102 protein-coding genes (2 of these 102 cut by a window edge) are annotated in these 115343 nt (G+C 73.2%); 52 read left to right on the top strand and 50 right to left on the bottom strand.

What is annotated here, in order from left to right:
- Both ctaD and coxB read right to left on the bottom strand, forming a co-directional pair.
- Positions 1–1410, bottom strand: the 5' portion of a protein-coding gene (gene ctaD / locus HS048_RS14320) for a cytochrome c oxidase subunit I (RefSeq protein WP_196467207.1). The gene continues 252 nt to the left of window position 1, outside the view; only the first 1410 of its 1662 coding nucleotides appear in the window; the start codon lies at positions 1408–1410; its stop codon lies beyond the left edge, outside the window.
- Positions 1407–2159, bottom strand: a complete 753-nt coding sequence (gene coxB / locus HS048_RS14315; protein ID WP_307832467.1) for a cytochrome c oxidase subunit II — start codon at positions 2157–2159, stop codon at positions 1407–1409. Before coxB ends, ctaD begins: the two co-directional genes overlap by 4 nt.
- A gap of 215 nt (positions 2160–2374) precedes the next feature.
- On the opposite strand from coxB, the gene HS048_RS14310 reads away from it, so the two are divergent.
- The 3 genes from HS048_RS14310 (at position 2375) to HS048_RS14300 (ending at position 4294) form a co-directional block, all read left to right on the top strand.
- Entirely contained in the window at positions 2375–3511 is a 1137-nt protein-coding gene (locus HS048_RS14310) for an aminotransferase class V-fold PLP-dependent enzyme (protein ID WP_196467205.1), read from the top strand.
- Positions 3512–3537: 26 nt separating this feature from the next.
- Complete coding sequence (locus HS048_RS14305; protein WP_068894267.1) at positions 3538–3807, top strand: sulfurtransferase TusA family protein; 270 nt, start codon at positions 3538–3540, stop codon at positions 3805–3807.
- 64 nt (positions 3808–3871) lie between these two features.
- Entirely contained in the window at positions 3872–4294 is a 423-nt protein-coding gene (locus tag HS048_RS14300; protein WP_068894268.1) for a CBS domain-containing protein, read from the top strand.
- A 56-nt stretch (positions 4295–4350) separates the two neighbouring features.
- Here the strand turns inward: HS048_RS14300 and HS048_RS14295 are convergent, their stop codons facing one another.
- Positions 4351–5337 (bottom strand): carbohydrate kinase family protein, encoded by a 987-nt coding sequence (locus HS048_RS14295; protein ID WP_068894269.1) that lies wholly within the window; start codon positions 5335–5337, stop codon positions 4351–4353.
- Positions 5338–5477: 140 nt separating this feature from the next.
- Positions 5478–5831: an iron-sulfur cluster insertion protein ErpA gene (gene erpA, locus HS048_RS14290; protein ID WP_068894270.1), complete on the bottom strand. Its 354-nt coding sequence runs from the start codon at positions 5829–5831 to the stop codon at positions 5478–5480.
- Positions 5832–6012: 181 nt separating this feature from the next.
- Between erpA and nadA the strand changes: the two genes are divergently transcribed.
- Complete coding sequence (gene nadA / locus HS048_RS14285; RefSeq protein ID WP_068894479.1) at positions 6013–7167, top strand: quinolinate synthase NadA; 1155 nt, start codon at positions 6013–6015, stop codon at positions 7165–7167.
- A gap of 170 nt (positions 7168–7337) precedes the next feature.
- Here nadA and HS048_RS14280 read toward each other — a convergent pair whose 3' ends face one another.
- The 3 genes from HS048_RS14280 to HS048_RS14270 all read right to left on the bottom strand — a co-directional run bounded on the left by HS048_RS14280 (position 7338) and on the right by HS048_RS14270 (position 11106).
- Entirely contained in the window at positions 7338–9812 is a 2475-nt protein-coding gene (locus tag HS048_RS14280) for a protein kinase (RefSeq protein WP_196467204.1), read from the bottom strand.
- Positions 9813–9979: 167 nt separating this feature from the next.
- Positions 9980–10258, bottom strand: a complete 279-nt coding sequence (locus HS048_RS14275; protein ID WP_068894272.1) for a hypothetical protein — start codon at positions 10256–10258, stop codon at positions 9980–9982.
- Positions 10255–11106: a PspA/IM30 family protein gene (locus HS048_RS14270; protein ID WP_196467203.1), complete on the bottom strand. Its 852-nt coding sequence runs from the start codon at positions 11104–11106 to the stop codon at positions 10255–10257. The genes HS048_RS14275 and HS048_RS14270 overlap by 4 nt, the downstream gene beginning before the upstream one ends.
- 146 nt (positions 11107–11252) lie before the next feature.
- Here HS048_RS14270 and HS048_RS14265 point away from each other — a divergent pair, with 146 nt between their 5' ends.
- The gene (locus HS048_RS14265) at positions 11253–11861 is read left to right on the top strand and encodes a DUF3043 domain-containing protein (protein ID WP_068894274.1); all 609 of its coding nucleotides are present in this window, start codon (positions 11253–11255) and stop codon (positions 11859–11861) included.
- Between the two features lie 189 nt (positions 11862–12050).
- Here HS048_RS14265 and HS048_RS14260 read toward each other — a convergent pair whose 3' ends face one another.
- Positions 12051–13403 (bottom strand): SMI1/KNR4 family protein, encoded by a 1353-nt coding sequence (locus tag HS048_RS14260; protein WP_196467202.1) that lies wholly within the window; start codon positions 13401–13403, stop codon positions 12051–12053.
- A 56-nt stretch (positions 13404–13459) separates the two neighbouring features.
- Between HS048_RS14260 and HS048_RS14255 the strand changes: the two genes are divergently transcribed.
- Positions 13460–14458 carry an aldo/keto reductase family protein gene (locus tag HS048_RS14255; RefSeq protein ID WP_068894276.1) on the top strand — a complete coding sequence of 333 codons (999 nt, stop codon included), beginning with the start codon at positions 13460–13462 and terminating at the stop codon, positions 14456–14458.
- A 63-nt stretch (positions 14459–14521) separates the two neighbouring features.
- Here the strand turns inward: HS048_RS14255 and HS048_RS14250 are convergent, their stop codons facing one another.
- Positions 14522–14731 (bottom strand): hypothetical protein, encoded by a 210-nt coding sequence (locus HS048_RS14250; RefSeq protein ID WP_196467201.1) that lies wholly within the window; start codon positions 14729–14731, stop codon positions 14522–14524.
- 124 nt (positions 14732–14855) lie between these two features.
- Between HS048_RS14250 and HS048_RS14245 the strand changes: the two genes are divergently transcribed.
- Together HS048_RS14245 and HS048_RS14240 are read left to right on the top strand one after the other, a co-directional pair.
- Positions 14856–15830, top strand: coding sequence for a bifunctional adenosylcobinamide kinase/adenosylcobinamide-phosphate guanylyltransferase (locus HS048_RS14245; protein ID WP_196467200.1), 975 nt, complete (start codon positions 14856–14858; stop codon positions 15828–15830).
- A 282-nt stretch (positions 15831–16112) separates the two neighbouring features.
- Positions 16113–17045, top strand: coding sequence for an adenosylcobinamide-GDP ribazoletransferase (locus tag HS048_RS14240; RefSeq protein ID WP_230881554.1), 933 nt, complete (start codon positions 16113–16115; stop codon positions 17043–17045).
- Between the two features lie 146 nt (positions 17046–17191).
- Here the strand turns inward: HS048_RS14240 and HS048_RS14235 are convergent, their stop codons facing one another.
- From HS048_RS14235 to HS048_RS14225, 3 genes are all read right to left on the bottom strand, one after another.
- Entirely contained in the window at positions 17192–18127 is a 936-nt protein-coding gene (locus tag HS048_RS14235) for a CPBP family intramembrane glutamic endopeptidase (protein WP_196467198.1), read from the bottom strand.
- Between the two features lie 130 nt (positions 18128–18257).
- Complete coding sequence (locus HS048_RS14230) at positions 18258–19304, bottom strand: hypothetical protein (protein WP_196467197.1); 1047 nt, start codon at positions 19302–19304, stop codon at positions 18258–18260.
- Positions 19301–19648 (bottom strand): GntR family transcriptional regulator, encoded by a 348-nt coding sequence (locus tag HS048_RS14225; RefSeq protein WP_196467196.1) that lies wholly within the window; start codon positions 19646–19648, stop codon positions 19301–19303. Before HS048_RS14225 ends, HS048_RS14230 begins: the two co-directional genes overlap by 4 nt.
- A gap of 91 nt (positions 19649–19739) precedes the next feature.
- Here HS048_RS14225 and HS048_RS14220 point away from each other — a divergent pair, with 91 nt between their 5' ends.
- From HS048_RS14220 to HS048_RS14180, 9 genes are all read left to right on the top strand, one after another.
- On the top strand, positions 19740–21263 hold the full coding sequence (locus tag HS048_RS14220; RefSeq protein WP_068894280.1) for a leucyl aminopeptidase: 1524 nt from the start codon (positions 19740–19742) through the stop codon (positions 21261–21263).
- Between the two features lie 117 nt (positions 21264–21380).
- Positions 21381–22760, top strand: a complete 1380-nt coding sequence (gene lpdA, locus HS048_RS14215) for a dihydrolipoyl dehydrogenase (protein ID WP_068894281.1) — start codon at positions 21381–21383, stop codon at positions 22758–22760.
- A gap of 35 nt (positions 22761–22795) precedes the next feature.
- Positions 22796–24283, top strand: coding sequence for a 2-oxoglutarate dehydrogenase, E2 component, dihydrolipoamide succinyltransferase (gene sucB / locus HS048_RS14210; protein ID WP_196467195.1), 1488 nt, complete (start codon positions 22796–22798; stop codon positions 24281–24283).
- A 200-nt stretch (positions 24284–24483) separates the two neighbouring features.
- Positions 24484–25377 carry a TIGR01777 family oxidoreductase gene (locus HS048_RS14205; protein ID WP_068894283.1) on the top strand — a complete coding sequence of 298 codons (894 nt, stop codon included), beginning with the start codon at positions 24484–24486 and terminating at the stop codon, positions 25375–25377.
- A gap of 40 nt (positions 25378–25417) precedes the next feature.
- Complete coding sequence (locus HS048_RS14200; protein ID WP_068894284.1) at positions 25418–26155, top strand: peptidase E; 738 nt, start codon at positions 25418–25420, stop codon at positions 26153–26155.
- 28 nt (positions 26156–26183) lie between these two features.
- Complete coding sequence (gene lipB, locus HS048_RS14195; protein WP_068894285.1) at positions 26184–26861, top strand: lipoyl(octanoyl) transferase LipB; 678 nt, start codon at positions 26184–26186, stop codon at positions 26859–26861.
- A 179-nt stretch (positions 26862–27040) separates the two neighbouring features.
- On the top strand, positions 27041–27970 hold the full coding sequence (gene lipA / locus HS048_RS14190) for a lipoyl synthase (protein ID WP_068894286.1): 930 nt from the start codon (positions 27041–27043) through the stop codon (positions 27968–27970).
- Positions 27971–28270: 300 nt separating this feature from the next.
- Positions 28271–28948, top strand: a complete 678-nt coding sequence (locus HS048_RS14185; protein ID WP_068894287.1) for a DUF4191 domain-containing protein — start codon at positions 28271–28273, stop codon at positions 28946–28948.
- On the top strand, positions 28948–29841 hold the full coding sequence (locus HS048_RS14180; protein WP_196467194.1) for a class I SAM-dependent methyltransferase: 894 nt from the start codon (positions 28948–28950) through the stop codon (positions 29839–29841). Before HS048_RS14185 ends, HS048_RS14180 begins: the two co-directional genes overlap by 1 nt.
- 145 nt (positions 29842–29986) lie before the next feature.
- On the opposite strand, the gene HS048_RS14175 is transcribed toward HS048_RS14180, so the two are convergent.
- Positions 29987–30451 (bottom strand): RDD family protein, encoded by a 465-nt coding sequence (locus HS048_RS14175; RefSeq protein WP_068894289.1) that lies wholly within the window; start codon positions 30449–30451, stop codon positions 29987–29989.
- 136 nt (positions 30452–30587) lie between these two features.
- Between HS048_RS14175 and HS048_RS14170 the strand changes: the two genes are divergently transcribed.
- Both HS048_RS14170 and glnA read left to right on the top strand, forming a co-directional pair.
- Positions 30588–31625 (top strand): hypothetical protein, encoded by a 1038-nt coding sequence (locus tag HS048_RS14170; RefSeq protein WP_196467193.1) that lies wholly within the window; start codon positions 30588–30590, stop codon positions 31623–31625.
- A 165-nt stretch (positions 31626–31790) separates the two neighbouring features.
- The gene (gene glnA / locus HS048_RS14165) at positions 31791–33215 is read left to right on the top strand and encodes a type I glutamate--ammonia ligase (RefSeq protein ID WP_189234784.1); all 1425 of its coding nucleotides are present in this window, start codon (positions 31791–31793) and stop codon (positions 33213–33215) included.
- Positions 33216–33369: 154 nt separating this feature from the next.
- Here glnA and HS048_RS38165 read toward each other — a convergent pair whose 3' ends face one another.
- The 3 genes from HS048_RS38165 to HS048_RS14155 all read right to left on the bottom strand — a co-directional run bounded on the left by HS048_RS38165 (position 33370) and on the right by HS048_RS14155 (position 35271).
- On the bottom strand, positions 33370–33492 hold the full coding sequence (locus HS048_RS38165) for a hypothetical protein (RefSeq protein ID WP_255529576.1): 123 nt from the start codon (positions 33490–33492) through the stop codon (positions 33370–33372).
- A gap of 615 nt (positions 33493–34107) precedes the next feature.
- Positions 34108–34575: an SRPBCC family protein gene (locus HS048_RS14160; protein ID WP_068894292.1), complete on the bottom strand. Its 468-nt coding sequence runs from the start codon at positions 34573–34575 to the stop codon at positions 34108–34110.
- A 192-nt stretch (positions 34576–34767) separates the two neighbouring features.
- Positions 34768–35271: an FBP domain-containing protein gene (locus HS048_RS14155; protein ID WP_196467192.1), complete on the bottom strand. Its 504-nt coding sequence runs from the start codon at positions 35269–35271 to the stop codon at positions 34768–34770.
- Positions 35272–35338: 67 nt separating this feature from the next.
- Here HS048_RS14155 and HS048_RS14150 point away from each other — a divergent pair, with 67 nt between their 5' ends.
- The 3 genes from HS048_RS14150 to HS048_RS14140 all read left to right on the top strand — a co-directional run bounded on the left by HS048_RS14150 (position 35339) and on the right by HS048_RS14140 (position 37052).
- Complete coding sequence (locus HS048_RS14150) at positions 35339–35908, top strand: TetR/AcrR family transcriptional regulator (RefSeq protein WP_068894294.1); 570 nt, start codon at positions 35339–35341, stop codon at positions 35906–35908.
- 191 nt (positions 35909–36099) lie between these two features.
- Complete coding sequence (locus HS048_RS14145) at positions 36100–36315, top strand: hypothetical protein (protein ID WP_068894295.1); 216 nt, start codon at positions 36100–36102, stop codon at positions 36313–36315.
- 140 nt (positions 36316–36455) lie between these two features.
- Positions 36456–37052: a C40 family peptidase gene (locus HS048_RS14140; protein ID WP_196467191.1), complete on the top strand. Its 597-nt coding sequence runs from the start codon at positions 36456–36458 to the stop codon at positions 37050–37052.
- Between the two features lie 319 nt (positions 37053–37371).
- On the opposite strand, the gene HS048_RS14135 is transcribed toward HS048_RS14140, so the two are convergent.
- The 3 genes from HS048_RS14135 to HS048_RS14125 form a co-directional block, all read right to left on the bottom strand.
- Positions 37372–38598, bottom strand: coding sequence for a GAF domain-containing sensor histidine kinase (locus HS048_RS14135; RefSeq protein WP_196467190.1), 1227 nt, complete (start codon positions 38596–38598; stop codon positions 37372–37374).
- 352 nt (positions 38599–38950) lie between these two features.
- On the bottom strand, positions 38951–39424 hold the full coding sequence (locus tag HS048_RS14130; RefSeq protein ID WP_196467189.1) for a cation transporter: 474 nt from the start codon (positions 39422–39424) through the stop codon (positions 38951–38953).
- A gap of 142 nt (positions 39425–39566) precedes the next feature.
- Entirely contained in the window at positions 39567–40127 is a 561-nt protein-coding gene (locus HS048_RS14125) for a hypothetical protein (RefSeq protein ID WP_196467188.1), read from the bottom strand.
- Positions 40128–40438: 311 nt separating this feature from the next.
- Between HS048_RS14125 and HS048_RS14120 the strand changes: the two genes are divergently transcribed.
- Positions 40439–41299, top strand: coding sequence for an LLM class flavin-dependent oxidoreductase (locus HS048_RS14120; protein ID WP_068894307.1), 861 nt, complete (start codon positions 40439–40441; stop codon positions 41297–41299).
- Positions 41300–41340: 41 nt separating this feature from the next.
- On the opposite strand, the gene HS048_RS14115 is transcribed toward HS048_RS14120, so the two are convergent.
- The 5 genes from HS048_RS14115 to HS048_RS14095 all read right to left on the bottom strand — a co-directional run bounded on the left by HS048_RS14115 (position 41341) and on the right by HS048_RS14095 (position 49249).
- The gene (locus HS048_RS14115; protein ID WP_068894308.1) at positions 41341–42414 is read right to left on the bottom strand and encodes a hypothetical protein; all 1074 of its coding nucleotides are present in this window, start codon (positions 42412–42414) and stop codon (positions 41341–41343) included.
- Positions 42415–42635: 221 nt separating this feature from the next.
- On the bottom strand, positions 42636–45623 hold the full coding sequence (locus HS048_RS14110) for a bifunctional [glutamine synthetase] adenylyltransferase/[glutamine synthetase]-adenylyl-L-tyrosine phosphorylase (RefSeq protein WP_196467187.1): 2988 nt from the start codon (positions 45621–45623) through the stop codon (positions 42636–42638).
- A 194-nt stretch (positions 45624–45817) separates the two neighbouring features.
- Positions 45818–46543, bottom strand: coding sequence for a PaaI family thioesterase (locus HS048_RS14105; protein WP_191893075.1), 726 nt, complete (start codon positions 46541–46543; stop codon positions 45818–45820).
- Between the two features lie 254 nt (positions 46544–46797).
- Positions 46798–47673 carry a serine/threonine-protein kinase gene (locus HS048_RS14100; RefSeq protein WP_196467186.1) on the bottom strand — a complete coding sequence of 292 codons (876 nt, stop codon included), beginning with the start codon at positions 47671–47673 and terminating at the stop codon, positions 46798–46800.
- A gap of 214 nt (positions 47674–47887) precedes the next feature.
- Positions 47888–49249, bottom strand: a complete 1362-nt coding sequence (locus HS048_RS14095) for a glutamine synthetase family protein (protein ID WP_068894311.1) — start codon at positions 49247–49249, stop codon at positions 47888–47890.
- A gap of 431 nt (positions 49250–49680) precedes the next feature.
- Between HS048_RS14095 and HS048_RS14090 the strand changes: the two genes are divergently transcribed.
- Positions 49681–50748: a terpene synthase family protein gene (locus tag HS048_RS14090; RefSeq protein WP_196467185.1), complete on the top strand. Its 1068-nt coding sequence runs from the start codon at positions 49681–49683 to the stop codon at positions 50746–50748.
- Here HS048_RS14090 and HS048_RS14085 read toward each other — a convergent pair.
- On the bottom strand, positions 50703–51701 hold the full coding sequence (locus HS048_RS14085; protein WP_068894313.1) for a DUF5937 family protein: 999 nt from the start codon (positions 51699–51701) through the stop codon (positions 50703–50705). The two genes, HS048_RS14090 and HS048_RS14085, sit on opposite strands and share 46 nt — an antisense overlap.
- Before the next feature lie 47 nt (positions 51702–51748).
- On the opposite strand from HS048_RS14085, the gene HS048_RS14080 reads away from it, so the two are divergent.
- The 6 genes from HS048_RS14080 to HS048_RS14055 all read left to right on the top strand — a co-directional run bounded on the left by HS048_RS14080 (position 51749) and on the right by HS048_RS14055 (position 61376).
- Entirely contained in the window at positions 51749–52996 is a 1248-nt protein-coding gene (locus tag HS048_RS14080; protein ID WP_196467184.1) for an MFS transporter, read from the top strand.
- Positions 52997–53090: 94 nt separating this feature from the next.
- Positions 53091–55100 (top strand): sensor histidine kinase, encoded by a 2010-nt coding sequence (locus HS048_RS14075; RefSeq protein WP_196467183.1) that lies wholly within the window; start codon positions 53091–53093, stop codon positions 55098–55100.
- A 79-nt stretch (positions 55101–55179) separates the two neighbouring features.
- Positions 55180–56688, top strand: coding sequence for a BTAD domain-containing putative transcriptional regulator (locus HS048_RS38855; protein WP_196467182.1), 1509 nt, complete (start codon positions 55180–55182; stop codon positions 56686–56688).
- 2 nt (positions 56689–56690) lie between these two features.
- Positions 56691–58838, top strand: a complete 2148-nt coding sequence (locus HS048_RS14065; protein WP_307832466.1) for a sensor histidine kinase — start codon at positions 56691–56693, stop codon at positions 58836–58838.
- Between the two features lie 303 nt (positions 58839–59141).
- Positions 59142–59417 (top strand): hypothetical protein, encoded by a 276-nt coding sequence (locus HS048_RS14060; protein ID WP_068894317.1) that lies wholly within the window; start codon positions 59142–59144, stop codon positions 59415–59417.
- Between the two features lie 174 nt (positions 59418–59591).
- Positions 59592–61376, top strand: a complete 1785-nt coding sequence (locus tag HS048_RS14055) for an NAD+ synthase (RefSeq protein WP_068894318.1) — start codon at positions 59592–59594, stop codon at positions 61374–61376.
- Positions 61377–61596: 220 nt separating this feature from the next.
- On the opposite strand, the gene HS048_RS14050 is transcribed toward HS048_RS14055, so the two are convergent.
- The 3 genes from HS048_RS14050 to HS048_RS14040 all read right to left on the bottom strand — a co-directional run bounded on the left by HS048_RS14050 (position 61597) and on the right by HS048_RS14040 (position 65106).
- Positions 61597–62214, bottom strand: coding sequence for a TetR/AcrR family transcriptional regulator (locus HS048_RS14050; protein WP_068894319.1), 618 nt, complete (start codon positions 62212–62214; stop codon positions 61597–61599).
- A 7-nt stretch (positions 62215–62221) separates the two neighbouring features.
- Positions 62222–63781, bottom strand: coding sequence for an MFS transporter (locus HS048_RS14045; RefSeq protein ID WP_068894320.1), 1560 nt, complete (start codon positions 63779–63781; stop codon positions 62222–62224).
- Between the two features lie 116 nt (positions 63782–63897).
- Positions 63898–65106 carry an MFS transporter gene (locus HS048_RS14040; RefSeq protein WP_196467181.1) on the bottom strand — a complete coding sequence of 403 codons (1209 nt, stop codon included), beginning with the start codon at positions 65104–65106 and terminating at the stop codon, positions 63898–63900.
- A 161-nt stretch (positions 65107–65267) separates the two neighbouring features.
- On the opposite strand from HS048_RS14040, the gene panB reads away from it, so the two are divergent.
- Positions 65268–66128, top strand: a complete 861-nt coding sequence (panB, locus tag HS048_RS14035; protein WP_189234764.1) for a 3-methyl-2-oxobutanoate hydroxymethyltransferase — start codon at positions 65268–65270, stop codon at positions 66126–66128.
- 179 nt (positions 66129–66307) lie between these two features.
- On the opposite strand, the gene HS048_RS14030 is transcribed toward panB, so the two are convergent.
- From HS048_RS14030 to HS048_RS14020, 3 genes are all read right to left on the bottom strand, one after another.
- Positions 66308–67228: a threonine/serine dehydratase gene (locus HS048_RS14030; protein ID WP_196467180.1), complete on the bottom strand. Its 921-nt coding sequence runs from the start codon at positions 67226–67228 to the stop codon at positions 66308–66310.
- A 35-nt stretch (positions 67229–67263) separates the two neighbouring features.
- Positions 67264–68271, bottom strand: a complete 1008-nt coding sequence (locus HS048_RS14025; RefSeq protein ID WP_196467179.1) for a DUF2278 family protein — start codon at positions 68269–68271, stop codon at positions 67264–67266.
- Between the two features lie 274 nt (positions 68272–68545).
- Entirely contained in the window at positions 68546–69724 is a 1179-nt protein-coding gene (locus HS048_RS14020; protein ID WP_196467178.1) for a PLP-dependent aspartate aminotransferase family protein, read from the bottom strand.
- A gap of 318 nt (positions 69725–70042) precedes the next feature.
- On the opposite strand from HS048_RS14020, the gene HS048_RS14015 reads away from it, so the two are divergent.
- From HS048_RS14015 to HS048_RS14000, 4 genes are read left to right on the top strand one after another with little or no spacing between them, the layout of a single operon-like run.
- A complete protein-coding gene (locus HS048_RS14015) occupies positions 70043–70957 on the top strand; it encodes an ABC transporter ATP-binding protein (protein ID WP_196467177.1) in 915 nt (304 codons plus the stop codon).
- A 2-nt stretch (positions 70958–70959) separates the two neighbouring features.
- On the top strand, positions 70960–71727 hold the full coding sequence (locus HS048_RS14010; RefSeq protein WP_196467176.1) for an ABC transporter permease: 768 nt from the start codon (positions 70960–70962) through the stop codon (positions 71725–71727).
- 28 nt (positions 71728–71755) lie between these two features.
- The gene (locus HS048_RS14005; protein ID WP_196467175.1) at positions 71756–72937 is read left to right on the top strand and encodes a histidine kinase; all 1182 of its coding nucleotides are present in this window, start codon (positions 71756–71758) and stop codon (positions 72935–72937) included.
- On the top strand, positions 72934–73539 hold the full coding sequence (locus HS048_RS14000; protein WP_196467174.1) for a DNA-binding response regulator: 606 nt from the start codon (positions 72934–72936) through the stop codon (positions 73537–73539). Before HS048_RS14005 ends, HS048_RS14000 begins: the two co-directional genes overlap by 4 nt.
- Before the next feature lie 4 nt (positions 73540–73543).
- On the opposite strand, the gene npdG is transcribed toward HS048_RS14000, so the two are convergent.
- Positions 73544–74209, bottom strand: coding sequence for an NADPH-dependent F420 reductase (npdG, locus tag HS048_RS13995; RefSeq protein ID WP_068894329.1), 666 nt, complete (start codon positions 74207–74209; stop codon positions 73544–73546).
- Between the two features lie 176 nt (positions 74210–74385).
- Between npdG and HS048_RS13990 the strand changes: the two genes are divergently transcribed.
- Positions 74386–74976, top strand: coding sequence for a hypothetical protein (locus HS048_RS13990; protein ID WP_068894330.1), 591 nt, complete (start codon positions 74386–74388; stop codon positions 74974–74976).
- Between the two features lie 90 nt (positions 74977–75066).
- Here the strand turns inward: HS048_RS13990 and HS048_RS13985 are convergent, their stop codons facing one another.
- Positions 75067–76023 (bottom strand): LysR family transcriptional regulator, encoded by a 957-nt coding sequence (locus HS048_RS13985; protein ID WP_196467173.1) that lies wholly within the window; start codon positions 76021–76023, stop codon positions 75067–75069.
- Between the two features lie 128 nt (positions 76024–76151).
- On the opposite strand from HS048_RS13985, the gene HS048_RS13980 reads away from it, so the two are divergent.
- Positions 76152–76817 carry a cyclase family protein gene (locus HS048_RS13980; RefSeq protein WP_068894332.1) on the top strand — a complete coding sequence of 222 codons (666 nt, stop codon included), beginning with the start codon at positions 76152–76154 and terminating at the stop codon, positions 76815–76817.
- Between the two features lie 127 nt (positions 76818–76944).
- Here the strand turns inward: HS048_RS13980 and HS048_RS13975 are convergent, their stop codons facing one another.
- Positions 76945–77124 (bottom strand): hypothetical protein, encoded by a 180-nt coding sequence (locus HS048_RS13975; RefSeq protein WP_068894333.1) that lies wholly within the window; start codon positions 77122–77124, stop codon positions 76945–76947.
- 45 nt (positions 77125–77169) lie between these two features.
- Here HS048_RS13975 and map point away from each other — a divergent pair, with 45 nt between their 5' ends.
- On the top strand, positions 77170–78018 hold the full coding sequence (gene map, locus HS048_RS13970; protein ID WP_068894334.1) for a type I methionyl aminopeptidase: 849 nt from the start codon (positions 77170–77172) through the stop codon (positions 78016–78018).
- Between the two features lie 98 nt (positions 78019–78116).
- Here the strand turns inward: map and HS048_RS13965 are convergent, their stop codons facing one another.
- From HS048_RS13965 to HS048_RS13950, 4 genes are all read right to left on the bottom strand, one after another.
- Positions 78117–78527 carry a sensor histidine kinase gene (locus tag HS048_RS13965; RefSeq protein ID WP_068894335.1) on the bottom strand — a complete coding sequence of 137 codons (411 nt, stop codon included), beginning with the start codon at positions 78525–78527 and terminating at the stop codon, positions 78117–78119.
- 181 nt (positions 78528–78708) lie between these two features.
- Positions 78709–80751, bottom strand: coding sequence for a cytochrome c oxidase assembly protein (locus HS048_RS13960; RefSeq protein WP_084007950.1), 2043 nt, complete (start codon positions 80749–80751; stop codon positions 78709–78711).
- Positions 80748–81392 carry a copper resistance CopC family protein gene (locus HS048_RS13955; protein WP_068894336.1) on the bottom strand — a complete coding sequence of 215 codons (645 nt, stop codon included), beginning with the start codon at positions 81390–81392 and terminating at the stop codon, positions 80748–80750. The genes HS048_RS13960 and HS048_RS13955 overlap by 4 nt, the downstream gene beginning before the upstream one ends.
- A gap of 52 nt (positions 81393–81444) precedes the next feature.
- Positions 81445–82737 (bottom strand): helix-turn-helix domain-containing protein, encoded by a 1293-nt coding sequence (locus HS048_RS13950; protein ID WP_068894337.1) that lies wholly within the window; start codon positions 82735–82737, stop codon positions 81445–81447.
- 865 nt (positions 82738–83602) lie between these two features.
- On the opposite strand from HS048_RS13950, the gene HS048_RS13945 reads away from it, so the two are divergent.
- The 3 genes from HS048_RS13945 to HS048_RS13935 all read left to right on the top strand — a co-directional run bounded on the left by HS048_RS13945 (position 83603) and on the right by HS048_RS13935 (position 90246).
- On the top strand, positions 83603–86509 hold the full coding sequence (locus HS048_RS13945; protein ID WP_196467172.1) for a BTAD domain-containing putative transcriptional regulator: 2907 nt from the start codon (positions 83603–83605) through the stop codon (positions 86507–86509).
- 87 nt (positions 86510–86596) lie between these two features.
- The gene (locus HS048_RS13940) at positions 86597–88834 is read left to right on the top strand and encodes a molybdopterin cofactor-binding domain-containing protein (RefSeq protein WP_196467171.1); all 2238 of its coding nucleotides are present in this window, start codon (positions 86597–86599) and stop codon (positions 88832–88834) included.
- A gap of 35 nt (positions 88835–88869) precedes the next feature.
- Positions 88870–90246: an NCS2 family permease gene (locus tag HS048_RS13935; protein WP_068894339.1), complete on the top strand. Its 1377-nt coding sequence runs from the start codon at positions 88870–88872 to the stop codon at positions 90244–90246.
- A 152-nt stretch (positions 90247–90398) separates the two neighbouring features.
- Here the strand turns inward: HS048_RS13935 and HS048_RS13930 are convergent, their stop codons facing one another.
- A complete protein-coding gene (locus HS048_RS13930; protein WP_196467169.1) occupies positions 90399–91589 on the bottom strand; it encodes an excalibur calcium-binding domain-containing protein in 1191 nt (396 codons plus the stop codon).
- A 223-nt stretch (positions 91590–91812) separates the two neighbouring features.
- On the opposite strand from HS048_RS13930, the gene ald reads away from it, so the two are divergent.
- On the top strand, positions 91813–92931 hold the full coding sequence (gene ald, locus HS048_RS13925) for an alanine dehydrogenase (protein WP_068894341.1): 1119 nt from the start codon (positions 91813–91815) through the stop codon (positions 92929–92931).
- A gap of 48 nt (positions 92932–92979) precedes the next feature.
- On the opposite strand, the gene HS048_RS13920 is transcribed toward ald, so the two are convergent.
- The gene (locus HS048_RS13920; RefSeq protein WP_196467168.1) at positions 92980–94005 is read right to left on the bottom strand and encodes a TerC/Alx family metal homeostasis membrane protein; all 1026 of its coding nucleotides are present in this window, start codon (positions 94003–94005) and stop codon (positions 92980–92982) included.
- Between the two features lie 420 nt (positions 94006–94425).
- Here HS048_RS13920 and HS048_RS13915 point away from each other — a divergent pair, with 420 nt between their 5' ends.
- Entirely contained in the window at positions 94426–94698 is a 273-nt protein-coding gene (locus HS048_RS13915) for a hypothetical protein (RefSeq protein WP_196467167.1), read from the top strand.
- Positions 94699–94755: 57 nt separating this feature from the next.
- On the opposite strand, the gene HS048_RS13910 is transcribed toward HS048_RS13915, so the two are convergent.
- The gene (locus HS048_RS13910; protein ID WP_068894344.1) at positions 94756–95457 is read right to left on the bottom strand and encodes a DUF3105 domain-containing protein; all 702 of its coding nucleotides are present in this window, start codon (positions 95455–95457) and stop codon (positions 94756–94758) included.
- A 121-nt stretch (positions 95458–95578) separates the two neighbouring features.
- Here HS048_RS13910 and HS048_RS13905 point away from each other — a divergent pair, with 121 nt between their 5' ends.
- Together HS048_RS13905 and HS048_RS13900 are read left to right on the top strand one after the other, a co-directional pair.
- The gene (locus tag HS048_RS13905; RefSeq protein WP_196467166.1) at positions 95579–96229 is read left to right on the top strand and encodes a DUF305 domain-containing protein; all 651 of its coding nucleotides are present in this window, start codon (positions 95579–95581) and stop codon (positions 96227–96229) included.
- Between the two features lie 97 nt (positions 96230–96326).
- Positions 96327–96626 (top strand): DUF3467 domain-containing protein, encoded by a 300-nt coding sequence (locus HS048_RS13900; protein ID WP_196452586.1) that lies wholly within the window; start codon positions 96327–96329, stop codon positions 96624–96626.
- Between the two features lie 81 nt (positions 96627–96707).
- On the opposite strand, the gene trpS is transcribed toward HS048_RS13900, so the two are convergent.
- The 4 genes from trpS to HS048_RS13880 form a co-directional block, all read right to left on the bottom strand.
- A complete protein-coding gene (gene trpS / locus HS048_RS13895) occupies positions 96708–97673 on the bottom strand; it encodes a tryptophan--tRNA ligase (protein WP_068894345.1) in 966 nt (321 codons plus the stop codon).
- Positions 97674–97827: 154 nt separating this feature from the next.
- Entirely contained in the window at positions 97828–98907 is a 1080-nt protein-coding gene (locus tag HS048_RS13890; protein WP_196467902.1) for a low specificity L-threonine aldolase, read from the bottom strand.
- Positions 98908–98960: 53 nt separating this feature from the next.
- On the bottom strand, positions 98961–99599 hold the full coding sequence (locus HS048_RS13885; protein ID WP_189234735.1) for an SDR family NAD(P)-dependent oxidoreductase: 639 nt from the start codon (positions 99597–99599) through the stop codon (positions 98961–98963).
- Entirely contained in the window at positions 99596–101806 is a 2211-nt protein-coding gene (locus tag HS048_RS13880; RefSeq protein ID WP_307832465.1) for a DUF6421 family protein, read from the bottom strand. The genes HS048_RS13885 and HS048_RS13880 overlap by 4 nt, the downstream gene beginning before the upstream one ends.
- 161 nt (positions 101807–101967) lie before the next feature.
- On the opposite strand from HS048_RS13880, the gene HS048_RS13875 reads away from it, so the two are divergent.
- Complete coding sequence (locus tag HS048_RS13875) at positions 101968–103434, top strand: UvrD-helicase domain-containing protein (RefSeq protein ID WP_196467165.1); 1467 nt, start codon at positions 101968–101970, stop codon at positions 103432–103434.
- 174 nt (positions 103435–103608) lie between these two features.
- Positions 103609–103974, top strand: a complete 366-nt coding sequence (locus tag HS048_RS13870) for a DUF2267 domain-containing protein (protein WP_068894347.1) — start codon at positions 103609–103611, stop codon at positions 103972–103974.
- Positions 103975–103978: 4 nt separating this feature from the next.
- On the opposite strand, the gene HS048_RS13865 is transcribed toward HS048_RS13870, so the two are convergent.
- On the bottom strand, positions 103979–107917 hold the full coding sequence (locus HS048_RS13865) for a tetratricopeptide repeat protein (protein ID WP_196467164.1): 3939 nt from the start codon (positions 107915–107917) through the stop codon (positions 103979–103981).
- Positions 107918–108039: 122 nt separating this feature from the next.
- On the opposite strand from HS048_RS13865, the gene HS048_RS13860 reads away from it, so the two are divergent.
- On the top strand, positions 108040–108612 hold the full coding sequence (locus HS048_RS13860) for a toll/interleukin-1 receptor domain-containing protein (RefSeq protein WP_196467163.1): 573 nt from the start codon (positions 108040–108042) through the stop codon (positions 108610–108612).
- Positions 108613–108736: 124 nt separating this feature from the next.
- Here HS048_RS13860 and HS048_RS38160 read toward each other — a convergent pair whose 3' ends face one another.
- From HS048_RS38160 to HS048_RS13850, 3 genes are read right to left on the bottom strand one after another with little or no spacing between them, the layout of a single operon-like run.
- A complete protein-coding gene (locus tag HS048_RS38160) occupies positions 108737–108871 on the bottom strand; it encodes a hypothetical protein (RefSeq protein ID WP_255529575.1) in 135 nt (44 codons plus the stop codon).
- 42 nt (positions 108872–108913) lie between these two features.
- Positions 108914–109117 carry a DUF397 domain-containing protein gene (locus tag HS048_RS13855; RefSeq protein ID WP_196467162.1) on the bottom strand — a complete coding sequence of 68 codons (204 nt, stop codon included), beginning with the start codon at positions 109115–109117 and terminating at the stop codon, positions 108914–108916.
- Positions 109102–109935: a helix-turn-helix transcriptional regulator gene (locus HS048_RS13850; RefSeq protein WP_196467161.1), complete on the bottom strand. Its 834-nt coding sequence runs from the start codon at positions 109933–109935 to the stop codon at positions 109102–109104. Before HS048_RS13850 ends, HS048_RS13855 begins: the two co-directional genes overlap by 16 nt.
- 132 nt (positions 109936–110067) lie before the next feature.
- Between HS048_RS13850 and HS048_RS13845 the strand changes: the two genes are divergently transcribed.
- Entirely contained in the window at positions 110068–110550 is a 483-nt protein-coding gene (locus HS048_RS13845; protein ID WP_196467160.1) for an ATP-binding protein, read from the top strand.
- Between the two features lie 294 nt (positions 110551–110844).
- A complete protein-coding gene (locus HS048_RS13840; protein WP_307832464.1) occupies positions 110845–111852 on the top strand; it encodes a phosphotransferase in 1008 nt (335 codons plus the stop codon).
- A gap of 100 nt (positions 111853–111952) precedes the next feature.
- On the opposite strand, the gene gdhA is transcribed toward HS048_RS13840, so the two are convergent.
- Positions 111953–113296: an NADP-specific glutamate dehydrogenase gene (gene gdhA / locus HS048_RS13835; RefSeq protein ID WP_068894353.1), complete on the bottom strand. Its 1344-nt coding sequence runs from the start codon at positions 113294–113296 to the stop codon at positions 111953–111955.
- Positions 113297–113863: 567 nt separating this feature from the next.
- Between gdhA and HS048_RS13830 the strand changes: the two genes are divergently transcribed.
- Both HS048_RS13830 and HS048_RS13825 read left to right on the top strand, forming a co-directional pair.
- The gene (locus HS048_RS13830; RefSeq protein WP_196467158.1) at positions 113864–114565 is read left to right on the top strand and encodes a hypothetical protein; all 702 of its coding nucleotides are present in this window, start codon (positions 113864–113866) and stop codon (positions 114563–114565) included.
- A gap of 265 nt (positions 114566–114830) precedes the next feature.
- Positions 114831–115343, top strand: partial view of a sensor histidine kinase gene (locus tag HS048_RS13825; RefSeq protein WP_196467157.1) — the 5' end (the start) only. 651 nt of this gene lie beyond the right edge of the window; 513 of the gene's 1164 nt are visible here — the first part of the coding sequence; it begins with the start codon at positions 114831–114833; its stop codon lies beyond the right edge, outside the window.

The raw sequence follows: 115343 nt of genomic DNA, 5'->3' as shown, positions 1-115343 counted from the left end.
GGAGACCATGTTCAGGTCGGTGAAGCCGTCGATCGGGCTGTAGTCGGCGTAACGGCGCGGGAAGCCCTGCGCGCCCAGCCAGTGCTGGACCAGGAAGGTGGCGTGGAAGCCGACGAACAGCGTCCAGAAGTGGAACTTGCCGAGCGCGTCGTTGAGCATCTTGCCGGTGAGCTTCGGCCACCAGAAGTAGAAGCCGGCGAACATCGCGAAGACCACGGTGCCGAAGACGACGTAGTGGAAGTGCGCCACCACGAAGTAGGAGTCCGTCACCTGGAAGTCCAGCGGCGGGGAGGCCAGGATGACGCCGGTCAGGCCGCCGAACAGGAAGGTGACCAGGAAGCCGACCGAGAACAGCATCGGCGACTCGAACGACAGGTGGCCCCGCCACATGGTGCCGATCCAGTTGAAGAACTTCACCCCGGTCGGGACCGCGATGAGGAACGTCATGAACGAGAAGAACGGCAGCAGCACCTGGCCGGTCGGGAACATGTGGTGCGCCCACACGGTGATCGACAGACCGGCGATGGCGATGGTCGCGCCGACCAGGCCGATGTAGCCGAAGAGCGGCTTGCGGCTGAAGACCGGCAGGATCTCCGTCACGATGCCGAAGAACGGCAGCGCGATGATGTACACCTCGGGGTGGCCGAAGAACCAGAACAGGTGCTGCCAGAGCAGCGCGCCGCCGGTGGCCGGGTCGAAGATGTGGGTGCCGAGCTTGCGGTCGGAGTACAGCGCGAGCAGCGCGGCGGCCAGCACCGGGAAGGCCATCAGCACCAGGATCGAGGTGAGCAGGATGTTCCAGGTGAAGATCGACATCCGGAACATGGTCAGTCCCGGCGCGCGCATGCAGACGATCGTGGTGATGAAGTTGACCGAGCCGAGGATCGTGCCCAGACCGCTGATGGTCAGGCCGGCGATCCACAGGTCGCCGCCGATGCCCGGCGAGCTGATCGCGTTCGACAGCGGGGTGTAGGCGAACCAGCCGAAGCTGGCCGCGCCGTTCGGGGTGAAGAAGCCCGACAGGGCGATGGTGCTGCCGAACAGGAAGAGCCAGTAGCTGACCATGTTCAGGCGGGGGAACGCCACGTCGGGCGCGCCGATCTGCAGCGGCATGATCGCGTTGGCGAAGCCGGCGAACAGCGGGGTGGCGAACATCAGCAGCATGACCGTGCCGTGCATGGTGAACAGCTGGTTGAACTGCTCGTTGCTGGTGAACTGCAGGCCCGGCTGGGCCAGCTCCGCCCGCATGACCAGCGCCATCACGCCGCCGATCAGGAAGAACACGAACGAGGTGATGAAGTAGAGGTTGCCGATCACCTTGTGGTCGGTGGACGACGCCCACTTCGCGATGATCGAACCTTTGCGGGTCGGCACCGGCGCGGGGGCGCCGGGCTGGTTTTCTGCGGTCACTGGGCACCCGCCTGGCTAGCGATGTACTGGTCGAATTCGGCCTGGGAGACGAGCTTCACGCGGAAGAGCATCCGGCTGTGGTCCACACCGCACAGCTCGGCGCAGCGGCCGGCGTAGGTTCCGGGCTCATCCAGCGTCTCGACCTGGAACTTGTTCTGCACGCCCGGGATCACGTCGCGCTTGAACTGGAAGGCCGGCACCCAGAAGGAGTGGATGACGTCCGGCGAGACCAGGTCGAACTCGATCCGCTTCTTCACCGGGAGCACCAGCTCCGGGGCCTCGGCGGCCTTGTAGCTGTCCGCGGGCCGGCCGATCACCTGGGCCTGCTTGCCGCCGACCTCGGTGGTGAAGCGCCAGCTCCACTGGAAGCCCTCCACCTTGACCTTCACGTCCGGGGTGGCCGACATCTCGTTGATGTAGTTCTGGTCCCGGGCGGTGAAGTAGAACAGCACGCTGACCATGATCAGCGGCACGATCGTGTAGAGCATCTCGATCGGCAGGTTGTAGCGCACCTGCGGCGGCAGCTCCGCGGAGTTCTTCCGCTTGCGGTGGAACGCGGCGGACCACAGGATCAGGCCCCACACGACCGCGCCGGTGGCGAGCGCCGCGATCCAGGATCCGTTCCACAGACTCTGGACGGCCTCGGCCTGCTTGGTGATGCCCTTCGGCATGCCGCCTCGGGACCACTCTTCGGCACTGCACGCCGTCGCGGACACCAGCAGCAGCGCCAGAGCGGCAGTGCGTGGCACCCGGCGGCGGGCCAACGGACGCCGTGCAGAACGGCGGGTCGGACTCACGGATCGCCTACCCCACAGATGAAGCCCAAGAGTCGCTCCTGGGCGGTCGTTTATTCAGGTTCACAGCATGCAGTTCACAGCTTCACGCTGGGGGACACATTAGCGCGGACCGCCCCCGGTCCCCCGCCCGCCCCCGGTTGTGGCGTGCGGGATGCGACGATTGGGGCGTGGCGTACTTCGACGCGGCCTCCACCGAGCCGCTGCATCCCCGGGCACGCGAGGCGCTGGTGGCGGCGCTCGACGCCGGCTGGGCCGACCCCGCACGGCTGTACGGTTCCGCCCGCCGGGCAAGGATGTTACTGGAACAGGCGCGGGAGGAGATCGCCGAGGTGCTCGGCGCCCGGCCGGACGAGCTCTCCTTCACCGCGTCCGGCACCCAGGCGGTCCACCTGGGCGTGCTGGGCGCCCTGGCGGGGCGGCGCCGCGCGGGCCGCCGCCTGGTCGTCTCGGCGGTGGAGCACTCCAGCGTGCTGCACGCCGCGGGCGTGCACGAACGCGACGGCGGCGAGGTGGCCCCGGTGGGCGTCGGCCGTACCGGCATGGTCGATCCGGCGGAGTTCGGCGCCGCGGTCGCCGCCGAGGGCACGGCGCTGGCCTGCCTGCAGAGCGCCAACCACGAGGTCGGCACGGTCCAGCCGGTGGCCGAGGCCGCGGAGGCGTGCGCCGCGGCCGGGGTGCCGCTGCTGGTGGACGCCGCGCAGACGGCGGGCCGCCTGCCGGTGCCCGCCGGGTGGTCGGTGCTGACCGCCAGCGCGCACAAGTGGGGCGGGCCCGCCGGCGTCGGCGTGCTGGCGGTCCGCAAGGGCACCCGGTGGCGCAGCCCGCTGCCGGAGGACGACCGGGAGCGCCGCCGGGTCCCGGGGTTCGAGAACGTGCCCGCGGTGGTCGCGGCCGCCGCCGCGCTGCGGGCCATGGCGGCCGAGTCGGCCCGCGAGGGCGAGCGCCTGTCGGCGCTGGTCGACCGGATCAGGTCCGAGGTGCCCCGGCTCGTCCCCGACGTCGAGGTGATCGGCGATCCCGTCGCGCGGGTGCCGCACATCGTCACCTTCTCCTGCCTCTACGTGGAGGGCGAGGCGCTGCTGACCGAGCTGGACCGGGCCGGTTTCGCCGTGTCCTCCGGAAGTTCCTGCACGGCGAGTACGCTTCGTCCATCGCACGTCCTGGAAGCCATGGGCGTGCTTACGCATGGGAATGTCCGGGTATCGCTGCCCCGGGGCGCGTCCGCCGCGGACGTCGACCGCTTCCTCGCCCTGCTGCCGGAGACGGTGCGCAGGATCCGCGAGGAGGCCGGGGTCAGGTCGTGAGGAAGAAGTCGGGGAGTGAGAGCGTGATGTCGTCCAGACAGGCCCCTGCGGAGGAGGCCGTGCAGCCGCCGGCGCTGACCATCGACGCGCTGGGCAAGAAGTGCCCGATCCCGATCATCATGCTCGCCGAGCGGATCAACGAGGTCCCGCTGAACGCGGTCGTCTCCGTCCTCGCCGACGATCCCGCGGCCTTCACGGACGTGCCCGCCTGGTGCCGGCTGAAGTCCCACCGCCACGTGGCCAGCCACGAGCTCCCCGAGGGCGGCTGGGCGATCCACGTGCGGCGCAATTACTGATTCGCCCGAAAACGGGTACGGCTCCCCCCGAAGTGCTGTTCATACGTTCTCGGGGGGAGACACCATGAGCGGGGAGACCGCCAAGGATCTGATGAGCGCCGGCTGCCAGTGCATCCAGGCCGAGGAGACGCTCGACCGCGCCGCGCAGCTCATGCGGGAGATGAACGTCGGGGCGCTGCCCATCTGCGGCAGCGACGACCGGCTCAAGGGGATCATCACCGACCGCGACATCATCGTGAAGTGCATCGCCGAGGGCAAGGACCCGGCGCGGACCACCGCCGGAGAGCTCGCCACCGGGCTGGTCTGGGTGCCGGCCGAGGCCAGCGTCGAGGAGGCCCTCACCAAGATGGAGCAGAACCAGATCAAGCGGCTTCCGGTCATCGAGAACGGCCGGATCGTCGGCATGATCAGTGAGGCCGACCTGGCCAAGAACCTGCCGGACGACAAGCTCGCGGACTTCGTCCACCGCGTCTACGCCAGGGCCTGAGACCCCGGCGAGGTCCGGGGCCGGTCCGTGGAGACCGGTCCCGGGGCCCGGCGGGGTCAGGCGTGGTGGCAGCGCACGAATCCGGCCACCTCGGCGGCGGCCTCGGCGCCGTAGGCGTCGGCGAAGCGCTCCAGGAAGACCTTCTGGCCGAGCTCGTACTCCTGGCAGCCGACGCGCTCCAGGACGTGCGTGGCGGTGAGGTTGCCGATCTGGCCGCAGCGCTCCAGGGACAGGCCCCAGGCCAGACCCGCCAGGAAGCCCGCGCGGAAGGCGTCGCCGACGCCGGTGGGGTCGGCCTTGCCGAGCTCGGGGGCCGGGGAGACGTGCAGCGACGGCTCGCCCTTGCGGTCGATCACGGCGCCCTTGGGACCGAGCGTGGTGACGCGGACGCCGACCCGGTCGAGGACCTCCTCGTCGGACCAGCCCGTCTTCTGCTCGATCAGGCCCTTCTCGTAGTCGTTGCTGAACAGGTAGGCGGCGCCGTCGATCAGCAGGCGGATGTCCTCGCCGGACATGCGGGCCAGCTGCTGGGAGGGGTCGGCGGCGAACGGGATCGCGCGCTGGCGGGCCTCGTCGGTGTGCCGGAGCATCGCGTCGGGGTCGTTGGGGCTGACCAGCACCAGGTCGAGGCCGCCCACCCGGTCGGCGATCGGCTGCAGCTCGATCAGCCGGGCGTCGGCCATCGCGCCGGTGTAGAACGACGCGATCTGGTTGTGCTCCTCGTCGGTGGTGCACAGGAAGCGGGCCGTGTGGTACGTCTCGGAGATGTGCACCGAGCCGCAGTCGACGCCGTGGCGCTCCAGCCAGGAGCGGTAGTCGGCGAAGTCGGCGCCGACCGCGCCGACCAGGATCGGCGACAGGCCCAGGCAGCCCATGCCGAAGGCGATGTTGGCCGCGCAGCCGCCACGGCGGACTTGCAGGTCGTCCACGAGGAACGACAGGGAGACCCGGTCGAGCTGGTCGGCGATCAGCTGATCACCGAACCTGCCCGGGAAGGTCATCAGATGGTCGGTCGCGATTGAGCCGGTGACGGCGATGCGCACGGGATCCTTCTCCTCGTTGTCAGCATCTTCGGGCGGTGAGCCACGCAAGAATACGCCAAGTCATGGCACGTGAAAGCCCTGCCGGGTGAGGAACGTCTCACCCGGCAGGGCTTTTCAGGTGTGTCGGCCGTACGGCCGGCTCAGTTGAACGAGTCGCCGCAGGCGCAGGAGCCCGTGGCGTTCGGGTTGTCGATCGTGAAGCCCTGCTTCTCGATCGTGTCGACGAAGTCGACCGTGGCGCCCACGAGGTACGGCGCGCTCATCCGGTCGGTGACCACGCTGACACCGTTGAAGTCCGTGACGACGTCGCCGTCCATCGAACGGTCGTCGAAGAAGAGCTGGTAGCGCAGGCCGGAGCAGCCGCCGGGCTGCACGGCCACACGCAGCTGGAGGCCCTCCTCGCCCTGCTGCTCCAGCAGGCTCTTGACCTTGGCCGCGGCCGCGTCGCTCAGGATCAGGCCCTGCGCCGTGGTCTCGCTGCTCTCAACCGACATGTGGTGACTCCCGCGTCTACGTCAACCGCCCGTCTGAACGGCTGTCTGTTTCTGACGTCCTTCTCAGACGCTACCAACACCCGCGGGATGCCATGCATTCCGATCCCCCGCCCCCTCGGAATAAATCCCCCGGACCGTGTGTCATGATTAGTCGTCACTTAGACGATAAGGGGGTGTGGTCGTGACGACCACCGAGACCGGGCTTCCGCTCTTCGTCCTCGGCCGCCAGGCCGACCCGCACAGTGAGCGCGGGGTGGACTGCCCGGGTGAGCTGCCGCCGGCCTCCGATCCGGCGCTCGTGGAGCGCGCGGAGCGGGCCAAGGCGGCGCTCGGCGACCGGGTCTTCGTGCTCGGCCACCACTACCAGCGCGACGAGGTCATCCGGTTCGCCGACGTGACCGGCGACTCGTTCAAGCTCGCCCAGCAGGCCGCGGCCCGTCCCGAGGCCGAGTACATCGTCTTCTGCGGCGTGCACTTCATGGCCGAGTCGGCCGACATCCTGACCGGCGACTCCCAGAAGGTCGTGCTCCCGGACATGGCGGCCGGGTGCTCCATGGCCGACATGGCCACCTTCGACCAGGTCGAGGAGTGCTGGGACGCGCTCGCCGACGCCGGGATCGCCGACGTCACGGTGCCGATCACCTACATGAACTCCAGCGCCGACATCAAGGCGTTCTGCGGGCGCAACGGCGGTGCCGTGTGCACCTCCTCCAACGCGCGCCGGGCCCTGGACTGGGCCTTCTCCCGCGGCGAGAAGGTGCTGTTCCTGCCCGACCAGCACCTGGGCCGCAACACGGCCGTGCTGGAGATGGGCCTGTCCCTGGACGACTGCGTCGTCTACAACCCGCACCGGCCGAACGGCGGCCTGACCGAGCAGCAGCTCCGCGACGCCAAGATGATCCTGTGGCGGGGGCACTGCTCGGTGCACGGCCGGTTCACCGCGGAGAGCGTGGACGACGTCCGAGCGCGCATCCCCGGCGTCAACGTGCTGGTCCACCCCGAGTGCCGGCACGAGGTGGTCGTCAAGGCCGACCACGTCGGCTCGACCGAGCACATCATCAAGAAGCTCACCGAGGCCCCGGCCGGCTCCTCCTGGGCCATCGGCACCGAGCTCAACCTGGTCAAGCGGCTCGGGGCGATGTTCCCCGACAAGAACGTGTCGTTCCTGGACCGGACCGTCTGCTACTGCTCGACGATGAACCGGATCGACCTGCCGCACCTGGTCTGGGCGCTGGAGTCCCTGGCCGCCGGCCAGGTCGTCAACCGGATCACCGTGGACCCCGACACCACCCACTGGGCCAAGGTCGCCCTGGACCGGATGCTCGCCCTGCCGTGACCCCCGCTCCCGCCTGTCGCGGGACCGGGCCGCCGCGGACACCCGTGGGACCCCGAAGGCCCCGGCCGTGCGCCGGGGCCTTCGCCGTACCCTCGCAGAGGCCGTGTCCCGGTGGCCGGAGCACGCCCGGACCGCCGTACTCCGCCCGGGCCCGGGCGGAGTACGGCGGGTCAGCTCACCCGGGTGTAGCGCATGAACTGCTTCTCGTACTCCTTGGCGTCCGAGGTCTCCGCGAGCACCCGCTTGACCTCGCCCTTCAGGTCGATCACGACCGCCTCGAAGCCGGAACCCTTCGCCCGCCAGGCCGCGATGTGCTGGTCGTCGTACCAGCCGACGACCCGCTCCGTCACGAAGGGGATGCGGGCCTGCGGCTCCCCGTCGGCGGCGGTGGACCAGACGCAGATCTCCTGCTCGGTCCCCTTGCAGTACGTCATGATCAGCGACCCGGACGGGTTGACGTCCTCCCCCTCGACGGTGAGCGGCTTGCCCACGTCGAGCAGGGTCTGCAGGATCGTGCCCTGCAGGTCGTAGAAGCGGATGCGGCGGGTGTCGCCGTCGATCGCCCAGGTGCCGACCGCGCGGCCGTCACCCCGCCAGAAGTAGCTCCACGTCCCGGCGTCCTTCTCCTTCACCTTGACGATCTTCGCCTTGCGGGTGGCGATGTCGATGATCGCGTAGCCGTACGGGTGGCTGGGCTTGGTCGCGTCGGTGTCCGCCCGGTACAGCGTGACCAGTCCCTGCTTCCCGTCCGGCGACCACTGCGGCAGCGACGGGTAGACCGGGGCCTTGGTGAGCCTGACCTTGTTCACCGCGCCGCCGGCCCGGTCGATGATCGAGACCAGGGCGTAGCTTTCCGTGTCGTACTTCAGATCGGTGGCCAGCGCCCCGGTGCCCTCGGGGTTCACCGTGTAGTCGATGTACTGGTCGGCGGCGGCGAAGTCGTTCGCGCCGTGCTCGCGGGCGTAGACGTGGAACTTCCCGGCCGTCTCCAGGCTGTAGGAGGTCAGCCGGATCGGGTCCTCGTCGCTCTCGTGGATCGTGGTGGAGCTGCCCGGGAGCTTGATCTCCCGGGTGGCCTCCGGCACCCGGGCCGCGACCGGGCTGGGCGTGGCGTCCTGCGTCGCGGGCGCGCTGGCGGCCGCCGAGGGGGACGGCGTCACCTCGGACCCGCCGTCCCGCAGCGCCAGCGTGACGCCGCCGCCGGCGACGAGCGCCACCGCGAGCCCCGCGCCGACCGCGATCCAGACCCGGCGCACCCGCCCGGTCCCGCGCGCCCCGGCGCCCTGTCCCCCGGGCCCGCCGTGGCCGCCGTGGCCGCCGGGTCCTCCGTACGGCGCGGCGCCCTGCGGCGCACCGTACGAAGGCTGCTGGCCGTACCCGCCGGGGCCCGGGTGCGGCGCCTGCCCGCCGGGGGCCGTGGGCTGCGCGAACACGCCGCCCGGGTGCCCCTCGGGGCCGGGGTGGGGCGCGCCGCCCTGCGGCGGGACACCGTACGTGGTCTGCCCGAACCCGCCGGGGCCGGTCTGGTGCGGCGGGTAACCGCCCGGACCCGCCTGCTGCGGGAAGCCGCCCGGGCCGGTCTGGTGCGGCGGGTAGCCGCCCGGACCGGTCTGCTGGGGGTGGCCGCCGGGGCCGGCCGGGTGGGCGAACCCGCCCGGTCCGGCCGGGTGGGCGAAGCCTCCGGGGCCGGTCCGGTGCGGCGCGTGGCCGTGGGCGCCCTGCGGGTGGGGGAAGCCGTCCGGACCCGGGCCGGTCTGCTGGGCGGCCGCGGCCGAGCCCTCGGCGAGGATCCCCTGGGGCGGGACCGGGGGCGCACCGCCCGTCGTGCCCGCGCCGCTGTGGCCGAGCAGGCGCATCAGCGCCTCGCTCGCCGTCGGCCGGAGCTTGGCGTCCTTGGCCAGGCAGTCGCCCACCAGCTCGCGCAGGGCGGCGTCGCCGATGGCCGACAGGTCCGGCTCGGCGTTCATGATGCGGTTGAAGATCGCCGGCAGGCTGTCGGTGCCGAACGGCGGTGCCCCGGTGGCGGCGAAGACCATGGTGCAGCCCCAGGCGAACATGTCGGCGGCCGAGCCGGCCGCCTCCCCCGCGAGCTGCTCGGGGGTCATGTAGGAGGGGGTGCCGATCGCCATCGCGGTCAGCGTCGAGGTCCGGTCGAGGGCCTTGGCGATGCCGAAGTCGATGACGCGGGGGCCGTCGGGCGCGAGCAGCACGTTGGACGGCTTGAAGTCGCGGTGCACGATCCCCGCCTGGTGGATCGCGACGAGCGCGGTGACCGTGCCGATCGCGAGGCGGTGCAGCGCCGAGCCCGAGCGTGGGCCCTCGGCGGCCACGACCGCGTCGAGCGTCGGGCCGTCGATGTACTCGCTGACGATGTACGGCCGGTGCTGGTCCACTCCGGTGTCCAGCACCGCGGCGGTGCAGAACGGCGAGACCCGCTGGGTCGTGCTGACCTCGCGAACGAAACGTTCCAAAGCCTCCTCGTCCTGTGCGAGGTCGGCACGGAGCAGCTTGACCGCGACGCGCGCTCCCGACTCGGACTCACCGAGGTAGACCGTTCCCTGGCCCCCCTCGCCGAGACGCGCGGTGAGCCGGTACTCGCGCACCCGCTCGGGGTCCCCGGGGCGCAAGGGCGCAAGGTCCGGCATAGCGACACCCTCTCTCACTGGGCTTTTTCTGTCCCATTGTGAGGGCAAATCTCCGTAACCTGCACATCAACCCCGGGGTAGGGGCACAGAAAAGGCCCGCCCGATGCCGGGAGGGCCCGGCCCGGGGCGGATCCGCTCCGCTCCGGGCATCCGTGGAGGAAGGCGCGCTATCCGGGGATCAGGCCCTCGTCCCCCAGCATCTCCCGGACCTCCTCCATCGAGGCGTCGGCCGGCGGTAGGATCAGCTCCGACGGCTCCAGGCTCTCGTCCGGCAGCTCCCTGCCGACCTCGCGGACCTTGTCCAGCAGGGCGTGCAGCCGGCCCCGGAACGTCTCCTCGTCCCCCGCCTGGATGGCCGCCTCCAGCTCGCCGTCCAGCTTGTTGAGCGCGGCGAGGTCGTCGGCCGCGATCTCGACCTGCCCCTCGCCCATGATGCGAACGATCACTGGCCCTCCCCCGGCTGGCGGTACTGCTGGGTCGGCTGCTGCGGCTGGCCGTACGGCTCGGCCTGCGGCGGCTGCTGCTGGTACTGCTGCTGCGGGGCCGGCTGCTGCTGCGGCTGCCCCTGCTCGATCGCGCTCTTCGGCGCGGGCGCCTGGCCCAGCTCGGCCTTCATCCGGGCGATCTCCAGCTCGACGTCGGTGCCGCCGCCCATCCGGTCCAGCTCCGCCTGGATGTCGTCGCCGCGCGACCCGCTGAAGTCGTCCAGCGCGCCGCTGGCGAGCAGCTCGTCGATGGCCCCGGCCCGCGCCTGCATCTGCGCGGTCTTGTCCTCGGCGCGCTGGATCGCCAGGCCGACGTCGCCCATCTCCTCGGAGATGCCGGAGAAGGCCTCGTTGATCCGCGTCTGCGCCTCGGCCGCGGTGTAGGTGGCCTTGATCGTCTCCTTGCGCGTGCGGAAGGCGTCGACCTTGGCCTGGAGTCGGTGCGAGGCGTGGGTGAGCTTCTCCTCCTCCGCCTGCAGGTTGTCGTGCTGCACCTTCAGGTCGGCGATCTGGGTCTGCAGGCCGTTGCGGCGGGTCAGCGCCTCGCGGGCGAGGTCCTCACGGCCCACACTGAGCGCCTTGCGCCCCTGCTCCTCCAGCTTGCGCGCCTGCGCCTCGATCTGGTTGATCTGCAGCTCGACCCTCTTGCGCGAGGTTGCGACGTCGGCCACGCCCCGGCGCACCTTCTGCAGCAGCTCCAGCTGCCGCTGATAGGAGTAGTCCAAGGTCTGGCGCGGATCCTCCATCTTGTCCAGGGCCTCGTTGGCCTTGGACTTGAAGATCATGGAAAGTCTCTTCATCACGCTCATGCGCGTCGGCCGTCCCCTTCTTCAAATGCGCTTCAGGCCACCCCAGTGATTCCGGCCCCCGGCAAGAGCGGCGGAGCCACATAGGGTTCACCCTACGCATAACGCACGGGGGCGTCACTAAGTTGCAGTCCCGGTAGGCTGACCTTGTGTTCCGACGTACCCAGACCACCGCGGACGATTCCCCCGTCTCCGCCACCGATCCTAAGCCTGCGGGCAAGGGGCGTCCCACACCCAAGCGCCGGGACGCCGAAGGCCGTCGCCGCCAGCCGGTGACCGCTCCCAAGAACCGCAAAGAGGCCTACAAGAACCTCCGCGAGCGCCAGGCCGCCGACCGCGCCAAGGCCCGCGAGGGCATGATGCGCGGCGACGAGCGCTACTTCCCGGCCCGCGACCGGGGACCGGTCCGCAAGTTCGCCCGTGACTGGGTCGACTCCCGCCGCCTGGTCAGCCAGTACTTCCTGCCGTTCTCCCTGGCCATCCTGCTGCTCACCTGGATCCCCTTCCCGGTCGCCGTCCGCGGGCAGGTCACCGCGGCCGTGATCGGGATCGGCTGGCCGATCATGATGCTCGGCGTCCTGTTCACCTCGATCTGGGTGTCCTGGAAGGTCAAGAAGCTCGCCGCCGAGAAGTTCCCCGGCGAGAGCCTGCGGGGCGTCGGCTTCTACGCGGCGATGCGCGCGCTGCAGATCCGCAAGCTGCGCTTCCCGCCGCCGCAGTTCCTCCCCGGCGGCAAGCCGGTCCCGCCGAAGAAGTAGGACCCGCCACCGAGCCCCGTCCCTCCGCGAGGAGAGGCGGGGCTCTCGCCTGCCGCCCTCCCCGCCGGTCGCCCGCCGCCCTCCCCGCAACACCCGGCCGTCCTTCCGGTGCGGCCGGGCCCCGCCGTACCGGACGCGGTCCCCGTGAGCCGTACCGTGCGCAGTCCCCGTGCGCGGTCCCCGTGGCCGTCAGTCCTCGTCCTCGATCCTCCAGTCGAGCGTTCCCCCGCTCGCCACCGGCCTCCAGTAGCCGACGGAGCCGCCGTTCTCCAGTGCGTCGGCGGTCATCCGCAGCAGCGCGTGGTGGGAGCGGATCGGCACGCCTCCCGGGGCGAAGTCCATGCTCCCCTCGTGGTCCGTCTCCCCGACGTCGCGCCGGACCGAGTCGACCACCAGGTGGTTGCCGAGCCCGTCCTCGCCGACCGGGATCATCCGGCCGTCCCACCAGTCCGTGCGGGGATCGGTGAGATCCTCGGCGTCGATCCCGCACAGCCGCCGCCACGTGTCGCGGATCCCCCGCACGTCCATGCTCGAGTGCAGGAAGAAGGGGAACCCCCGGCTCTCCGGGCCGCCGCCGGCGGAGCCGCCGTGCCGGAGCAGGGAGGCCTTCAGGTCGTCGGGGAAGCGCAGGCCCATCTGCGCCTCGGCGACGGCGATCGTCCGCGCGCGGGCGGGGCCGGGGAGCCTCCGGTGGGTCTCCGGCGCGTTGGCCTTCAGCCACCGCTCGATCCGCCGCCACTGCCGGTTCACCGCCCGGACCACCTTCGGGTCCGCGGCGCGCACCACCGGCGCGCGTACGGCCGGGGAGCAGTCCCGGTCGGGGACGGTCCCGGTCGGCTCCGCCTCGGCGCCACCGGTGCCGCCGGTACCGCCGGTGCTCTCCGGGCCTCCGGAGGAGCCCGGGGCGGGGGCCGGGGCCGGCTCCGTGAAGCCGGTGCCCCCGCCCGCACCGGCGATCCACTCCCCGTTCCCGAGACCGTCCTCCCCGCAGTCGATGAGGCCCGGCTCCAGGCCCTCGCGGACTCCGGCCGCCTCCGGCGGATCGCACATCGTCACGACGAACTCCGACGTGACCTCGGTGGCGGGTTCCTCGGAGAAGACCGCCGTCTCCAGCGCCTGGACGGCGAAGACCAGCACGCACAGGGCGATCGCCGCGGAGCCCCAGCGCACCACCCTCCGGCGGGTCGCCTCGTCCAGCGGCGGCCTCGGCGGCGGCGGAGGCTTCGGCTCGTACGGCTCGCGCGCGAGACGCGCCAGGTCGGCGGCCGTCGGAGCACCGAGGACCGGGACGGGCGGCCACGCCGGGGAGCCGGGCGCGGAGCCGGGCGGGGAGTCCGGCGCGGAGTCCGGCGCGGGCCCCCGCGGCGGGTCCTCCCGCCCGCCGGGAACCCTCATCCCGCGAGAGGTCCCCTCCCCCGGCGCCGGCTGCGCGCCGGAGGGAGCCGGGCGGCGGCGCAGACGCACGGCCGCGGCGACCGCCGCGACGACCACCGCCGTCGCGAGCGCGAGCCGTACCCATCGATAAGTGACCAAATGCCGCACGCCGGGCAGAGTATCCCGGATCAGATCTTCAGCCGGCGCCTACTAGGGTCGAAGACATGGAATTCCGTCACCTCGGCCGCAGCGGTCTCATGGTCAGTGAGATCAGCTACGGCAATTGGATCACGCACGGCTCCCAGGTCGAGGAGGACGCCGCCAAGGAATGTGTGAAGGCGGCGCTCGACGAGGGGATCACCACCTTCGACACCGCCGACGTCTACGCCGGGACCAAGGCGGAGGAAGTGCTCGGCCGCGCGCTCAAGGGCGTGCGCCGGGAGTCTCTGGAGATCTTCACCAAGGTCTACTGGCCGACGGGCCCCGGCCCCAACGACCGCGGGCTGTCCCGCAAGCACATCACCGAGTCGATCCACGGCTCGCTGCGCCGTCTGCAGACCGACTACGTCGACCTGTACCAGGCGCACCGGTTCGACCACGAGACGCCCCTCGAGGAGACCCTCAAGACCTTCGACGACCTGGTCCGCCAGGGCAAGGTCCTCTACGTGGGCGTCAGCGAGTGGAACGCCGAGCAGATCGCCGCGGCGCTGAAGATCGCCGACGAGATGGGCTTCGACCGCCTGGTCTCCAACCAGCCGCAGTACTCCATGCTGTGGCGGGTCATCGAGGCCGAGGTCGTGCCGCTGTGCCAGAAGGAGGGCCTCGGCCAGGTCGTCTGGTCCCCGATCGCCCAGGGCGTGCTCACCGGCAAGTATCTCCCGGGCCAGCCGCCGCCCGCCGGCTCGCGGGCCACCGACCCGACCGGGGGCAACTTCATCTCCCGGATGCTCGCCGACGACGTGCTCACCCGCGTCCAGGAGCTGAAGCCGATCGCCGCCGACCTCGGCCTGACCATGGCCCAGCTCGCGGTGGCGTGGGTGCTGCAGAACCCGAACGTCTCCTCCGCCATCGTCGGTGCGACCAAGCCCGAGCAGGTCCGGGACAACGTCAAGGCCGCCGGGGTGAAGCTGGACGCCGAGGTGCTGAAGAAGATCGACGACGTGCTGGACCCGATCGTCGAGCGGGACCCGGCCAAGACCGTCAGCCCGCCCAAGCGCCCGTAGCCGCGACGGCGGCGCCTCCGCTCTCCGTTCCCCGGTGCGGGGAGCGGGGAGCGGGGACCGCTCCTACTCCTCGCGCAGTGACATTCCGGCGTACTCGACCCGGTCGTCCTCCAGGAGGGTGACCTTCTCAACGCCGGCGGCGAGCAGCTCGCGCCAGTTCTCGCCGAGCCAGGACTCCGCGTCGGCCTGACTCGTGAACGCGTCGCCCGGCATCATGACCCCCTCGGTCACCTCTCCGCCGTTCGCGTCCTCGTAACGCCAGCGCCACGCCATGCCACACGCTCCCTCTCGCCGGTGCCGCCGCCGGCCCCGACTGGTCTCCCGGCGGCTCCGTGAGCCTACGTGATCTCGAAGTCCGGCGCACCGGACATCCGCCGCGCCGTGCGACCCTTTCCGGGTGGAAGTCCTGTTCGAGGGTACGGCGGGGCCGCTCGGCCGGCCCGTCCCCGGTTGCCCCTGCGCCTCCTGCGGCCGCCTGCCCGTCCCCCGCCGCCCCACCCGGGTCCTCGTCGACGGCCGCCCGCTGCCACAGGACGGCTTCACCGTGGTCGCCGCGGACGGCGGCCGCCTGCTGCACGCGGCCCCCGGCTTCGTCCCGGGCCCCGCGGACGGCCCCTACGACGTCGTGCTCCTCGACGTGCTGGACCGGCCGGAGCGGCTGGGCCTGCTGCGGCGCCTGGGCCTGGTGACCGGCCGCACCCACGTCGTCGCCGTCGGGATCGACCACCGGGTGCCGAGCGAGGCCGAGCTGGAGCGGCGGCTCGCACTGTGGGGGGTGCGGGCCGTACCCGACGGGACGCTCCTCGACGCCCGCGGGCCCGCGCCCGCCCGGCCGGAGCCGCCGCGCCGGACCCTGCTGCTGGGCGGGTCGCGGTCGGGCAAGTCGGCCGAGGCCGAGTTGCGGCTGCTGGCCGAGCCCGAGGTCGTCTACGCGGCGACGGGGCCGTCCGGGGACGGCGACCCGGAGTGGCTCGGCCGGATCCGGGCCCACCGGGAGCGGCGTCCCGCCCACTGGAGCACGGCCGAGACCACGGACCTGGCCGGGCTGCTGGCGGAGGCGCGGTCCCCCCTGCTGGTCGACGGCCTGGGTACCTGGGTCACCGCCGTCCTCGACGGGTGCGGTGCCTGGGACCGGGCCCCGGAGGCGCTCGCCCGGGTGGAGGCGCGCTGCGACGAGCTGGTGGCGGCGTGGCGGCGGACGCGGGCGCGCGTCGTCGCCGTCTCCGACGAGGTCGGCCTGGGCGTGGTCCCCGCCACCTCCGGCGGGCGGCTCTTCCGCGACGTGCTGGGCCGCCTCAACCAGCGCCTGGCCGCCGAGTCGGAGGAGGTGGCCCTCGTCGTCGCCGGGCGCCTGCTCCCGCTGCCCGTCTGACGGTCCGCTCCCGGCCGGACCGTCCCGTCCCGGCGGAGGGACGACCCGGCGCTACGATCGTCGGTCATGTCTGGAGAACCGCCCCCGGAGGGCACCGGCGCCCCCGAGAACACCGGAGACCCCGGCGGGCCTGGGGCTTCCGGCGGTCCCGGGGGTGCCGGAGACGTCGGGGGTTCCGGCGGACCTGGCCCTCGCCGAGGTTCGCAGGGCTCCGGAAGCTCAGATGAGGTCGGGGATCCGGACGGCTCCGGGCGTCCGTCCGCGTTCGGTGACGGGCTCCGGCTGGCGGTCGGCACGCTGAGCGTGTTCCCGGTGCGGCCGGGGACCGTGGACCGCCGGGCGGGCGGGCGGGCGATGGCGCTCGCCCCGCTGGTCGGCGCGCTGCTCGGCGGGGTCGCCGCGGTCGTGCTCTCGGCCGCGCTCTGGCTGGGGGTCTCGCCGCTGCTCGCCTCGGTCCTGGCGGTCGGCACGCTCGCGCTGCTCACCCGGGCCCTGCACCTGGACGGGCTGGCCGACCTGGCCGACGGGCTGGGCAGCGGCAGGCCCGCCGAGCAGGCCCTGGACGTCATGAAGCGCTCCGACATCGGCCCCTTCGGCGTGGTGACGCTGGTCCTGGTGCTGGGCGTCCAGGTCGCGGCGCTGGCGGAGGCCTCCGCCGCCGGGTACGGGCCCGTCGCGCTGGTCGCCGCCTGCGTCACGGGGCGGCTGGCGATCACCTGGGCCTGCCGGGAGGGCGTCCCGGCGGCCCGGCCGGGCGGGCTCGGCGCGATGGTCGCGGGCACCGTACGGCGCGGCCCCGCCCTGGCCGCGACCGCCCTGTCCCTCGTCGGCCTGGCGGTGCTGACGTGCGCCTACTGCCTGGGGGCCCTTCGCCTGCTCCCCCCGGACGACGCCTTCGGCCGCCGCTACGCGGAGTACACCTCCACGGAGGGCACGGGCATCGGTTCCTACGCGGCACTCGAGGGGACCGAGGCGGATCCGGCCCGCTCGGACGTGGTGGGCGTGTCCCTCGCCCCCGCTGCCGATCTCCTCGCGAGCTGGTCGCCGCTCGTCCTGTTCCTCGGCCTTCCGGCGGTTGCGGCCGGGCTGCTCGCCGCGTCGGTGCTGCGGCGCCGGGCGGTGCGGCGGCTGGGCGGGATCACCGGGGACGTGCTCGGCGCGCTCGCCGAGACCGCCGCGGCCGCCGCCCTGCTGGCCTGCGTGGCCCTGTGGTGAACCCTGAGCCCTGAGCCCTGTGGTGAGCCCCGCCGGGCATCCGGGCGCGACGGGACGGAAGACGACCCCCGCCGAGGACCCGGGCCACGACCTCGGCAGGTGGGCGGTGGGCGGTGGCCTGCGGGCGACGCTTTCGGAGGGCGTTCTCAGACGGCGGCTCCGGACCGTGACACGGCGGGCCGCCGTACCGGCCAGCGCCTGAACAGCACGGCGGAGACCGCCGCCAGCAGCGCCGAGCCGACCAGGCCGGTGATCCCGGCGACGACGAGGTCCGGCGGGGCGGCGGCGTCGCCCAGGAGCAGTGGGACGCCCGCCGTGGCGTTGAGCGCGCCGTGGCCGACGGCCGCGGGCCAGACGCTGCCGGAGTACAGCCGCAGCCAGCCGAGCAGGGCTCCGTACGGCACGCAGAAGACGACGAAGAAGGGCGCCGCCCAGGCGCCGAGCGCCGGGTAGTTGTAGCCGAGCAGGGTGAGCGGGGCGTGCCAGGCCCCCCAGATGACCCCGGACAGCAGCAGCGCCCGCGCGGTGCCCAGCGGCATCAGCCGGGGCAGCAGCCAGCCGCGCCAGCCCCACTCCTCGCCGAGCGCCGCGACCGTGTTGGCCAGCGGCCCGACCAGCACCGCCACCGCGAGCTGGGCGGCGAGCAGGACATGCGGGTCCGCGACGGGGGTCTGGCCGGGAGCGGCCCCGGCGAGGCCGCGCCGGAACAGGCTGAGGCCGTCGAGGTCGAGGCTGAGCAGGCCGAGGGCGGCGCTGGCCGCGGTCGCCGCGGCGACCAGCAGCGGGGTGCCGAGCCAGGCCAGCACGACGAACGCCACCGTGCGGCCCCGGCGCTCCCCGAGGGTCAGGCCGGTGCTCGCGGCCCACTCGCGCCGGGATGCCCCGGGCGCTCCGCTCCGGCCGCCGTGCAGCCGGACGGCCAGGACGCCGAGGGCGGGGGTGGACATCATCGCCAGGCTGATCGCCAGGGCGGCCGGGGAGCCGAGTGCGACGTCCCCGAGCCAGAGAGGGGAGGCGATCAGCCAGGACAGGCCGAACGCGACGGACAGGAACACCCACAGGTCGGTGGGTCGGCGGGGCATGGCGTCACCTTTCACAGGCGGGACCGGCCCGCCCGCGGACGGAGGGGGCGGGCCGGAGGGGAACGGGGTGAGGGCTCTGCGCCGACGTGCGGATCGGCCGGGCGGTAGGGCTCGTGGCGGCGGGGTCCGGTCATGGGCGGAGTGCGTCGCTCTCGGCGGTGTAGGCGTTGAGGAGGGCGGCGCCGCGCTCGGCGTCGTCGGCGGAGACGGCGAACTCACCGCCCGTGGTGCGGCGGATCACCAGGTGCTCGCCGCCGCGGAGCATGAGGGTCGTCCGGCCGGTGCCGGGCACGCCCCGCAGTCCCCATCCCCCGACCTGGCCGGGGGTGGCCCGCTCCGCCCGGGCCGACTCGATGGCACCGGCCGGCACCCGGTAGGCGGGCCGGGCCAGCGGTCCGAAGCCGACCCGCAGGCCGTCGGCGTCGACCCTGACCTGGATCGTGGCCGTGGCGAGCCCGAGCAGCGCGGCGAGGGCGGTGGCCGCGGCGGCGGTCCAGGCGGCCGAACCGTCCAGGACTCCCGCGGCGGCCAGCACGGCCGCTCCGGCCGAGCCGGTCAGCGCCACCCCCGAGAGGGCGAGCAGCCACGGGTTGGATGTGCGGCTCACCCAGACCGCGCGCCGGCCGGGGCGGAGCCGCAGGCTCGGCGCCTTCGCCTCGGGGTCCGGGGCCCGGTCCGGCCCGCCCCTGCCGAGCCATCCCGCGAGCACGCCCACCGCGACGGCGGCGCCCAGGACGGCGAGGACCGTCCAGCCGGGCAGCAGGGCCCGCCGCCAGTCGCCCGCGTCGAGGTTGGCCAGGAGCGTGGCGCCCTGGACGCCCAGCGCGAACACGGCCCAGCCGAACAGGAAGCCCCACCACTGCACGCGCGTCGGCCGCCCGCGCAGGGCCGCGCCGTGCAGGGCGGCGCCGAGCAGGAACACCCAGGCCACGCCCCACAGGGCCAGACCGGTGGCGAGGTCGCCGGCGAAGGGCATGCTCCGGTCCGGGACGGAGCCGCCGCTCCAGTGGACCGCCATCGGCTCGGGCAGGCGGTCGCGGAGTGCGAGCGGCACGGTGACCAGGGCCGCGGTGACGAGCGCGCCCCAGACGGCGGCGACGGCGACGGCGAACCCCCGGGAGGAGGCGCGGCCGCCCGGCGGGGCGGACGTGGACGGCCGGCGGGCGGAGTCGGTCATGAGAGCTCCCTGATGATGTGGATGACTTCTTCGGGGCCGTAGCCGTACCGGTCGGCCTCGGCGAGCAGTTCGCGCACGGCCTCCGTCAGCGCCCCGCGGGCGTCCGGGCGGTTCAGCACGCTGACGCCCCGGCCGCGGCGGAACTCCAGCAGGCCCTCGTCCCGCAGTTCGCGCAGCGCGCGCAGGACGGTGTTGGCGTTGATGCCGAGCGCGTCCGCCAGGTCGCGGGCGGGCGGCAGCCGGTCACCGGGGGTGTAGGACCCGTCGGCGATGGCGCGGCGGATCGTCCCGGCGACCTGTTCGTGCAGCGGCCGGGGGTCGTTCAGATCCAGAGTGAGCAACATGGTGCTATCGACAGTAGCACCAGACATGCGATGAAGCTACTCCTAATAGCACCATTCAAGGTTTACCGATTGGTAGGACGACCCCTCGTTTATGCGTACGGCCCCGGCAGGACTAGCATCGGCCTACGTGACCACTGTGCGGCTGAACTCAAGTGACAACGTCGTCTCTTTCGATACCGAAGCGCTGGTCGTCGGAGTCCACACCGGTCCGGACGGCCTGCGGGCCGCCCCCGGGGCCGAAGGGCTCGACGAGGCGCTCGGCGGCAGGCTCGCCGCCACCCTCGGCGCCATGGGCGTCAAGGGCAAGCCGGGTGAGATCGCCAAGGTTCCGACCTTCGGCGCGCTGACCGCCCCGCTCCTCGTCGCCGTCGGCCTCGGCGACGCCCCCGAGGGGGACTACGACCCCGAGGTCCTGCGCCGCGCGGCGGGCACCGCGACCCGCGCCCTGGCCGGGACCGGCCGCGTCGCCCTCGCCCTGCCCGCCGCGGACGCGGAGCGGACCGCCGCGCTGGCCCTGGGCGGGCTGCTCGGCGCCTACTCCTTCACCAGATACCGCACCGGCGGGGAGCAGACCGCCCCGGTCGACGAGATCACCGTGCTCAGCCGCGCCGAGGGGGCCGAGGCCGCCGTCGGGCGCGCCGCCACCGTCGCCGCCTCCGTCTCCCTGGTCCGCGACCTGGTCAACACCCCGCCCTCGGACCTGTGGCCGGCCCGCTTCGCCGAAATCGCCGAGCAGACCGGCGCCGAGGCCGGCCTGTCGGTCGAGGTCCTGGACGAGAAGGCCCTCAAGGAGGGCGGCTACGGCGGCATCGTCGCCGTCGGCCAGGGCTCGGTCAACCCGCCCCGCCTGGTCCGGCTCGCCTACAGCCACCCGGAGGCCGCCAAGACGGTCGCGTTCGTCGGCAAGGGCATCACCTTCGACTCCGGCGGCCTGTCGCTCAAGCCGACCGCCTCGATGGACTGGATGAAGTCCGACATGGGCGGCGCGGGCGCGGTCTTCGGCGCACTCGTCGCGATCGCCCGGCTCGGCCTGAAGGTCAACGCGGTCGGCTACCTGTGCCTGGCCGAGAACATGCCCAGCGGCACCGCCCAGCGCCCGTCGGACGTGTTCACCAGCTACGCGGGCAAGACCGTGGAGGTGCTCGACACCGACGCCGAGGGCCGCCTGGTCCTGATCGACGGCATCGCCCGCGCGGGCGAGGACTCCCCCGACCTGATCGTGGACGTCGCCACGCTCACCGGCGCGCAGATCGTCGCGCTCGGCTGGCGTACGGCCGGCGTCATGGCCAACGACGACGAGCTCCGCGAGGAGGTCGTCCGGATCGCCGCCGAGCAGGGCGAGAGCACCTGGGGCATGCCCCTGCCCGACGAGCTCCGCAAGGGGCTCGACTCCCCCGTCGCCGACATCGCCAACCTGCACCCCGAGCGCTTCGGGGGCATGCTGACCGCGGCCATCTTCCTGCGGGAGTTCGTGCCGGAGGGCGTGCGCTGGGCGCACATCGACATGGCCGGTCCCGCCTTCAACAAGGGCGAACCGCACGGCTACACGCCGAAGGGCGGGACCGGGGCGATCACCCGGACCCTCGTCGGCCTCGCCGAACAGTACTCGCGCTGAGGTCAAACCCTGCGCGAGCAGGGAACACGCGGCGTGGACAAGTGAAAAGATGCGCTTGCCGGGGCCCGGTCAGAAGCCGGCCCCCGGCGGCATAACGATCCGACAAGGAGCATTCCTGTGGCTGATGGCAGCGGCCCCTACGACATCGTCGTCCTGGGTGGCGGTAGCGGTGGGTATGCCTGCGCTCTGCGGGCGGCCGAGCTGGGCAAGACGGTCGTGCTGATCGAGAAGGACAAGATCGGCGGCACGTGCCTGCACCGGGGATGCATCCCCACCAAGGCCCTCCTCCACTCCGCGGAGGTGGCCGACGAGACGCGCGAGAGCGAGAGCTACGGCGTCAAGGCCCGTTTCGAGGGCATCGACGTCCCCGCGGTCCACGCGTTCAAGGACAAGATCGTCACCCGCGCCTGGAAGGGCGTGCAGGGCCTGCTCAAGAGCAAGGGCATCACGATCGTCGAGGGCGAGGGCCGCCTGGTCGGCCCCAACCGCATCGCCGTGGGCGACGACGTCTACGAGGGCCGCAACATCGTGCTGGCCACGGGCTCGGCGCCCAGGTCGCTGCCCGGCCTGGAGATCGACGGCGAGCGGATCATCACCAGCGAGCACGCGCTCAAGCTCGACCGCGTGCCGGCCTCGGTGGTCGTCCTCGGCGGCGGCGTCATCGGCGTGGAGTTCGCCAGCGTCTGGCGCTCCTTCGGCGCCGAGGTGACGATCGTCGAGGGCCTGCCGCACCTGCTCCCGCTGGAGGAGGAGTCCAGCTCCAAGCTGCTGGAGCGCGCCTTCCGCCGCCGCGGCATCAAGCAGGAGCTGGGTGTCTTCTTCGAGGGCGTCAAGACCACCGACACCGGCGTGGTCGTCAGCCTGGCCAACGGCAAGACCCTGGAGGCCGAGCTGCTGCTGGTGGCCGTCGGCCGCGGCGCCGTCACCGCCGGCATGGGCTTCGAGGAGAACGGCATCGCCATCGAGCGCGGCACCGTCGTCGTCGACGAGCACTGCCAGACCAGCGTGCCGGGCGTCTACGCGGTCGGCGACCTGATCCCGACCCTGCAGCTCGCCCACGCCGGCTTCGCCGAGGGCATCATGGTCGCCGAGCACATCGCCGGGCTCAACCCGCCCGCGATCGACTACGACGGCGTGCCCCGCATCACCTACTCCGACCCCGAGGTCGCCTCGATCGGCATCACCTCGGCCCAGGCCCGGGAGAAGGGCCACGAGATCGTGGAGATGACCTACGACCTCGCGGGCAACCCCAAGAGCCAGATCCTGGGCACCCAGGGCGCGGTGAAGGTCATCGCGCAGAAGGACGGCCCGGTGCTCGGCATCCACATGGTGGGCCGCCGCATCGGCGAGCTCGTCACGGAGGGCCAGCTGATCTACAACTGGGAGGCCCTGCCCTCCGAGGTCGCCCAGCTCATCCACGCCCACCCGACCCAGTCGGAGGCCGTCGGCGAGGCGATGCTCGCCCTGGCCGGCAAGCCGCTGCACGTCCACAACTAGTCGAAGCCCTCACTCGGAACGCGAGAGAAGACACCATGCCGAAGTCCGTACAGATGCCCCAGCTCGGCGAGAGCGTCACCGAGGGCACCGTCACCCGCTGGCTGAAGAAGGAGGGCGAGCGCGTCGAGGCCGACGAGCCGCTCCTCGAGGTGTCCACCGACAAGGTGGACACCGAGATCCCGTCGCCCGCGGCCGGAATCCTCACCAAGATCATTGTCGCTGAGGACGAGACCGTCGAGGTCGGCACCGAGCTCGCCCTCATCGACGAGAACGCCACCGAGGGCGCCGCCGCCCCCGCCGAGGCCCCGGCGGCCCCGGAGCCGGAGCCGGCCCCCGAGCCGGAGCCCGCCCCGCAGGCGCCGATCTCCTCGATCCCGCAGCCCGCCCCGCAGGCCCCCGCCCCCCAGGCGGCCCCGCCCGCTCCCCCGGCGCCCGCGCCGGCCCCGCAGGCCGCCGCTCCGGCTCCGGCTCCCCAGGCCCCGCCCGCGCCGCAGGCCCCCGCCCCGGCGCCGCAGGCCCCGGCCGCGGCTCCCCAGCCGTCCGCCGAGAGCCCCTACGTCACGCCGCTGGTCCGCAAGCTCGCCAGCGAGCACAACGTGGACCTCGACAGCCTGAACGGCACCGGCGTCGGCGGCCGCATCCGCAAGCAGGACGTGCTGGAGGCCGCGCGCGCCCAGCGCGAGCGGACCCCCGCCCAGGCGCCGGCCGCCGCGCCCGCCCCGCAGGCCGCGGCCCCGGCGCAGGCCGCCCCGCAGGCCGCCGCCCCGGCTCCCGAGCCGGTCTCGGTGGACACGACCCTGCGCGGCCGCACCGAGAAGATGTCGCGCCTGCGTCAGACCATCGCCAAGCGCATGGTCGAGTCGCTGCAGGTCTCGGCGCAGCTCACCACGGTGGTCGAGGTCGACGTCACCAGGATCGCGCGCCTGCGCGACCAGGCCAAGGGCGAGTTCCAGCGGCGTGAGGGCGTCAAGCTCTCCTTCATGCCGTTCTTCGCCCTGGCGACGATCGAGGCGCTCAAGCAGCACCCCAAGCTGAACGCCACGATCAACAGCGAGACCAACGAGGTGACCTACTTCGACGTCGAGCACCTCGGCTTCGCGACGGACACCGAGCGCGGTCTGCTCGTCCCGGTGATCAAGAACGCCGGCGACCTCAACATCGCCGGGCTGGCCCGTAAGATCGCCGACCTGGCCGAGCGCACCCGCACCAACAAGGTGAGCCCGGACGAGATCACCGGCGGCACGTTCACGCTGACCAACACCGGCAGCCGCGGCGCGCTGTTCGACACGCCGATCCTCAACCAGCCGCAGGTCGGCATGCTGGGCACCGGCTCGGTCGTCAAGCGCCCGGTCGTGGTGGACACCCCCGACGGCGAGGTCATCGCCGTCCGCTCCATGGTCTACCTCGCGCTCAGCTACGACCACCGCCTGGTCGACGGCGCCGACGCGGCCCGCTTCCTGACGACGGTCAAGCGCCGTCTCGAGGAGGGCCGCTTCGAGAACCAGCTGGGCCTCAACGCCTAGTCCCCGTTCTCCCCGGCCGGGCCGGTCCGCCTCGCGCGGACCGGCCCGGTCCTTTTCTGCCGGCGGATCCGGGTTCTCCCGGTGGATCCCGGCGGGGCCGTGTCCCCGCGTCCGTGCCCCGCCGCCCGGGGACGTGCTCCGCGACCTCTCCCGGGACCCGCCTCCGGGGGATCCCGGGAACGGCCGGTTAGATTGGCCGCATGACGACCATCGTGACGGGTTCCTCCGGACTGCTCGGCTCGGCGCTGATCAGATCCCTGCGGGCCGACGGCGTCCGGGTGGTCCGGCTGGTGCGGCGGGCGCCGCAGAGCGCCGACGAGTCGTTCTGGAACCCGGGCAAGGGCCTCATCGACCCGGCGGCCCTGGAGGGGGCCGAGGCGGTGGTCCACCTCGCCGGCGCGGGGATCGGCGACCGCCGCTGGACCGAGGAGCACAGGCGCGAGGTCCTGCGCAGCCGGGTGGAGGGCACCCGCACGCTGGTGACGGCGCTGACCCGGCTCTCGGCCCCGCCCGCGGTGCTGCTGTCGGGGTCCGCGGTCGGCTACTACGGGGACACCGGCGACCGCGAGGTGGACGAGTCCGCCCCCTCCGGTGAGGGCTTCCTCGCGGAGGTGGTCCGGGCCTGGGAGGCCGAGGCCGAGCCGGCCGCCGCCGCGGGGATCAGGACGGCGACGCTCCGGACCGGACTGGTGCTCAGCGGCGAGGGCGGCATGCTCCGCCGCGTCCTGCCGATCTTCAAGCTGGGCCTGGGCGCGCCGCTCGGCTCCGGGCGCCAGTACTGGTCGTGGATCTCCGTGGACGACTGGGTGCGCGCCGTACGGCACGTCATGGGCGAGCGGGCCGTCGAGGGGCCGGTGAACCTGACCGCGCCAGAGCCGGTGACCAACGCCGCGTTCACCGCGGCGCTGGCCCGGGCGGTGCGCCGGCCGGCGATGCCGCTGCCCGTGCCCGCCCCCGTGCTGCGCGCCGCGCTCGGCGGGTTCGCGCAGGAGGGCGTGCTGACCGGGCAGCGGGTGCTCCCCCGGCGGCTGCTCGACTCGGGCTACGCGTTCCGGCATATCCACCTCAACGAGGCACTCTCCGCCGTACTCTAGGGTCCCTGTTCCCACTGGAGTCACCGGGGAGATCGACATCATGAGCAGATCCGGCCAGTCGCACATCCTCGCCATCGGCGGCGGCTCGTTCCGCCCCTCCGCCCGCTACGGCTTCGTCGAGGCGAGCGGGCTCCTGCGCTACGGCCTCGACCTGACCGGCCAGGACCGGCCCAGGCTGGGCCTGCTGGCCACCGCGACGGGCGACGACGCGGAGTGGCTGCTGAAGATGTACGGGGCGTTCCGCGAGTGGGACGTCGAGCTCAGCCACCTGACGGTCTTCCCGATGCCCAACGTCGAGGACCCCCGCGAGTGGATCCTGAGCCAGGACATGATCTACGTCAGCGGCGGCAGCGTGGCCAACCTGGCGGCGCTGTGGCGGCTGCACGGCCTGGACGAGGCCTTCGAGGAGGCCTGGCACGCGGGCGTGGTGCTGTCCGGGCAGAGCGCGGGCGCGCTCTGCTGGCACGTCGGCGGCAACACCGACTCCTTCGGCCCCGCCCTGCGGCCGTGGTCCGACGGCCTGGCGCTGCTGCCCTACTCGTGCGGCGTGCACTACGACTCCGACCCGCAGCGGCGCGAGCTGCTGCACGCGTCGGTGGCCTCCGGCGAGCTGCCCGACGGCTACGCCGCCGACGAGGGCGTCGGGCTCCACTACGTCGGCACCGAGTTCATCCAGGCCGTCAGCGTACGGCAGGGCGCCTGCGCCTACCGGGTCGAGCACGACGGCGCGGACGGGGTCAAGGAGTTCCGCATCGAGCCCCGCCTCCTCACGTCCTGATGTCGGACCGGTCAACTACTCTTGAACCGTGAGTGAGCTGGCAGTCGTCCGTCTCGGCGTCGATGTCCCCTACGAGCAGGCCTGGGATCTCCAGCGGCGGATCCACGCCCGGCGGGTGGCGGGGGAGGCGCCCGACACCTGCCTGATGCTCGAGCACGCCCCGGTCTACACCGCCGGGCGGCGCACCGCCCCGCACGAGCGGCCCGGTGACGGCACGCCCGTCATCGACGTCGACCGCGGAGGCCGGATCACCTGGCACGGTCCGGGCCAGCTCGTCTGCTACCCGATCGTCCGGCTGCACGAGCGCCTGGACGTGGTGACCTACATCGGCCTGCTGGAGGAGTCGCTCATCAAGGTCTGCGCCGACTTCGGGGTGCAGGCCGGCCGGGTGGCCGGGCGCAGCGGCGTCTGGGTCCCCGGCGACCCCTCCCACGGCCTGCCGGACCGTCAGGTCGGCGCGGTCGGCATCCGGGTGGCCGGCGGCGTCACGATGCACGGCTACGCGCTCAACTGCTCCAACGACCCGAGCTGGTACAACCGCATCGTCCCCTGCGGGTTCGCCGACGCCGGCGTCTCCTCGCTGTCGGCCGAGACCGGACGTCGGATCGTGGTCGACGACGTCATGCCGTACGCCGAGAAGCGCCTGGCGGAGGCCCTCGGCGCGGAGAGCCGCGACCTGCCCGAGGAGGACCTCTTCCGGCGGTAGGGGTGGGCGCTCTCCTGCGCGGGGACCCGGTCTCTGCGGCGCCCCCGGCGTTCCCGCGGCGGCCCCCTGCCGCTCCCCCGGCGTTCCCTGCCGTTCCCGCGGCGGTCCTCGACCGCCCCGGCCGCCGCCCCGCCGCCCCGGGTCCGCTTCCCGGCGCGGGGGGACGTAAGGTGAGAGGCGTGACCGTAGCTCCAGAAGGCCGAAAGCTCCTCCGCCTGGAGGTTCGCAACGCCGAGACCCCCATCGAGAAGAAGCCCGAGTGGATCAAGACCCGGTTCCGGACCGGGCCCAACCACACCGAGCTGCGGGCGCTGGTCGCACGCGAGGGTCTGCACACCGTCTGCCAGGAAGCCGGATGTCCCAACATCTCGGAGTGCTGGGAGGACCGCGAGGCGACCTTCCTCATCGGCGGCGACCAGTGCACCCGGCGGTGCGACTTCTGCCAGATCGACACCGGCAAGCCCAAGGAGTACGACACCGACGAGCCGCGCCGCGTCGCCGAGTCGGTCCGCCAGATGGGCCTCAACTACGCGACCGTGACCGGCGTCGCCCGCGACGACCTGCCCGACGGCGGCGCCTGGCTGTACGCCGAGACCGCCCGGCAGATCCACGCACTGCTGCCCGGCTGCGGCGTCGAGCTGCTGGTCCCCGACTTCAACGGCGACCAGGGTCAGCTGGAGGAGGTCTTCTCCGCCCGGCCCGAGGTGTTCGCGCACAACATCGAGACCGTGCCGCGGATCTTCAAGCGCATCCGCCCCGGCTTCCGCTACGAGCGCTCCCTGGAAGTGATCACCAAGGCCCGCCGGGCCGGGCTGGTGACCAAGTCCAACCTGATCCTGGGCATGGGCGAGGAGCCGGAGGAGGTGCTGGAGGCCATGCGCGACCTGCACGAGGCCGGGTGCGACCTGCTCACCGTCACCCAGTACCTCCGGCCCACCCCGCGCCACCACCCGGTGGAGCGCTGGGTCAAGCCCGAGGAGTTCGTGCAGTTCCAGAAGGATGCCGAGGCCATCGGCTTCGCCGGGGTCATGTCCGGACCGCTGGTCCGCTCCTCCTACCGGGCCGGACGCCTCTACAAGCAGGCCGTCGAGGCCCGTCAGAACGCCTGACGGCTCCGCTTCCCGGGCTCCGGTCTTCTTCCGTCTCCGAAAGGCTCCGCGCCCGGCGCGGGGCCTTTCCGCTCTCCCCGCCCCGCTCCGGCCGGCGCGGGGCCCGCCGCCCGCAGTACCGCTCCGGTCCATCGCGGATTCTCCACCGCCCGTCCGCCTCTCCGTCTGCCCGCCTGCCCGTCCGTCTGCCCGCCTGCCCGCCTGCCCGCCTGCCGCGGCCCATTCCGGACACCCTCCGCGGAGCGGCGGGGGAAGGTCACATTTTCATTTCTTGACCCCGGGATTTGTATCCTTCTGAGCATGGCCAAGAAGCCCGAAGTCCCAGAGACCCCGGGGCGCGTCAAGCAGCTCCGCATGATCGCCAAGATCATCAAGCAGGCCGACCCGAAGGGCATGCCGATCGTCTACGCGTCGGCGCTCGGCACGCTCGTCCTGTGCGTGGTGATCGGCCTGGTCACGGGCTGGTGGCCGCTCTACGTCATCGGCGTGATGCTGGCCCTCACCGTCGGCCTGGTCGTGTTCGGCCAGCTCGCCCAGAAGGCGCAGTACTCCATGCTCCACGGCCAGCCCGGCGCCGCCGCGGCGATCCTGCAGGGCATGCGCGGCAACTGGGAGGTCACCCCGGCCGTCGCGGTCAACCGCGACCAGGACATCGTGCACCGCGTCGTCGGCTACCCGGGCATCATCCTGGTCTCCGAGGGGCCGGGCAGCCGCGTGCAGAAGATGCTCGTCGCCGAGAAGAAGCGGGTCCAGCGGGTCGCGCTCGACGTGCCGGTCTACGACGTCCAGTCCGGTGACGGCGAGGGCCAGATCCCGATCGGCAAGCTCCAGCGGCACCTGATGAAGCTGCCCCGCAACCTCAAGAAGCCCGCGGTCTACGAGATCAACAACCGGCTCAAGGCGCTGCCTCAGACGCTGCCGATGCCCAAGGGCCCGCTGCCGCGCGGCGCGAAGATGCCCCGCCCGAAGATGCGCTGATGTCCCCGGAAGGGGTCGAGCGCCGTCCGGTGGACGCCGTCGCCACCTCGCGGGCCAACCGCGGCTGGTGGGACGGCGCCGCGGACGACTACCAGGCGGAGCACGGCCCCTTCCTGCGGGACGCCGGTTTCGTCTGGTGCCCCGAGGGCCTCGACGAGGCCGACGCCCGCCTGCTGGGCGACGTGGCGGGCAGGGACGTCCTGGAGATCGGCTGCGGCGCGGGCCAGTGCGGGAGGTGGCTGGCCGGGCAGGGCGCCCGGGTGGCCGCCTTCGACCTGTCGTTCCGCCAGCTCCAGCACTCCCGCCGGATCGACCTCGACCACGCGGCCGAGGACGGTCCCGGCGGCGGTCACGGTCGCGGTCCCGGCAGTGGTCACGGTGGTGGCCACAGCGGCGGTCGCAGTGGCGGTCCCGGCGGCCGGGCCCTGCCGGTGGTGCAGGCCGACGCCGGGGCGCTGCCCTTCGCCGACGAGTCGTTCGACCTGGCCTGCTCGGCGTACGGGGCGCTGCCGTTCGTGGCGGACGCGACGGCCGTGCTCGCCGAGACCCGGCGGGTGCTGCGGCCCGGAGGCCGTTTCGTCTTCTCGGTCAGCCACCCGGTCCGCTGGGCCTTCCCCGACGATCCCGGGCCCCGCGGGCTGACCGCCGACCGCTCCTACTTCGACCGCTCGCCGTACGTGGAGGTCGGCCCCGACGGGGAGCCGAGCTACGTGGAGCACCACCGGACGATGGCCGACTGGGTCGGCTGCGTCACGGCGGCGGGGCTGGTCCTGGCGGCGCTGACGGAGCCGGAGTGGCCGCCGGGCCACGACCGGGTCTGGGGCGGGTGGAGTCCGCTGCGCGGCCGCCACCTGCCCGGCACCGCGATCTTCACCTGCGTCCGGCCGCGCTGAGAGGCCGACCCGGTTTCCGCCCGGTCCGGCGCTGCTTCCGCCGGTGCTGCTCCCTTCGGCGTCGATCTCGCCGATGGGCCGCGCGGGCCGGTCGCGCACAGACCGGTCGCCTGCGGGCGGCCGTCACGTCCGCCGGCCGTACGGGTCACATCCGCACGACCACCGTGTTCGCCGCGCGGTCGTGCAGGCCCCGCTGGTCGCGGTCCCAGATCAGCGCGGGTACGGCCAGGCAGAGCAGCAGCGTGCGGACCGCGACGGCCACCGGACCGGGACGGCCGCCGTCGAGCGCGGCCACGCGGATGCCGAGCAGGCGCATGCCGAAGGTCATCCCCATGGTGCCCACCAGGAGCAGGGTCGTGCCCGCGAAGATCGCGAGCGGGACCCATCCCCGTTCGACGGGGTCGACGCCGAGGAAGCCCTGGGCGATGGCCCAGGTGCAGATCAGCCAGTCGATCACGATGGCGCCGAGCCGGCGGCCGAATCCGGCGACCGCGCCGCTGCCCTCCTCGGGCAGCCCGAGCCGCTCTCCGGGGTAGCCCAGGTCGATTCCGGCGGATCTGACCCCGCCGAGCCACGTCTGGGTCCACCGGGGCTGCTGCCTGCTGCTCATGCCCTCAACGGTATCCGCCGCCGGGTCCGCCCCCGAACCCGGCGGGGCCGATTTCCCAGACGGGACAAAAGCGTCCATTATGGTCGCCAGCCTTCTCACTCATCACTTGCCGCCGGAGCACCCCCCAGTGTCAGACATGGACGACATCGACCGGCGCTTCCAGGAGCTCACGGCCCAGATCGACGACGAGGAGCGCCGGAAGCGGAGCCGGGCCGTCGAGCGGGAATGGGCGCACCTGCCCCGGTTCAGGCGCCGCCGGCGGCGGCGGATCATCGCGGCGTCCGCGGCCGCGGTCACCGCGGTCCTGGTGGCCGCGGCGGGGGTGCTCGTCACCTACCGGCCGGAGCTCCTGGACTCCGCGCGCACCGTCCTGGCCGAGCGGCTCCCCGTCTTCGAAGAGGACGCCACCCCGGTCCCGGAGGAGACGACGGCTCCGGAGGGGGAGGCGATGGCGCCCTCCCCCTTCGACGGCTCTCCGGCCGCCGATTACGCCGACGGGGCCGAGGGCCTGGTGATGCCGCCCGCCAGGGCCCTCGGCGGGCTCGGCGAAAAGGACGTCGCCAAGGCCCTGCGCCGGGTCCGCGCCCTGCTCAAGGCCTCCAATCTCGACCACCGCACCCTGATCGAGGGCGATCCCAAGCCGTTCGCCAGGCTGCTCCACCCCGAGGAGCGCAAGCGGTTCCTCAAGAGCATCGCCCGCGGGAAGCCGAAGAAGGGCGAGTTCAACGGCAGGTACTGGCTGACGAGTTTCGCGCCGAAGAGCACCGAGCTCGCCACCGATGTGATCAAGGTCCATGGGAGGACGAAGCTCTCGTCCTTCAAGGAGAACGGGTTCTCCGGCGCGCGGATCAAGGTGAACTACCTGTTCGTCTACGCCGTCCGCCGCCCCGGCCGGCCGTACACCACCATGCGGGTCATCGCCCACAACGCGGGCGAGGTCGACGTCTACCGGCAGGACGGCGAGCTGGTGGTCTGGGTCCGCAACTGGAACTCCGACGGCGTCACGGGCGCCCGGTGCGACGCCGACGACGGCTTCGTACACCCGTTCTACGAGGGATCACCCGAGGATGAGGAGGTCACCAGGGCCACCGGCGCCCCGATCGACCCGTACGACCTGGACGACCTGGACGACGGCAGCGACGGCGACACGTGCCGACTGGCGCACAGGACATGAGGTGAAGACCGGGCAAAAGAGGCGTTGCTCCCACTCGATGACACCCACCCTCCAGGCTACCGTGGAGGGGGCTCCGCTTAACACGGGTGAAACAAACGAGACACGGGGCGGTAACGGCACAGGCCTACTTTCGGTCCGATAGCCCGTGCCCCTTGGGAGGTTCGCGTGTTCAACTCCGCCGACGACGTCCTGAAGTTCATCAAGGACGAAGGAGTGCAGTTCGTCGATGTCAGGTTCACCGACCTGCCCGGGACGACGCACCACTTCACCTTCCCCACGGAGAACTTCGGCTCCAGCGTCTTCACCGACGGCCTGATGTTCGACGGATCGTCGATCCGCGGCTTCCAGGCGATCCACGAGTCGGACATGCTGCTGCTGCCCGACCCGTCGACGGCGGTGCTGGACCCGTTCCGGCAGCACAAGACCCTGAACCTCAACTTCTTCGTGCACGACCCGCTGACGGGCGAGGCCTACAGCCGCGACCCGCGCAACGTGGCCCGCAAGGCCGAGGAGTACCTCCGCGGCACCGGCATCGCCGACACGGTCTACTTCGGTCCCGAGGCGGAGTTCTACATCTTCGACGACGTGCGCTTCGAGACCAGCGCGCACGCCAGCTACTACCACATCGACTCCATCGAGGGCGCCTGGAACACCGGCAAGGCCCAGGAGGGCGGCAACCTCGGCTACAAGCCGCGCTACAAGGGCGGATACTTCCCGGTGCCGCCGATGGACCACTTCACCGACCTGCGCTCGGAGATGGTCCGCCGCCTCATCGACGCGGGCATCGACGTGGAGATGCAGCACCACGAGGTGGGCACCGCCGGCCAGGCCGAGATCGACTTCCGGTTCAACACGCTGCTCAAGGCCGCCGACACCCTGATGCTGTACAAGTACATCGTCAAGAGCACGGCCCTGGAGCACGGCCACACCGTCACCTTCATGCCCAAGCCGATCTTCGGTGACAACGGCTCGGGCATGCACTGCCACCAGTCGCTCTGGAAGGACGGCGAGCCGCTCTTCTACGACGAGGTCGGCTACGCGGGCCTGTCCGACACCGCCCGCTACTACATCGGCGGCCTGCTCAAGCACGCCCCCTCGCTGCTGGCCTTCACCAACCCGACGGTGAACTCCTACCACCGCCTGGTCCCCGGCTACGAGGCCCCGGTCAACCTGGTCTACTCCCAGCGCAACCGCTCGGCGTGCATCCGCATCCCGATCACGGGCTCCAACCCGAAGGCCAAGCGCATCGAGTTCCGCGTGCCGGACCCCTCCTGCAACCCCTACTTCGCCTTCGCCGCCCAGTTGATGGCCGGCATCGACGGCATCCGCAACAAGATCGAGCCGGTCGAGCCGGTCGACAAGGACCTCTACGAGCTCCCGCCGGAGGAGGCCCGCAACATCCCGCAGGTGCCCGGTTCGCTGCCGGAGGTGCTGGCCGCACTGGAGGCCGACCACGAGTACCTCCTGGAGGGCGGCGTCTTCACCCAGGACCTGATCGAGACCTGGATCTCCTACAAGCGCGAGAACGAGGTCGACCCGATCCGCCTGCGCCCGCACCCGCACGAGTTCGAGCTCTACTACGACGTCTGACCGGTCACCGCGCGGTGAGCTGCACGTTCATCGCGCGGTCTCCGTCTGGTGTGGTGCCGCAGGTCGTGGAAACGGAAGCCCGTGGGAAGGTCCCGCACCTTGCCACGGGCCCGCTGCACAGGATGAAAAGCGCCTCATGCGCCGGAGTTCGTGGCTACTGACGAGCATGCGGCAGCCATATCGGCAGGGCATCCAGCAGGGCGTCCCATCCCTCTGTCAGCAACCACCACATGCCCAGGGCGAGCACGACGCCCATCAGCGGCGTTATTATGATCAACTTCACCAAGGCTCGTCCAGAGGACCGGGTTGAGTCCCGGGAGGTCAGCACGGCGCCAGTCAATCAGGCGGGCAGGTGGCGTGCCAGACCCTACCGAGCAGGTGGCGGCACCGACAGGACGAAAAGCGTTCCTGAGCCGCAGCTCAGAACGGGCGAACCGGCAGAGGCGGGCGTCAAGCCGCCGCTGGACAGGTCGTCAGGCGACCCTGCCCAGTCCGAGCAACCCGGCATCACCCGCTTCCGAACCGTCCGGCCGGAAGTCCAAGAAGGCTCAGTAGCTGTCACTCCAGTGGTACCAGGAACCCTGGATGTACCCGCAGGACGTCAGCGATACCAGTGCGACGCAGGCGACCATTTTCTTCATATCTGGATCGTCCCGGTCTCGAGAGGTACTCGCAGCGCCTTCCTGGAGATCGCACGGCGCGACGGACATCGTTGGACCACGTCGCCTACTGCGGCTTCAAGCTGGACGCTCCCTGCGGCGACGCGCAAACGCCGGACGGCCGGCGCGGACGAGTCACCGGGCCGCCGAATCGGCGTGCTGGCCGCCTTCGAAGGTCTCGATGCCGCTTGACGGCTTAGCACTGCGGGATGTCTTCGGGAGTACCGGTTGAGTCAGCTGGCCGTTTCGACGTACGACGCCAGGTTGGCCAGCGAGGAGGCGATCCCGGCTTCGTGGTCCGCTTGGTCGATGCCGGGTGGCACGTCCGTGGCGGTGACGGTCACCTCGGTCCCGTCACCGGCGGCGGCGAGGTGCCAGGTCATGGTCATGGTGCCTGCGTACGACGGATCGTCGGCCTCGAACACCGCCCGCTGCACCACACGCTCCGGTGGCACCAGGTCGGCGAACCCGACGTCGACGACATCCGTCGACTCTGAGGTCTTGCCGGGGCTGTCGGTGGAGTCGAGGTAGGTGAGGACCATCCGGAACCCGCCGCCAGGCCGGGGATCCCACCGCTCGACCCGCCCGCGCATGCCGTCCGGCGGCAGCCAGGCCTCGAGCGACTCCCGGTCGAGGAGGGCGCCGTAGACAGTCGCCGGTGGTGCCGCGATTACCCGGCCGGCACGGTCGGTCCTGCTCATGGCCCGATCCTAGGACCAGAGTTCTGCTGAGCCCATCAGATCTGGCGATTCCCCTGCCGGGTTCACCCGGCAGGGGAATCGCTTCCCTTTTCCAGGGTCGGCAGGTCTCGCCGAAGGCCCGCTCGATGAAGTCGGAATGGCGCACGCGCTTGTGGTGCTCGATACGGCGTGCCCGCCCGCTCACCCGTACGGTCATCCGGTCACCTTGTCCAGGAAGGAGTGCAGGTTGGCCCGGGTGCGGACGGCCTTCTCCTCCGGGGTGAGGGACTCCTCCACGACGATCACCCCGTCCCCCGCGGCCTGCTTCCTCCCCCGCGTGTAGAGCGAACAGGCGAGGTCGGTGCAGAGGTACTGCCCGACCGAGTTGCCCTGGCGGCCGGGCTCGCCGGTCCGGCGCGCGGTCATCAGCGCCACGCCGCCGCCGGGGTGCGTGGTCAGGCACAGCGAGCACATGCTGCGCGAGGTGAAGCCGCGCGAGCCTCCGGATGTCGCCCGGAGGGAGATCCCGACGAGGCGGCCGTCGCGTTCGGCGACCAGGTAGGCGCGTTCGGGCGCGCCCGGATCTCGCCAGCCGAGGAAGTCGAGGTCCTCCCAGGGCTGGTCGGCGAGATCCTTGGGAAGGCCGAGGCGCTTGGCCTCGCCCTTGGAGCAGTTGACGAACGAGGTGCGGATGTCGTGTTCGGTGACCGGTCTCATGAGCGGGAAGGCTAGTCTTTCTTAAAGCAGGTAGGCAAATACTTAAAACCTTTAAGGAGGACGGGGCATGGCACGAGCAGGGCTGACCGCGGAACGTCTGACCCGGGCGGCGGCGGATCTGGCCGACGAGATCGGTTTCCAGAACGTGACCGTCTCGGTGCTCGCGCGTGGATTCGGCGTCAAGCCCGCGGCGCTGTACTCGCACGTCAAAGACGCACAGGAGCTGAGGGTCAGGGTGGCGCTGCTCGCTCTGGCGGAGCTCGCCGACAGGGCCGCCGCCGCCCTGGCGGGCCGCGCGGGCAAGGACGCGCTGGTGGCCTTCGCGAACGCCTACCGGGACTACGCCAAAGAGCATCCGGGCAGGTACGCCGCGATGCAGATCGAACTCGACTCGGAGGCGCTGGACATCGGCCCGGCGATCCGGCACGCGGAGATGACGAGGGCGATACTGCGCGGATACCGCCTGCCGGAGCCCGACCAGACGGATGCGGTGCGGATGCTGCACAGCACGTTCCACGGCTACGTCAGCCTGGAGATGGCGGGCGGGTTCCGCCGCACTCCCCGGGAGGTGGACGCCTCCTGGTCCAGGACCCTGGACGCCCTCGACGCCGTCCTCGGGAACTGGCCGCCGGCCTGACGGTCGCCGCACCACGGGGACCGCCCTCCCCGTCTTACCGGCCACCGTGGCCGGTACGTTCCGCACCGCCGCTGCAGCGGCTCCGGCCGTACCGGACCCGAAACTCCCGGGACGCAAGTGGCGTCCCAGCGCTTTGCAAGCGGTCATCGGTATTCATTGAGGGCACAGAACCGCACATTCAGGAGAAAACCGTGTTCCGCACCGTCGCCACCACCGCCGGCGTCATCGTCATCGCCCTGTCCTCGCTCGTCGCCTGCAGCGTGGGCGACGAGGCGTGCGCCGCCTCGGCCGGCACCACGGCGACCACCCGGTTCGTCCAGGCCTCCACCGGCTCCACGGCGGACCAGAAGCCGAAGCCGAAGAAGACGAAGAAGAAGGTCGACATCGACATCGACGACTGCGACTGAGCACGCCGGTCACCGGCCTCCCCGGCTTCGCCCGGTGCCGACACCGGCACCGGCACCGGTCTCTTCGGTGCCCACGCGGAAAGGCGGGCCGTCCGACAGAATGAATCTTGACTTATCGCGATAGGACAGGATTCACCAGGATGACCGAGACCTCCGGGAGGGCTCCCGCGCGCCGCCCGCGACCGGCGGCCGCGGTCGTGCTCGCGCTGCTCCTGCCGTTCGCGAGCGCCTCGGTCCCGGTACGGCCCTCCGTCATGCCGGACCGGCTGGTCGCCGTCGCCCGTGCGATCCAGGCGGGACACGCCCGGCCCGGCTGGGAGGGCGGTGCGATCCCCTACTCCTGGGGCGGCGGCCACGGCGAGCGACCCGGCCCCTCCCTGGGGACGTGCCGGGGCTACCGGGGATCGATCAGGCCGTGCCCGGCCGCCGGGACCCTCGGCCTCGACTGCTCCGGCCTGGCGCGGTGGGTCTACCACCTGGCCTACGGCCGCGACGTCCTGGGCCCGGGGAACACCGACGACCACCTCCGGCGGCTCACCAGGGTTCCGGCCGCGCACGCCCGCCCCGGTGACCTGGTCTTCTACGGCGAGGTGAGCAGGCGCAGAGTGCGGACCCACCACGTCGGGATCTATGTCGGCCAGGGCATGATGATCAATGCGTTGAGAACCGGCACCGAGGTCCGCACCGATCCCGTCACCCGAATCGAGGATTTCGCCGGATATTTCCGATACCTGTGATCACCGGCCGGTCCAGAGGCCGGAGGCCGTGACCACCTGCAGGCGGGCGGCCAGCGAGCGGCCGTAGCGATCCGGCGACGGTGAGGTCCCCGGAGGAGGCGGCCTGGCGCGCGCTGGGCCGCGCCCGCGGTAGGGGACCTGCCACCCATCCGATCCCGGGCCGATGCACCGAAAGGACATGCCGTACCACCTGGCTGACCCGCCCGCAGGTGGTCACCGCCCGCGGCGCGATCGTGTTCGATGCCGTCCCGTCCCGGGTGCCCCGCCGTACGGCGGGGCACCCGGGGCTGGACCGGCAACCCCGTGGCGGGGCCGGCCGTCAGGTCGCCGGCACCGCGTTGCGGGGTGCGACGGCCAGGGTCAGGCGGACCCGGGTGCCGGCGCCGGGGCGGCTGTCGATGCGGACGTCGCCGCCGTGCATGCGGGCGATCTTCTTCACCAGGGCCAGCCCGACGCCGGTGCCGCCGATCGCGTGGTCCTCGGTGCCGTCGCCGCGGTAGAAGTCGTCGAAGACGTGTTCCAGGTCGTGCTCCTCGATGCCGATGCCGGTGTCAACGACCTCCACGGCCGGAGCGGGACCGGCGGTGACGGTGACGGTGACGGCGCCGCCGGGCGGGGTGAACTTGACGGCGTTGTCCACGAGGTGGGCCAGCGCGTGCCGTACCCGTCCGGGGTCGGCCCAGGCCATCACCGCGGGCGGGGCGTGCACGGCCATGGCCAGCTGCCCGGTGCGGCCCTGGGCGGTGACGGCGTGCACGGCGTCGCGGGCCAGGGCGGCCAGGTTGACACGGGCGGGGGTGAAGGCGGCGCTGCCGGCGTTCAGGCTGGCCATCAGCAGCAGCTCGTCCAGCAGTTGCTCGAGCCGGAGGCTGTTGCGGTCGATCATCTCCAGGAACCGCTCCTGGGTGGCGGGGTCCAGGTCGCCGTCGCGCACGAGCTGCACCGAGGAGCGGATCGAGGCCAGCGGGGTGCGCAGCTCGTGGTTGACGGTGCGCAGGAACTGGTTCTTGACCGCGTCGATGCGGCGCAGCCGTGCCAGAACCTGGTCGGTCCGGGCGGCGTGGTGGTGCAGTTGCAGCAGGCCGACGGCGTCGTTGGCCAGCGTGGCCAGGGCTTGGCGCTGGTCGTCGCTCAGGCGGCGGGGCCGGTGGTCCATCACGCACACCGTGCCGAGCGCGTGGTCATGGCTGAGGACGGGAACGCCGGCGTAGAAGCGCACGTACGGCTCACCGCTCACCAGCGGATCGTCGCGGAAGCGGGGGTCGGCCAGCGCGTCGGGCACCTCCAGCAGGGAACGCTCGCAGATGGCATGCGGGCAGAAAGCGATGCGCCGGTCCATGCCCGGTGCAGCGGTGCCGTAGCAGCCCTTGAAGTGCTGGCCGGTGGCGCTGATCAGGTTGACCAGGGCGATCGGGGCGCGGCAGGCGAAGGCCGCCAGGGCGGCGATGGCGGTGAAGGACGGCTCGGGAAGCACGTCCAGAGCGTGCAGCGCCTGCAGCTCGGCCAGGCGCCCGGCCTCGTCACTCGGCCACGGTACGGAACTCATCGCCTCTCACCAGCTCCCCGGGTCGCCGGATGGATGGCCGGGATCCGAAGCTGACGCGCTGCAGAGCCGGGTCGGTAGTCACCCCACGTTCTCCCTGCTCATACCCGCTGTACGCCGCCTCACCGCAACCGGCGGCCGGTGCTTCGGAGGCGGCCCGCCCGCACACCCCGGAGCTGACTCCCTCTGCCGCGCGACCCGGAGGGGAAGATCGCTGCGCTTGCTGCTCCGTCCTCGCGTACGCGCGTGAAGAACGTCCCGGGCCGACTGGTCGGGCGGATCGTAGATTGTCGATCTCAATGCCGGGGTGAGCGCGCCGCCCGGGGCCGGGCTCGACCGGCCCCGGGCTCGGGGGTCAGGAGCAGCAGTCGCAGCCCGGCGCGCAGCTGTCGCACGAGCCCGTCTCGGGCTGTGCGCTGGTCGCGGTGGGCAGGGCACAGCAGGCGTCGCCGCGCCAGGCCTGCCGTCCTTCCTTCGCGGCGACGGCCGCGATGACGAGGGCGGCGACCGGGTCGGCCCGTGACCAGCCGAACAGGCTGTTGACCGCCAGGCCGACGAGCAGCAGCGCGGACAGGTAGGTGCACAGCAGCGTCTGCTTGGAGTCGGCGACAGCGCTGGCCGAGCCGAGCTCGCGGCCGGCGCGCCGTTGCGCGTACGACAGGCCCGGCATGATCGCCGACGACAGCGCCGCCAGGACCAGCCCGACGGTGGAGTGCTCGGCCTCCCCGCCGCCGAACAGGACGAGCAGAGAAGCACCGGTCGCATAGAGGGCCAGGGCGAAGAACGACACCGCGATGATCCGCAGCGCCCTCCTCTCCCGCTGCTGCACGACCTGCGGGTCGCGGGCGGAGAACTGCCAGCCGGCCTGACCGGGCTCGCCGCCGAACCGACACCGGGCTCAGTCCGCTACCGCTGATTCCGGCACCGGTCTCCCTGGAAGCCAACGGCATGCGGATGAGCCGACAGCGGCGCTACTTCCCGGTAGTCGGCTGTGCGGGAGGCTTGGGCCAGCCCCTGCCGACGACGGTGAACCCGCCCCTCTCAACAGTGGCGAACGTCGCGGGAGCCATGCAGGGCTGGACCTTGCCGGTCGGCACCGACCAGCTCCAGCCGATCCGATCGCGGCTGCCGCCGAACCCGTCCGTCCCGCCGTCATAGACGCTGACCGCGATCCTCTCACCGACCGGAAACGAGGTGGAGGTGCTGACGACAGCGGTCACCGTCGCGACCGGGCCGCCCGCCACGAGGCAGTCCACGTCCGCCTCGAATCCTCCGCCGTTGCCGTCAGCGCGGTAGTGGCCGACCTTGATGGTGCCCTTCGCCTCGGTGAAGACGCCGCGCGCGACGATGGCGAAGGTGATGTCATCGGTGGCCGCCGGCTCGAAGCGGATCTTCGCCGTGCCGGACACGCGCCACCGGGCGTCCTGCCCCGGGAGGGGCGATGCGGCCGAGGCCGATGTGCCGATCGTCATGGTCGCGGCCAACGACAGGGCGATGGCGGCGACCACCGGCCGGATCACTGTGGATCTCATGTCAACAGCTCCTCAGGTTGTACGGGCGAGACGTGCTCGGCGGCCCCGGAAGGCGTGCCGTGCCGTCACGTCAACCTTGCCGCCGGGTCTCATCCGCTCCCATAGGCCGTTCGGCGGAGCGGGCGCCCGCTCGCCGAGCCGATCACCCCGGACGCCGTATGGACAACGGGGCGGGGTCCATGTCGGCCAGGGCATGATGATCAGTGCATTGAGAACCGGCACCGAGGTCCGCACCGATCCCGTCACTTGGATCGAGGATTTCGCCGGATATTTCCGATACCTGTGACCATCGGCCGATCCAGAGGAGAGACATGCGCCTGGGCGTGATGTTCGAACGCGACCTACCCCCCGAGTCCCTCATCCCCTTCGCCCGCAGCCTGGACGACACCCAGGTCGAGGACCTGTGGGTGGTGGAGGACCTGGGCTGGACCGGGTCGATCTCGTCGGCGGCGACCGCGCTCGCCGTCACCGAGCGGCTCCGCGTCGGCATCGGGATCGCCCCCGCCCCGCTGCGCAATCCGGCCCTGCTGGCCATGGAGCTCGGTAACCTGGCGCGTGTGCACCCCCACCGGCTGGCCGCCGGGATCGGTCACGGCGTACAGGACTGGATGCGCCGGGTGGGGGCCCTCGCGCCGTCGCCCCTGGCCCTGCTGGAGGAGACCGTCGTGGCCGTGCGGGCGCTCCTGCGCGGGGAGACGGTCACCCTCGAGGGCCGGGCCGTACGGCTCGACGGGGTGAGCCTGGTGCACCCGCCCGCCGTGCCGCCGCCGGTGCTCGCCGGGGTGGTGCGCCCCCGGTCGCTGGAGCTGTCCGGACGGGTGGCGCAGGGCACGATCCTGCCCGAGGGGTTCGGTCCCGAGCGGGTCGGGGAGGCCCGCGAGATGATCGTCGCGGGCGGCGGGAAGGACGGCCACGAGCTGGTGGTCTTCGTCCACCTGTACGTCGGCGACGACCCGGAGCGGGTCCGCGAGGCCGTACGGCCCGCCGCGGTGGGGCAGGCGGGCTTTCTGGGCGTCGCGCCGGAGGACGTGCCGATGGCGGCGGGTTCCGCCGGGGAGGCGGCCGACGTCGTGCGGTCGCTGTGGGAGGCCGGTGCCGACACCGTGGTGCTCCGCCCGGTCGGTCCCGAGCCGCTGGAGCACGTCGACCGGGTCCTCGCGGCGCTGCGTTAGCCCCGGGCCGTCCGGACGGTGCGGCCGCGCCGTCCGGACGGCTACGAGCGGTGCCGGAAGCCGGTGAGGCGGCGCAGCACGTCCCACCAGAAGGGGGCGCCGAACAGCAGGGCGATCATGGTCAGGACGTAGCCGGGCCAGTGGCCGGGGGTGATGAGGCGGTCCCACCAGACGGCGCCGTTCCAGTTGAAGGACGGGTCGCCGCCGTCCGGCGGGAGGGAGACGCTCACGATGGAGTGGTCGAAGATCTTGACGAGGGCCGGCGAGCTGAAGGACTCGGTCACGCAGCCGAGGGCGTCGGTCGAGACCGTGGGATCGCATCGCTCCCGCAGGCCGGCGAGCGCCTCCTGGCCGCCCTCCGCCACGGCCGCCACCGCGGCCCGGTAGGCGTTGTCGCGCAGCAGGGTCTTGCCGTACTCCAGCGCGTCCATGCCCAGCAGCAGGGTCAGCGCCGCGCCGAGCGCGAACAGCACCCACTTGACGTAGCGGCGGTACAGCGTGGACAGGCGCTGCATCTCGCCGTCGAACCAGTTCTCGACGCCCTTGCGGAACTTGTCCAGATCGCGCTGGGCGCCCTCCCAGACGCCCTTGAGGTGCCCCGCCAGCGGGCTGCCGACGGCCTCCAGCTTGGTCAGCAGGCCGTCCACCCCGCCCTCCTCGGCGGAGACCAGCTCCATGACCGCGCCGGAGAAGCGCTCGGGCGGGATGTCGGCGATGGTGGTCCGCGCCCCCTTGGGGTGGTCGATCTCCTGCAGCCGCCGGTAGAGCCGCGCGGTCATGTCCACGTCGGGGACGGGCTCCTCGGCCGCCAGCACGGCGGTGGGGTCGACGGGCATCGGCGCGACCACGGGAGGGGCGGGGTCGGGGCTGTGCTCGGGCCGCGGATCGTTCTTGGAGAAGGGCAGCTTTGCGAAGACGTCGGCGATCTTGGACGGGATCCACGACGTCCCGTCAGCGGACCCTCCGTCCATGGTGTCGCGGAGGTAGGCCCAGAGGAACTTGCTCCGGATGCCGAGCAGCCGGACGAAGGCCTCGTTGACCCCGCTCACCAGGAGCGAGAGCAGCAGGAAGGCCAGCACCAGCCCGATGGCCAGATCGACGTAGACCGATATCACAAAAGATCACCCGCACCGTTACTACACGCACGGCACGGCCGGTGCAAGGCGACTCTTCGGTTTCGGTAAAAGCCGGCCCTCGCAGCGGCCGGCTCTCGCGAGGACCGGTCTCCGTGGAAGCCGGTCCTCGCGGACGCCGGCCCTCACGCCTCGCGCCCTCGCGGCCTCACGCCCTCGCGGCGAACGGTCCCCGGCGACGCCGGATCCCGGCCCCGGCACGGTCAGTTCTCGTAGAAGACGCGCTCCACGACCTGGCGGGCCCGCCGGGTGACGCGGCGGTAGTCGTCCAGGAAGTCCTCGCTGGCCTCCGGCGGGTAGCCGAGCGCCCGGGACAGGAGCGTGCGCTCGCGCACGTCCGCGGGGATGGAGTCGGCGGCGCGGCCCCGGACCAGCATGATCGCGTCTCGGATGCGGGAGGCGAGCCGCCAGGCCTCGGCGAGCACGGCCTCGTCCTCGGCGGACAGCAGCCCTTCGGCGACCGCCGCACGCAGCGCCTCCAGGGTGCGGGTGGTCCGCAGTGACGGCAGCTCCCCGGCGTGGCGGAGCTGGACGAGCTGGGCCACCCACTCCACATCCGACAGCCCGCCCCGGCCGAGCTTGGTGTGCAGGGCCGGGTCGGCCCCGCGCGGCAGCCGCTCGGCCTCCATCCGCGCCTTCAGCCTGCGGATCTCCCGTACGGCCTCGTCGGGGACGCCCCCGGCCGGGTAGCGCAGCGGGTCGGCCAGCGCCAGGAACTCCCCGCCCAGGTCCGCGTCCCCGGCGCAGAAGCGGGCGCGCAGCAGCGCCTGGGACTCCCAGGGGGCCGACCAGCGCCCGTAGTAGGCGGCGTAGGAGGCGAGCGTGCGGACCAGCGGCCCGGCCTTGCCCTCGGGACGCAGCCCGGCGTCGACGAGCAGCGGCGGGTCGGGGGCGGGCAGGGCCAGCAGGCGGCGCAGCTCGTTGGCCACCGCGTGGGCGGCGCCGGCGGCCTCCTTCTCGGCCGTGCCGGGCAGCGGCGCGTGCACGAACATCACGTCGGCGTCGCTGCCGTAGGAGCACTCCAGCCCGCCGAGGCGGCCCATGGCGATCACCGCGAACCTGGTGCCCAGCGGGGTCCGCCGCTCCATCTCGATCTTGCCGATCGCGGCGTCCAGGGCGGCCTGGACCGTCACGTCGTTGAGCGCGGACAGCGCCTGGCCGACCTGCTCGACGTCGAGGTGCCCGGTCAGATCCGCCACCGCGGTGCGCAGCAGTTCCCGGCGGCGCAGGGCCCGCGCCGCGACGACCCCGGTCTCGGCGTCCCCGGGGTAGCGGCCGACCGTGGCCCGGGCCTCCGCCAGCAGCGCCCGCGCGGGCCGGGGGTCCAGCTGGCTGTCGGAACCGAGCATCGCGACGGCCTCGGGGGCGTGCAGCAGCAGCCCGGTGACGTACCGGCCGGTGCCCAGGAGCCGTGCCAGCCGTTCGGCCACCGCGGTCTCGTCGCGCAGCAGTCGGAGGTACCACGGGGTGGTGCCCAGCCGGTCGGAGATCTGGCGGAAGCCGAGCAGGCCCGCGTCGGGGTCGGGGGCATCGGCGAACCAGCCGAGCATGACCGGCAGCAGCGTGCGCTGGATCGCCGCCCTCCGGGAGACCCCGCTGGTCAACGCACTGATGTGGCGCAGCGCCCCGGCGGGGTCGGCGTAGCCGAGCGCCTCCAGCCGGGCCTGCGCGGCGGCGGCGGACAGGCGCACCTCGGACTCGGGCAGCCGGGCCACGGCCGCCAGCAGCGGCCGGTAGAACAGTTTCTCGTGCAGGCGGCGGGCCTGGTTCGCGTGCCGCTTCCACCGGGTGGTGAACTCCCCCACCGGGTCGGCGCTCATGCCCAGCGCCCGCCCGAGCCGCCGCAGGTCGGCCTCGGACTCGGGCACCACGTGCGTACGGCGGAGCCGGTGGAGCTGGAGCAGGTGCTCGATCTGGCGCAGGAACGTGTAGGCCTCGGCGAGCGCCCTGGCGTCCTCCCGCCCGACGTAGCCGCCCCGGGACAGGGCCGCCAGCGCGGAGAGCGTGGCGCGGCGGCGCAGCAGCGGGTCGGCGCGGCCGTGCACGAGCTGGAGGAGCTGGACGGCGAACTCGATGTCGCGCAGGCCTCCGGGGCCGAGCTTGATCTGCCGCCCGGCCTCCTCGGCCCGGACGTGGGCCTCCACGCGGCGGCGCATCGCCTGCACGTCCTCGACGAACCCCTCCCTGCCCACGGCCTGCCAGACCAGTTCGTCGACGGTGTCGGCGTAGCGGCCGCCGAGCTCCGGGTCGCCCGCGACCGGGCGGGCCTTCAGCAGCGCCTGGAACTCCCACGTCTTGGCCCAGCGCCGGTAGTAGGCCCGGTGGCTGGCGAGGGTCCGCACCAGCGGCCCGGCCTTGCCCTCGGGGCGCAGCGCGGCGTCCACCTCCCACAGGGAGCCTTCGGGGGTGGCGGTCGAGCAGGCGCGCATCATCCCCTGGGCCAGGCGGGTGGCGAGCCGGACGGCCTGCGTCTCGTCCATCCCCTCGCCGGGCTCGGCGACGAAGATCACGTCGACGTCGCTGATGTAGTTGAGCTCCCGGGCGCCGCACTTGCCCATGCCGATGACGGCCAGCCGTACCCCGTCGCACTCGGGGTGCTGGGAGCGCGCGACGGCGAGCCCCGCCTCCAGCGCGGCGCCGGCCAGGGCGGACAGCTCCGCGGTGACCTCGGCGAGCGTCATCTCCCCGGCCAGGTCGCGCGCGGCCAGGTGGAGCAGGCGGCCCCGGTAGGCGACGCGCAGCACGGACAGGACCTCCGTACCGGAGCCCGCGGCGCGCGGTTCGGCCTCGTCGGGGCCGGCCCCGACGGACAGGAGCAGCCCGGCGCGGAGCTCGCCGCCGGACGGCCGGTCCGCGGCCCGCTCGCCCTCGAGCAGCCGCCGGTGCTCCGGGTGCCGGACGACGTGCTCTCCCAGGGCGGCGCTGACGCCGAGGACGCGCAGCAGCCTCGCCCGCAGGCCGGGGTCCGCGCGGAGCGCCCCGAGGACGCCCGGGTCCCGCTCGGCCAGCCGGGTGAGCGAGGTGAGCGCCAGGTCGGGATCGGCGGTGGCGACCAGGGAGTCCAGCAGGCCGAGGTCTCCGGCCGTCTCGGGGCCCAGCTCGCCGAGGAGGCGCTCGGCCCTGGCCCCGTCGACGAATCCGAGCCGGGCCAGTCGTCCGGCGGTCGTCTGGATCCGGGGCACGGCGCTCACCGCCCCTCCCTCGTCTCCGGTCACGGGCACAGCCGACGCCTCCCCATCTTCGCATCAGGGGATCGCGGGCACACGCCGCGCCGCCGGGGCCCCGGGCGCGCCCGGGTGTCCTGCCCTGCCCCCGCCCGCCGCCGTACGGCCCGCGGGCGGGTCCGCCCGTACGGCCCGCCGTACGGGCGGCCGTACGGCGACGCTCAGGCCGGCATGATCCAGGTCGCCTTGGCGGCGGCCACCAGGGTGCCGTCCACCTCGTAGATCGCGCTCTCACCGAAGAGCTTGCGGCCCTCGCGGCCGGTGGCGCGGGCGACCACGGAGTAGGTGCCGCCGGGGTAGACGCGGCGGTGGACCCGCGCGGTCAGGCGGCCGAGGAGCGCGAACTCGCCGGGCGCGAAGTGGGCCCAGCCGGTGGCGCAGTCGAGCGCGGCCCAGATGACCGCGTCGGGGACGACGCCGTCCTCGTCGGTGACGGTCATCGGCACGCGCCAGCCCGCCGCGACCAGGTCGGTGCCCTCCACCGGGCCGGGGAAGATCCGCAGGCCGTCGCCGGGGGCGCGCAGCCCGCAGACGAAGCAGCCGGGGAAGGCGTGCCCGGCCAGGCCCGGGAAGCCCCGCTCGGCGTGGGCCGCGTCGCCGAAGGGCACGAACGCCGGGGCGTCGAGCGGCTCGGCGACGTCGATCGCCTCCACGAGGAGCTCGTCGCCCCGCGTGAGGGTGGCGGTGTTGGCGAGCTGGCGCAGGTCCAGCGGGGTCTCCAGCGGGGTGGGCGCGTGCAGCGTCACCTCGACGGCCGAGCCGTGCCGGGCGCCGTTCAGCGCCTCGGAGACCGTGCCCGCGATCCATCCGCCGTTCGCGGTGCCCTCGGGTCCGCGGAAACGTGCCGGAACGGTCACCACGGTCTGCAGACCGGCAGCCGTCGTCATGCCGCACCTCCTTGTCGCCTTGTATGGCGATTAAGTGTCAAGTTTCAACAAGAAAAGGACCAACCGATTTTACCGAAGTGGTTGCGTGTACAGCCAACCAGGGGTCGGCGGCGCCTTGCGGACCATCGGTGACGGGGGTATGACGCCCCTGGAGGCGCCATGGAGCACACGTCTCAGCAGGCACTTTCGCACCAGAGGATCCCATGACCGCCCCATGGAGCGCACACTGCCCATCAGCCGCGGGACGAATCCGCTCAGAACACCCGAAAATCCTCCGGTAGGACGATCCCGGCGGGCCCCGGCGGCGATCCGCCCCGGTCGTCGCCGCTCCGGCCGGGCAGGCCGAGCAGCAGGTCGCGGGAGGAGGGACGGGCACCGGGGTCCTTGTCCAGCGCGGCGGCGGCCAGCGACCGCAGGGGCTCGGGCAGCGCGTCCGTCGACGGCTCACCGGTGAGGACCCGGTGCAGGACCGCACCCACGCTGCCCGCCTCGAACGGGCTGCGCCCGGTCGCCGCGAACAGCACCACCGCGCCCCAGGCGAACACGTCCGCGGCGGGGCCGATCCGGGCCGCGGTCAGCACCTCCGGGGCCGTGTACGGCGGGGAGCCGACCACCCGGGCGGGGAAGGCGGACGACGTCCGCCTGGTCCGGGCGATGCCGAAGTCGACGACGCGGGGGCCGTCGGGACCGAGCAGCACGTCGTCCGGTTTGAGGTCGCGGTGGACGACGCCGGCCTCGTGGATGGCGGCCAGCGCGGTCGCGACCGCGGCGGCGAGCCCGACCAGCCGGTCGCCCGACAGCACCCCGTCCGCCCGCACGGCCTCGCGCAGACTGGGTCCGTCGACGTACTCGCTGACGATGTACGGCTCCGGCCCGTCCTTCTCCGCCGCGATCAGCCGGGCGGTGCAGCGCGAGACGACCCGCTGCGCCGCGGCCGCCTCCCCGGCGAAGCGCGCCCGCAGCACCGGGTCGGCCACCACGTCGCCGTGCAGCACCTTGACCGCGACCCTGACGCCGGCCTCGTCGCAGGCCTCGTAGACGACCCCCTGGCCTCCGGCCCCGAGCCTCGCGGCCAGCCGGTAGCCGCCCAGCCGCTCCGGATCCTCCGGCGCCAGCCCCGTCCGCCCCACCCGTGCACCTCCGTGACGTGTCCCAGCTGTCTTGGACGCACCGGATGACGCGATTGTTCGGCTCGAGGGGACGACCGGCGCCGACGAGCCTCCGCCGCCGGGGACACCGGTGGTCGCCCCCTCGTCCCGGACCTGCGCGAAAGCCAGGGGCCGGACGGTTCGCCACCGTCCGGGCCCACGACCTTTACGAAGTAAGAAGCAGTCTGACCTGGACTTACAGGACCGGCAGGTAGCGGCCCAGCTCGAATTCGGTGACCTGGCGGCGGTAGTCGTTCCACTCGGCGCGCTTGTTGCGCAGGAAGTAGTCGAAGACGTGCTCGCCGAGGGTCTCGGCGACCAGTTCGCTGCGCTCCATGACGGCGATGGCCTCGTCCAGCGACTGCGGGAGCGGCGCGATGCCCAGGGCCCGGCGCTCGGCGCTGGTCAGCGCCCAGACGTCGTCCTCGGCGCCCGGCGGCATCTCGTAGCCCTCCTCGATGCCCTTCAGCCCGGCCGCGAGGATCAGCGCGAAGGCCAGGTAGGGGTTGCAGGCCGAGTCGAGGGAGCGGAACTCGATGCGGGTGGAGCCGCTCTTGTGCGGCTTGTACATCGGCACGCGCACCAGGGCCGAGCGGTTGTTGTGGCCCCAGGAGATGTAGCTGGGGGCCTCGCCGCCCTGCCCGGCGATGGCCTCGGCCCCGCCCCACAGGCGCTTGTAGGAGTTGACCCACTGGTTGCAGACCGCGGTGATCTCCGCGGCGTGGGTGAGCAGGCCGCCGATGAAGGACCGGCCGATCTTGGAGAGCTGGTAGTCGGCGCCGGGCTCGTAGAAGGCGTTGCGGTCGCCCTCGAACAGCGACATGTGGGTGTGCATGCCGGAGCCGGGGTGCTCGGTGAAGGGCTTGGGCATGAAGCTCGCCCAGATGCCCTGCTCCAGCGCGACCTCCTTCATCACCAGCCGGAAGGTCATGATGTTGTCGGCGGTGGTGAGCGCGTCGGCGTAGCGCAGGTCGATCTCCTGCTGGCCGGGGGCGCCCTCGTGGTGGCTGAACTCCACCGAGATGCCCATCGACTCCAGCATCATGATCGCGTTGCGCCGGAAGTCGTGGCCGGAGCTGTGCGGGGTGTGGTCGAAGTAGCCGCCCTCGTCGATCGGCTCCGGGCGCGTGCCGCGCTCGGGCCGGTTCTTCAGCAGGAAGAACTCGACCTCGGGGTGGGTGTAGAAGCTGAAGCCCATGTCGGAGGCCTTGGCCAGGGCCCGCTTGAGCACCCAGCGCGGGTCGGCGTGCGAGGGGGAGCCGTCCGGCATGAGGATGTCGCAGAACATCCGGGCCGCGGCCGGGTTCTCGCTGCGCCAGGGCAGGATCTGGAAGGTGGAGGGGTCTGGCTTGGCCAGCATGTCCGACTCGTAGACCCGGGCGAACCCCTCGATCGCCGAACCGTCGAACCCGATGCCCTCGGCGAAGGCCCCTTCGAGCTCGGCCGGGGCGATGGCCACCGACTTGAGGAACCCGAGCACGTCGGTGAACCACAGCCGGATGAACCGGATGTCGCGCTCCTCGAGAGTGCGGAGGACGAACTCCTGCTGGCGGTCCAATGCTTTCCTCCATCAGATCTAGCGAGAGGGCTGCCGGGTTCAACCGGCAGGGGAATCGCTTCCCTGTTACAGTCTTTTTTGCTTGAAACGGGCAGGGCTTGTCCGTCGCCTACCTCGGCAGAGGAGAGCGAGAAGCCGCTCCCTTCAAGGAGCGGAGGAGTCACCGCCGACGTGGTGCGACACTCCTGGTCGCCTACCAGTCTGCCCGCTGCGTGTTTCGCACACGTTACGAGGAATCACGGCGGCGTGCGGCATCGGGGCCGTCCGCGGCACCGCTCCGCCCGTCTCCGTCCTCGTCGATGCTCCTCGGTCCTCCGCCGGGCATTCCCCTCCGTTCTCCCCGTCGCGCCTCCGCGGAACCCGGGTGACCGCCTCACTACAGTGAGCGATCGGGAAAAGACGTGATGTTCCGATCCGGGGGGAAGACGACGATGCGCACCCAACTCCGCACCCCGCCCCGCACGGCCGCGCTGCTGGCCCCGCTCACCGAGCGGCTCGCGGCGATGTCGGCGCCGTGCCCCATGCATCCGTCGGTCCACCGGATCGAGGCCGCGCTCATCGAGTGGTCCCGCCTGACCGGCCTGGAGGTCGACCGGGCGGCGGCCCTCCACCGCGTGGCGGGGCGGGCGCTCGCCCGGTGCGACACCGGCGCGGCCGCCCTGTTCGCGCGCTGGCTGGCCTGGGCCCGCCGGTTCCGTGAGGAGTCCGACGCCTACGCCGGGGTGCTCATGGTGGCGGAGGGCGCCGAGCCGGGGCCGCGGCCGGTGGAGCGGGCCTTCGCCGGGCTGTGGCGCGAGTCCGCCGCGGGCATGGGCCCGGAGTGGCGGGAGCGGTTCCTGGCGGGGCTGACCGCCCAGCGCGCGGCCCTGCTCGACGCCGCGCCACCTGCTTCCCGGCATTCGCCCGCGTCCCCGCCGCCGCCACCCGCTTCCCGGCATTCGCCCGCGTCCCCGCCGCCCGCTCCCCCGTCCGCCCCTCCGCTCCCGCTCTGGACGGCGGACCGCTCCGCGCGGGGCAGGGCCGTCTCCGGTCCCTACCTGTTCGATCTGGTGGAGCCGTGCCTGGGGGTGGAGGTGCCGGCCCGGGTGGCCGCCGACCGCCGGTGGCGGGCGCTCGTCGAGGCGGGCGGCGACGTCGTCGCCTGGTGCGGCGACTTCACGGCCGGGCACCGTACAGCCGGGCACCGTACGACCGGGCACCGCGGCGAGGCGGCCGCGGAGCGGATCGTCGAGCGGCTGGTGGCCCGGATGGAGGAGTTGTGGACGGCGGCCTGGACGGTCCCCGTGCTCGTGGAGCGGCACGGCCTCGGGCCGGCCGCGGGCCGCGACGTTACGCGGGTGGCCTGCGCGTTCCTGACCGTCTCCCGGGCCCACCTGGAGCATCTCCTGGACTCCTGCCGAACCCCCGCCGCCTCCCTCGCCCCCGCCGTTCAGGAGGCGCGGACCAGGGACGTTCAGGAGGCGCAGACCAGGGAGTCCCCCACCGGCGTGCGCCGGTAGACGACCTCGCGGCCGAGGCGGTGGCGGGTGACCAGCCCGCCTCCGGCCAGGACGGTCAGGTGCTGGCTGACCGCGCCCGGGGTGAGCTCCATGCGGCGCGCCAGGGCCGTGGTGGTCGACGGGTCGGCGAGGGCGGTGAGGATCTGCGCGCGGGTCCGGCCGATCAGCGCGGCGAGCGCGCCGGGGGCGGGCGGCGGGCTCGCCGCCCAGAGGGTGCCGACCCCGTTCGCCGGGTAGACGAGCATCGGCTGGTACGGCTCGACCACCGCGGCCGTGTCCGGCCACCAGAAGGCGGTGGGCACCAGCACCAGCCCGTCGCCGCCCAGCGGCGCGGAGTAGGACCAGTTCCGTACCACCGCGAGCCGGTCGCCGCGCCAGCTGACGTTCGGGTGCAGGTCGGCGAAGAGCTCCCGGGCGCCGCCGGCGGCGAGCTGCCGGGAGCGGCGCATCACCTCGCCCTCCAGCAGCGCGTGGACCCGGGGCCAGAAGTCGGCGAAGGCCGTCTCCCAGTAGCGCTGCAGGGTGTCGGCGACCCGCGCCACCCCGGCCGCCGGGTCCGCCCGGAACCGCTCGATGACGCGGGGGTCGGCCCCGGCCACCCAGCCGGCCTCCGCGGCGGCCCGGTCGGGCGGCGTGCGCCGTACCCGTTCCAGCTCGGCGGCGAAGTCGGGCATCGGCGTGTCGGGCGTGGGGGTGACGAAGTCCACGAGGTAGCCGCGCTGCGGGACCAGCGCGAACAGTTCCGACAGGTCCAGGCCCGCCAGGCGGGGCCGTACGGCGCGCAGCCAGGGCAGGTGGAGGGAGTGCCGGGCCGGGTCGCGGAGCGTGCGCAGGCTGGCGACCAGCTCCCAGATGGGCGAGAAGGCGAAGCGGATCCGGGCCACGTCGTCGGGGGCGAAGATCCACTCGACGTGGCAGGAGGCCTTCCGGAAACCGCACGACTGTTCAGGCACGGCTAAAAGATTCGCATCCGTGCGACCGGCTGTCCAAACCTGGTCCCATGACGAGCACGACCCTCACCGGCCCATCGTTCCTGCAATCGAAGATCGGCGGCCTCCCCCGGGCCTTCTGGGCGCTGTGGACCGGGACCCTGGTCAACCGGGTGGGCATGATGGTCGAGCCGTTCATCGGCGTGTACCTGACCCAAGCCCGCGGCATGTCCCTGGCCGCCGCGGGCGCGGTGATGGCGGTCTTCGGGGCGGGCTCGCTGATCTCGCAGCCGCTGGCGGGCTGGCTGGCCGACCGGTTCGGGCGGCGGGTCACGCTGACCGGCGGCATGGTCGCCACCGCCGCCACCATGGGGGCGCTGGGGGCCGCCGCCTCGCTGCCCGCGATCGTGGCGCTGATGTTCGTGCTCGGCGTGACGATCGACGCCTACCGGCCCGCGGCCAACGCCCTGGTGGCCGACCTGGTCGCGCCGGAGGACCGGCCCCGCGCCTACGGCCTGCTCTTCTGGGCGCTGAACCTCGGCTTCGCGGTCGCCATGGTCGCCGGCGGCTGGTTCGCCGAGGCCGGGTACGGCTGGATGTTCGCCTTCAACGCGACCACCTCGGTGCTCTTCGGGCTGCTGGTGTGGCGGACGGTGCCGGAGACCCGGCCCGCGCCGGGCGGCCGGGCGGCGGGCGGCGGCTACGGCGCCGTCTTCGCCGATCGCCTGATGGTCGCCTTCATCGTGATCTCCGTGCTCTCCACCCTGGTCTACGCCCAGGCGTTCACCACCCTGCCGCTGGCGATGACCGGCGCGGGCCTGTCCCCCTCGGCCTACGGCCTGGTCATGGCGGTCAACGGCATCCTGATCGTGCTGGTCCAGCCGCTGACCGGCGACTGGCTCGGCAGGCGGGACCACAGCACCGTGCTGGCGGCCGGGTTCGCGGTCATCGGCGGGGGCTTCGCGCTGACCGCCTTCGTCTCCGGCGTCGCCGGGTACGCCGCCACGGTGGTCGTCTGGACGCTGGGGGAGATCATCACGGCGGGCGTCCCCGGGGCGGTCGTGGCCGCGCTCGCCCCCGCCCACCTGCGCGGGCGCTACTCCGGGATGTACGGCTTCGCCTGGTCGGCCGGGACCATGCTCGCCCCGCTGCTCGGCACCCGGCTGCTGGCGGCCGGTCCCGCCGTCCTCTGGCCGGTCGTCGGGGCGATCGAGCTGGTGGCCGCCGCGGGCCTGCTCGCGATCGGCCCGGCGCTGCGCCGCCGGGCACGCGCGGCGGCGGAGGAGCCCGCGGCGGCGGAGGCCGGACCGGCGCGTTGATCGTCCGTTGATCCGATCCGATCCGGTTTGATTGGATTGCTGTCCGCGCCGGTTAGGGTCCTCTCACATCGTGTTTCGTGAAAGGACCGGCCGTATGCGCGGGCTGGACAGGCTGTCCGCCGTGGTGGGCCCCGGGCGGGCGCGGGCCGCGGCGGCGGCGATCGCCGCGGCGGCCGTCGCCATGGAACTCGCCGACATCTGGGTGACCGCCCGGCTCCCGCAGTCCCCCTACACTCCGCTGCCGTTCGCCCCCGAGGACGTGGCGGGGACCGCCTTCCCGATCTTCGGAGCCCTGCTGGTCTTCCAGCGCCCGCGGCTGCTCGTCGGCTGGCTGCTGGCGGTGGGCGGGCTGGCCTGCGCCGCCAACATCCTGGCGGCCAACGTCGCCCGGCTGCACGCCCCGACCCCCTACTCCCCGGACGCGCCCGTGCTGCTGTGGGTGGTCGTCGGCCAGAGCTGGGCGCTGGCCTCGTTCCTGCTGGGCGTGCTGCTGCCGCTGGTGCACCCGACCGGCCGACCGCCCTCGCGCCGGTGGCGCCCCCTGATCGTCTTCGCGGGCGCGGTCATGGCGCTGGACGGTCTGCTCCAGGCGGCGGTCCTCCTCCGGGCGGTCCCCGCGCAGCCGGTCCTCAGAGAGGTCCTGCACTGGCTGTCGGCCGCGTCCATGGTGCTGGCGGTCGCCTCCCTCGCCGGGCGCCTGCGCGGGGCGGATCCGCTCGACCGGCGGCGGATCCTCTGCCCGCTGGTGGCGACGACGACCGTGGTCGTCCCCTGGGTGGTCGGCGACCCGGTCTGGTGGCTGGCCTCGTTCACCATCCCGCTCGTCCCCGCCGCGATCGCGTTCGCCATCCTGCGGCACCGGCTCTACGGCATCGACACGCTGATCACCCGCGCGCTGGTCGGCGCCGGCCTGGTGGGCGTCATCGGCGGCGTCTACGTGGCGGTGGGCACCGCCTCGAGCCTGCTGCTGTCCGACGTGGACCGGATCGGCGGCCTGCTCGCCGCGCTCTGCGCGGGGGCGTTCTTCCACCCGCTCCGCAGGGTGCTCCAGCGCGGTGCCGACCGCCTGCTCTACGGCAGCAGGGGCGATCCGGTGGCACTGGCCGCGGAGGTGCGGTCCCGGCTGCAGCGGGCCGACCCGGCCGGAGGGCTGCAGGCGGCCCTGGAGGTGCTGCGCGAGGGGCTCTCCGTCACCGGCGTGGCCGTGCGCTTCTCGCCCCGGCCCGCCACCGGGAACGCCGGGACCGCCGGACCCCACGCCGGACCGGCCGACGAGGTCTCGGGTGAGCTCGGCGAGGTGGCCCGGCGGGTCCCGCTGGTCTGGCACGGCGAACCGGTCGGCCGGCTGCTCATCGGCCGCCCCGGAGCCCGGCGGCTGCCCGCGGCGCACAACGAGCGGGTCGTCTCCGCGCTCACGCCGTACATCGCGGACGCCGCCCACGCGGTCCTGCTGGTCGACACGCTGCGGCGCTCGCGTGAGCGGATCATCGCCACGCGCGAGGAGGAGCGCCGCCGCCTCCGCCGCGACCTGCACGACGGCCTCGGCCAGTCGCTCAGCGGCATGGCCATGTCCATCAACGCGGCCCGGCTCTCCCTGCACACCTCCCCCGAGAGCGCCGAGCGGCTGCTCGACGGCCTGCGCTCCGGCATGGACAGCGTCACCAGCGACATCAGGCACCTGGTGTACGGCCTGCGCCCGCCGGCCCTGGACGACCTCGGCCTGGCCGGCGCCATCGGGGAGATGGCCGGGCCGGAGGTCGCGGTCGAGGTGCGCGGCGACCTCACCGGGCTGTCGGCCGCCGTCGAGGTCGCCGCCTACCGGATCGTCCAGGAGGCCCTGACCAACGCGCGCCGGCACGCCCGCGCCCGCACGGTCCGGGTCTCGCTGGAGCGGGGCGGGCAGCTGAGCGTCCGGGTGAGCGACGACGGCGTGGGCGTGCCCGCGGGCCGGCGCTCGGGGGTCGGACTGGCGTCGATGCGCGAGAGGGCCGCGGAACTCGGCGGAACCTGCATGATCACCTCTCCGCCGGAGGGCGGCACCGTGGTCGAGGCGGTGCTTCCGCTGGCCAGCGGCACGGCCGTCGAGACGGGCCAGACCGGATAACCGATTCCTTACAGGATGCGAACGATGGTGAATTTTGCCGTATTGCCATAGTCCAGGTGGTCGTACCCTTACCACTGCGATGCTGACTTTCCGTGCCCTCGGACCGTTCCAGGCGCGCCACGGCGACGTGGTGCTCGACCTCGGCGGTCAACGCCAGATGGCGGTGCTTGCCCGGCTGCTCGTGGCCGGTGGCCGCGCCGTCCCGGTGAGCGTGCTCATCGACGAGCTCTGGCCGGGCGAACCCCCCGCCCAGGCCCTGTCCACCATCCAGGGATACGTCTCGCGGCTGCGGCGCGCGCTGGAGCCGGACCGCGCCCCCCGCAAGGAGGCCGGGGTCCTGGTCTCGGCCCCGCCGGGCTACGCGCTGCGCGCCACCGCCGAGCAGGTGGACTCCTGGCGTTTCGAGGGCGCCGTCAAACTCGACGGCGACCCGGCCGCGGTGTGGGCGCGCACGGAGGAGGCGCTCGCGCTCTGGCGGGGACCGGCACTGGCCGAGTTCTCCGACCTGGCCTGGGCGGTGACCGAGGCGGGGCGGCTGGAGGAGCTCCGGCTGACCGCGGTCGAGCGCCGGGCCGACGCCGGGCTGGCCCTCGGCCACTCCGCGGCCCTGGTCGCGGACCTGGAGGCGCACGTCTCGGCCCACCCGCTCCGGGAGGAGGCCTGGCGGCTGCTCGCCCTGGCCCTCTACCGCGGCGGCCGGCAGGGGGACGCGCTCGGCGCGCTCCGGCGGGCCAGGGCCGTGCTCCGCGACGAGCTCGGGCTGGACCTGGGCGCCACGCTGCAGCGCCTGGAGTCGGACATGCTCGCCCAGGCCCCCCATCTGGACCCGCCCGCCCCCCGGGCCGTCCAGACCGTCCAGGTCGCGGCCCCGGAGGCGCCCGGGGAGGCGGGGGCGCCCCTGGGGACGCCTCTGGGAACGGCGGCCGAGACCCTCCGCGTCGTCGTGGTCGACGACCAGGCGCTGGTCCGCACCGGCCTGCGGGTGGTGCTGGACAGCGAACCGGGCTTCGAGCTCGCCGGAGAGGCCGAGAACGGCGAGCAGGCGATCGCGCTGGTCCGCGAGACCCGTCCCGACCTGGTGCTGATGGACATCCAGATGCCCCGGCTGGACGGCCTGACCGCCGCCCGCCGCATCCTCGCCGACGAGGACCCGCCCAAGGTGATCATGATGACCACGTTCGGCACCGACGACAACCTCTACTCCGCCCTGCGGGCCGGGGTGAGCGGCTTCGTCCTCAAGACCTCGGCCCCCGAGCAGCTCATCACCGCGATGCGCGCCGCGCAGGCCGGGGACGCGCTGATCGACCCGGCCGTCACCACCCGGCTGATCGCGGCCTTCGCCGGGCACTCCGACCCCGCGGCCCCGCCCGCCCTCGCCGGCCTCGGCGACGCCGAGCTGGACCTGCTGAAACTGATCGCCCGCGGGCTCACCAACCGGCAGATCGCCGCGACCCTGTCGGTCTCCGAGCCGTCCGTGGCCGAGTCGGTGGGCAAGCTCCTGGCGCACCTGGGGCTGTTCGACCGCGCGCAGCTCGTCGTCGCGGCGTACGAATCCGGCCTGGTCAACCCCGGTGACGTGAGCAGGTAGCGGTGTACGTGGAGGCGGGGGGCACCTCGGGCACGGGGGCGCGCGACGGCGTCGCGACCGGCGCGGGCGCCGGGGCCGTGCCGCGCCGCGTCGTGACCGGTGCCGGGGGCGTGCCGCGCCGCGTCGTGGACGCCGTCAGCCTCGACGTCCCGCGCCGGGGCCCGGTGGCCGCGCTGCTGGCCTCGCCGCGGCGGCTCGCCCCCGTCGTGGTCGCCGTGCTGGCCGTGGCGCTCACCGTCACCGGGTCCGCCGCGGGCCTGGGCCTGCCGCCCGAGTGGTCCCTCGACGTGCCCGCCTCCCCCGACCACGCGGCGGGGCTGATCTTCCCCGTGGTGGGCGCGTTCCTGCTGGCGCACGGCGTCCGCCCGATCACGGGCTGGCTGATGTGCGCCGGCGGCCTGGGCTGCGCGGTCCACGTCTTCGCGGACTCGGCCATGTTCGCCGCCGCCTCCTCCGGGGACCTCGCCGCCGCCGGCTACCTGCGCTGGCTCAGCCTCGCGGGCTGGAGCACCGGCGGCATGCTGCTCGCCGTCGTCCTCCCGCTGTACTCCCCCGACGGCCGCCTGCCTTCGCCGCGCTGGCGGCCGGTGGCGGCGCTGGGCGTCGCCGTGCTGGCCGCGCAGGCCACCGTGCAGACCCTCCGCCCGACGCCCCGCCCGGAGGCCTACCCCTACCCGCAGGTGATCCCCAACCCGCTCGCGGTGGAGGCGCTGGCCCCCTACTACCGGCCGGCGCTGGCGGTCCTCAGCACCCTGGTCTCGGCGCTCGTGGTCACGGCCGTGCTCTCCCTGGTCCTGCGCCTGCGCCGGGCCGATCCCGTCGTCCGCCGGCAGATCGCCTGGCCGCTGTCGGCCTTCGCGGTCTACAGCGTCTGCCTGATCGCCGGACCGGACTGGTGGCTGGCCGCCACGATCTGGACCGGCCTGATCCCGGTGGCCATCGCCTTCTCCGTGCTGCGCTACCGGTTGTACGGCATCGACACCGTGATCAGCCGGGCCTTCGTGGCCGCCGGGCTGGTCGCCGCGGTCAGCGTCGTCTACTTCGGCGCGGGCGCCCTCGCCGGGATGGCCCTGTCGGACTACGACCGGGTCGGCGGCCTGGTCGCCGCGCTGTTCGCGGGCGCCTTCTTCCACCCGCTCCGCCACCTGCTCCGGCGCCTGGTCGACCGGCTCATGTACGGCACGCACGGCGACCCGGCGGTCCTGGCCGCCCGGCTGGCCCGGGAGGTCGGGGAGGCCGAGCCCGCGGGCGCGCTGGCGGCCGTCGCCGCCGTGATCCGCGACGGGCTCTGCGTCACCGGCGTCACGATCGAGGTGCGCGGCCCGGGCTCCCGGCGGGTGACGCTCGGCATGCCGGGGCCCGCGCCGCGCGCGGTGCCGCTGGTCTGGCACGGCGAGCCGGTCGGCCGCCTGCTGATCGGCTCACCGGGGCCGCGCAGGTTCGCCGCGGCCCACAACGAGCGGCTGATCGCCGCGGCGACGCCGTACGTGGCCGACGTGGCGCACGCCGTACGGATGACCGCCGACCTGCAGCGCTCCCGCGAGCGCATCCTGACCGCCCGGGAGGAGGAGCGCCGCCGTCTCCGCCGGGACCTGCACGACGGGCTGGGCCACGCGCTGACCGACATGGCCATGTCGATCAACATGGCCAGGATCAGCCTGCGCGCCGCCCCGGCCTCCGCCGACCGGCTCCTGCTCGACCTGCGCAGCGGGATGGACTCGGTCAGCCAGGAGATCAGGGAGCTGGTGTACGGCCTGCGCCCGCCGACCCTGGACGAGCTCGGGCTGGCCGGCGCCGTACGGGCCCTGGCCTCCGAGGGGGAGCCGCCGGTGACGGTGGAGACCTCGGGCGAACTGTCCGACCTCCCGGCGGCGGTGGAGGTGGCGGCCTACCGGATCGCCCAGGAGGCGCTGACCAACGTGCGCAAGCACGCCCGGGCGCGCACCGCGACGGTCTGCCTGCGGCACGAGGGCTCCTCGCTCACGGTCCGGATCACCGACGACGGGCGCGGCCTGCCCGAGGCGTCCCGGTCGGGGATCGGCCTGGTCTCGATGCGCGAGCGCGCCACCGAGCTCGGCGGGAGCTGTGTGATCGTCGGCGCCCCCGGCGGCGGCACGGCCGTGGAGGCCGTCCTCCCCCTGCCCGGCTGACCGCCGCACGCCCGGCCGGGCGTGCGGGCCCGGCCGCCCTCGCCCTCCGGCTCCTTCCCGTCCGGCTCCTCCCCGCCGGGAGAAGACGCGCCGGGCGTCTCGCAAGGGTTGATCAATGTGTTTATCGATCATGTCCATCAGTAGTTAGATCGTTACACTTCGTGTTTTCGACCGGAGGAGGCCAGGGAAGCACAGCTGGCGTACGGCGGTTCCCGGCTCGTCCGGGCCGCCGCACAGGGCCCTTTAGGGTGCTCCATCCCATGCGTCGGCGGAGGCCGGCGGAACAGAGAGGAAACATCCACCATGACCATGACGAAGTTGCGGCGTGCCCTGGTGATCGCGGGAGCCGCCTCGGCCCTGGGACTGGCCTTCCAGACCGCCGCCCTGGCGGGCGGCGGCACGAGCTTCGAGCAGAACTCCAGCAGCGCCGGCAAGTTCGGCGCCTTCAACAGCAGCGTCCTGTCCGGCACCGGCGGAGGCCACGGCGGTCACGGCAGCGGCGTCTTCTTCAAGCAGTCCTACAGCCAGGCCGGTCCCGGCGGCGCCAGCAGCAACTCCACCACCAGCGCCGCCAACTGAGCCCTGACCGGCTCTGACCGGCGTCTCCCCGGCGGCTCCGCCGGGGACCTCCGGACCGCCCGCGCCCGCGGTCCGGAGCGGTGGCGGTTCCCCGCCGGCGGGGGCTCCCGCCGGCGGGGAGTCCTGCGGGATCCACGGGACCGGCCCTCCGCCGCCCGGGAATAGGGTGGGAGCGTGGCTCAACTCCGAATCGCACTTGCCCAGACCAACCCCGCGGTCGGCGACCTGACCGCCAACGCCGACAAGCTCGTCGAGTGGACCCGCCGCGCCGCCGACCGCGGCGCGCACCTGGCGGTCTTCACCGAGATGTTCCTCACCGGCTACCCGGTCGAGGACCTGGTGCTGCGGAACTCGTTCGTGGAGGCGTCCATCGCGGCGGTCGAGGCCGCGGCCCGGCGGCTGGCCGAGGAGGGGCTCGGCGAGATCCCCGTGGTCGTCGGCTACGTCGACCGCGCCGACCGCGCCCCGCGCGTGGGGCAGCCCAAGGGCGCCCCGCTGGACGCGGCGGCGCTCCTGTACCGGGGACAGGTGGTCGCCAGGACCGCCAAGCACCACCTGCCGAACTACGGCGTCTTCGACGAGTACCGCTACTTCGTGCGCGGCGACCGGTTGCCGATCTTCCGGCTGCACGGCGTCGACGTGGCGATCGCGGTCTGCGAGGACCTCTGGCAGGACGGCGGCCCGGTCGCGGTGGCGGCCGAGGCCGGAGCCGGGCTGCTGGTGGTGCCGAACGCCTCGCCGTACGAGCGGGAGAAGGACGACGTGCGCCTGGAGCTCGTCTCCCGGCGGGCGCGGGAGGCCGGATGCGCGCTCGCCTACGCCAACCAGGTGGGCGGGCAGGACGAGCTGGTCTTCGACGGCGACTCGATCGTCGTCTCCGCCTCGGGCGAGCTGGTCGCGCGGGCCGCGCGGTTCACCGAGGAGCTGCTGGTGACCGACCTGGACCTGCCCGAGGCCACGTACGGCGGGCTCGGCTCCTTCGAGGTGGACGCCGGGGACGGGACCGTCATCACGGTGGAGCGGCTGGAGCTGTCGGCCCGCCCGCTGGAGCCGTACGACCCCGAGCCCCCGTCGGTCGCCGGGCACCTGGACGACACCGCCGAGGTCTACAGCGCGCTGGTGCTGGCCGTGCGCGACTACGTCGCCAAGAACGGCTTCCGGTCGGTCATCCTCGGATTGTCCGGCGGCATCGACTCGGCGCTGACGGCCACCATCGCCTCCGACGCGATCGGCCCCGACCGGGTCCACGTGGTGCTGATGCCCTCGCGCTACTCCTCCGACCACTCCCTCGGCGACGCCCAGGAGCTCGTCGACCGGCAGGGGGTCAACGCCCGGGTCGTGCCGATCGCCGCCATGGTGGAGGCCTTCGAGAAGGAGCTCTCGCTGACCGGCCTGTCGGAGGAGAACCTCCAGGCCCGGGTGCGCGGCATGATCCTGATGGGCCTGTCCAACGAGCACGGCCACCTGGTCCTGACCACCGGCAACAAGAGCGAGCTGGCCACCGGCTACTCGACGCTCTACGGCGACTCCGCGGGCGGCTTCGCCCCCATCAAGGACGTGCTCAAGACCCTGGTGTGGGAGCTGGCCCGCTGGCGCAACGCCCAGGCGGGCGTCGAGAGCGAGTTCCTGCACGGCTTCGCGGTCCCGCCGATCCCGGAGAACTCCATCACCAAGGAGCCCAGCGCCGAGCTCCGCCCCGGCCAGCGCGACACCGACTCCCTGCCGGAGTACGACGTGCTGGACCGGCTCCTGGACGACTACGTGGAGAAGGACATGGGCTCGGCCTCCCTGGTCGCCGCCGGGCACGACCCCGACCTGGTCGCCCGGGTCATCCGCCTGGTCGACCTGGCCGAGTACAAGCGCCGCCAGTATCCCCCGGGCCCGAAGATCACCCCGAAGAACTTCGGCCGCGACCGCCGCCTGCCCATCACCAACCGCTGGCGCGAGACCGCCCCCTGACGCACCGTCTCCGGGGACCCCGCCGGTCCCCGGAGACCTCCGCGGCCCGGAGGATCCGCCATCGTCACTTTCCGCATCGGCCTGACGGACGGAGCATCATCGCAGTGATCTCCCGTCCACGATTCTCGACGCGGCCACTTCGCTCCTGGTACCGCGCCGCAGGCGGTGCCGGACCGGGCGGCATGGAGAAGCTCGCGTCGCCGACGGGCCGTACGGGCGCTCAGCGGGGCGCGAGACCGGCCATGAGGTGGTCGACCATGCGCTCGACGAGGTCCTCGGGGTGCTCCTCGACCCCGCCGAACCCGGCCGACTTGACGTACCACATCATGCTGCCGACCACCGTCGCCATCGCGACCGGGAGGTCGAGGTCGGGCCGGAGCTCGCCCGTCTCGATCCCCCGGCGCAGCAGCGCCCCCAGCGCCTCCCGGCGGGGCTTGATCACCGCCTGGCGGATCCGCTCCACCAGCTGGGGGTGGCGGCCCGCCTCGTTCATCGCGATGTTCATCACGCACCGGCTCCGCACGTCGCACGCCTCCCGGCCGATGACCTCCAGGTAGGCGGCGAGGTCCTCGCGGACGGTCCGGCCCTCCAGCGGAGGGATCGGCGCCTTGAGCGTGGCCAGCGCGTCGACGACCAGGTCCTCCTTGCTGGACCAGCGCCGGTAGATCGTGGTCTTGCCGACGCCCGCGCGGGCGGCGACGGCCTCGATGGAGAGCTCGGAGAGGCTCACGCTCTCACTGATCAGGTCGAGGGTCGCCTCGATGATCGCCTTCTCCGCCTTGGCGCTGCGGGGACGGCCCGCGGGGCGGGCGGGCCGGGTCTCGTCCGTGGTCGTCATAGCGGGCCTACACTACCGCTGGTTCCTTGTCGTGCTCCATGTCCGGTTCCGCGGCGGGGGCGTGCTTGCCGGGCAGCCACTTCAGCACCACCAGCGCTCCGGCCAGGGCGATGCCGGCCGAGACCAGGGCGGTGAGGTGCATGCCGTCCAGGAAGGCCCGGAAGGCGGGCTCCATCAGCGCGGCGCCGCGCTCGCCGAGCCGCTGGGCGACGGCGAGGGTGCCGGGCAGGGACTCGCCGGCGAGGTGCCGGGCGTCCTCCGGCAGACCGGCCAGGGCCGGGGTGATCCCGTCGCGGTAGGCGGCCGAGAGCAGCGAGCCGAGCAGGGCGACGCCGAGCGCGCCGGCGACCTGGCGGACGGTGTTGCTCATGGCCGAGCCGACGCCGGCCTTCTCGCGGGGCAGCGCCTCCATGATGGCGGTGGTCGCCGGGGGCATGATGTTGGCCATCGCCGCGCCCTGGACGAAGAAGACGACCTCGATGAAGAGGATCGGGGTGTGCCGGTCCATCAGCGCGTAGGCGGCCAGCGCGGCGGCCACGATCACCATGCTGACGGTCGCAGTCGGCTTGGCGCCGAAGCGCCCGGCCATCCGCTGGCTGAGCGGGGCGAAGATGAGCTGCGCCGCGGCGAACGGGATCATCAGGGCCCCGGCCTGCAGCGCGCTGAACCCCAGCACGATCTGCAGGTAGAAGACCAGGAAGAACATCGCGCCCATCATCGCGAAGAACACGATGCCGACCATGGCGATCGCGGTGGAGAAGCGCGGGTCGCGGAAGTAGGTGACGTCGAAGGCCGGGTGGTCGATGCGGCGCTCGTACCAGACGAAGGCGGCCAGGACGGCCAGGCCCAGGATCGTCGGGACGAGGACCTCGGCGCTGGCGACCGTGGCGAGCTCGCCGCCGCGGATGATGCCGTAGGTGAGGGCGACGAGGCCCACGATGGACAGCAGCACGCCGACCGGGTCGAGCCTGGACGGCCGGGGGTCGCGCGACTCGGGCACGACCAGTCCGATCAGCACCATGCTGACCAGCACGATCGGCAGGTTGATCAGGAAGACCGAGCCCCACCAGAAGTGCTCGATGAGCAGCCCTCCGGTGATGGGGCCGATCGCCACGGCCAGGCCGACGCCGCCGGCCCAGACGCCGATCGCCTTGCCTCGCTCGGCCGGCGGGAAGACGTTGGAGATGATCGCCAGTGTGGCGGGCATGATCGCGGCGCCGCCGACGCCCATGAACGCGCGGGCGACGATCAGCTGCATCGGGTCCTGGGCGTAGGCGCTGGCCAGCGAGGACAGACCGAACAGGACCATGCCGATCAGCAGCATGCGCTTGCGGCCGGTCCGGTCGCCGATCACCCCGAAGGTGAACAGCAGTCCGGCGAAGACGAGGGTGTAGGAGTTGATCGCCCACTCGAGCTCGCTCTGGGTGGCGCCCAGCCCTTCGGCCGGGTCGGCGATCGTCTTCAGTGCGACGTTGAGGATGGTGTTGTCGAGCACGACCGCCAGGAGGCTGAAGACCAGCACTCCGAGGATCTGCCAACGTCTCGGATGACCGAGCTTCTGGTCCACGGGAACCCCTGTTTCGATACGCTCTAGTTTCGCAACGAGAGCGTATCGCTATCTATTTCGATACGCAACAGCACCGTTTCGTATTAACCCCGCGTTCACCTCCCCCGCGCCCGGGGTCAGACGGTCGTCTTCGCGGTGACCGGTCCGGGCTCCCCCGCCGGAGGGCGCGGTCCCGCGCGGAACGGCAGGGCGACCAGCACCATCACCACGCTCACCAGACCGGCGGCCGCGAAGGCCCAGCCCGGGCCGGGGCCGTCGATGACCGCGCCGGCGACCGGCGCGGAGACCGCCCCGCCCAGCAGGAGCGCCGTGCCGTGCAGGCCCATCGCCTCGCCCCGGGCCCCGGCCGGCACCATGCGGGTGACCGCCTCGACGGTGGAGGAGATGCCGGGCGCGCAGAGCACCCCGGCCGGGACGAGCGCGATGAGCACCCAGCGCCAGTCGTCCCCCACCAGGCCGACCGGGACGGTGAGCAGGCCCATGGCGCCGATCAGCAGCAGCGGGGAGAAGCCCCGGGGCAGCCCGCCGTAGACGAGGCCGCCGAGCAGCGAGTAGAGGCACCAGATCCCGATCGCCAGCCCCGTCCAGGCCGTGTCGCCCGCCCGGCCCATCGTCGCGACCAGCGACAGCTCGGTGGCGGTCAGCACGAAGGTGGCCGCCGAGGCGGTGCCGAGCAGGGTGACCAGGCCCGGGGTGAGCCAGCGGCGCCGGGAGACCTTCTCCGCCGGGGCCGCCAGCTCCTCGGCGGAGCGGACCGGCGGGTTCAGCAGGACCAGCGCCGTCCCGGAGCCGACCAGGCCGACCGCGATGGCGCACATCGTCCACGAGCTGCCGAGCACGGTCATCCCGGCCACCCCGAGCGCTGGCCCGGCCATGTAGGACAGCTCCACCAGGATCGAGTCCAGGGAGAAGCCGATCCTGCGCTGGTCCTCGGGGACCATGGCCGCCAGGCACTGCCGGATCACGCTGAACACCGGCAGCGCCAGCAGGCCCGCCAGCGCGGAGGCGACGACCAGCACGGGGAACGGCATCGCCCACGCCGTGGCCCAGAAGAGCGCCTGGGCGCCGGTGGTCGCCAGCAGGACGGGACGCAGGCCGTAGGAGTCGACGAACCTCCCGGCCAGCGGCGCCCCCACCGCCATGCCCGCCGTGCAGGCCGTGGTCACCACGCCCGCCTGCAGGTAACCGAGGCCGAGCCCCTCGGCCACGTGCAGGACGAGTGTGATGTTCACCGCGGTGGACGGGATGCGCGCGAGCAGGCCCACGAGCAGCAGCGTCCGCACCCCGGGCAGGGCCAGCAGGCGCCGGTAAGGTTCCATGGCCATTTTTATTACTTACCTCCGCCTGCATTGTGCCGCACCCGGCCGGCACCCCCGCCACCGGATTACCGGCGAGTCAAGGGGTGTTTAACCCATCGGACGCATGTCATCATCGGAACCGTCCGGGGACGCCACAGGGGCGCCTCGAGACTCTCAGGAGGCTTTCCGTGTCCTCTTCCGTGCCCTCTTCCGCCGCCGTCCCGCAGACCACCGCCCTGTACGGCGGGCAGTCCGGGCGAAGGATCACCGTGCGCGACATCGCCGCCGCCAAGGAGCGCGGCGAGAAGTGGCCGATGGTCACCGCGTACGACGCGATGACCGCCCGGGTCTTCGACGAGGCCGGCATCCCGGTGCTGCTCGTCGGCGACTCGGCCGCCATGGTCGTCTACGGCCACGACTCGACGCTGCCCGTCTCCGTCGACGACCTGATGCCGCTGACCGCGGCCGTGGTGCGCGGCTCCTCCCGGGCGCTGGTCGTCGCCGACCTGCCGTTCGGCTCCTACCAGGCCTCCACCCAGCAGGCGCTGGAGACGGCCGTGCGGTTCATGAAGGAGGCGGGCGCCCACGCGGTCAAGCTGGAGGGCGGGCGCAGGGTCCTCCCCCAGGTCGAGGCCCTGGTCGCGGCCGGCATCCCGGTCATGGCCCACCTCGGCCTGACCCCGCAGTCGGTCAACGCCTTCGGCGGCTACCGGGTGCAGGGCCGCGGCCAGTCGGGCGACGAGCTGATGGCCGACGCCAAGGACCTGGCGGCGGCCGGGGCCTTCTCCGTCGTCCTGGAGTGCGTCCCCGCCGACCTGGCCGAGCGGGTCACGGCCTCCCTGCCGATCCCCACGATCGGCATCGGCGCCGGTCCGGCCACCGACGCCCAGGTCCTCGTCTGGCAGGACCTGATGGGCCTCACCGCCCGCCCGGCCAAGTTCGTCAAGAAGTACTTCAACCTGGCCGAGGAGATGGACCACGCGGTCCGCGCCTTCGCCGACGAGGTGACCAGCGGGGCCTTCCCCACCGCCGAGCACAGCTACCGCTGATCCCACCGGCCGCCCGCCGTACCACCCAGGCCGGTACGGCGGGCGGCGCCGGTCCGCGTCGGGCATCGGGTCCGGGCCGTGGAAGCGCTCACCCGCCGGCGGCCACCCGGAGCCGAGCCTGCCCGCCGAGGCCTGCCCGATGCCGGCCCGGCGACTGCCGTCAGGCGAGTCGACTGCCGTCAGGCGAGTGTGGCGGGGTCGGTGTTGGCGCCGCAGACGATGACGGCGACCCGCTCCCCGGGGGCGGGCGTGTAGGCGCCGCAGCGCAGGGCGGCCAGCGCCGCGGCTCCGGCGTGCTCGGCCGCGACCCGGTACGACCGCCACAGCTCGTGGCGGGCCTCGACGATGGCCTCGTCGGGCACCAGGACGCTCTCCACCCCGGCGGCGCTGGTGACGTCGTAGGCGATCCGGCCGATCAGGCTGGCGCCGAGCGCGTCGGCGCCCACCCCGCTCACCTCCACCCGGACCGGCCCTCCGGCGGCCAGGGCGCGGTTCAGGGTCGGGATCCGCTCGGGCTCCACCGCCACGACCCGGGCCCGGCCGCCGAGCGCGGCCGTCACCCCGGCGACCAGCCCGCCGCCGCCGACGGCGACGAGCACGGTGTCGACTCCCCCGCTCTGCTCCAGCACCTCCAGCCCGACCGTGCCCTGACCGGCGACCACGTCGGGCTGGTCGTAGGCGTGGATCTCCAGCGCCCCGGTCTCCGCGGCCCGCTTGACGGAGGCCTCGTAGGCCTCGGCGTAGATCGCACCGGTCTGGGTCACCTCCGCCCCCAGCGCCCGCAGCCCGGCCACCTTCACCGGGCTGGACACCGTCGGGACGAAGATCTCGGCCCGCAGCCCCAGCGCCCGCGCGACGTGCGCCACCGCCAGGCCGTGGTTGCCGCCGCTGGCCGCGATCAGCCCCGCCTCGGGCAGATCGCCCGCCTCCCGCGCCGCCAGGGCGCGGTTGAAGCCGCCCCTGGCCTTGAACGACCCGGAGTGCTGCACGGTCTCCAGCTTCAGCAGCAACCCCGGCTCCGCCTCCAGCAGCGGGGTACGGCGGGCACGCCCCGCGATGCGCACCGCCGCCCGCTCCACGTCCTCCGTCGACACGCTCACCCGCGGCACCTCTCGCCCATATCCCGGATCACACCTCAGAAGGTCAGCGTCCAGCCCTCGCGCCGGCCCTGCGCCGAAGTGTAGGAGACCCCGTGGACCCTGAGTCCGGCCGCGTCCAGCAGGGTGATCGTGCCGCCGCCGTCGTCCAGCGCGAACGGCTCCCCGACCGGCACGGCGAGGACCGCGCCGGGGGCCAGGGCGCCCGCCGGGAGCGGGAAGGCGTTCCCCCGCCGGTCGGCGAGCCGCCAGCCGGCGAGGTCCACCGGGGCGGGCGAGGCGTTCAGCAGGGTGACGGTCTCACCTCCCGGCCCGGGTCCGGCGGGGTTGACCAGCGCGGCCACGATCCGGACGGGCTCCTCGCCGGGGCCGGGCCGGGACGGGACCTCGTCCAGGGCGTGCCCGGTGACGTCGTCGGTGTGCCAGGACTGGGACTGGAAGGCCAGGAAGATCGCCACCCACCGCGACTCGCCCGGGAAGGACAGCAGCAGCCCGCCGTCCTGCCAGACGCCGTCGTCGCCGCGGAAGCGCCGCGAGTTGCCCTGGTTCATGTGGATGTCGTGCACGCCGTTGCCGGGCAGGAAGCCGAAGACCTTGTCCCGGGTGCGGGGCTCGGGGCCCCACCGCTCGCCGAAGGCGTAGACGATCGCGGCGGGGTCGGCGACGGCCCGCTCGACGTAGTGGTCGAACTTGTCGGCCAGGTCGTTGTCCACCCCCGGCGCGTCGGGCGGGAGCGCGCGCATCGCGGCCGGGTCGAACAGGTTGCCCCGGACGAAGTCCAGCGCGGCCCCGCCGGGGGCGGACGCCAGGGCGGTCCAGCCCCCGGCTGTCCGCGGCAGCAGCGCGGTCAGCGGGTGCCGGAAGTCCTCGTCGGCGTGGTAGAGCAGCTCGGAGGGGGCCTGCTGGGACAGGACGTTGACCGCGACCCGGTAGGAGACCCCCGCGTCGTCGGTCAGGTGGAGCTGGTAGTGGGGGGTGTCGGTCGACCCCTCCCGCCGCCGCTCGACGGCCCGGCCGGCCAGGACCCCGTAGCTCTTCAGCGGCATCGCGCCACCCCCGCAGGACGCTCACGGAAGGGCGGCCCGGAAAGCGGGTCGCCCGCCCCGATGCTACCGCGCCCCGACTCGGGATCCCAGGTCATGACCGCAGGTCACAGTCCCTTTTCGGGGCCGGTCCAGGACTCAGGGCCGAAAGAGCGCCTGCTTTTCGGGGCCGGTCCAGGGCCGGTTCAGGACCGGTTCAGCGGGCCGGTCCAGGGCCGGTTCAGGACCGGTTCAGGACCGGTTCAGGACCGGTTCAGCGGGCCGGTCCAGGGCCGGTTCAGGACCGGGAGAGCGCCTGCTCGAAGTCGGCCCACAGGTCCTCGACGTGCTCGATGCCGACCGCCACCCGGACGGTCCCCTCGCCGATCCCGTGCCGGGCCAGTTCCTCGGCCGTCAGCGACTTGTGGGAGGTGGTCGCCGGGTGCAGGATCAGCGTCTCCACGCCGCCGAGCGAGGGGGCCAGCAGCGCCAGCCGTACCGCGCTCATGAACCGCTCCCCGGCGGCGCGCCCGCCGACGAGGTCGAAGGAGAAGACCCCGCCGAAGCCCGGCAGCAGCTTGGCGGCCAGCGCGTGCGAGGGGTGCGAGGGCAGGCCGGGCCAGTGCACGGCCGCGACCGCCGGGTGGGCGTCCAGCCGCAGCGCCAGCTCGTGGGCGTTGGCGCAGTGGCGCTCCATGCGCAGCGGCAGCGTCTGGATGCCGCGCAGGGTCAGCCAGGCGGCGAACGGGTCGGCGGTCGCGCCCAGGCCGGTGGCGTACTTCCACACCTTCCGGTGCAGCTCGTCGGAGGCGAAGACCGCGATGCCGCCGAGCACGTCGGTGTGGCCGCCCAGGTACTTGGTGGTGGAGTGCACCACGATGTCGGCGCCGTGCTCGATCGGGCGGCACAGGATCGGCGAGGCGAAGGTGTTGTCCACCACCGAGACCAGCCCGGCCTCGCGCGCCGCGGCGCACATCCCGGGCAGGTCGGCCACCTGGGTCACCGGGTTGGCGATCGTCTCCAGGTAGACCAGCTTCGTGGACGGCCGTACGGCGGCGCGCAGGGCGGCGGGGTCGTCCTCGGGGACGTAGGAGACCTCGACGCCGAACCGCGCGACCAGGTCGTTGAGCGCCCCGGCGGTGCCGCCGTAGAGGGCCTTCTGCGCGATCACGTGGTCGCCCGGCCGGAGCAGGCCGAGCAGCACGGAGTTGATCGCGCCCATGCCCGAGCCGGTGGCCACGGCGCCGACGCCGCCCTCCAGGCCCGCGACGGCCTCCTCCAGGGAGCGGACCGTCGGGTTCGACAGCCGGCCGTAGACGAACGGCCCGTCGGGGCGGTTCATCCCGTCGGCGAAGACCGCCGGGTCGTCGAAGACGAAGCCGGAGGTCTGGTAGAGCGGCACCGTGATCGGGCGGCTGCCCTCCAGCGGCGGCTGGGGAAGGTGGACGGTACGGGTCTCCGGGCGAAGCTCACTCATATGTCAAAGATGTCCGCTCAACGAGATGATGGCCAGGTCCAATAAGGACGATTAGTCCACTGTCCGCTTCAATGTAGACGAACCACTCATCTCACCCCGCCCAGGGGTCGTCACGGTCCGCTCCTCGCGATCACCTCGGGAGTCCGCCCGGCGGCCGCCCCGCCGGCCCCGCACCGCCTCCGGCCGGACCCCGATCAGCTTCCCGGCCGCCGTTCCGGCTCCCGCCCCGGTCACCGCCGCCCCACCCGGCGGGTCGTGACCGCCGAGTCGTGAATTCCTCACTGTTCCCGGATCGTGCCGCCCTGAAGGATCGTCGGCATGAAAGCGATCGAGGTGGACGGGCTGGTGAAGGGCTACGGGGGGTTCGAGGCGGTGAGAGACGTCTCGTTCTCCGTCGGGGAAGGGGAGGTCTTCGCCCTGCTCGGACGGAACGGCGCGGGCAAGAGCACGACGGTCGAGGTGCTGGCCGGGTTCCGGCGGGCCGACTCCGGGACGGTGCGGGTCCTGGGGATGGACCCGGCCCGGGACCGGGTGCGGGTGCGCAGGCGCACCGGGATCATGCTCCAGGAGGCGGGATTCTTCCCCGACCTGACCGTGGCGCAGACCGTGGACGCCTGGCGGGACTTCGTCGCCGCGCCCCGGCCGCGCGACGAGGCGCTCGGCCTGGCCGGGCTGGACGCCAAGGCGGGCACGAGGGTGCGTCAGCTCTCCGGTGGCGAGAAACGCCGCCTGGACCTGGCGCTGGCCGTGCTGAGCCGTCCCGACGTGCTCTTCCTCGACGAGCCGACCACCGGGATGGACCCCGAGGCCCGGCAGAACACCTGGGAGGTCATCCGGGGCCTCGCCGGGCAGGGCACCGCGATCCTGCTGACCACCCACTACCTGGACGAGGCCCAGCGGCTGGCCGCCAACATGGCGATCATGGACGGGGGCCGGGTGGTCGCCTCCGGCGGCATGGCCGAGACGCTGGCCGCCCGGGCGGGCCGGGTCGCCTTCGAGCTGCCCGCCGGCGTCGCGCCGGAGGACCTGCCGGTCCCGGTCGCCTCGGTGGAGGGCCGCACCGCGGTCTGCCGGGTGGAGGACCCCGACCTGGCCGCGCAGACCCTGCTGGGCTGGGCGGGCGAGCGGGGCCTGCGCCTACGCGGCCTGGAGGTCCGCACGGCGACCCTCGAAGACCTGTTCCTGGACCTCGCCGCGGGCGAGGGGACTTCCCCGAAGGCGGAGGTGGCGTGAGCGTGTCCGCACGTGATCTGGCGGTGGTGGCCCGTTTCGGCGGCCGGCTCTACTGGCGCGACAAGGTCGCGCTGAGCACGTCCGTGACCCTCTCCCTGGGGCTGGGCATCGGCATGCCGCTGCTGACGGACCGGCTCCGGGGCGGCGCGGAGGCCGTGCTCGACGCGCACCTGGGGGTGCTCGCGATGATCGTCGTCATCGCGACGTTCAACCAGATCGCGGTGACGCTCACCGCCCGCCGCGACCAGCTCCTGCTCAAGCGGATGCGGTCCACCGGGCTGAGCGACCGGGACGTCCTCGGCGGTGAGATCGGCAACCTGGTCGTGCAGACCACGCTGCTGACCGCCGTGGTCTCGGTGGCGCTGTACGCGACGACGGGCCTGCCGGTCCCCCGCGACCCGCTGCTGTACCTGGTGGCCGTGGTCGCCGGGGCCACCGTCCTGTGCCTGCTCGGCACCGCGTTCACCGCGGCCGTCCCGCGCACCGAGGTCGCCGGTGTGATGACCCTGCCGTTCTTCTTCCTCGCCGGGGCCGCCTCGGGCGGGTTCGGCCCGCTCCTGGAGATGCTCCCCGGCTGGGTCGGCACGGTGCTGGGGTTCCTGCCCACCGGGGCGGTGGTCGACCTGGCCCGTACGGCCTATGCCGCCGACGGGACCCTCGCCGGGGACCTGCAGGCGGCGGCCGTCCCCCTCCTGGTCCTCGCCGGGTGGGCGCTGCTCGGGGTGTTCGCGATCGGCCGCTGGTTCCGGTGGGAGCCCCGCAGATCATAAGTCCCGACGAAAGCGTATGTTTCCGGACATGAGAATCACCCCCCAGCGCCTGGCCGTGGGCCTGGTCGTGCTGATCTCCGTGGGCTTCACGGTCTTCCCGGTCATCACGATCGCCCGGCTCGGCGGGACGCCCGGGCTCGTGGTGCTCGCGACCTGCCTGCCCGGCTTCTTCGTGCCGTTCTTCCTGCACCTGCGCTCCGCGCTGCGCGGCGTGGAGCCCGGTGCCCCCACGGTCCTGCTCGCGGTGGAGGCGGTCGCGGCCTACGCGCCCATCCCGGTCCTCGACGCCCACCTCGAGTACCTGGGCTACTGGTGGACCGGGACGCCGACCATCCTGCTCGGCTCGGTGCTCCTGCGCCTGCGCCCGCCGGCGGCCCTGGGCTGCCTGGTCCCGATGACGGCGGCCCAGTTCGCCCTGGGCTGGCGCTACGCCACGCAGCCCGCGCAGCTGCAGCACGCCTTCTACCAGGTCGTCACCCTCATCGTCACCGGATTCGTGATCTACGGGGTGACCCGGCTGGTGGTGGTGAGCCGGGAGCTGGAGCAGGCCAGGACCCAGCTGGCGGAGGCGGCGGTGCTGCGCGAGCGGCTGCGCATCTCCCGGGACCTGCACGACGGGCTGGGCAGCAGCCTGACCGCGATCGCGCTCAAGGGCGACCTGGCCCGCAGGCTCGCCGGGCGCGACCCCGACGCGGCCGGCCGCGAGCTCGCCGACCTGGTCCAGGTGGCCAGGGACGCGGCGCAGGACGTGCGGCAGGTGGCGCGCGGCTACCGGGAGATGTCCCTGCGCGAGGAGGTGCGGCGGGGCACGGCGCTGCTGGCGGCCTCCGGGGTCGAGGTCCAGGCCAACCTCGCCGACCTGGACCTGGCCCGGCCGGTCGACGAGGCCCTGGCCTGGGCGGTGCGCGAGGGGATCACCAACCTGGTCCGGCACAGCCGGGCGACGACCTGCTCGATCAGCACCTCGCGGACCGCGGGGACCGTGCGGCTGGAGGTGGTCAACGACGGCGCCCCCGAGCGGGCGGCCGACGGTTCCGTGCCGGGGGAGCGGGCGGTCGACGGCGCCGGGCCAACCGGACCGCGGGAGCGGGCGGCCGACGGCGCCGGGCTGGCCGGACTGCGGGAGCGGGCGGGCGGCCTCGGCGGCTCCCTGCGCGCCGAGCGGACCCCGGGCGGCGGGTTCCGGCTCGCGGTGGAGGTGCCCGCGTGATCCGGGTGCTCCTCGCCGAGGACATGCACATGATCCGCTCGGCCCTCGTCGCACTGCTCCGGCTGGAGTCCGACATCGAGGTGGTCGCCGAGGTCGTCCGGGGCGACGAGATCGTCCCGGCGGCCCTGCGGACCCGGCCGGACGTGGCGGTCCTGGACATCGACCTGCCCGCGCTCGACGGCATCACCGCCGCGTCGGAACTGCGGGAGAGGCTGCCCGGCTGCCGGGTCCTGATCCTCACCGCGCTGGGCCGGCCCGGCGAGGTGCGCCGGGCGCTGGCGGGCGGCATCGAGGCGTTCCTGGTCAAGGACGCCCCCGGCGACCGCCTCGCCGACGCGATCCGGCGCACCGCCCAGGGACTCCGGGTGCTCGACCCGGAGCTGGTCACCGCCGCCATGGAGTACGGCGCCAGCCCGCTCACCGCCCGGGAACGGGAGGTGCTCGCCGAGGCCGCGCGCGGCGCCCCGGCCGAGGAGATCGCCGCCCGGCTGCACCTGTCCGCCGGGACCGTGCGCAACTACCTGACCGGCGCCGTCGGCAAGACCGGCGCCCGCAACAAGGTCGACGCCATCCGCATCGCGCAGGACGCGGGCTGGATCTGACCGGTCAGACGTCGGTGAGGCGGAGGCCGGCGTGGGCCTTGTAGCGGCGGTTGATCGAGATCAGGTTGGCGGTCAGCGCCTCCACCTGGTGGGCGTTGCGCAGGCGGCCGCCGTACACGCCGCGGACGCCGGCGATCCGCCCGGCCAGCGCCTGCACGGTGTCGGTGGCCTCGCGGTCGTCGCCCAGGACCAGCACGTCCAGCTCGACCTCGTCGACCTCGGGGTCCAGCAGCAGGACGGCCGAGACGTGGTGGAAGGCCGCGACCACGCGGCTGTCGGGCAGGACCGCGGCGGCCTGCTGGGCGGCGCTGCCCTCCTCCACGGGCAGGGCGTGGGCGCCCTGCTTGTCGAAGCCCAGCGGGTTGACGCAGTCGACGACGATCTTCCCGGCCAGCTCGGTGCGGAGCGACTCCAGGGTGGCCTTGTGGCCGTCCCACGGCACCGCCACGATCACGATGTCGGCCTCGGCGGCCACGGTCGCGTTGTCCGCCCCGCGCGCCCGCGCGCCGACGGCCTCCGCGGCCTCCCGGGCCCGCTCCTCGCTGCGCGACCCGATCAGCACGGTGTGCCCGGCGAGGGCGAACCGCCTGGCCAGTCCCTTGCCCTGGTCGCCGGTGCCGCCCAGGATCCCGATGGACAGCCCGCTCACGTCCGGAAGGTCAGTGCTCACTCGTCGCTCCTCGTCGTCCTCGGCCGCCGCGGACCGGGCCCGTCGGCCTCGGCGCGTGCGGTCCGCTCCGCCGGCGGTGACCGGCCCGTCCCCGGGTCCGTCCCGCCTCCACGCCAGATGATGCCAGGCCCGCGTTCCGCGGACGGCCCCGGGGCGGCTGGGGCACGATTGTCCGCATGGACGGTGGATCGGTGGCCCTGCTGCGCGAGGTCCTGGAGTCGACCGGGTGGGTGGAGCGCACCCGCGAGCTGGGACGCGCCCTGCGCACGACGCGCTCCCCCGGCGGCCTGCTGGTGGTCGGCACCCCGGCCGGGGAGCCCTGGCACCTGGCCGCGCACCTCGGCGACGAGGCCCGGCTCTCCGGCCTGCCCCAGCTCACTCCGACGCTGGTCCGCTGGTCCCCGCCCCCGGACGCCCCCGCCCACCTGCGGATCGGCCTGGAGCGGATCGAGAGGGCCCGGCGGGGGGAGACGCTGTTCGTGGTGGCCGAGGAGCGGGCGCCCGACCCGCTGCTGGAGCGGGTGAGCGACGCCCGCCGTACCGGGGCGACGATCCTCGCCCTGGACGGCGGCGACCCCGACCTCGAGGGCCTGGCCCACGACGCGCTGGCGGTCCCCGCCCGCGCCCCGCTCTCCTTCGACGGGGCCCAGCACCTGGTGAGCATGGCCGCGGGCGAGGAGCCCCGCCCCGCCGGGCGCCAGGCCGGTCTCCGCACCCGCCTCGCCCGGCTGCTGGAGCGGCTCAGCGGCCCGCACGTCCCGGACTGACCCGCCGGGCGGCGGACCCGCGCTCACCGCTGCGGACCGCCCCGCCCAGCCCCGCCCCCGCCGCCTCGACCCGCCCGCCGGGCGGCGCGGTCAGTCCTGCGGTCGCCGGCGCGTCCTCCCCCGCTCCCCGGTCCGCTCCGCCAGGCCGACCGCGGCCTCCCGCAGCGCGTCGACGACCACGGCCTGCACGGGGTCCGGCCTCCTCGACCCGGTACGGCCGGCCCGGGTGACCGCGTCCAGCCGCCGTGCGCCCACCCCGGTGATGCCGGTGACCACGACCTCGCCGCCGGAGGTCTCCAGCAGGGCCAGGGAGGGCACGATCGCCGCCCCGTGCCCCGCCGCGACCAGGGCGAGCGCGGGCGGGAACTCCTCGATCACGTGCGCCCGGCGCGGGGTGAAGCCGTGCAGGGCGGCGAGCCGCTCCAGCGCGTGGCCGCAGGCCTGGTCGGGATGGCCGGCCACCCAGGGCAGGTCCGCCAGGACGGCCACGTCGCGGGGGGCCTCCCCCCAGCCGGGCGGCACGACGATGCGGTACTCGTCCACGTGGAGCCGGTGGGCGACCAGTGACGCGGGCATCGGGGCGGGCCGGTCGGCGTCGTGCTCGACGATGGCCACGTCCACCCCGCCGAGCCGGAGCTCCCGCAGCGCGGCGGGGCCGTACAGCTCGACGACGCGGGGCTCGACCCGCGGGTGGCGTTCCGCCAGCGCGGCCAGGGCGGGCACCAGCAGGTGCCGGATGGCGGTGGGGAACGCCGCGACGGAGACCGGGCCGGACAGCCGCTCGGTGAAGCGGATGAGCTCCCGCCTGGCCTCGGCCAGCTCCTCCTCCACCCGCTCGGCGTACCGGGCGAGGACGGCGCCGGCGGGGGTCAGCACGGCCCGGCGCTGGGAGCGGTCGATCAGCGCGAGCCCCACCTCCCGTTCCAGCAGGGCCAGTTGCTGGGAGACGGCGGAGGGGGTGACGTGCAGCGCCTCGGCCGCCAGCATGACGCCGCCGCGCCGGGCGACCTCGTGCAGGACCCGGAGGCGGCGGGGGTCGATCTCCATGCAGCTCAGCTTACGACGAGGTTTAGGACACTTAACTTGCGCTTCAGGGACCGTTCCCGGGACCATCTCCTCGATGCCGTCGCGCGAACCGCGCCGGACCGATCCGAGAAGAAAGCGGTGAACGTCCTGTGACCCGACTGATCGAGCTGAGCCACCGGATCACCGAGGGGATGGTCACCTACCCGGGCGTCCCCGGACCCCGGCTCGGCGCGCACCTGAGCCGGGAGGCCTCACGCGAGGTCTACGCGCCGGGCACCGAGTTCCACATCGGCAGCATCGAGCTGGTCGCCAACACCGGCACCTACCTCGACACCCCGCACCACCGCTACCCGGACGGCCCGGACCTGTCGGAGGTGCCGCTGGAGGCGCTCGCCGACCTGCCCGGCCTGGTGGTGCGGGCCGAGGGCCTGCGCTCGGTCGGCGTCGGCCTGCTGGAGGGCCTCGACGTGCGGGGCAGGGCCGTGCTCCTGCAGACCGGTTGGGACCGCCACTTCGGCACCGAGGCCTACTTCCGCGACCACCCCTACCTCGAGCCGGAGGCGGCGAAGTGGCTCGCCGACCGGGGCCCGGCGCTCGTCGGGATCGACTCGCTGAACATCGACGACACCCCGCCGCGCGGGGAGCGCCCCGCGCACACGCTGCTGCTGGGCGCGGGGATCCCGATCGTGGAGCACCTGACCGGCCTGGCCGCGCTGCCCGACACGGGGTTCCGCCTCCACGCCGCCCCGCCGATGGTCGCGGGCATGGGCACCTTCCCCGTGCGGGCGTACGCGGTCGTCGGGGACCGGCCCTAGCCGCCCGGGGACCGGTCCTGGCCGCCCGGGGAGAGCGGCCCGGCCGCGGCACAGGCCGCGAACCCGGTGTGGTCCTGGTGGTCCCGGCCGCCCGGGGGTAGCAGGCCGGCCCCCGCCGTCCGGTCGTTCAGTCCTTCTCCCAGGCCTCGTCCTCGTCCTTCCACCTCTCGTTGCGGTCGGCCGCGGTCCTGAGGGCGTCGGCCGCGGCCTGGCGGGTCTCGTACGGGCCCATGCGGTCCTTGTTCGGGCAGCCCTGCTCGGGCTCGACCGCCATGTGCTTCAGGCAGAACCACCACTGATCACTCATAGCGGCAATCCTGCCCGGTGCGAACGGCAATTAGACTGTGCAACCATGACGACAGTGCTCCAGCCCGGGCGGGTCTCGCCCCTGCGCAAGGTTCCCGCCCACATCCAGCGGCCGGAGTACGTCGGGAAGAAAACCCCGAAGACCGGCGAACCCGACGTCAAGACTCCGGAGATCATCGAGAGGATGCGGGTCGCCGGCCGGATCGCCGCCCAGGCGCTCCAGGAGGTGGGCCGGCACGTGGCGCCGGGGGTGACCACCGACGAGCTCGACCGGATCGGTCACGAGTTCCTGCTCGACCACGGCGCCTACCCCAGCACCCTCGGCTACCGGGGCTACCCCAAGTCGCTGTGCACCTCGATCAACGAGGTCATCTGCCACGGCATCCCGGACGACACGGTGCTGCGCGACGGCGACATCGTCAACGTCGACATCACGGCCTTCATCGGCGGCGTGCACGGCGACACCGACGCCACCTTCCTGGTCGGCGACGTGGACGAGGAGTCGCGCCTGCTGGTCGAGCGCACGCTGGAGGCCACCAACCGGGCCATCAAGGCCGTCGCGCCGGGCCGCCAGCTCAACGTGGTCGGCCGGATCATCGAGGCCTACGCCAAGCGGTTCGGCTACGGCGTCGTGCGCGACTTCACCGGCCACGGCATCGGCACGACCTTCCACTCCGGCCTGGTCGTCCCGCACTACGACGACCCGTCGCTGGCGGTCACCCTGGAGCCCGGCATGACGTTCACCATCGAGCCCATGCTGACGCTCGGCACCATCGACTACGACATCTGGCCCGACGGCTGGACCGCCGTCACCAAGGACCGCAAGCGGACCGCCCAGTTCGAGCACACCGTCCTCGTCACCGACACGGGCCACGAGATCCTGACGCTGCCGTAGCCGTCCGGGCGCGCCGATCCGCGCGCCCCGGCCGGCCCGGAGCCGTTCCGGGCCCGCGCCGGGGCACCGCCGCGTACGGCCTCGGCCGCCGCGGCCGCTCAGACCCTCCCGCGCGGCACCGTCGCGGTGACCGTGGTGCCGCCGCCGGGCACCCCGTTGACGGTGAGCGCGCCGCCGACCTCCTTCAGCTGGGCCCGCATGGCGGTGATGCCCCGCCCGATGGCCGCGCCGTCGAACCCGATCCCGTGGTCGCTCACGGTCATCCGCAGCCCCCGGTCCCCCGTCGTCACCGCGACCGAGACGGTCTTGGCCAGGCTGTGCCGTTCCACGTTCGACAGCGCCTCGGCCAGCGCGGCCAGGACGGCCCGGACGACCAGGTGGGAGGCGTCGCGGGAGGGGAGCGCCCAGATCTCCACGGTGATCCCCGTGCGCGCCGACCAGTCGGCGAGACGCTCCTCCAGCGCCTGGGCGAGGCTCCGTCCCTCGCGCATGCGAAGCTCCTCGGACATACGCCAACTCCTCCTGACGCGCACGGCTACCGCCGGTCCCCCGACCGGGCACGTGAATGAGCATGGTGCGCGACAGTCGGACGCCGCACCCGCTGGGATGTCTACCCATTCCCCCTGATCGAAAGGCTACCTCGCGACGCGTAAGGCAGCGGTGAGGGGATAGAAGGCCGTAGCCGCCGGGCTACTCGGCGCGATCACGCTTGTCGAGCTTTGCCAGAAAATCGTTGTAGGCGTCGAGTTCGGCGTCGCCGCTGCCTCCGGTGCGGGCCGCGACGGCGTCCGCCCGGCGGTCGGCGCGGCGGGCCCTGCGGTCGTCGTCGCGCCACCACTGGAAGGCCAGCGCGAGCAGCACGATCAGCGTCGGGATCTCACCGAAGCCCCAGGCGATGGCTCCGCCGGTCCGCTGGTCGGCGAGCGAGGACTCGCCCCAGGTCCGGCCGAGCTGGTCGTACCAGCCGGCGGCCAGCACGGTGCCCATGCTCATCAGCGCGATGCCGAAGAACGCGTGGAAGGGCATCGTGACGAACAGCACGACCAGCCGGGCGACGTGCGGCAGCTTGTGCGGGGCCGGGTCCACGCCGATGATCACCCAGAAGAACAGGCAGCCGCTGACCAGGAAGTGCACCGTCATCGCGATGTGGCCGAGGTGCTCCTCCATCGCCTCGGCGAACAGCGGGGTGAAGTACAGCGCGTAGGTGGAGACGATGAAGATCGCGGTCGCGATCGCCGGATGGCCGACGAAGCGGACGAACCTGCTGTGCAGGATCGTGGTCAGCCACTCGCGGGGCCCCCGGTCGCCGCGGCGCACGGCGGGCTTGAGCGCCCGCAGCGCCAGGGTGACCGGGGCGCCGAGGACCAGGAAGATCGGGATCAGCATGGAGAGCGTCATGTGCTCGGCCATGTGCACGCTGAACAGCACCTTGGCGTAGCGGGCCACTCCGCTCTGGGTGGCGAGCACCAGGATCAGCACCCCGGTGAACCACGCGGCGGTGCGGCCCCACGGCCAGGCGTCGCCGCGCCGGGCGAGCCGTACGACCCCGGCGAGGTAGAGTCCGCCGAGCAGGGCGGCCAGCGTGCCGGAGAACAGGTCGAACCACCACAGCGAGGCCAGGTTCGCCAGGGAGATCTCCGGCGGCATGGTGTAGCCGAGTAGCTCGAAGGCCCGGTCGACCGGGAGGATCGCCGGGGGCGGCGCGGTGCGGGAGAGCGCCACGGCCAGCCCGACCGCCGCGAACATCACCACGATCTCCCCGGTGGCGAACCGGACGAACGTACGGCTCCCGCCCGAGGCCAGACCCGGCAGGGTGCGTCTGCGGTGCCACCAGCCGGCCGCGCCCAGCAGCGCGAACGCCGCCGTCTTGGCCAGCAGCAGCGCTCCGTAGGCGGAGGTGAACAGCTCCGAGACCGAGGTGAGCCGGGCCAGCACGCTGAACAGGCCCGACAGCCCGGTGCCGAGGAAGCACCACAGCGCCAGCGCGGAGAAGCGGGCGGCGGCGATCTCCAGGTGCGGCTGCCGGCGCACCGCGTGGGCGCAGAGCACGCCGAGCCCGCCCACCCAGAGCGCGAGGACCACCAGATGCACGGCGACGCCGGTGGTGGCCAGGTCGTGGTTGGGCGAGGAGGCGGAGTGACCGGTCAGCGCGGGCGGGAGCAGGGTGGCCAGGGCGAGCACGAGCAGGCCGCCGGCCGATCCGACGGTGATCGCCCCGCGGGCGAACAGGGCGATGGCCACCGCGAAGAGCACCACCAGGGTGAGCGCGATGCCCTGCGAGACCTGGCTGGCGTAGCTGGTCAGCTCGTCGCCGCCGAGCACGTCGGCGACGGGCATGCCGAGCGCCTCGGACAGGCTGAAGACCATCGTCGCCGCCGCGGCGGCGGCCCAGACGAGGCCGAGCCACGAGGCGGCCTTCACGTAGACGAGGGCGGGCCTGCCGAGCAGGCCCTTGTCGCTGGGCAGGAGGATCGCGGCGGCCAGCAGCGCACCCACGGTGAGCACGCCCGTCACGTCCATCACCAGCTTGGACAGCGGCAGCCCCCAGCGGGTGAGCATGCCCTGGTCGGGCAGGCCCGGGATGATGCGGGGGGTCGCGGCGCCGCCCGCGACCATGGCGATCACCAGGGCGGCGACGGCCGCGCCCGCCCCGGCCAGCGCGAGGCGCACCGTCCGGCCGTTCCCGTCCGGCGCGGGCTCCCCGCCGCCGTTGCTCCCGGCCCGCCCGCTCACGGCTGCTTCCTGTTGCGCATGCTGAGGAACAGGCCGATGCCGATGCCGGTCACGCCGCCGAAGACGAGCCACGCCCAGCCGGGCACTCCGCCGGAGTCCTCCGTGCCGGCGGCCGGGGTGGCGGTCGCCGGGGGCGCGGTCGGGGCGGCCTCGGCCGGGGCCGCGCTCCCGCTCGGGGCGGCGCTCGGGGCGGCGCTCTCGGCGGAGTCGCTCTCGTCAGGCGCCGGGCTCTCCGCCGGGGCCGCACTCTCGGCCGGGGCCGGAGAGGCGTCCGGGGAACCGGTCAGGGTGAACGGGATCTCCCCCTCGATCGGGTGGCCGTCGGAGGAGACCACCCGGTAGGCGATGACGTATCTGCCCGGCGGGAGCCCGGCCTCGACCTTCTGCGTCACCACCGTGCCGTCCACCGCGGCCTTGCCGGCCTGGCGGGGCGTGTCGTCCCCGTCGCGCACGACGACGTTGGGGAAGCGCACCCGGGCGGTGAACGTCAGCTTCACCTCCTCCAGGCTCTCCACCTTCGCGTTCGCGGCAGGGTCGCTGCTCTTGAGCGCGTCGTGGGCGAGGGCCGGCGAGGCGAGGGCCGTACCGAGGACGAGGACCGCGAGAAGTGCGAGGGCGGCCGCGAAAGGGGAAGTCTTCATGGCACCCCAAGGCTACCGACGCCGACGCGCGGTCCCCACCTCCGTGTGTGCCCTACAGGCCCGCGCAGGCCAGGGCCCGCTGGTAGGCCTCCACGCTCCGGTCGGTCTCGTCGATGCGCTCCAGGATCCGCGCGGCGGTCAGCCAGGAGTGGGAGGTGTAGCGCGTGACGGGCAGCGGCTCCAGCAGCGCCGCCGCCGCCGCCAGCTCCCGCGTGCCCTCCTCCGCCCTGCCGAGCTCGGCGAAGGTCTGGCCGGCCACGAGGTGCGCATCGGCCTGCAGGTCCTCCGGCATGCCGTCGAGCATGGCCAGGACCGACCGGATGTGCAGTTCGGCCTTCTGCGGAGAACCGAGCAGGAGCTCGGCCCGGGCGAGACCCACCGCGCAGCGCATCTTGTCCATCGGGTTGACGGGGCTCTCCCCGAGGTCCTTCTCCACCTTCATCAGCAGGTCCCGCCAGGACGCGGCCTCCTCCGGGCGCGTCTCGATCATGATCACCGCATGGGCGACGCGGAGCCGCGCGTACCGCTGGGCCTCCCCGTGCTCGGACTGGATCGCCACCGCCCGCTCGAAATAGGCGGCGGCCTCCTCCCCGCACCCGGTCTCGAACGCCAGGATCGCCGCCTCCCAGTACGCGAGCGTGAGCGCCGTGGGGGTGCCCAGCGTCTCGGCCGCGGCGACGAGCTCCGCGGAGAAGTGACGGGCGCGCAGCAGGTCTCCCCGCTCGATGTAGGCGGCGAGCGCCTGCACCCCCAGCCTGATCAGCCCGTCGGTCCAGGCGGGCCGGACCGCTCCGCCCAGGATCTCCTCCACGACCTGCACCGCCTGCGCGAGCCTGCCCTGCTCGCGGTAGCAGATGGAGAGCTGGGTCACGATGTCGATGTGCCGCTCCGGGGAGATCTCCGACCCGTCGCGCTCACGCAGTCCGATCAGCAGGGAGATCGCCGCGTCGAGGTCGCCGCAGGCCCGGGAGGCGAGCGCCAGGCCGTACTCGGTCTCCTGGCGCAGCTGCGGCAGCCCGGCGAGACCCTCGTCGGCGAGGAGTTCGGCGTAGCGGGTGCGCGCCTCGACGACCTCGCCGTTCTCCATGGCGAGCCTGGCGTAACCCAGCCCCAGCTCGATCTCCCGCATCTGCTCGGTCGTCACACCGTTGATCAGATAAGTGAGCGAGCAGTCGAGTTTCTGCGCCAGCAACTCCAGCACGGCCGGGGTCGGGGTGCGCTTACCGCTCTCGATGAGGGAGACATAGCTGTCGGACAGTTCGGGATGCGCAAGCTGCGCCTGAGATAGGCCACGCTGACGACGCATGGTCTTGATACGCTGTCCGACCAAGTCTTGACCAGCCACGTTGCTCCTTGAAAGATGTTGGTCGAGCAGCAGAACCTACGACAGGAGTCCCCCCGTGCGTCGACGTCTCGCCATCTCTGCCCTCGCCGCCTTGGTCACGGCCCTATTCGCCGTTTCGGTTAATGCTACGGCCGCAGGCGCCGCCCCGTCCGCCCCCGCGGAGAAGAAAATCGTAGTCCAGTACGGCCCGGCTCCGCACGCCGAGTAGCAGGCCGCAGCTCGTTCATAACGACAGGTCGACCGCGATGACCCGTCGTAACGGCACACGTCGGCTCGCGCCGACGTGTGCGCCCGGACGCTCGGCATATGCGTTCCGCACCCCCAAACCGGGACGCGCCGAGCGTCCACCCCACATAGATGATCCACCCCCGTCGTCGCCCGATCCGCCCGTCGTCGCCCCGCGACAACAGCGGCATGGCGCGAGAAAACCACACTTCGCGGTCCGGTACAAGAGCGTGACGCCATTCGCCCGCTGAAATCCTCCGAACGGCCGGATTTCCCGGCTGCGCCATCGGGGCGATGTGTCGCGGAGCCCTCTTTCCGCGGACCCCGCGCCTTCTCCCGGGAATTCCCCGCACCGCTTCCGCGGGACGTCCGGCGCTTCATCCTGCGGAAAGCCGGTGACGGAGCCGTCCGGGGCGCCGGGCGAACGGACAATGAGCGCGGCCGGCGACGGAGACGCGTCCGAGTGCGGATCACGGACCGGAAATCCATTCAATTAACCGCCGGTACACCACCGGTACATTACAGGCCGATGCAATTGGATAACGTGGCGAATTAAGCGGACGATCAAATATCATCCTCCGCCTGAAGCTCATGGGAACACCGGGGACGGCCCGGGCGCCAATGGGATGGGGACTCGTCGGTGAGATTTTCGGTACTGGGCGTCCTGACGGTGCGCCACGCCGACGGGGGGCTCGTCCCCGTCCGGCGCCGCAAGCACCGGCAGCTCCTGGCGGCGCTCCTGCTCAGGGCCAACACCCCCGTCTCCGGCGGCCACCTCACGGAGTCCCTGTGGGGGGCGGCCCCTCCGCCGTCGGCCGAGCAGAACCTCAAGACCTACGTCCACACGCTGCGCAAACTGCTCTCCCCCGACGACCCGCGCTCCGCGCCGATCACGACGCACGGTGCGGGATACCTCATCACGCTCCGGCCGGACGACCTCGACCTCCTCGTCTTCCAGGACCTCGTGCGGCACGGCAGGCGAGCGGCCCGTGAAGGGGACCCGGAGACCGCGTGCCGGTGCTTCGAGCAGGCTCTCGGCCTGTGGCGGGGCGACGCCCTCCAGGACGCCGGGGGAAGCGGGGTGCTGGACCGGGCCGCCGGCCACCTCACGGAGGAGCGGCTCTCCGTCCTCGAGGAGCTCGCGGAGCTCCAGCTCCACCTCGGCAGGAACGCGGAGGCCGTCTCCCGGCTGCGCGCGGCGGCCGCCGGACATCCGCTCCGGGAGCGGCTCCAGCGGCAGCTCATGCTGGGCCTGCACCTGTCCGGGGACCGGGCCGACGCGCTCGACGCCTACCAGCGGTTCAGGAAGGCGCTCGTGACGGAGACCGGCCTGGACCCGGGCCGGGACGTCCAGGAGCTCCACCGGCGCATCCTCACCTCCGGCTCCGGCCCGGTCCCGCCCGCCTCGGACCGCGCCTCGCGGCCGGCCGGGCCCCGTCCGGAGCCACCGCGGCAGCTGCCGCGCGATCTCGCCGGTTTCGTCGGGCGCGCCGAGGAGCTCGTCCGGCTGCGCTCCCTGCTCGCCCCCTGGGACGGCGGCCCCCCGCACCACGTGGTCGCGATAACCGGGCCACCCGGGTCGGGCAAGTCGGCGCTGGCCGTCCGGGCCGCGCACGCGGTCGGCCGCGACTTCCCCGACGGGTGGCTCTACACCAACCTGCACGGGGCCACGCCCGGCCTCCGGCGGCTGGAGCCGCTGGAGGTGCTCGGCCGGTTCCTCCGCGACCTGGGGGTCTCCCCGCAGGCCGTACCCGACGACGTGGACGGGGCGGCGGCCCTGTGGCGGACCAGGCTCGACGGGCGGAGGGTCCTCGTGGTGCTGGACGACGCCGCCGACCTGGCCCAGATCCGCCCGTTGCTCTCGGTCCCGGTGGGGAGCACGATCCTGGTCACCAGCCGGGAGAGCTTCGCCCTGGTCGACGACTGCGCGCGGGTGCGGATCGGCGAGCTGCTCCGGACCGAGGCCTCGGCCATGTTCGCGAAGCTGATCGGTGCCGGGCGGGCCGCCGACGACGTCCGGGCGACGGGACGGCTGATCGAGCTCTGCGGGCGGCTGCCCCTGGCCGTGGGCATCGCGGGGGCCCGGCTGGCGAACCGGCCGCGCTGGACGGTGGCCGACCTGGTGGAGCGCCTGGAGGACGAGCGGCGGCGGCTGCACGAGCTGGAGGCGGGCGACCTGGCGGTCCGCTCCAGCCTGGCGGTCAGTTACGACCTGCTGGCGGGCGGTGCGCACCCGCTCGATCGGCTGGCCGCCCGGACCCTGCGCATGCTCGGCGTGCTGCAGGTGGCCGACGTGACCCCCCTCATGGTCGCGGCCCTGCTCGGCGGACCCGCCGAAGAGGCGGAGCGGGCGATGGAGCGGCTGGTGGACGCGCATCTGGCCGAGTGCGACGAGCCGGGGAGATACCGTCTGCACGACCTGGTGCGGCTCTTCGCCCGTGAGCGGGCCGCCCTGCAGGACCCGGAGGAGACCACCGCCGCGCTGAACCGGGTCCTCGACTTCTACACCGCGACGGCGATCCTGGCCGGGACCCTGCTCCACTACCCCTCCCACGGGCTGCCGGAGATCGATCTCCACGCCGTTCCCGCTCCCCTCACCTCCCGTGAGCAGGCCTACGAGTGGATGGAGGAGGAACGGGCCAACCTCCTGTCCGTCGCCTTCCAGGCCATGGCGTCCCCGGGTGAGCGGACCGTGCGCCTGGGGGCCGCCCTGGCCATCAGGCTCCACTGGCATCTGCTCTACGGCCATCACGTGTCGTACATGCTCACGGTGAACCGGCGGATGCTGGAGGCCGCGAGGAGGCTGGGCGACCGCTCCATCGAAGCGCTCGCGCACAACCACACGGGTGTCGCGCTCTGCGCGCGGCTCCAGCTTCCGGAGTCCGTCGCCCACTTCGAGCGGCATCTGGCGATCAGCCGCGAGCTGGGCAACGCCCACGGCGAGCAGCGCGCGCTCGGCGGCCTCGCCAGGTCCTGCTTCGAGATGGGGCGCTATGAGGAGGCCGTCGGCCACGCCGAGGCGCAGCGCGTGATCGCCAGGAGGATCGGCCACTCGTCGGGCGAGTACTACGCGCTGGGCATCATCGGCGAGGCCTATCACCGGCTGGGCCGCTTCGACCAGGCGCTGGCCGTACTGGAGAAGTCCCTGTCCCTGTCCCGGCGGGACGGCAACGTCTACCAGCAGGGCTCCGAGCTGGAGGCGCTCGGCGAACTCCACCTCAGCCGGGGCGAACCGGCCCTGGCCAAGTCGGCCTTCACCGACGCCCTGGACTGCGTCCGCACGATCAGGATGGTGGCGATGGAGTCCTACCTCCTGCTCGGGCTCGCCCGTTCCTGCCGCCTCCTCGGTGAGCTCGACCAGGCGGCGGCTCACGCCTGGCAGGCCGTGGAGACCTCCCGAGGGCTGCGGGACTCCAACACCGAGCAGAAGGCACTGGCCGAGCACGCGGCCATCGAGGAGGCCATCGAGGAGGCCCGGAGGTCCTCCCCCCGCCGGGCCGGGCCGCCGCAGGCCGGGGACCCGGAGCGGCTGCGCCTCGCCCGGTGACGACCGCAACAGTCGCCAACCGCGGGGCCCCGCGTTCCGCGTTGTCTGCCATGGACCGGCTCTGAGCTGCGCTGATGTACTGGAGTCGTGAGCGAGATCGAGACACGGCAGAGCCCGGGCATCGGGGAGAGCCTGCTGCGGCCCGACGGGACGCTGAAGGTGACCGGCGAGTTCGCCTACTCCTCCGACCTGTACCTCGCGGACATGGTCTGGGGCGTGACCCTGCGCAGCCCGCACCCGTCGGCGTGGATCCGGTCGGTCGACGTCGGGCCCGCCCTGGCCGTGCCGGGCGTGCTGGCCGTGCTCACCCACGAGGACGTGCCCGGCGAGAAGTTCTACGGCCTGGAGCACCGGGACCAGCCGGTGCTCGCGATCGACCGGGTCCGCTACCAGGGCGAGCCGGTCGCGCTGGTGGCCGCCGACCACCCCGAGCGGGCCCGGCGGGCCGCCGCGGCGATCGTCGTGGAGTACGAGGTCCGCGAGGCGGTGACCGACCCGCGCCGGGCCGCCTTCGACCCGGACTGCCCGAAGGTCCACGAGCAGGGCAACGTGCTCCGCCACCAGCCGGTCCGGGTCGGCGCCGGGCTCGACGACGCCGCGGACCTCACCGCCCCCGTCGTGGTCGCCGGCGAGTACGAGGTGGGCATGCAGGACCAGGCCTTCCTCGGCCCCGAGTCCGGTCTGGCCGTGCCCGCCGAGGACGGCGGGGTGGACCTGTTCGTCGCGACCCAGTGGCTGCACGCGGACCGCGACCAGATCGCGCCGTGCCTGGGCCTGCCGCCGGAGAGGGTACGGCTCTCGCTGGCCGGCGTGGGCGGCGCGTTCGGCGCCCGGGAGGACCTGTCCATGCAGGTCCACGCGTGCATGCTGGCGCTGCGCACCGGCCGGCCCGTCAAGATGGTCTACCACCGCGAGGAGTCGTTCTTCGGCCACGTGCACCGGCACCCGGCCCGGATGCGCTACGAGCACGGCGCGACCCGCGACGGGAGGCTGCTCTACGTGAAGGCGGAGATCCTGCTCGACGGCGGCGCGTACTGCTCCTCCTCCCGCGCCGTGGTGGGCAACGCCGCCTCGCTCGGGGTCGGGCCGTACGAGGTGCCGAACGTCCGCCTCGACGCCTACGGCGTCTACACCAACAACCCGCCCTGCGGCGCGATGCGCGGCTTCGGCGCGGTGCAGGCCTGCTACGCCTACGAGTCGCAGATGGACCGGCTGGCCGAGGCGTGCGGCCTCGACCCGGTGGAGATCAGGGTCCGCAACGCCGTCTCCCAGGGGTCGCGGCTGGCCACCGGGCAGGTCGTCGACTCCCCCGCGCCGCTCGCCGGGATGCTCCGCGAGCTCGCCGCGATGCCGCTGCCCCCGGAGCCGGCGGGCGGCCTGCTGGACCTGCCGGGCGGCGCGGGGCGGACCACCCGCGGCGAGGGGGTGCGGCGCGGCGTCGGGTACGGCGTCGGCATCAAGAACATCTGCTTCTCCGAGGGCTTCGACGACCACTCCACCGCCCGGGTCCGGGTGGAGCTGCTCGGCGGCGAGCCGCACGCGCTGGTGCACACCGCGGCGGCGGAGGTCGGCCAGGGGCTGGTCATGGTCCAGGAGCAGGTCGCCCGTACCGAGCTGGGCGGTCTGGGCGTCGGCCGGGTGACGGTCGCCGGGGCCGACACCTCGGTCGGCTCCGCGGGGTCGTCGTCGGCCTCCCGGCAGTCCTACGTGACCGGGGGCGCGGTCAGGGCGGCCTGCCGGGCCGTGCGGGAGCGGCTGGAGGGGCTGTGCGCCGGCGGGGTCCCGCTCGCCGAGGCGCTGGAGCGGCACGGCCCGGTGGAGGAGACGCGCGAGTACCGCCACCGGCCGACGTTCCCGATGGACCCGGTCACCGGGCAGGGCGACTCCCACACGCAGCTCGCACTGTGCGTGCACCGGGCGGTCGTCGACGTCGACACCGAGCTCGGCCTGGTCAAGGTGGTCGAGCTGGCGGCCGTGCAGGACGTGGGCCGGGTGCTGAACCGGCTCGCGCTGGAGGGGCAGATCCACGGCGGTTCGGCGCAGGGGCTCGGCCTGGCGCTGATGGAGGAGATCCAGGTCGCGGGCGGCCGGGTGCTGAACCCGTCGTTCACCGACTACCTGATCCCCACCGTCCTGGACATGCCGCCGATGCGGGTCTCGATCCTGGAGAACCCCGACCCGCACGCGCCGTACGGCCTGCGGGGCGCGGGCGAGCCGCCCACGCTCTCGTCGACCCCGGCGGTGGCCGCGGCCGTGCGGGCCGCGACCGGGCTGGACCTGCCCCGGGTGCCGATCCGCCCCCATGACATCGCGCTGAGCGGGTAGGAAGCGGGCGTCCCCCGCCGTTGAGAGGGGGACCGGTGGATCGCTTCTTCGAGCTGTCGGCGCGCGGGACGACGGTCGGCCGGGAGGTCCGGGGCGGCGTCACCACGTTCATGGCGATGGCCTACATCGTCCTGCTCAACCCGATCATCCTGGGTGGCGCCGCCGACGTCACCGGGGCGCGCCTGTCGGTGCCGCAGCTCACCACGGCCACCATCCTGACCGCGGCGGTGAGCACCCTGCTGATGGCCGTGGTCGGCAACGCGCCGTTCGGCCTGGCGACGGGGCTGGGGCTGAACGCGGTGGTCGCCTACCAGGCCGCGCCGCACATGACCTGGGCGCAGGCCATGGGGCTGGTCGTGCTGGAGGGCCTGGTGATCGTGCTGCTGGCCGTCTCGGGGCTCCGGCAACTGATCATGAACGCCATCCCGCTCGCGCTCAAGCACGCGATCAGCGTGGGCATCGGCATGTTCATCGCACTGATCGGCCTGGTCGACGCCGGGTTCGTCGCTCCCGGCACCGGCACGCCCGTGCAGCTGGGCACGGCCGGGCACCTGTCGGGCTGGCCGGTGGCGCTGTTCTGCCTGGGGCTGCTGCTGATGGTCGTGCTCTACGTGCGCCGGGTCCCGGCGGCCATCCTGATCGCCATCGTGGTCACCGCGCTGGCCGCGGTCGCGGTGGACTCGGTGGCGAGGGTCGACCCGGCGAGCTGGGGCGTCGTGGTGCCCCGGCTGCCGGAGGCGGTGGTCTCGGCCCCGGACTTCGGGCTCCTCGGGCAGGTGGACCTGTTCGGCGGGTTCGCCCGGGCCGGGGCGGTGACCGCCACGGTCGTGCTGTTCACGCTCGTGCTGTCCGGTTTCTTCGACGCGATGGGGACCATCATCGGCGTCAGCGACGAGGCCGGGCTGGTGGACGAGCGGGGCCGCGTCCCCCGGCTGGGCGCCATCCTGACGGTGGACGGCGTGTCCGGCGCGATCGGCGGGCTCGCCGGAGCCTCGGCCGGGACGGTCTTCGTCGAGTCGGCGGCCGGGGTCGGCGAAGGCGCCAGGACCGGTCTGGCCGCCCTGGCCACCGGCGGCCTGTTCACGCTGTCGCTGCTGTTCACCCCGCTCGCGACGGTCGTCCCGGCCGCGGCGGCGGCGCCCGCGCTCGTGCTGGTGGGGGCGCTGATGATGACCCAGGCCAAGAACGTGCCCTGGGACGACCTGTCCCTGGCGATCCCGGCCTTCCTGACGATCGCCATCATGCCGTTCACCTACGGCATCACCAACGGCGTCGGCGCGGGCGTGGTCTCCTACACGGTGATCCAGGCGGCGCTCGGCCGGGGCCGGGAGATCCCGTGGCTGCTCTGGGTGGTCACGCTGGTCTTCACGGTGTACTTCGGCATCGGCGCCGTCGAGCAGGTCATCGCCTGACCGCGGCCGGGTCCGGCGGACCGGCGGCGGCCGAAGACGGCGGCCGAGGACGGTGGGCGTCTTGCGTTGGACGTCTTGCGGTGGGCGCGGCGGCCGGCGTCTTGCGGCGGGCCGCCATCCGACGGCGGGCAGGCGGGCGGACGGGCGGGTGGTCAGGGACGGTCGCTGTCGCAGGCGACGCCGTCCCCGTCCCCGTCGGCGTACCAGGCGTACTCCGGGTCGCTCTCCTTGAAGTACGGACCGTAACCGGCCTCGGTCGCCTCCCGGCAGGTGCCGAACCTGCGGTCCGTGCCGCCCGCTCCCGCCCGGTCCGTCCCGGTCCGGCCGGAGGGGGCGGCGGCGGGAGCCGTGGTGGCCCGGCCGGCCGGGGCCGTCGTGCCGGTGGCGGGCGCGCTGGCCGGAGGGGTGACGGGCGCGGTGGCCGCCGGGTTCGTCGCGGCCGGGGCACCGGTCGGCCCGGAGCCGGTCGTATTCGTCCCGGTGGGACCGGTGGGGGGCGGGGTGGTGGCCGGTGCGCCGGTCGGCGCGGTCGTCGGCGGGGTGGCGGGCGGCGGGGACGTGCCCGCCGGGGTGCCGCGCAGCCGGGCGACCATCGCCTCGGCCTGCTCCCTGGTGAAGGAGCCGGCGATCTGCATGCTGTCCTCGGTGATCACCTCGCCGACCCGGGGGGCCGCCAGGACCCTCCCGCCGACGACGATGGCGATCTGCTGGTCGACCGCCTCCTCGGTCAGACTGTTGATCCGGTCGTGGAACGCGGGCGCGAAGGTGATCCGGACCGCGTAGGAGCCGTCGCCCCCCCGGACCGCGTCGATCCCCCGGACGGCGGTCACGTCGACCCCTGCGGCGACCTCGTAGCAGACCTGCCCGGCCTCGTCGGGGACGCCCTCGGGGGTCGTGCACGGTCCCGACTGCGCGGCGGTGACCGGGGCGAAGTGGATGGGCGCCGGCAGCCGCTGCGGCGGCGGGGCGCCCAGCGGCACGCCGGGGTTGCGGGTCATGAGCACCGCGATGGTGGCGAGCACGCCGGTGGTCAGCACCACGAGGACCAGCGCGACGACGAGGACGGCGGTGGTGGCCCGGCTGGCCCTCGGCCCGCCCGGCGCTCCGGGAGCCCGTCCGGGGACCGTTCCGGGCCCGGCGCCCCCGGGAGCCGCTCCGGGAGTCCGCCCGGCAGCCGCGCCCGGCTGCGGCGGGCCGGAGTTCGGACCGGGGAACGCGCCGGTCCGCGCCGGGCCGGAGACCGTTCCGGAGGCCGGCCCGGCTCCGGGGACCGGCGGGCCGGACGGAGCCGGTGGAGGTCCCTGCGGCTCCGGCGTCGCGCCGGGTCCCGAGTGCTTCCCCATCGTCATATCCCCGCGTTCTCCACGTGTGCTGGCGTGAGCCTACCGATCTCCACAGCGAGTGCGTAATCAACCGGTAAAGGCCGGTTCGAGAAACACGATGAGCTGCGGCCGCTGACAGATTGTCGTCAACACCGGTCGATTCCTTCCATCGTGGGCATGGTGGCCTTTTCCCCGGGAACGCAAAGTGAAGGAGGACCGCAGGCGGCGAACCCCTGGAGGAGTCGTGAGGATCGCAGTTCCCCGAGAGGTCAAGAACCACGAGTACCGCGTGGCGCTCACCCCGGCCGGAGCCCATGAGTTCGTCCGGCAGGGCCACCGGGTCTTCGTGGAGAAGGACGCCGGGGCCGGGTCGTCCATCCCGGACTCCTCCTTCGAGCGCGCCGGCGCGACCATCCTGGACTCGGCCGACGAGGTGTGGGCGGAGGGCGAGCTCGTCCTGAAGGTGAAGGAGCCCGTCCCCGAGGAGTACCACCGGATGCGCAAGGGACAGGTGCTGTTCACCTACCTGCACCTGGCGGCCTCCGAGGGCTGCACCCGCGCCATGTTGGACGCCGGGGTCACGGGCGTCGCCTACGAGACCGTGCAGACCCCCGACGGCCGCCTGCCGCTGCTGGCGCCGATGTCGGAGGTGGCGGGCCGGCTCGCCCCGCAGGTCGGGGCCTACCACCTGATGAGGCAGGGCGGCGGGCGCGGCGTGCTCATGGGCGGGGTGCCGGGCGTGCACGCGGCCAGGGTGGTGGTGATCGGCGCGGGGGTGTCCGGCATGAACGCCGCCGTCATCGCGCTGGGCATGCACGCCGAGGTGGTGCTGCTGGACAGGAGCATCGACCGGCTCCGCCAGGCCGACGCCGTCTACCGGGGGCACTGCCGTACGGTCGCCTCGAACATGTACGAGATCGAGCGCGCCGTCCTGGACGCCGACCTGGTCATCGGCGCCGTGCTGGTGCCCGGCGCGAAGGCCCCCACCCTGGTCAGCAACGACCTCGTCAGCCGGATGAGGCCCGGCTCGGTCCTGGTGGACATCTCCATCGACCAGGGCGGCTGCTTCGAGGACTCCCGGCCGACGACCCACGCCGACCCCACCTACCACGTGCACGACTCGGTGTTCTACTGCGTGGCCAACATGCCCGGCGCGGTCCCGCACACCTCGACCCACGCGCTGACCAACGTGACCCTGCCCTACGCCCTGTCCATCGCGGAGCTGGGCTGGCGGGAGGCCCTGCGCCGCGACCCGTCGCTGGCGCTGGGCCTGAACACGCACGAGGGGCACCTGACCAACCGTCCCGTGGCCGAGGCGCACGGGCTGGAGGCGGTGCCTCCGGAGCGGATCCTCCTCCCCTGACACTCCGGCGGCCCCGGCGGCGGCCCTCTGCGGGCCGCCGCCGCGCGGTCAGCGCCCGGCGGGCGAGGACACCGAGTCCGGGTCGCGGCGGTCGTCGCGGCGGTTGGCGTACACGCTCGTGGCCGTGACCGTGGCCAGGACGCCGATGATGACCCCCAGCGAGACCAGGGTGGGGATCTCCGGAAGCCACGTCCAGATGCCGTGCGCCCAGTGCAGGATGAGCTTGACCCCGATGAAGGCCAGGATGATGCTGAGCCCGTGGTTGAGGTGCCGCAGCTTCGTCAGGACGCCCTGCAGGACGAAGTAGAGCGCCCGCAGGCCCAGCAGGGCGAAGGCGTTGGTGGCGAAGACGATGTACGGGTCCTCCGTCACGCCGTACACCGCGGGCACCGAGTCGACGGCGAAGACGATGTCGGTGGCGAAGACGGCCACGACGGCCAGTGCGAGCGGGGTGAGGGCACGGCGGCCTCCCTCCCGGACCACCATCCGGAAGCCCCGGTAGTCGCTGGTGACCGGCATGAAGCGGCGCAGCAGCCGAACCGTGCGCATGGAGGAGATGTCGACCTCCTGCTCGTGCCCGCCCAGCGCGTCCCTGAGGATCTTCACGGCGGTGACGATCAGCACCCCGCCGAAGAGCAGGAACGCCCAGGTGCCGCTCTGCAGGACGGCCGCCCCGAGCGCGATGAAGATCACGCGCAGCACCAGCGCCCCGACGATGCCGTACAGCAGGACCCGCTGGGCCAGGGCCGCCGGGACCGCGAAGGCGGCCAGCAGCAGCATGAAGACGAACAGGTTGTCCACCGACAGCGACTTCTCCACCACGTAGCCGGTGAAGAACTCCACTGACACGGTGGAGCCGTGGTCCACCCAGAGGTAGACGCCGAAGACGAGGGGCAGCACCAGGTAGAAGACCGACCAGCCCACCGCCTCGCGCATCCGCACCTCGTGCGGGCGCCGGGTCAGCAGGGAGTCGAGGACGAGCAGCAGCAGCAGGACGACGACGCTGATCGTCCACATCCCCGGCGTGCCGATCGTCTCAAGGTCGGCCGCGAGCAGGCGTGCCTCAGCGGGCATGGGGTCTCCTCGAACGTGCGTGATCGTTCGAGGTCTCCTTCACCCGCGTGGAGCGGGCGGCCGTCCGAGGACGCTCTGGGGCGTCCGTACTGACCGGACCGGCGCTTGGGAAGTACTCCCCTCGCCACCAGGCTAGAGCACGCCGGAAGGTTGTCAACGCGGGGGCCGGTCGTCCGGCGGCGGCCGGGGTCCTCGGGGCCGTCCCTCCGCACGGGGTGTTTGACCAGGTACGCCGGGAGGCGGATAGTGGAAGCACAGCTCGGAGGGGAGTACCCGCCGTCCGACGCCCCGACCGTCACCACGGTCCCCGCCGATCCGGGAAGACCCGGCGGGGCGGCCCTCCCCTCCGGGGAGGGTGCGGGAAGACCTCCGTCCACACCGCCGTGCCCCGTCCGCGCACGGCGAGACCCGGAGGTTCCCATGTCGCTCGCCGTGCTCCTGGAGATCCTGCTGGGCGCGCTGCTGACGGTCTCCGCGATCGTCACCGTGGCCGTCCTGTGGCCGGGGGGACCGCCTCCGCCCCGGCCCCCTTCCTTCCTCGACCCGCCCCCCGCCTGCCGTCCCCCGGTCACCGGCGGACGGATCCGGCCCGCGGCGGACCGCCGCCGGAGGGGCGGCCGGCGGCCGGCCCCGCGAGGGGGCCGCCGGTCGCGCAGGGTGAGGGGCGGGGCGGGCTCCCGGCCGGGGTCCTGATCCCCGCCGGGGTCCTGATCCCCGCCGGGGTCCTGATCCCGCCCGGGACCGCCGGTGTCAGGACGTGGGCGTGGCGCTCGGCGACGGGATCGCGGTCGGGGTCGCGTGCGGCGGGTCGGACGGGCTCGGGGAGGCCGTCGGGATCGGCTGCTCGGCGGTCGTGGTGGTCACGTCGCTGTCGCAGGAGGCGCCCAGCTCGGGCGTCTCGGGTCCCTGCTTGAACTTGGCGATGAACTTGGGCAGGCGCGGGTCGTCCGCGCCGTCCAGCTTGAGCTGCTTGTTCCAGGAGCTGACCACGACCTTGGCGGGCAGGCCGGGGTACGGGCTCAGCAGCATGTAGTCCTTGGAGGCCAGCTCCTTGAGGACGTCCACCTGGTCCTTGGGCAGGTCCGGCTGGTAGGTGATCCACACGGCGCCGTGCTCCATCGAGTGCACGGCGTTCTCGTTGTTGATCGGCGCGTCGTAGATCCCGCAGTTCTGCCAGGCGGGGTGGTGCTCCCCGCCCATCGGCGGGTTCTCCTTGTAGGAGACCTTGGTCTGGACGTGGAGGCTGCCGGGGTACTTGGCACTGGTGACCGCGTCCAGCGAGGTCTTGCCCGCCTGGTCGACCAGGTAGAAGCCGACCAGCCCGACGAGCAGGAGGATGACGAGGCCTCCGCCGCCCCACATCATCAGAGCGGTCTTGCGCTCCTTGGCCTTCTGCTCCGCGCGCATCCTGGCGAGCGTCTCCCGCCGCGCCTGCGCCTTGTCCTTTGACATCAGTCCTCCACCCGGCAACCAGCTCCGGGTCACCTTATGCCCTAGTGGCGTATGTGGAGAATAAGGGATGCGAGGGACGTGAGGACGCGGGGCCGGCCGGGATGAGTAGGCTTGTCGGGCAATGGAAAATCCCGTCGGCAGCACTCCGCACCCCCGGCGGCGCCTGGTCGTCGCCGCGGCTCTGGCCTGCCTCGTCGCGCTCGCCGTCGCGGTGCTCGTCCTGGGCCGGACCGGCGAGCCGACCGACGCCTCCGCCGAGGCCGGGTTCGCCCGCGACATGGCCTCCCACCACGCCCAGGCGGTGGAGATGTCGTTCATCGCCAGGGACGGCGGCTCCGACGACGCGCTCCGCCTGCTCGCCTACGACATCATCGTCACGCAGACCGCCCAGCGCGGCATGTTCATGGGCTGGCTGCAGCAGTGGGAGCTCGGCCAGGCGACCGAGCGGCCCTCCATGGCCTGGATGGCCGGCCATGGACACGGCGGTACGGCCGGCGCCCCCGCCGCCATGCCCGGCATGGCGAGCGCGGCGGAGCTCGACCGGCTCCGCAAGGCGACCGGCAGGGAGCAGGAGATCCTCTTCCTCCAGCTCATGATCCGCCACCACGAGGGCGGCGTGCAGATGGCGGAGGCCCTGCTCAGGCTCTCCGATCGTGACGAGGTGGTCACGATGGCGCGGCACATCGTGAACACGCAGGACGGAGAGATCAAACTGATGAAGGACATGCTGAAGCAGCGGGGTGCCCAGCCGCTGCCGTCCATACGGCAATGAGTCAGGCATACATGTGAATAGTGTCAGCGCGTTCCCTGCGCGGCCGGATTCCGGCCGGGGCGGCATGGCGGAACCGATCTGGCCGGAGGAGACTTAAGTGGTGAACGACGAGCCGGAGAACCGCCTGGAGGTGAGCATCTCCGCCGAGGTCGAGATGGGGCAGTACGCCAACTTCGCCTCGGTGTGGCACACCCAGGATGGTTTCGTCCTGGACTTCGCGGTGATCACCAGACCGCCCCAGCTGGCCAACGACCCCTCGTCGGGCCAGCACTTCGTCAGCGTGCCGACCCGGATCGTCAGCCGGATCCGCATCCCTCCGAGCCAGGTCTTCGAGCTGATGAAGGCTCTGGAGCAGCAGCTCACCCAGTACGAGCAGGAGACCGGCCACAAGCACTGACCACGCGCCCCGCCCGCTCCGGCCCTCGGGCCGGTTGTCCGGTCTCCGGGCGGGCCCGGGCGCGACCGCCGGAGACCTCTTTCAGGCCAGGCCCATCGCCCGGCGGGCGGCCGCCACGACCTCCGAGGCGCGCTCGGCCGCCCGGGCGGCGTGCCCCTCCAGCAGCCGGTCGAGTTCCGCCGGGTCGGCCGAGAGCTCGCCGAAGCGCCGCCGGACCGGGGCCAGCGTCTCGGTGACCGCCTCGGCCGCGTCCTTCTTGAGCGCGCCGTACGAGGCGTAGGAGAACGACTCGACCGGCCGCCCGGTGCAGGCGGCGAGCAGGGCCAGCAGGTTCGACACCCCCGGCTTCGCCTCCGGGTCGTGGCGGACCTCCGTGCCGGAGTCGGTGACCGCACGCATGATCTTGCGCCGGACGTCGGCCGGCTCGTCCAGCAGGTGGACCGTCCCCGCGTCGGAGCCGTCGGACTTGCCCATCTTGGCGGTGGGCTCGGCCAGGTCCATGACGCGGGCGGCCAGGCGCGGGTGCACCGCCTCGGGGACCGTGAAGGTCTCGCCGTACAGGTGGTTGAAGCGCAGGGCCAGGTCCCGGGTGAGCTCGACGTGCTGGCGCTGGTCCTCCCCCACCGGGACGAGGTCCGCCCGGTGCAGCAGGATGTCGGCGGCCATCAGCGCGGGATAGGTCAGCAGGGACAGGCGCACCTCCCGCTGGCCCGCCGACTTCTCCTTGAACTGGATCATCCGGCGCATCTCGCCGTAGTGGGCGGTGCTCTCCAGCAGGTAGGCCAGCTCCGTGTGGGCGGGCACCCGCGACTGCACGTAGACACCGGAGCGGTCCAGGCCGCAGGCGAGCAGCAGGGTCGCCGCCTCGCGGGTGCGGGCGCGCAGCCGTCCGGGGTCGTGCCTGATCGTCAGGGCGTGCAGGTCGGCGACGGCGTAGACGCAGTCGGCCTCGTCCTGGAGCCGTACGGCGGGCAGGATCGCGCCGAGGTAGTTGCCGAGGGTCAGCCGGCCGGTCGGCTTGAACGCGGAGAAGACGCGCTTGGTCATGGTTGGTCCCCTTCTCGGTGAGGGACCGCCGGACCACCGGCCGCGGGAAAAGGAAAAGGCCGCCGGTGAACGGCGGCCGTTTTCGTGTGCGCAGTCGGGGCTGGCTAGCGGGTCCGCCGGAGGGCGGCCCGCCACAGACCCAGGCTGCGGTGGTTCATGCCGGGAATCCTACCTCCTCGGCGACGGCGGCGGCGAAGGCGTCGACGTCGGCCTCGGTGGTGTCGAACGCGGTCATCCAGCGGACCTCGCCGGTGGCCTCGTTCCAGGTGTAGAAGCGGAAGCGCTTCTGCAGCCGCTCGGTGGCGTCCCGCGGCAGGATCGCGAAGACCGCGTTGGCCTCGACCGGGCGCGGGATCTCCACGCCGGGCACGTCCCGGACGGCGTCGGCGAGCCGCCGGGCCATCGCGTTGGCGTTGCGGGCGTTGCGCAGCCACAGGTCCCCGGCGAGCAGCGCCTCGAACTGCACCGAGACGAACCGCATCTTGGAGGCCAGCTGCATCGCGGTCTTGCGCAGGTAGCGCAGACCGCGCACGGCGTCCGGGTTCAGCACCACGACGGCCTCGCCGAACATCATCCCGGCCTTGGTCCCGCCGAAGGAGAGCACGTCCACCCCGGCGTCCGCGGTGAACGCGCGCAGCGGCACGTCCAGCGCGGCGGCGGCGTTGGTGATCCGGGCGCCGTCGAGGTGGACGAGCATGCCGAGCCCGTGGGCGTGCTCGCAGATCGCCCTGATCTCCTCCGGCGTGTAGAGCGTGCCCAGCTCGGTCGTCTGCGTGATCGAGACGACCTTCGGCTGGGCGCGGTGCTCGTCGCCGAAGCCCCAGGCCTGCCGGTCGATCAGCTCGGGGGTGAGCTTGCCGTCCGGGGTGGCCACGGGCAGCAGCTTGAGCCCGGCCGTACGCTCCGGCGCGCCGCCCTCGTCGGTGTGGATGTGCGCCGACTCGGCGCAGACCACGGCCTCCCAGTGCGCGGTCATCGCGCGCAGCGCGACCACGTTGGCGCCGGTGCCGTTGAACACCGGCCAGGCCTGGGCGGCCGGGCCGAAGTGGGCGCGGAAGACCTCCTGCAGCGCCTCGGTGTAGACGTCGTCGCCGTAGGCGGTCTGGTGCCCGCCGTTGGCGAGCGCGATCGCGGCGAGGATCTCCGGGTGCACGCCGGCGTAGTTGTCGCTGGCGAAGCCCTTCACCGTCGGGTCGTGCCTGCGGACGGCGCCGGTCGGCGCGGCGTCCGCGATCCCGGTCACCGCGCCTGCGGTCGCGCCCGGGGTGGTGTCCTTGCTCTCGTCCGTCACTGCGTCAGGTCCATTCGGGTGCCGTTGGCCTCGGTGTCCCACAGGCCCTCGATCGCCGCGGCGAGGTCGTCGACGTCGGTGAAGCCGGGGAACCTCTTGTCCGGGTCCGCGGCGCGCATGCCCTCGTGCACGAGCGCCTTGACCACCAGGATGTTCGCGGTCGCGCCGGTCCCCTCCAGGGCGTCGGCGAAGGCCAGGGTCCACGCCTCGGCGGCGGCCTTGGCGGTGCCGTACGCCGCGTTGCCCTGGGTGGGCCGCTCGGCGGCCTTGGCGGAGACGATCGCGAACCGGCCGCGCGCGCTCTCCTTGAGCAGCGGTTCGAAGGCCAGGGTGACGTGCTGGAGGGTGCGCACCAGCAGGTCGTGCAGGAGCGCCCAGTCCTCCAGCCTCGTCTCGGCGAAGGTCTTCGACCCGCGCCAGCCGCCGACCAGGTGCACCAGGCCGTCGACGCGGCCGTGCTCGGCCCGGATGTCCGCGGCGAGCCCGCGCACGGCCTCGAAGTCGAGCAGGTCGACCGCGAGTGTGCCGTCGGCGCCGGACTTGTCGACGCCGATGACGGTGTGGCCCTGGGCGGTGAAGCGGCGGACGGCGGCCTGGCCCGCGGGGCCCGCCGCGCCCGCGACGACGATGATCATGCTCGGATCCCCTTCGTGGAGTCGACGACCTCGCCGAGCTTACGGCGCAGCGCCTCGTAGAACATGCTCAGCGGGAACTCGTCGGGCAGCACCGCGTCCACCACCGCCTTCGGGAAACCGTCCGTGGGCAGGGCGTCCACCCCCCTCGCCCAGACCGAGGCCGGATGCGGCTCGACGTAGGCCGCGACGAGCTCGTGCGCGGCCAGCCAGTGGGCGAGCTTGGAGCGGTCGATGCCGTCGCGGTAGAGCTTCTCCACCTCGCCGCGCAGGTCGGCGACGGCGTCGGCGAGCCGGGACCAGTCGACGCTGAGCCGGTTGTCGGTCCACCGGACGACGTCGTTGCGGTGCAGGTAGGCGAAGAGCAGCTGACCGCCGAGGCCGTCGTAGTTGCGGACCCGGCCGCCGGTGATCGGGAAGCGGAACAGCCGGTCGAACAGGATCGCGTGCTGGACGTACCGGGCGTGCGGCACGCCCTCGGCCTCCAGCCGCACCGCCTCGCCGAACGCGGTCAGGTCGCAGCGCAGCTCCTCCAGGGAGTAGAGCCAGTACGGCATGCGCTGCTTGATCATGAACGGGTCGAACGGCAGGTCGCCGTGGCTGTGGGTGCGGTCGTGGATCAGGTCCCAGAGCACGAAGGTGTCCTGGGCCAGCTCCTGCGACTCCAGCAGCCGGGCCGCGTCCGGCGGCAGGGCCAGCTTGAGCGTGTCGGCCGCGGCCCGCCCGACCCGGCGGAAGCGGGCGGCCTCGCGGTCGCAGAAGATGCCGCCCCAGGTGAAGCGGGCCGGGGTCTCCCGGACCGCGACGGTCTCGGGGAAGAGCACCGCGGAGTCGGTGTCGTAGCCGGAGGTGAAGTCCTCGAAGGCGATCGGCACGAACATCGGGTTGTCGTAGCGGGCGCCCTCCAGCTCGGCGAGCCACTGCGGCCAGACGGTCCGGATCCAGACGGCCTCGACGTGCCGGCGGGTGCTGCCGTTCTGCGTGTACATCGGGAAGACGACGAGGTGCTCCAGGCCGTCGATCCGCTGGGCGTCGGGGTGGAAGGCGTCGAGCGAGTCGAGGAAGTCGGGGACGCCGAGGCCCTGCGCGACCCACTTGCCGAAGTCCGCGACGACCGCGTCGAGGTAGGCCGCGTCGTGCGGGAAGCGCGGCGCCAGCTCGGTGATCCGGTCGACGATCTCGGAGATCAGCGCGACGGCCAGGTCGCGGTCCCCCTCGATCGAGCCGTCCTTGGCCTGCAGCGGCTGGAGCCGCTCCACCGCGTCCTTGAGCCCGGCGAAGGCGGCCCGGGCGTCGCCGCCGCCGATCCGCCCGGCCCGCTCGGGGACCCGGGCGGCCCAGGTGACGAGGTTGCCCCAGAGCGCGGCGTGGTCGTGCTCGTCGATCGAGTCGTCGCCGAACAGGTCGGAGTCGGCGACCACGACGACCCGCCCCCTGCCGTGCCGTACGGCCAGCGCGAGCGGCCGGCCGGCCGGATCGGCGGTCGGGGAGGTCGAGAAGAGCACGGTGACGTCGCCGGGGGCGAGCTCGGGACTCGGGGTCAGGACCCCGGCGCGGTAGAAGCAGGCGCGGCGGGCCCCGGCCAGGAGGTCCTCCGCCCCGGTCTCGCCGGGCACGCCCATCACCCAGGAGGCCACGCCGTTGTGGGCGTTGCGGGGGTCCTGCACGGTGGTGTGCTCGACGCGGACGCCGAAGACGTCGAGGAGGTCGGCGAGGTTGCTGCCGTACTTGTCCTGCTCGCACTCGGCCAGCACGACGAGGCCGCCGCCCTCGGCGACGTAGGTCTCGATCGCGTCGAGCTCCTCGGCGGGGAAGACCGGGCTGCCCAGGCCGGTGGTGCGCTCCCAGCGGCCGGCCGAGGGGTGGGCGATCACGAGCACGTCGGCGCCGTCGAGGACGGCCGGGGTGATCGCGCCCCCGCCTCCGGCGGCGCCTCCCGCCGCGCTCCCGGCCGCACCCTCGGATCCGGTCCCGGCGGCGCTCCCGTCCGCACCCTCGGCGGCGTTCCCCGCGGTGCTTCCGACGGTGCTTCCGACGATGTCCCCGGTGTGCGCGGTGACGGTGTGGCCCAGGCGGCGGAGCAGCTCGGCGGCGCGGGCGTAGCTGTTGTCGTCCGGATGGCCCGGGTTCATGGCCTCGGCCACCTCCCGCCGGATGGTCCACGACTCACTGTGCGCCTCATCGAACAGCACCCGCGGGAATGCCCTCACGAAAAATCCTCCTGCCATCCGGTCTCATTGGGGGAAAATATACACATCTTGCCCGAATATCGACACACCCCTTATCCTCTGCATGGGATCCGCGGGGATGCGGACCCGGTCGGGACCCGCCCGGTGACACGGACCGGCGACACGGAGGAGTGCATCCGCGCGTGAGCACCTCCGCCGCGGCCGGACCGGACGAGCTGGGTGACGCACGCTCCCGCCCGTTCGTGGTCTGGCGGACCTTCCTCCACCCCGAGCAGCACCGGATCGCCTACCGCGGGTCGTACTCCGGCCCGGCCCAGGTCTCGGGCGGTCCCGGGACCGGCAAGACGACCATCGCCCTGCACCGGGCCGCCCACCTCGCGCACCGGCTCGCCGCGCACGGTCCCGGCGGGACGGTGCTGCTGACCACCTACGCCCGCAACCTCGCCGAGGCGCTCGACCGCCAGCTCGCCCTGCTCGTCGGCGACGAGCGGGCCTACCGGCGCGTCGAGGTCTCCGGGATCGACCGGCTGGCCATGCGCACCGTCCGGAGCGCGCTCGGCCTCTACCCGCAGACGGTCTCCCGGCCCGACCTCGAACGGGCCTGGGACGCGGCCGCGCGGCGCTCCGGCCTGCCGTACGGCGGAGGCTTCCTGCTGCGCGAGTGGGAGCAGGTCGTCCTGGCGCAGGACATCCGCGACGAGGAGGCGTACCTCGCCTGCGCGCGTCCCGGCCGGGGGACCCGGCTGCCCCGCGGCCGCCGGGCGGCCGTCTGGCGGGTGATCGCCGAGGAGACCGGCCGGCTCCGGGCGGCGGGGCGCTGGACCTACCTGCAGCTGGCCGACGAGGCCGCCCGGCTGCTGCGGGAACGGGCGGCGCCGCCGTACCGGCACGTGGTGGTCGACGAGGCGCAGGACCTGCACCCGGCGCAGTGGCGGCTGCTGCGCGCGGCGGTGGCGCCCGGTCCCGACGACCTGTTCCTGACCGGCGACCCGCACCAGCGGATCCACGACCACCGGGTCTCGCTGTCGTCGCTGGGCATCGAGGTGCGGGGGCGCAGCCACCGGGTGCGGATCAGCTACCGGACCACGCAGGAGATCCTCGACTGGGCCGTGCCGATCCTGGGCGGCGCGTCCGCGGCGGGCCTGGACGGGGCCGACGACGACCTGGAGGGCTATCGCTCCCCCGTCCGGGGCGACCGGCCGGCGGTGCTGCGGGCCGCCGACGCCGCCACCGAGATGGCCGCGCTGGCCGGCCAGGTCCGCGTCTGGCTGGACTCCGGCGTGGAGCCCTCCGCGATCGCCGTGATCACCCGGTTCTTCGGCATGGCCAGGACGGCGCGGGAGACGCTGACCGCCGCGGGCGTGCCCACGGCGTTCCTGGGCGGCGGCGACGAGCGAGACACCGTGCAGGTCGGCCTGATGCACAAGGCCAAGGGCCTGGAGTTCCGCTGCGTCGCGGTCGTCGGCGCCTCGGCCGGGCTGGTCCCGCACCCGTCCGTGCTGACCGCCGAGGACGAGGACCCGGTCACCCGCGCGCTGGACCTGCAGCGGGAGCGCAGCCTGCTCTTCGTCGCCTGCACCCGGGCCCGCGACCGCCTGTACGTCTCCTACACCGGCGACCCGAGCCCCTTCCTGCCCGCCGTCCCGTAGCGCCGGGCGCCGGGGCACGGGGGTCGGGCGCGCAGAGCCCGGACGCCGGGACAGGAGGGCCGGACACGGCCGGACGCCGGATGGGCGGCGGCCGGTTCACGGCTTGGTCAAGGATCGTTTGGCGCCGCGGGGACCGGGCACGCCTCCGAACCAGACAGGAGGGGAGGAAACGCCATGAACGAGGGCGAATTCATCAGAGTGGTGTGCAACGAGTCAGGACTCACCCAGGACCAGGCGGAGATCCTGACCCAGGCCACGCTGGAGACACTGGCCGAACGCCTGACCCCCGAGGAGGCCGACGACCTGGCGTCCCAGCTGCCCGAGTCGATGCAGGACCTGCTGCTCTCGGACCGCGAGACCCCCGACGACTTCGGGCTCGACGAATTCGTCCGGCGGGTCAGCGAGCGCTCGGGCGCGGACGTCTCAGAGGTCAGGGAGGACGTGCACTCGGTCTTCTCCGCGCTGCGCCTGGCCACCGCCCCCGGAGAGCTCGACGACGTGCTCTCCCAGCTGCCGAGGGAGTTCGCCGAGGTGCTCTGACGGCTCACTCCCCGTCGCGGTCGAGGGCCTGGACGATCCGCCGGAGGGTCTCGGCGTCACCGCATCCGGCGAGGAGCCTCCGGAACTCCTCCTCGCCGAAGAGCCTCCGCTGCACGCGGAGCCAGTCCAGGGCCTCCCGGGCCTCCGGCAACGGGAGCCCGCCGCAGGCGAGCAGACTCCGGACGCCGTAGGCGACGGCTTCGGCCCGCCTCCCGGTCTCGGTGTACAGCACGGCGAGATGGCGGTGGTTCACGGCCGCGCCGGCGCGATGGCCGATCTCCTCGTTGAGGCGGAGCGCCTCCCGGTACCACCGCAGGGCGTCGCCGTACTGCTTCTGCCGGTGGGCGACCGCGCCGAGGTTGTGGCGGACGCCCGCCATGCCGGGGCGGTCGCCGGACTCCTCATGGACGTCCAGCGCCTCCCGGTACCACCGCAGGGCGTCGTCGTACCTCCCCTGCTCCGCGGCGATGGTGCCGAGCAGGAGGTGGCCGCTGGCCGTGCCGGGACGGTCGCCGAGCTCCTTCTTCAGGTCCAGGGCCTCCCGGCACCACCGCAGGGCGTCGTCGTACCTCCCCTGCCGGTGGGCGATGACGGCGAGGTTGTGGCGGATCCTGGCCGTCGCCCCGCGGTCTCCGAGCTCGCCGTAGATCGTCAGGGCCTCCCGGCACCACCGCAGGGCGTCGTCGTACCTCCCCTGCTCCTCGGCGACGACGCCGAGCTGCTGGTAGACGACGGCCGTCCCGGCACGGTCGCCGAGTCCCTCGTAGATCTCCAGTGACCGCCGGTAGTACTCCAGCGCCCGGTCGTGCTCCCCCTCCGCCTGCACGACGACGCCGATCCGCTGGAGGACCGCGGCCCGGTCCCGGCTGCCCTCCCCCGTCCACGCCAGCGCCTCCCGATGGAGCCGGCCCTCCCAGCTCCGCGCCCCCCAGGTGTGCAGCCGCCCGCACACCCAGTCCGTCGCCCCCAGCGCCCGGTCCAGATCACCGGCGGCGTGGAAGTGGAAGCGCGCCTCCATCATCTCCGCCACCGCCCGCCGGGCGTCCCCCTGCTCCGCCCTCGCCCGCCGGAGCCACCAGCGCGCCGCGGCGGCGTGCGCGGCGGTGATCCGCTCCGGGGCGCTCACCTGCGGGCGGGCCAGCGTCGCGGCCGTCCACCGGTGCACCGAGAACACCGGGTTCCCGTCGTCCCCCCGGCCGGGGGCCAGCAGCCCGAGCCGGGTCAGCGTCCCGATCGCGGCGTCCACCCCGGTCGGTCCGGTCGCCGCGGGACGCTCCGGCCACCCCCGGTCCCCCGGCGAGAGCGGGAGGCCGACCTGCCGGACGACGCCGGTGCGGTCCACCGGGAGCCGGTACACCGACACCCCGGCCAGGAGATCCCGGGCGAAGTCGTCCGCCAGATCGAGCAGTTCCAGCAGGAGCGTGTCGTCGACCGCCAGGGTCACCGCCTCGGCCAGCGCCGCGTCCAGCCCGGCCGAGCCCGCCGTGCGGAGCCACGACTCCGGGTCCTGGACGTCCCCGCGCCTGCGGATCAACCGCTCCATGCGGCGGGTGATGTCGGAGAACCGGGCCCTGCCGCCGCGGAGCAGCGCGTCCAGGTACTCCAGCGTCCGGGGGTGGCCGCCGACGCCGAGCCAGGCGCGCCGCTGGTCCGCGGGCGGGAGCGCGTCCAGGCCGGGCAGGCGCCACATCAGCTTGCGGGCCTCGGCCAGGGAGAGCGGTCCCAGGTGGTGGACGTGGAGCAGGTCGTCCGCGCCGCCGGGCAGGGTGAAGGGGTGGCGGCTGGTGACGAGGAGCCGTCCCGTCCGGAGCCAGGCCGCGAGGAACCCCGGCAGGTCCTGGTCGACGAAGGAGAGGTCCGCTTCGCGGTCGAGGTTGTCCTCGAAGTCGTCCAGCAGCAGCGTCACCGGAGGGAGGCCGATCCTCCGCGCCAGGGCCGGGGGCACGTCGGCGAGCGCCTCGGCCAGCGCGTCCAGCCGCAGGGGCCAGGGATACCGCGGCTCCCGCAGGGCCAGGGCCGTCCGGCGGAGGTCCTCGCCCTCCGCGCCGGCCCGGAGCGTGGCGGCCAGGAGCCGGTCGGCCACGGCGGCCAGGATCTGGTCGGGACCGGTGCGGCCGACGGCCGAGACCACGAGCCCGGCCTCGGGACCGAGGCGGCCGAGGATCTCGGCGGCCAGGCTGCTCTTGCCGACCCCGCCGATGCCGTGCAGCAGCACGCCGGGCCGCCTGCGGAACCCGGCGCGCAGGGCGCGCAGCTCGGCGCGGCGGCCGACGAAGTCACCGACGGCCCTGACCGTCACTCCGGGGTCGAGGGAGACGGCCTTCGCCGGTCTGACGTGCGGGTCCACTCCGGCGGCGACGTCGTAGAGCGGGAGCGACGGCCCGCGCAGGAAGAGCGCCGGAGTGGCCCACTCCACCAGCTCCGCCTCCCGGTCGTCCGCCCGGCGGCGCCGTTCCTCCACGTCCCGGCGGGCCTCCGAGAGCGCGGTCAGCACGTCGGGTCGGGGCCGTACGGCCAGCTCCCGGTAGAGGGTGCCGCTGAGCAGGGTCGCGTACCGGTCGGTGACCGGCGCGGTCATCGCCAGCACCGCCGGGACCCCGGCCGCCGACAGCCCCCGCGCCAGCCCGGCGCGGGCCCCGCCCTCCCCGCCCTCCCCGTCCGAGTCGTCCAGGGCGGTGGAGCAGTCGGAGAGCACGACCAGCGGCACCCCGCGGTCCCGGGGGATCGCCGCGGCCAGGCGGGCGGCCGTCACCCGGTCGGGCCCGCCCTGCCCGTCCTCCAGCACCAGCGCGTCCGGTCCGGCGTGGCAGGAGATGTGCAGGACGTGGAAGCGCTCCTCCTTCAGGGCGTCCTCGATCGACTGGAGCGTGCCCTCGTTGAGGATCCGCACGTGGGCCGCCGCGTGCCGCCGGGCCTCCTCGACCGAGTCGAGGATGACCCGCAGCTCCGCCTCCAGGTCGAGCAGCGGGCTGTCGGGCGCCGTTCCCGGGCCGGGCGGGGTTCCGGGCGCCGCGACCGCGGCCAGGATGCGCAGCGGGGCCCGGATGTCCATCGCGGTCGGCCGCCCGGCCGCCGGGAGATGCCGGAACGGCTCCACGTGCGGGTGGAGCGCCAGCGGCTGCGACCGCCCGGGCAGGACCAGCGTCTCCCACGGCAGCCCGGCGAGCTCGTCGTCCACCTGGAGGCCGAGCCGGAGCGCGCGGTTCTCCGCCGCCGCCTCCGCCAGCGCCCGGGTGAGCGCGCGTCCGGCGGCGCCGTCGAGGAAGATCTCTCCCAGGGCCGTCCCGACCTCCCGGAGCCGGGCCTCCAGCTCCGCGCCCCGCCGTCCGGTCGCGGCGCCGTCCTTGGTGAGCAGTTCCCCCCGCCGCTCCCGGGCACGGCCGAGCCGCCAGAGCCGCTCCTCCAGCGTGGGGCTGAGCGGCCCCGGCCGGTGGCGCACCCCGGCACCGGTGCCCTCGCCGTACCGCCCCGTCCCCCGGGCCGGGCCGTCCGGTTCGAGGACGACGGCGTCCCGGCCGATGCGGAGCAGCACCTCCCGCGGGCCTTCGAGCCGGTGCGTCCGGTGGGGGGCGAGCGGCTCCGCGCCGGGGCCTTCCCCGCGCAGCAGGCGGAGCAGCTCACCGTACGGCGTGTCCTGGTCCTCGCCCCGGAAGTCCAGTGGGTGGCGCGACGCCGCGAAGGGGCCCAGTTCCACGTCGTCGAGCAGGACCGGGACGAACCTGCGCCGGGTGAGCAGCGCCGCGTACTTGTCGCCGCTCGCCGGATCGCCCTCGATCGCGCGGCTGTGCACGAAGAGGCAGTGCTTCGAGGCGCGGATCAGTTCTTCGATCCTGCGCACGATGATGTCGCCGGGGAGATGGTCCTCCAGCGCCGCCCGGAATCCGTCCGTCTCCAGCCGTGCCTGCAGCCGCTTAGCCCATTCCAGGTCATTTCGGGCATGCACGATGAAGACATCGTAAATGTCATTGATTGCTGCAGTCATCCAGCCTCCCGCGCGTACCGGAAAGTTCATCATTTCCTGTCACAGAAAGCCATGGAAACGGTTCAGGACGTAATCTGATCACCATGGACATCGCGGAGTTGGCCGTCGCCACCGTCGGCCTTCTCGTCGCCGTCGTGAGCGCTCACTACGCCCGGCTGGCCGTCGTCCGGAGGACCCCGAGGAAACCGCCCCTCCCTCCGTCGAAACCGACTCCCTCCGGAGGCGCCGTCCCGGTGAGCACGGACCACGACGTCTTCGTCTCCTACTCCCACGCCGACAAGGAACTGGTCACCGACCTCGCCGGACGACTGGAGGCGCGCGGCCTGCGGGTGGCCTACGACGAGGTGGTCGTCCGGCCGGGGTCGATCATCCTCCACGAGATCGAACAGACGATCCGCGACTCGGCACACGGCCTGCTCGTGATGAGCCCGGACTCGATGGCGAGCGGCCCGGTGATGAACGAGTACTACGTCCTCCTCCAGAAGAGCATGTACGACGGGCGGCTTCTCATTCCGGTCCTCGTCTCGGACATCGATAATGACGAAATCCCGGAGTTCGTGAGAATCCGCTTCTACAGCGACCTGCGGGACATGACCGATAAGGTCTTCGACGAGCGGGTGGACGAGATCGCCGAGGCCGTACGGCGGGCGTCGTGAGCGACGCCGGGCCGTCGGCGGCCGACGCGTTCGTCTCCTACGCCCCGCAGGACGCCGACTGGGCCCGCTGGCTCGCCGACCGGCTGCGCGCGGCGGGCCTGGACCGCTCCGAGCCGAACTCCGGTCACCCGAGATCGGGATCGACCCGCACTGGCCCGGTCGGCAGCGCGAGATCCTCGGTGAAGACGAGTTCCGGCGGATCCTCGGTGAGGAGGTCGGTCCCGACGACGTCGGCACCGTCATCGGCTCGCTTGATCAAATCGGTGAGTGAGTCTCTCCGTGAGAGCCCATCCCGACCGGATCAGACCGTATCGTCGGTGCGGAGCCAGCGGGTGAAGGCGGCCCACTCCCCCGGCGTGAACACCAGCGCCGGGCCGGAGGGGTCCTTGCTGTCACGGACGCCGACCCGGCCGCCGGAGAGTTTGGCGATCTCCACGCACTCACCGCCGTTGTCACCCGAGAACGGCGACTTCACCCAGACGGCCTCGTTCAGCTCTCGATCCATCGGTCCCTCATCTTCTCGATCAGCTCCAGCGACGCCCGCTGGGGAAGAGCCTCTGCCCTGACCGCCTCATATCTGATCATGATGTCCGCCACGTCATCGGGCCGATCGGAGACCTGGCCCTGGCCGGCCGACTCGACATACACACTATTGGCGAGCCCTCGGCTCTGCGCAATGAAGAATCCGCCCAGAAAGCCCGCCGTGACGCCCGCGCTCAGCGGGAGGACCTGAATGGTCACGCAAGGCCGCTGCGCCATCGCAAGCAGATGATCGAGCTGTCCTGCCATGACCCGACCGGTACCGACGAGGCGTCCCAGCACTCCCTCATCGAGGACGGCCGAGAGCAGCGGCGGGTTCTCCCGCTCCAAGATGTCCTGTCGTTCCAGCCGGGCGGCCACGTTCTTCTCGACGTTCTCCGCCGAGGACCGAGGCCCCCCGGAGAAGATCGCCCGCGCGTAGTCCGCCGTCTGGAGCAGCCCCGGCATGATGAGCGGCTGCCAGGTGTGAAGGCTCTCGGCGGCCTGCTCGATCTCCACCCACGGCCGGAACCAGGCGGGGAGCCGGGAGGCCAGGTTGTCGATCATCTCCTTGATGCGGATCAGCGCACCGTCCGCGCCCAGCACCTCGTCGCAGCGCCGGGCGAAGTCCTCCGTCGGGGGCCGCCGCCCGGTCTCCGCCATGGAGATCGTGCCCAGGGCGTATCCCGCCCGGCTCGCCAGCTTCGCCTGCGAGAGCCCCGCCTCCTGCCGGTGCCTGCGCAGCTCGTAGCCGAACAGGGCGATCGGCGAGGTGCTCGGATCGAGCGGGCGGGGCCTCGGCATCGGGAGCCTCCCAGGGCTTCAACGGGGGTTTCACAAAAACCGATGAACGGCTGACGCGGCCGTTCCGCCACCGACTGTAGCCACCGGATGCGACGCTCGGAGGAGCGATCCGGAAAACGACGGCAGGTGAATATGAATCCAGCGGCGGTACCCCGGGACGTCGAATCAGAATTCCTCGGGGAGGCGTATCTGAAACTCGACCTCGAATCCGCGTCACAGGCCAGGGCCCGGATAAGGGAATGGCTCGGCGCGGACCACCCGCACTACGAGGACGTACGGCTGGCGGCCTCCGAACTGGTCGCCAACGCGGCCCTGCACGCCGGTCGCCGCCGGCCGTGCGACCTGGCCCCGACGGCCCCGCACGGCCTCGTCCTGCTGACGCTCACCCGTACGGGCGGCCTGCTCCACGTCGAGGTCACCGACCCCGGCGGCGGACCTTCGGAGCCCCGGGTGCGCGATGCCGTACCGGTCGACCGGGAGCGGGGCCGGGGGCTGGTGATCGTCCGCGAGCTGTCCGCCGGGCGCTGGGGCGTGCGCCACCACGCGGATGCGGGCCGTACCGTGTGGTGCGTCCTCGGCGCCCGCCCCGGCCTTCCGGTGCGGCCGTGCGGGTGATCGTGTCCATCGTCCCCGGCGGTGTCCGAATCTGCGATCCCGGGCAGCGGGGCGTCCTCTTCGGATTCGACGCCTGGCGGGCCTTTCTCACCGAGGCCAAGAAAGGCCGCTTCGACCTTCCGGACGACGAACCGGCGAACGGATCCGGCAGGAACTGGACGATTCACGAGCGGATTACCCCGGAGTCCGGCCGGACGCATTCCGCACGCGGGAAACATGATTCGCGCAGAGGGAGACGGGGCATCCGGTCTCCGCTTCCGCCGAATGATCGGGAATCGCGATAGCGTGGCGGCTGTGACGAACGACGCTCCGGGAGCCGCCTCCGGTACGGCGGGCACCCTCTCCGGCACGGCAGGCGGCGTCCCCGGCACGGGCGGCGGTCCGGCGCCGGAGTGGGCGGCCGAGCAGGACGTCCGGGAGGACGACGCGGCGGCGCTGGTCGGCGGGCAGTTCCCGGACCTGCGCGGGGCGCCGGTCCGGTTGCTGGCCACCGGGTGGGACAACACCGTCCACCTCGTCGGCGAGCGCTGGGCGTTCCGGTTCCCGCGCCGGGCCGTCGCGCTGCCCGGCGTCGAGCGGGAGATCGCGACGCTGCCGGTCCTGGCGGAACGGCTGCCGCTGGCCCTGCCGGTGCCGGTCCGGGTCGGGCGGCCGTCCGAGGCCTACCCGTGGCCGTTCTGGGGCGCGGAGCTGATCCCCGGCGAGGAACTGGCCGAGGCGGAGCTCTCCGCCGACGGGCGGATGCGGGCCGCCGCCGGTCTCGGCGCGTTCCTGCACGCCCTGCACGATCCGGAACTGGCCGCCGAGGCGGGCGGCGGCCTGCCCGTCGACCCGATGCGCCGGGCCGACCCGGGCGTCCGGGCGGCGATGGCCCGGGAGCGGCTGGGCCGGCTGGTGCGGCGCGGCGCGTGGACCCCGGATCCGGCCGTCGACCGGCTCCTCGCCGACGGCGAGAAGGCGGGCCCGCCGCCCGGCCCCGCGGTCGTCTCCCACGGCGACCTGCACCTGCGGCACCTGCTGGTCGGCCCGGACGGGCGGGCGACCGGCGTCATCGACTGGGGCGACCTGTGCCGGGCCGACCCGGCGGTCGACCTCTCGCTCGCCTACGCCGGTTTCGACGGGGACGCCCGTACGGCCCTGCTCTCGGCCTACGGGCGGCCCGTCAACGCCGGGCGCGAGCTGGCGGCGCGCGTGCTCGCGGTGTGCCTGTGCGCGGTGCTGGCCGACTACGCCGAGTCCACCGGCCGCACGCGGCTACTGGCCGCCTCCCTCAGCGGACTCCGCCGCGCCGTCGGCGACTGACGCGCCGCCGCCGTCCGCCGGACCGGGTCGCGGGGCCGGACCGCACCACCGTGCCTTCTGCCGCCGGGCCGGGTTCCCGCGCCCGGCGGACCGGAGGAGGTCAGATCAGGCCGAGGGAGAGCATGGCGTCGGCGACCCGCTTGAAGCCGTCGATGTTGGCGCCGGCCACGTAGTCGCCCGGCATGCCGTACTCGTCGGCGGTCTTCAGGCAGCGGGCGTGGATGTCGCGCATGATCTCCTGGAGGCGGCGCTCGGAGAACTCGAAGCTCCACGAGTCGCGGCTGGCGTTCTGCTGCATCTCCAGCGCGCTGGTGGCCACGCCGCCCGCGTTGGCGGCCTTGCCCAGGCCGAAGGCCACGCCGGCCTCCCGGAAGACCCGGATGCCCTCCGGCATGGTGGGCATGTTGGCGCCCTCGCCGACCGCGACGCAGCCGTTGCGCACCAGCGTCTCGGCGTCGCGGCCGGTGAGCTCGTTCTGGGTGGCGGACGGCATCGCCACCTCGCACGGCACCTCCCAGATGCTCCGGCCCGCCACGAACCTGGCGTCGCCGCCGCGGCGCTTGGCGTAGACGTCCACGCGCAGCCGCTCGACCTCCTTGACCTGCTTGAGCAGGTCGAGGTCGATGCCCTTCTCGTCGACGACGTAGCCGGAGGAGTCGGAGCAGGCGACGACGGTGCCGCCGAGCTGCTGGACCTTCTCGGTCGTGTAGATCGCGACGTTGCCGGAGCCGGAGACCACGACGCGCTTGCCGTCGAAGGACGTGCCGCGGGCCTTGAGCATCTCCTCGACGAAGAACGCGCAGCCGTACCCGGTGGCCTCGGTGCGCACCTGGGCGCCGCCGTAGCTGAGGCCCTTGCCGGTGATCACGCCGGACTCGTAGCGGTTGGTGATGCGCTTGTACTGGCCGAACAGGTAGCCGACCTCGCGGCCGCCGACGCCGATGTCACCGGCGGGGACGTCGGTGTACTCGCCGATGTGGCGGTAGAGCTCGGTCATGAAGCTCTGGCAGAAGCGCATGATCTCGCGCTGGGACCGGCCCTTGGGGTCGAAGTCCGAGCCGCCCTTGCCGCCGCCGATGGGCAGGCCGGTGAGGCTGTTCTTGAAGATCTGCTCGAAGCCGAGGAACTTCACGATGCCGAGGTAGACCGAGGGGTGGAAGCGCAGACCGCCCTTGTACGGGCCCAGCGCGCTGTTGAACTCGACCCGGAAGCCCCGGTTGATGTGCACCTCGCCCTGGTCGTCCTCCCACGGCACCCGGAAGATGATCTGCCGCTCGGGCTCGCAGATCCGCTCGATGATCTTCGACTCGGCGTATTCGGGATGCTTCCCGAGGACCGGCCCGATGCTCTCCAGCACTTCCCGGACGGCCTGGTGGAACTCGGTCTCCCCCGGGTTCCGGCGCAGGACGCTGTCGTAGATGGATGCCAGTTTCTCGTGCAACATCACTTGTCTTCCTGATTGTCGGATCTCACAGCTTTGGTCTAGACCTTATGAGATGCCCGTAACACGCCGTTTACCGACCCTGGAAGATGCGCGCGCCCTGCCCGCCGGCAGGACTTCCGGATCCCCGGGCGGTGGACGGCAGGAAGGGGCCGGGGAACCATCGTCCAGCACGGAGCACCAGCTCAGGCCCCCGGCGCGGGTAAGGAAACCTTCATCTTCGGTGATCCTCGGAGCACCGGCCGGACTCCGGAGTCCCGCCCGGATGCCGGAAGTGCCGTCCATATTCTGAGACACCGTCCAGGCGCCGAAGCCCCGGCCGGGCACAGGCGGCAGCGGAGTGACGCCGGCCCGCTCCGGGGGGATCCCGGGGGACGGGCCCTTACCCCGGCAGGGGGACGCCGGATCAGCCCCGCGGCGGACGCCCCCGCGGCGGGCGGCGGAATACCTTCCTGGCGACAGTTCCACGCAGGCGGCTTCCGTACGGGATCCGACCGGAGGCGGCGGGATCCGCACCCGCGTCCACCCCGGCGCCTGCGCACCGTGACTCCGCACAGGCAGGGAAACCCCGTGTTCAAGGACTCCGCAGACTTCAGGCGCGTCGCCTCCGGCGTGCTGCTGATCGTCGCCCCGCTCCTCCAGGCGATCGCCGTCATCCTCGACCCCGGGACCTGGGGCGACGAGCGCGAGGCGGTCAGCTTCGGCGCCGACCCCGTCCTCGCCCAGGTCCAGTCGGTGCTCTACCACTGGGCGTACCTGCTGATGGCGCTGGCCGCCCTCGGCCTGCTGCACGTGATGCGCCGCCGCGCGGCGGTGTTCGGGCACATCGCCGGCCCGCTCGTCATCCTCGGCTACGTCAACACCTCGGGCCTGCTGATGGCCGATCCGGTGGAGTGGTGGCTCGGCCGGCACCACAGCCCCGAGGAGGCCACCCGCATCATGGACGAGATGGTGAACCTGCCCGGCGTCATTTTCGGCTTCCAGATGCCGTGGATCTTCTTCGCCATCTTCGGCATGCCGGTCCTGGCCGTCGGCGTCTGGCGGGCCGGCTTCGCCCACTGGTGGATCCCGCTCGTCCTCGCGGTCGGCTACGGCGGCTCGATGTTCGTCGGGTACGGCCCGGCGACCGTCGTGCTCTGGGGCATCCCGGTGGCCGCGCTGGGCGCCCTCGGCGTCAGGATGCTCCGGATGAGCCGTGACGAGTGGATCTCCTACTACCCCGCCGCCTCCACCGCCGCCGCGTCCGCGCCGGCCACGGGCGTCGGGGCCTGAGTCCCGCCGGCTCCGCCGCTTCACCGGTGGAGCCGGGAACCCGGCGGAGGCGGGGCGCCGATGAGGCCGGGACCCGGTGGGGCCGGGACACCGGTGAGGGGCGGCACACCGCCCCCGAGGGAACCGGGATCCCGGCGGAACCGGGGATACCGTCCCCCCGGAGGGCCGATGGCCCCTCCGGGGGGACTTGTGGCCCACTTGCAAGCCACTTGGGCAGGGGTTTTGTCCTATATGCAATAGCGACGCGAGGGTTTAGTCTCCCCGCATGGCGCTTCCCCTCCCCCTCTCCCGGCACCTCCGCACGGTGCCGAGAGTCGATCTGCTGATCGGCGCCGCGATCATCGCCCTCGGCACGCTCGAGGCGTTCACCGTCGCGACCGAGTACGGCGCGGCCGAGACCCCCGAACTGTGGTGGATCGGCCAGGCGCTCGTCACCGGCGTGCTCGTCTGGTTCCGCCGCAAGGCCCCGGTCGCGGTCTTCATCCTGATGATCCTCATCCAGTACGCCTGGCACCGGCAGGGCTACGAGCACTGCCAGGTCTGGCAGCTGTTCTCCCTGCTGCTCGTCTTCCACACCGTCGGCGCGGAGCTGCCGTTCAGGCCCGGTCTGGCCTGGGCCGTGACCGGCGTCCTCGTCTTCGACTCCGGCGCGGTGGACCACCGGTGGCTCCCGGCGGAGGAGGTCATCTTCCTGACCGTCGTCTTCGGCTCCGCCTACCTCACCGGCCTGGCGGTCAACGCCTACGCCACCCGGGCCCGCCGCCTGGCCGAGCACGCC

Source organism: Planomonospora sp. ID91781, from assembly GCF_015711595.1.
In the GTDB taxonomy this organism is placed as follows: Bacteria; Actinomycetota; Actinomycetes; order Streptosporangiales; family Streptosporangiaceae; genus Planomonospora; species Planomonospora parontospora.
The sequence above is the reverse complement of the archived record's forward strand: the minus strand, read 5'-3'. Positions and strand labels throughout refer to the sequence as shown.

Excerpts from the sequence above, each read along its gene's own strand:
- HS048_RS14120 (WP_068894307.1), top strand. The coding sequence starts at position 40,439 with ATGCGCCTGGGCGTGATGTTCGAACGCGACCTACCCCCCGAGTCCCTC.
- HS048_RS14255 (WP_068894276.1), top strand. The coding sequence starts at position 13,460 with ATGGAATTCCGTCACCTCGGCCGCAGCGGTCTCATGGTCAGTGAGATC.
- HS048_RS13930 (WP_196467169.1), bottom strand. The coding sequence starts at position 91,589 with ATGGGGAAGCACTCGGGACCCGGCGCGACGCCGGAGCCGCAGGGACCT.
- HS048_RS14250 (WP_196467201.1), bottom strand. The coding sequence starts at position 14,731 with ATGGCGTGGCGCTGGCGTTACGAGGACGCGAACGGCGGAGAGGTGACC.
- map (WP_068894334.1), top strand. The coding sequence starts at position 77,170 with ATGACGACAGTGCTCCAGCCCGGGCGGGTCTCGCCCCTGCGCAAGGTT.
- HS048_RS14020 (WP_196467178.1), bottom strand. The coding sequence starts at position 69,724 with ATGAGTGAGCTTCGCCCGGAGACCCGTACCGTCCACCTTCCCCAGCCG.
- HS048_RS13905 (WP_196467166.1), top strand. The coding sequence starts at position 95,579 with ATGGAAAATCCCGTCGGCAGCACTCCGCACCCCCGGCGGCGCCTGGTC.
- HS048_RS14175 (WP_068894289.1), bottom strand. The coding sequence starts at position 30,451 with ATGAGCAGCAGGCAGCAGCCCCGGTGGACCCAGACGTGGCTCGGCGGG.
- HS048_RS13850 (WP_196467161.1), bottom strand. The coding sequence starts at position 109,935 with ATGCCGAGGCCCCGCCCGCTCGATCCGAGCACCTCGCCGATCGCCCTG.
- HS048_RS13990 (WP_068894330.1), top strand. The coding sequence starts at position 74,386 with ATGGACGGTGGATCGGTGGCCCTGCTGCGCGAGGTCCTGGAGTCGACC.
- erpA (WP_068894270.1), bottom strand. The coding sequence starts at position 5,831 with ATGTCGGTTGAGAGCAGCGAGACCACGGCGCAGGGCCTGATCCTGAGC.
- HS048_RS14305 (WP_068894267.1), top strand. The coding sequence starts at position 3,538 with ATGTCGTCCAGACAGGCCCCTGCGGAGGAGGCCGTGCAGCCGCCGGCG.
- HS048_RS14270 (WP_196467203.1), bottom strand. The coding sequence starts at position 11,106 with ATGAGCGTGATGAAGAGACTTTCCATGATCTTCAAGTCCAAGGCCAAC.
- HS048_RS14015 (WP_196467177.1), top strand. The coding sequence starts at position 70,043 with ATGAAAGCGATCGAGGTGGACGGGCTGGTGAAGGGCTACGGGGGGTTC.
- HS048_RS13920 (WP_196467168.1), bottom strand. The coding sequence starts at position 94,005 with ATGCCCGCTGAGGCACGCCTGCTCGCGGCCGACCTTGAGACGATCGGC.
- HS048_RS13870 (WP_068894347.1), top strand. The coding sequence starts at position 103,609 with ATGAACGAGGGCGAATTCATCAGAGTGGTGTGCAACGAGTCAGGACTC.
- HS048_RS14050 (WP_068894319.1), bottom strand. The coding sequence starts at position 62,214 with ATGACGACCACGGACGAGACCCGGCCCGCCCGCCCCGCGGGCCGTCCC.
- HS048_RS14205 (WP_068894283.1), top strand. The coding sequence starts at position 24,484 with ATGACGACCATCGTGACGGGTTCCTCCGGACTGCTCGGCTCGGCGCTG.
- HS048_RS14040 (WP_196467181.1), bottom strand. The coding sequence starts at position 65,106 with ATGGCCATGGAACCTTACCGGCGCCTGCTGGCCCTGCCCGGGGTGCGG.
- HS048_RS14005 (WP_196467175.1), top strand. The coding sequence starts at position 71,756 with ATGAGAATCACCCCCCAGCGCCTGGCCGTGGGCCTGGTCGTGCTGATC.
- HS048_RS14170 (WP_196467193.1), top strand. The coding sequence starts at position 30,588 with ATGGACGACATCGACCGGCGCTTCCAGGAGCTCACGGCCCAGATCGAC.
- HS048_RS14125 (WP_196467188.1), bottom strand. The coding sequence starts at position 40,127 with ATGAGATCCACAGTGATCCGGCCGGTGGTCGCCGCCATCGCCCTGTCG.
- HS048_RS13965 (WP_068894335.1), bottom strand. The coding sequence starts at position 78,527 with ATGTCCGAGGAGCTTCGCATGCGCGAGGGACGGAGCCTCGCCCAGGCG.
- HS048_RS14280 (WP_196467204.1), bottom strand. The coding sequence starts at position 9,812 with ATGCCGGACCTTGCGCCCTTGCGCCCCGGGGACCCCGAGCGGGTGCGC.
- HS048_RS14150 (WP_068894294.1), top strand. The coding sequence starts at position 35,339 with ATGGCACGAGCAGGGCTGACCGCGGAACGTCTGACCCGGGCGGCGGCG.
- HS048_RS14075 (WP_196467183.1), top strand. The coding sequence starts at position 53,091 with ATGCGCGGGCTGGACAGGCTGTCCGCCGTGGTGGGCCCCGGGCGGGCG.
- trpS (WP_068894345.1), bottom strand. The coding sequence starts at position 97,673 with ATGACCAAGCGCGTCTTCTCCGCGTTCAAGCCGACCGGCCGGCTGACC.
- HS048_RS14135 (WP_196467190.1), bottom strand. The coding sequence starts at position 38,598 with ATGAGTTCCGTACCGTGGCCGAGTGACGAGGCCGGGCGCCTGGCCGAG.
- HS048_RS14235 (WP_196467198.1), bottom strand. The coding sequence starts at position 18,127 with ATGCCCCGCCGACCCACCGACCTGTGGGTGTTCCTGTCCGTCGCGTTC.
- HS048_RS13860 (WP_196467163.1), top strand. The coding sequence starts at position 108,040 with ATGGACATCGCGGAGTTGGCCGTCGCCACCGTCGGCCTTCTCGTCGCC.
- HS048_RS13915 (WP_196467167.1), top strand. The coding sequence starts at position 94,426 with ATGTCGCTCGCCGTGCTCCTGGAGATCCTGCTGGGCGCGCTGCTGACG.
- HS048_RS14180 (WP_196467194.1), top strand. The coding sequence starts at position 28,948 with ATGTCCCCGGAAGGGGTCGAGCGCCGTCCGGTGGACGCCGTCGCCACC.
- HS048_RS13885 (WP_189234735.1), bottom strand. The coding sequence starts at position 99,599 with ATGATCATCGTCGTCGCGGGCGCGGCGGGCCCCGCGGGCCAGGCCGCC.
- HS048_RS14185 (WP_068894287.1), top strand. The coding sequence starts at position 28,271 with ATGGCCAAGAAGCCCGAAGTCCCAGAGACCCCGGGGCGCGTCAAGCAG.
- HS048_RS14220 (WP_068894280.1), top strand. The coding sequence starts at position 19,740 with ATGCGTACGGCCCCGGCAGGACTAGCATCGGCCTACGTGACCACTGTG.
- HS048_RS14105 (WP_191893075.1), bottom strand. The coding sequence starts at position 46,543 with ATGACGACGGCTGCCGGTCTGCAGACCGTGGTGACCGTTCCGGCACGT.
- HS048_RS14025 (WP_196467179.1), bottom strand. The coding sequence starts at position 68,271 with ATGCCGCTGAAGAGCTACGGGGTCCTGGCCGGCCGGGCCGTCGAGCGG.
- HS048_RS13910 (WP_068894344.1), bottom strand. The coding sequence starts at position 95,457 with ATGTCAAAGGACAAGGCGCAGGCGCGGCGGGAGACGCTCGCCAGGATG.
- HS048_RS14200 (WP_068894284.1), top strand. The coding sequence starts at position 25,418 with ATGAGCAGATCCGGCCAGTCGCACATCCTCGCCATCGGCGGCGGCTCG.
- HS048_RS13985 (WP_196467173.1), bottom strand. The coding sequence starts at position 76,023 with ATGGAGATCGACCCCCGCCGCCTCCGGGTCCTGCACGAGGTCGCCCGG.
- gdhA (WP_068894353.1), bottom strand. The coding sequence starts at position 113,296 with ATGTTGCACGAGAAACTGGCATCCATCTACGACAGCGTCCTGCGCCGG.
- HS048_RS38855 (WP_196467182.1), top strand. The coding sequence starts at position 55,180 with ATGCTGACTTTCCGTGCCCTCGGACCGTTCCAGGCGCGCCACGGCGAC.
- HS048_RS14060 (WP_068894317.1), top strand. The coding sequence starts at position 59,142 with ATGACCATGACGAAGTTGCGGCGTGCCCTGGTGATCGCGGGAGCCGCC.
- HS048_RS14230 (WP_196467197.1), bottom strand. The coding sequence starts at position 19,304 with ATGACCGACTCCGCCCGCCGGCCGTCCACGTCCGCCCCGCCGGGCGGC.
- HS048_RS13845 (WP_196467160.1), top strand. The coding sequence starts at position 110,068 with ATGAATCCAGCGGCGGTACCCCGGGACGTCGAATCAGAATTCCTCGGG.
- HS048_RS13975 (WP_068894333.1), bottom strand. The coding sequence starts at position 77,124 with ATGAGTGATCAGTGGTGGTTCTGCCTGAAGCACATGGCGGTCGAGCCC.
- HS048_RS14160 (WP_068894292.1), bottom strand. The coding sequence starts at position 34,575 with ATGAGCAGGACCGACCGTGCCGGCCGGGTAATCGCGGCACCACCGGCG.
- HS048_RS14140 (WP_196467191.1), top strand. The coding sequence starts at position 36,456 with ATGACCGAGACCTCCGGGAGGGCTCCCGCGCGCCGCCCGCGACCGGCG.
- sucB (WP_196467195.1), top strand. The coding sequence starts at position 22,796 with ATGCCGAAGTCCGTACAGATGCCCCAGCTCGGCGAGAGCGTCACCGAG.
- HS048_RS13855 (WP_196467162.1), bottom strand. The coding sequence starts at position 109,117 with ATGGATCGAGAGCTGAACGAGGCCGTCTGGGTGAAGTCGCCGTTCTCG.
- HS048_RS14155 (WP_196467192.1), bottom strand. The coding sequence starts at position 35,271 with ATGAGACCGGTCACCGAACACGACATCCGCACCTCGTTCGTCAACTGC.
- HS048_RS14300 (WP_068894268.1), top strand. The coding sequence starts at position 3,872 with ATGAGCGGGGAGACCGCCAAGGATCTGATGAGCGCCGGCTGCCAGTGC.
- HS048_RS14080 (WP_196467184.1), top strand. The coding sequence starts at position 51,749 with ATGACGAGCACGACCCTCACCGGCCCATCGTTCCTGCAATCGAAGATC.
- HS048_RS13955 (WP_068894336.1), bottom strand. The coding sequence starts at position 81,392 with ATGAAGACTTCCCCTTTCGCGGCCGCCCTCGCACTTCTCGCGGTCCTC.
- HS048_RS14090 (WP_196467185.1), top strand. The coding sequence starts at position 49,681 with ATGCGCACCCAACTCCGCACCCCGCCCCGCACGGCCGCGCTGCTGGCC.
- HS048_RS14225 (WP_196467196.1), bottom strand. The coding sequence starts at position 19,648 with ATGTTGCTCACTCTGGATCTGAACGACCCCCGGCCGCTGCACGAACAG.